The 115,343-nt window shown below is 40.6% G+C and carries 131 protein-coding genes and 2 tRNA genes (2 of these 133 cut by a window edge); 61 read left to right on the top strand and 72 right to left on the bottom strand.

The annotated features are described in order from the left end of the window. Positions 1-471, bottom strand: the beginning of a protein-coding gene (locus tag VMUT_RS11555) for a UbiD family decarboxylase (RefSeq protein WP_013605594.1). Its footprint begins 957 nt before the window's first position; the window shows 471 of its 1,428 coding nt (coding positions 1-471); its start codon is at positions 469-471; the stop codon falls past the left edge of the window. 79 nt (positions 472-550) lie between these two features. On the opposite strand from VMUT_RS11555, the gene VMUT_RS11550 reads away from it, so the two are divergent. Further along, entirely contained in the window at positions 551-1,489 is a 939-nt protein-coding gene (locus VMUT_RS11550; RefSeq protein WP_013605593.1) for a prenyltransferase, read from the top strand. Between the two features lie 44 nt (positions 1,490-1,533). After that, entirely contained in the window at positions 1,534-2,733 is a 1,200-nt protein-coding gene (locus tag VMUT_RS11545) for an MFS transporter (RefSeq protein ID WP_237699664.1), read from the top strand. 7 nt (positions 2,734-2,740) lie between these two features. Here the strand turns inward: VMUT_RS11545 and VMUT_RS11540 are convergent, their stop codons facing one another. After that, positions 2,741-3,442 (bottom strand): DUF72 domain-containing protein, encoded by a 702-nt coding sequence (locus VMUT_RS11540; protein ID WP_013605591.1) that lies wholly within the window; start codon positions 3,440-3,442, stop codon positions 2,741-2,743. Between the two features lie 45 nt (positions 3,443-3,487). Between VMUT_RS11540 and VMUT_RS11535 the strand changes: the two genes are divergently transcribed. Next, positions 3,488-4,105, top strand: coding sequence for a hypothetical protein (locus VMUT_RS11535; protein WP_013605590.1), 618 nt, complete (start codon positions 3,488-3,490; stop codon positions 4,103-4,105). 226 nt (positions 4,106-4,331) lie between these two features. Here the strand turns inward: VMUT_RS11535 and VMUT_RS11530 are convergent, their stop codons facing one another. The 5 genes from VMUT_RS11530 to VMUT_RS11510 all read right to left on the bottom strand — a co-directional run bounded on the left by VMUT_RS11530 (position 4,332) and on the right by VMUT_RS11510 (position 7,870). Further along, the gene (locus tag VMUT_RS11530; RefSeq protein ID WP_048057065.1) at positions 4,332-5,027 is read right to left on the bottom strand and encodes a hypothetical protein; all 696 of its coding nucleotides are present in this window, start codon (positions 5,025-5,027) and stop codon (positions 4,332-4,334) included. Positions 5,028-5,139: 112 nt separating this feature from the next. Further along, complete coding sequence (locus tag VMUT_RS11525) at positions 5,140-5,553, bottom strand: hypothetical protein (RefSeq protein WP_148224774.1); 414 nt, start codon at positions 5,551-5,553, stop codon at positions 5,140-5,142. 112 nt (positions 5,554-5,665) lie between these two features. Then, positions 5,666-6,991, bottom strand: coding sequence for a hypothetical protein (locus tag VMUT_RS11520; RefSeq protein ID WP_013605587.1), 1,326 nt, complete (start codon positions 6,989-6,991; stop codon positions 5,666-5,668). Continuing rightward, entirely contained in the window at positions 6,978-7,202 is a 225-nt protein-coding gene (locus VMUT_RS11515) for a hypothetical protein (protein WP_048057064.1), read from the bottom strand. The genes VMUT_RS11520 and VMUT_RS11515 overlap by 14 nt, the downstream gene beginning before the upstream one ends. A gap of 95 nt (positions 7,203-7,297) precedes the next feature. After that, positions 7,298-7,870: a rhomboid family intramembrane serine protease gene (locus tag VMUT_RS11510; protein WP_013605586.1), complete on the bottom strand. Its 573-nt coding sequence runs from the start codon at positions 7,868-7,870 to the stop codon at positions 7,298-7,300. A gap of 80 nt (positions 7,871-7,950) precedes the next feature. Between VMUT_RS11510 and VMUT_RS11505 the strand changes: the two genes are divergently transcribed. Beyond that, a complete protein-coding gene (locus VMUT_RS11505) occupies positions 7,951-8,859 on the top strand; it encodes a radical SAM protein (RefSeq protein ID WP_048057063.1) in 909 nt (302 codons plus the stop codon). Here the strand turns inward: VMUT_RS11505 and VMUT_RS11500 are convergent. After that, positions 8,856-9,155 carry a hypothetical protein gene (locus tag VMUT_RS11500; RefSeq protein WP_013605584.1) on the bottom strand — a complete coding sequence of 100 codons (300 nt, stop codon included), beginning with the start codon at positions 9,153-9,155 and terminating at the stop codon, positions 8,856-8,858. The genes VMUT_RS11505 and VMUT_RS11500 overlap by 4 nt on opposite strands. 3 nt (positions 9,156-9,158) lie before the next feature. Beyond that, entirely contained in the window at positions 9,159-9,746 is a 588-nt protein-coding gene (locus VMUT_RS11495; RefSeq protein ID WP_237699663.1) for an endonuclease, read from the bottom strand. A gap of 20 nt (positions 9,747-9,766) precedes the next feature. Between VMUT_RS11495 and VMUT_RS11490 the strand changes: the two genes are divergently transcribed. Then, positions 9,767-10,582, top strand: coding sequence for a 50S ribosomal protein L2 (locus VMUT_RS11490; protein WP_013605582.1), 816 nt, complete (start codon positions 9,767-9,769; stop codon positions 10,580-10,582). Between the two features lies 1 nt (position 10,583). Here VMUT_RS11490 and VMUT_RS11485 read toward each other — a convergent pair whose 3' ends face one another. Continuing rightward, on the bottom strand, positions 10,584-11,006 hold the full coding sequence (locus tag VMUT_RS11485) for a zinc ribbon domain-containing protein (protein WP_013605581.1): 423 nt from the start codon (positions 11,004-11,006) through the stop codon (positions 10,584-10,586). Between the two features lie 70 nt (positions 11,007-11,076). Then, positions 11,077-12,153, bottom strand: coding sequence for a type 2 isopentenyl-diphosphate Delta-isomerase (gene fni, locus VMUT_RS11480; protein ID WP_013605580.1), 1,077 nt, complete (start codon positions 12,151-12,153; stop codon positions 11,077-11,079). Positions 12,154-12,308: 155 nt separating this feature from the next. Between fni and VMUT_RS12960 the strand changes: the two genes are divergently transcribed. Next, entirely contained in the window at positions 12,309-12,452 is a 144-nt protein-coding gene (locus tag VMUT_RS12960; protein ID WP_013605579.1) for a hypothetical protein, read from the top strand. Positions 12,453-12,510: 58 nt separating this feature from the next. On the opposite strand, the gene VMUT_RS11475 is transcribed toward VMUT_RS12960, so the two are convergent. Next, entirely contained in the window at positions 12,511-14,580 is a 2,070-nt protein-coding gene (locus VMUT_RS11475) for an MFS transporter (protein ID WP_048057062.1), read from the bottom strand. A gap of 113 nt (positions 14,581-14,693) precedes the next feature. On the opposite strand from VMUT_RS11475, the gene VMUT_RS11470 reads away from it, so the two are divergent. The 6 genes from VMUT_RS11470 (at position 14,694) to VMUT_RS11445 (ending at position 20,471) form a co-directional block, all read left to right on the top strand. Continuing rightward, positions 14,694-15,650, top strand: coding sequence for an NAD-dependent epimerase/dehydratase family protein (locus tag VMUT_RS11470; RefSeq protein WP_013605577.1), 957 nt, complete (start codon positions 14,694-14,696; stop codon positions 15,648-15,650). A 30-nt stretch (positions 15,651-15,680) separates the two neighbouring features. Beyond that, complete coding sequence (locus tag VMUT_RS11465; protein WP_013605576.1) at positions 15,681-16,001, top strand: hypothetical protein; 321 nt, start codon at positions 15,681-15,683, stop codon at positions 15,999-16,001. 48 nt (positions 16,002-16,049) lie between these two features. After that, complete coding sequence (locus tag VMUT_RS11460; protein ID WP_013605575.1) at positions 16,050-16,799, top strand: MBL fold metallo-hydrolase; 750 nt, start codon at positions 16,050-16,052, stop codon at positions 16,797-16,799. An 80-nt stretch (positions 16,800-16,879) separates the two neighbouring features. Then, positions 16,880-18,301, top strand: a complete 1,422-nt coding sequence (locus VMUT_RS11455) for an ABC transporter substrate-binding protein (protein WP_148224773.1) — start codon at positions 16,880-16,882, stop codon at positions 18,299-18,301. Between the two features lie 57 nt (positions 18,302-18,358). Beyond that, complete coding sequence (locus VMUT_RS11450; RefSeq protein WP_013605573.1) at positions 18,359-20,047, top strand: ABC transporter permease; 1,689 nt, start codon at positions 18,359-18,361, stop codon at positions 20,045-20,047. 100 nt (positions 20,048-20,147) lie between these two features. Then, complete coding sequence (locus VMUT_RS11445) at positions 20,148-20,471, top strand: hypothetical protein (protein WP_048057061.1); 324 nt, start codon at positions 20,148-20,150, stop codon at positions 20,469-20,471. A gap of 29 nt (positions 20,472-20,500) precedes the next feature. Here VMUT_RS11445 and VMUT_RS11440 read toward each other — a convergent pair whose 3' ends face one another. Further along, on the bottom strand, positions 20,501-20,956 hold the full coding sequence (locus VMUT_RS11440; RefSeq protein WP_013605571.1) for a hypothetical protein: 456 nt from the start codon (positions 20,954-20,956) through the stop codon (positions 20,501-20,503). A gap of 458 nt (positions 20,957-21,414) precedes the next feature. Between VMUT_RS11440 and VMUT_RS11435 the strand changes: the two genes are divergently transcribed. The 3 genes from VMUT_RS11435 (at position 21,415) to VMUT_RS11425 (ending at position 24,456) form a co-directional block, all read left to right on the top strand. Continuing rightward, positions 21,415-22,347 carry a radical SAM protein gene (locus VMUT_RS11435; protein WP_013605570.1) on the top strand — a complete coding sequence of 311 codons (933 nt, stop codon included), beginning with the start codon at positions 21,415-21,417 and terminating at the stop codon, positions 22,345-22,347. A 64-nt stretch (positions 22,348-22,411) separates the two neighbouring features. Further along, the gene (locus VMUT_RS11430) at positions 22,412-23,626 is read left to right on the top strand and encodes an NAD(P)/FAD-dependent oxidoreductase (RefSeq protein ID WP_013605569.1); all 1,215 of its coding nucleotides are present in this window, start codon (positions 22,412-22,414) and stop codon (positions 23,624-23,626) included. After that, positions 23,623-24,456 (top strand): GlcG/HbpS family heme-binding protein, encoded by an 834-nt coding sequence (locus tag VMUT_RS11425; protein ID WP_013605568.1) that lies wholly within the window; start codon positions 23,623-23,625, stop codon positions 24,454-24,456. Before VMUT_RS11430 ends, VMUT_RS11425 begins: the two co-directional genes overlap by 4 nt. 101 nt (positions 24,457-24,557) lie before the next feature. Here the strand turns inward: VMUT_RS11425 and VMUT_RS11420 are convergent, their stop codons facing one another. Further along, positions 24,558-24,950 (bottom strand): hypothetical protein, encoded by a 393-nt coding sequence (locus VMUT_RS11420; RefSeq protein ID WP_013605567.1) that lies wholly within the window; start codon positions 24,948-24,950, stop codon positions 24,558-24,560. Positions 24,951-25,026: 76 nt separating this feature from the next. Here VMUT_RS11420 and VMUT_RS11415 point away from each other — a divergent pair, with 76 nt between their 5' ends. Further along, positions 25,027-25,782 (top strand): radical SAM protein, encoded by a 756-nt coding sequence (locus tag VMUT_RS11415; protein WP_013605566.1) that lies wholly within the window; start codon positions 25,027-25,029, stop codon positions 25,780-25,782. Positions 25,783-26,045: 263 nt separating this feature from the next. Here the strand turns inward: VMUT_RS11415 and VMUT_RS11410 are convergent. The 5 genes from VMUT_RS11410 to VMUT_RS11390 all read right to left on the bottom strand — a co-directional run bounded on the left by VMUT_RS11410 (position 26,046) and on the right by VMUT_RS11390 (position 28,338). Continuing rightward, a tRNA-Gln gene (locus tag VMUT_RS11410) sits at positions 26,046-26,121 on the bottom strand. Between the two features lie 55 nt (positions 26,122-26,176). Further along, complete coding sequence (locus VMUT_RS11405) at positions 26,177-26,605, bottom strand: MaoC family dehydratase (RefSeq protein ID WP_048057316.1); 429 nt, start codon at positions 26,603-26,605, stop codon at positions 26,177-26,179. Between the two features lie 96 nt (positions 26,606-26,701). Beyond that, positions 26,702-27,277 (bottom strand): hypothetical protein, encoded by a 576-nt coding sequence (locus tag VMUT_RS11400; protein WP_013605564.1) that lies wholly within the window; start codon positions 27,275-27,277, stop codon positions 26,702-26,704. A gap of 40 nt (positions 27,278-27,317) precedes the next feature. After that, a complete protein-coding gene (locus VMUT_RS11395) occupies positions 27,318-27,599 on the bottom strand; it encodes a hypothetical protein (RefSeq protein WP_013605563.1) in 282 nt (93 codons plus the stop codon). Between the two features lie 49 nt (positions 27,600-27,648). Further along, complete coding sequence (locus tag VMUT_RS11390) at positions 27,649-28,338, bottom strand: MBL fold metallo-hydrolase (RefSeq protein ID WP_013605562.1); 690 nt, start codon at positions 28,336-28,338, stop codon at positions 27,649-27,651. Positions 28,339-28,481: 143 nt separating this feature from the next. Here VMUT_RS11390 and VMUT_RS11385 point away from each other — a divergent pair, with 143 nt between their 5' ends. From VMUT_RS11385 to VMUT_RS11375, 3 genes are all read left to right on the top strand, one after another. Further along, positions 28,482-29,141 (top strand): hypothetical protein, encoded by a 660-nt coding sequence (locus tag VMUT_RS11385; protein WP_013605561.1) that lies wholly within the window; start codon positions 28,482-28,484, stop codon positions 29,139-29,141. Positions 29,142-29,215: 74 nt separating this feature from the next. Continuing rightward, positions 29,216-31,435, top strand: a complete 2,220-nt coding sequence (locus VMUT_RS11380; RefSeq protein WP_013605560.1) for an elongation factor EF-2 — start codon at positions 29,216-29,218, stop codon at positions 31,433-31,435. Between the two features lie 55 nt (positions 31,436-31,490). Beyond that, on the top strand, positions 31,491-32,444 hold the full coding sequence (locus VMUT_RS11375; RefSeq protein ID WP_048057060.1) for an Mrp/NBP35 family ATP-binding protein: 954 nt from the start codon (positions 31,491-31,493) through the stop codon (positions 32,442-32,444). Here the strand turns inward: VMUT_RS11375 and VMUT_RS11370 are convergent. From VMUT_RS11370 to VMUT_RS11350, 5 genes are all read right to left on the bottom strand, one after another. Further along, a complete protein-coding gene (locus VMUT_RS11370) occupies positions 32,439-33,179 on the bottom strand; it encodes a hypothetical protein (protein ID WP_013605558.1) in 741 nt (246 codons plus the stop codon). The two genes, VMUT_RS11375 and VMUT_RS11370, sit on opposite strands and share 6 nt — an antisense overlap. A 32-nt stretch (positions 33,180-33,211) precedes the next feature. After that, positions 33,212-34,771, bottom strand: coding sequence for a helicase HerA domain-containing protein (locus VMUT_RS11365; RefSeq protein WP_013605557.1), 1,560 nt, complete (start codon positions 34,769-34,771; stop codon positions 33,212-33,214). A gap of 109 nt (positions 34,772-34,880) precedes the next feature. Then, entirely contained in the window at positions 34,881-36,092 is a 1,212-nt protein-coding gene (locus tag VMUT_RS11360) for an aminotransferase-like domain-containing protein (protein WP_048057059.1), read from the bottom strand. Positions 36,093-36,192: 100 nt separating this feature from the next. After that, positions 36,193-37,245 carry a porphobilinogen synthase gene (gene hemB / locus VMUT_RS11355; RefSeq protein WP_013605555.1) on the bottom strand — a complete coding sequence of 351 codons (1,053 nt, stop codon included), beginning with the start codon at positions 37,243-37,245 and terminating at the stop codon, positions 36,193-36,195. Between the two features lie 42 nt (positions 37,246-37,287). Then, positions 37,288-38,049, bottom strand: a complete 762-nt coding sequence (locus VMUT_RS11350) for a hypothetical protein (RefSeq protein ID WP_013605554.1) — start codon at positions 38,047-38,049, stop codon at positions 37,288-37,290. 111 nt (positions 38,050-38,160) lie between these two features. On the opposite strand from VMUT_RS11350, the gene feoB reads away from it, so the two are divergent. The 6 genes from feoB to VMUT_RS11320 all read left to right on the top strand — a co-directional run bounded on the left by feoB (position 38,161) and on the right by VMUT_RS11320 (position 44,147). Then, a complete protein-coding gene (feoB, locus tag VMUT_RS11345) occupies positions 38,161-40,149 on the top strand; it encodes a ferrous iron transport protein B (protein WP_013605553.1) in 1,989 nt (662 codons plus the stop codon). After that, positions 40,146-40,427 carry a FeoA domain-containing protein gene (locus tag VMUT_RS11340; protein WP_013605552.1) on the top strand — a complete coding sequence of 94 codons (282 nt, stop codon included), beginning with the start codon at positions 40,146-40,148 and terminating at the stop codon, positions 40,425-40,427. Before feoB ends, VMUT_RS11340 begins: the two co-directional genes overlap by 4 nt. Before the next feature lie 60 nt (positions 40,428-40,487). Next, positions 40,488-41,417: an alpha/beta hydrolase gene (locus VMUT_RS11335; RefSeq protein WP_048057058.1), complete on the top strand. Its 930-nt coding sequence runs from the start codon at positions 40,488-40,490 to the stop codon at positions 41,415-41,417. A gap of 72 nt (positions 41,418-41,489) precedes the next feature. After that, positions 41,490-41,568: transfer RNA gene (locus tag VMUT_RS11330), tRNA-Trp, on the top strand. Positions 41,569-41,835: 267 nt separating this feature from the next. Then, positions 41,836-43,326: a hypothetical protein gene (locus VMUT_RS11325; protein ID WP_237699661.1), complete on the top strand. Its 1,491-nt coding sequence runs from the start codon at positions 41,836-41,838 to the stop codon at positions 43,324-43,326. Positions 43,327-43,958: 632 nt separating this feature from the next. Beyond that, complete coding sequence (locus VMUT_RS11320) at positions 43,959-44,147, top strand: hypothetical protein (RefSeq protein ID WP_048057057.1); 189 nt, start codon at positions 43,959-43,961, stop codon at positions 44,145-44,147. A gap of 68 nt (positions 44,148-44,215) precedes the next feature. Here VMUT_RS11320 and VMUT_RS11315 read toward each other — a convergent pair whose 3' ends face one another. The 5 genes from VMUT_RS11315 to VMUT_RS11295 form a co-directional block, all read right to left on the bottom strand. After that, on the bottom strand, positions 44,216-45,145 hold the full coding sequence (locus tag VMUT_RS11315) for an ABC transporter permease (RefSeq protein ID WP_048057056.1): 930 nt from the start codon (positions 45,143-45,145) through the stop codon (positions 44,216-44,218). 9 nt (positions 45,146-45,154) lie between these two features. Beyond that, positions 45,155-46,168 carry an ABC transporter permease gene (locus VMUT_RS11310; protein WP_013605548.1) on the bottom strand — a complete coding sequence of 338 codons (1,014 nt, stop codon included), beginning with the start codon at positions 46,166-46,168 and terminating at the stop codon, positions 45,155-45,157. Between the two features lie 55 nt (positions 46,169-46,223). Beyond that, positions 46,224-48,254, bottom strand: coding sequence for an ABC transporter substrate-binding protein (locus VMUT_RS11305; RefSeq protein WP_013605547.1), 2,031 nt, complete (start codon positions 48,252-48,254; stop codon positions 46,224-46,226). 127 nt (positions 48,255-48,381) lie between these two features. Further along, positions 48,382-49,365: an ABC transporter ATP-binding protein gene (locus VMUT_RS11300; protein WP_013605546.1), complete on the bottom strand. Its 984-nt coding sequence runs from the start codon at positions 49,363-49,365 to the stop codon at positions 48,382-48,384. Further along, positions 49,355-50,329 (bottom strand): ABC transporter ATP-binding protein, encoded by a 975-nt coding sequence (locus VMUT_RS11295; RefSeq protein ID WP_013605545.1) that lies wholly within the window; start codon positions 50,327-50,329, stop codon positions 49,355-49,357. The genes VMUT_RS11300 and VMUT_RS11295 overlap by 11 nt, the downstream gene beginning before the upstream one ends. 62 nt (positions 50,330-50,391) lie before the next feature. On the opposite strand from VMUT_RS11295, the gene VMUT_RS11290 reads away from it, so the two are divergent. Then, entirely contained in the window at positions 50,392-50,814 is a 423-nt protein-coding gene (locus VMUT_RS11290) for a PH domain-containing protein (RefSeq protein ID WP_013605544.1), read from the top strand. Between the two features lie 32 nt (positions 50,815-50,846). Further along, the gene (locus tag VMUT_RS11285; RefSeq protein ID WP_013605543.1) at positions 50,847-52,280 is read left to right on the top strand and encodes a TldD/PmbA family protein; all 1,434 of its coding nucleotides are present in this window, start codon (positions 50,847-50,849) and stop codon (positions 52,278-52,280) included. On the opposite strand, the gene VMUT_RS11280 is transcribed toward VMUT_RS11285, so the two are convergent. Continuing rightward, on the bottom strand, positions 52,264-53,622 hold the full coding sequence (locus VMUT_RS11280) for a TldD/PmbA family protein (protein WP_013605542.1): 1,359 nt from the start codon (positions 53,620-53,622) through the stop codon (positions 52,264-52,266). The genes VMUT_RS11285 and VMUT_RS11280 overlap by 17 nt on opposite strands. A gap of 92 nt (positions 53,623-53,714) precedes the next feature. On the opposite strand from VMUT_RS11280, the gene VMUT_RS12885 reads away from it, so the two are divergent. Further along, positions 53,715-53,885 carry a hypothetical protein gene (locus tag VMUT_RS12885; protein ID WP_013605541.1) on the top strand — a complete coding sequence of 57 codons (171 nt, stop codon included), beginning with the start codon at positions 53,715-53,717 and terminating at the stop codon, positions 53,883-53,885. Between the two features lie 81 nt (positions 53,886-53,966). Here the strand turns inward: VMUT_RS12885 and VMUT_RS11270 are convergent, their stop codons facing one another. The 7 genes from VMUT_RS11270 to VMUT_RS11240 form a co-directional block, all read right to left on the bottom strand. Continuing rightward, the gene (locus VMUT_RS11270) at positions 53,967-54,527 is read right to left on the bottom strand and encodes a class I SAM-dependent methyltransferase (protein WP_013605540.1); all 561 of its coding nucleotides are present in this window, start codon (positions 54,525-54,527) and stop codon (positions 53,967-53,969) included. A 65-nt stretch (positions 54,528-54,592) separates the two neighbouring features. Then, complete coding sequence (locus tag VMUT_RS11265; protein WP_013605539.1) at positions 54,593-55,021, bottom strand: hypothetical protein; 429 nt, start codon at positions 55,019-55,021, stop codon at positions 54,593-54,595. Between the two features lie 164 nt (positions 55,022-55,185). Then, a complete protein-coding gene (locus VMUT_RS11260) occupies positions 55,186-55,716 on the bottom strand; it encodes a hypothetical protein (protein WP_148224770.1) in 531 nt (176 codons plus the stop codon). After that, positions 55,709-56,509 carry a hypothetical protein gene (locus VMUT_RS11255; RefSeq protein WP_048057053.1) on the bottom strand — a complete coding sequence of 267 codons (801 nt, stop codon included), beginning with the start codon at positions 56,507-56,509 and terminating at the stop codon, positions 55,709-55,711. The genes VMUT_RS11260 and VMUT_RS11255 overlap by 8 nt, the downstream gene beginning before the upstream one ends. Before the next feature lies 1 nt (position 56,510). Further along, positions 56,511-57,290 carry a hypothetical protein gene (locus VMUT_RS11250; RefSeq protein WP_013605536.1) on the bottom strand — a complete coding sequence of 260 codons (780 nt, stop codon included), beginning with the start codon at positions 57,288-57,290 and terminating at the stop codon, positions 56,511-56,513. A gap of 17 nt (positions 57,291-57,307) precedes the next feature. Continuing rightward, positions 57,308-57,946 (bottom strand): hypothetical protein, encoded by a 639-nt coding sequence (locus tag VMUT_RS11245; RefSeq protein WP_013605535.1) that lies wholly within the window; start codon positions 57,944-57,946, stop codon positions 57,308-57,310. Between the two features lie 107 nt (positions 57,947-58,053). Then, positions 58,054-59,061 (bottom strand): hypothetical protein, encoded by a 1,008-nt coding sequence (locus tag VMUT_RS11240; RefSeq protein WP_048057052.1) that lies wholly within the window; start codon positions 59,059-59,061, stop codon positions 58,054-58,056. Between the two features lie 114 nt (positions 59,062-59,175). Between VMUT_RS11240 and tsaA the strand changes: the two genes are divergently transcribed. Both tsaA and twy1 read left to right on the top strand, forming a co-directional pair. Beyond that, a complete protein-coding gene (tsaA, locus tag VMUT_RS11235) occupies positions 59,176-59,799 on the top strand; it encodes a tRNA (N6-threonylcarbamoyladenosine(37)-N6)-methyltransferase TrmO (RefSeq protein WP_013605533.1) in 624 nt (207 codons plus the stop codon). A gap of 52 nt (positions 59,800-59,851) precedes the next feature. Further along, positions 59,852-60,955 carry a 4-demethylwyosine synthase TYW1 gene (gene twy1 / locus VMUT_RS11230; RefSeq protein ID WP_013605532.1) on the top strand — a complete coding sequence of 368 codons (1,104 nt, stop codon included), beginning with the start codon at positions 59,852-59,854 and terminating at the stop codon, positions 60,953-60,955. On the opposite strand, the gene VMUT_RS11225 is transcribed toward twy1, so the two are convergent. Beyond that, complete coding sequence (locus VMUT_RS11225) at positions 60,956-61,792, bottom strand: class II glutamine amidotransferase (protein ID WP_013605531.1); 837 nt, start codon at positions 61,790-61,792, stop codon at positions 60,956-60,958. A gap of 97 nt (positions 61,793-61,889) precedes the next feature. On the opposite strand from VMUT_RS11225, the gene VMUT_RS11220 reads away from it, so the two are divergent. Together VMUT_RS11220 and VMUT_RS12725 are read left to right on the top strand one after the other, a co-directional pair. Then, positions 61,890-62,831 carry a ParA family protein gene (locus VMUT_RS11220; RefSeq protein WP_013605530.1) on the top strand — a complete coding sequence of 314 codons (942 nt, stop codon included), beginning with the start codon at positions 61,890-61,892 and terminating at the stop codon, positions 62,829-62,831. Positions 62,832-62,845: 14 nt separating this feature from the next. Continuing rightward, on the top strand, positions 62,846-63,199 hold the full coding sequence (locus tag VMUT_RS12725) for a hypothetical protein (protein WP_048057051.1): 354 nt from the start codon (positions 62,846-62,848) through the stop codon (positions 63,197-63,199). 4 nt (positions 63,200-63,203) lie between these two features. Here VMUT_RS12725 and VMUT_RS11210 read toward each other — a convergent pair whose 3' ends face one another. Both VMUT_RS11210 and VMUT_RS11205 read right to left on the bottom strand, forming a co-directional pair. Beyond that, positions 63,204-63,581, bottom strand: a complete 378-nt coding sequence (locus VMUT_RS11210) for a roadblock/LC7 domain-containing protein (protein ID WP_013605528.1) — start codon at positions 63,579-63,581, stop codon at positions 63,204-63,206. Between the two features lie 399 nt (positions 63,582-63,980). Further along, complete coding sequence (locus VMUT_RS11205; RefSeq protein ID WP_237699660.1) at positions 63,981-64,286, bottom strand: hypothetical protein; 306 nt, start codon at positions 64,284-64,286, stop codon at positions 63,981-63,983. Between the two features lie 223 nt (positions 64,287-64,509). On the opposite strand from VMUT_RS11205, the gene VMUT_RS11200 reads away from it, so the two are divergent. Then, positions 64,510-65,433, top strand: a complete 924-nt coding sequence (locus tag VMUT_RS11200; RefSeq protein WP_052298550.1) for an MFS transporter — start codon at positions 64,510-64,512, stop codon at positions 65,431-65,433. Between the two features lie 13 nt (positions 65,434-65,446). Beyond that, positions 65,447-65,833: a hypothetical protein gene (locus VMUT_RS12355; protein ID WP_148224769.1), complete on the top strand. Its 387-nt coding sequence runs from the start codon at positions 65,447-65,449 to the stop codon at positions 65,831-65,833. A 31-nt stretch (positions 65,834-65,864) separates the two neighbouring features. On the opposite strand, the gene VMUT_RS11195 is transcribed toward VMUT_RS12355, so the two are convergent. After that, on the bottom strand, positions 65,865-66,413 hold the full coding sequence (locus VMUT_RS11195; RefSeq protein ID WP_013605526.1) for a hypothetical protein: 549 nt from the start codon (positions 66,411-66,413) through the stop codon (positions 65,865-65,867). 142 nt (positions 66,414-66,555) lie between these two features. Between VMUT_RS11195 and VMUT_RS11190 the strand changes: the two genes are divergently transcribed. After that, positions 66,556-67,905, top strand: coding sequence for a fucose isomerase (locus VMUT_RS11190; protein ID WP_013605525.1), 1,350 nt, complete (start codon positions 66,556-66,558; stop codon positions 67,903-67,905). On the opposite strand, the gene VMUT_RS11185 is transcribed toward VMUT_RS11190, so the two are convergent. Continuing rightward, positions 67,900-68,247, bottom strand: coding sequence for a DUF4870 domain-containing protein (locus tag VMUT_RS11185; RefSeq protein ID WP_148224768.1), 348 nt, complete (start codon positions 68,245-68,247; stop codon positions 67,900-67,902). The genes VMUT_RS11190 and VMUT_RS11185 overlap by 6 nt on opposite strands. Positions 68,248-68,349: 102 nt before the next feature. Between VMUT_RS11185 and VMUT_RS11180 the strand changes: the two genes are divergently transcribed. The 6 genes from VMUT_RS11180 to VMUT_RS11170 all read left to right on the top strand — a co-directional run bounded on the left by VMUT_RS11180 (position 68,350) and on the right by VMUT_RS11170 (position 70,773). Further along, positions 68,350-68,724 (top strand): hypothetical protein, encoded by a 375-nt coding sequence (locus VMUT_RS11180; RefSeq protein ID WP_013605523.1) that lies wholly within the window; start codon positions 68,350-68,352, stop codon positions 68,722-68,724. Positions 68,725-69,057: 333 nt separating this feature from the next. Next, the gene (locus VMUT_RS13365; protein ID WP_308507375.1) at positions 69,058-69,204 is read left to right on the top strand and encodes a hypothetical protein; all 147 of its coding nucleotides are present in this window, start codon (positions 69,058-69,060) and stop codon (positions 69,202-69,204) included. Positions 69,205-69,264: 60 nt separating this feature from the next. Further along, positions 69,265-69,351: a hypothetical protein gene (locus VMUT_RS13360; RefSeq protein WP_308507382.1), complete on the top strand. Its 87-nt coding sequence runs from the start codon at positions 69,265-69,267 to the stop codon at positions 69,349-69,351. Positions 69,352-69,516: 165 nt separating this feature from the next. Further along, positions 69,517-69,642 carry a hypothetical protein gene (locus tag VMUT_RS13290; protein WP_258167463.1) on the top strand — a complete coding sequence of 42 codons (126 nt, stop codon included), beginning with the start codon at positions 69,517-69,519 and terminating at the stop codon, positions 69,640-69,642. A gap of 9 nt (positions 69,643-69,651) precedes the next feature. Next, positions 69,652-69,813 (top strand): hypothetical protein, encoded by a 162-nt coding sequence (locus tag VMUT_RS13160; protein ID WP_237699659.1) that lies wholly within the window; start codon positions 69,652-69,654, stop codon positions 69,811-69,813. Between the two features lie 105 nt (positions 69,814-69,918). Beyond that, positions 69,919-70,773: a TIM barrel protein gene (locus tag VMUT_RS11170; RefSeq protein ID WP_048057050.1), complete on the top strand. Its 855-nt coding sequence runs from the start codon at positions 69,919-69,921 to the stop codon at positions 70,771-70,773. A gap of 128 nt (positions 70,774-70,901) precedes the next feature. Here the strand turns inward: VMUT_RS11170 and VMUT_RS11165 are convergent, their stop codons facing one another. Next, a complete protein-coding gene (locus tag VMUT_RS11165) occupies positions 70,902-71,642 on the bottom strand; it encodes a substrate-binding domain-containing protein (RefSeq protein WP_013605520.1) in 741 nt (246 codons plus the stop codon). Positions 71,643-71,695: 53 nt separating this feature from the next. Between VMUT_RS11165 and VMUT_RS11160 the strand changes: the two genes are divergently transcribed. After that, positions 71,696-72,025 carry a DsrE family protein gene (locus tag VMUT_RS11160; RefSeq protein ID WP_013605519.1) on the top strand — a complete coding sequence of 110 codons (330 nt, stop codon included), beginning with the start codon at positions 71,696-71,698 and terminating at the stop codon, positions 72,023-72,025. 5 nt (positions 72,026-72,030) lie between these two features. Here the strand turns inward: VMUT_RS11160 and VMUT_RS11155 are convergent, their stop codons facing one another. Further along, positions 72,031-72,306 carry a hypothetical protein gene (locus VMUT_RS11155; protein ID WP_013605518.1) on the bottom strand — a complete coding sequence of 92 codons (276 nt, stop codon included), beginning with the start codon at positions 72,304-72,306 and terminating at the stop codon, positions 72,031-72,033. 122 nt (positions 72,307-72,428) lie between these two features. Then, a complete protein-coding gene (locus VMUT_RS11150; RefSeq protein ID WP_013605517.1) occupies positions 72,429-73,352 on the bottom strand; it encodes a D-2-hydroxyacid dehydrogenase in 924 nt (307 codons plus the stop codon). 131 nt (positions 73,353-73,483) lie between these two features. Here VMUT_RS11150 and VMUT_RS11145 point away from each other — a divergent pair, with 131 nt between their 5' ends. Beyond that, positions 73,484-74,242 (top strand): recombinase family protein, encoded by a 759-nt coding sequence (locus tag VMUT_RS11145; RefSeq protein ID WP_013605516.1) that lies wholly within the window; start codon positions 73,484-73,486, stop codon positions 74,240-74,242. A gap of 15 nt (positions 74,243-74,257) precedes the next feature. Here VMUT_RS11145 and VMUT_RS11140 read toward each other — a convergent pair whose 3' ends face one another. Next, on the bottom strand, positions 74,258-74,515 hold the full coding sequence (locus VMUT_RS11140; protein WP_013605515.1) for a hypothetical protein: 258 nt from the start codon (positions 74,513-74,515) through the stop codon (positions 74,258-74,260). Positions 74,516-74,603: 88 nt separating this feature from the next. On the opposite strand from VMUT_RS11140, the gene VMUT_RS11135 reads away from it, so the two are divergent. Next, positions 74,604-75,398, top strand: coding sequence for a nicotinamide mononucleotide deamidase-related protein (locus VMUT_RS11135; RefSeq protein ID WP_013605514.1), 795 nt, complete (start codon positions 74,604-74,606; stop codon positions 75,396-75,398). A 25-nt stretch (positions 75,399-75,423) separates the two neighbouring features. Here VMUT_RS11135 and VMUT_RS11130 read toward each other — a convergent pair whose 3' ends face one another. The 5 genes from VMUT_RS11130 to VMUT_RS11110 form a co-directional block, all read right to left on the bottom strand. Beyond that, positions 75,424-76,281, bottom strand: a complete 858-nt coding sequence (locus VMUT_RS11130) for a hypothetical protein (RefSeq protein WP_013605513.1) — start codon at positions 76,279-76,281, stop codon at positions 75,424-75,426. Between the two features lie 58 nt (positions 76,282-76,339). Further along, a complete protein-coding gene (locus VMUT_RS11125; RefSeq protein ID WP_237699658.1) occupies positions 76,340-76,609 on the bottom strand; it encodes a hypothetical protein in 270 nt (89 codons plus the stop codon). Between the two features lie 97 nt (positions 76,610-76,706). Beyond that, positions 76,707-76,841 (bottom strand): hypothetical protein, encoded by a 135-nt coding sequence (locus VMUT_RS13285; protein WP_013605511.1) that lies wholly within the window; start codon positions 76,839-76,841, stop codon positions 76,707-76,709. 63 nt (positions 76,842-76,904) lie between these two features. Next, complete coding sequence (locus VMUT_RS11115; RefSeq protein WP_013605510.1) at positions 76,905-77,729, bottom strand: SPL family radical SAM protein; 825 nt, start codon at positions 77,727-77,729, stop codon at positions 76,905-76,907. Then, complete coding sequence (locus VMUT_RS11110; protein ID WP_013605509.1) at positions 77,730-78,971, bottom strand: Nre family DNA repair protein; 1,242 nt, start codon at positions 78,969-78,971, stop codon at positions 77,730-77,732. A 124-nt stretch (positions 78,972-79,095) separates the two neighbouring features. Here VMUT_RS11110 and VMUT_RS11105 point away from each other — a divergent pair, with 124 nt between their 5' ends. Beyond that, positions 79,096-79,386: a hypothetical protein gene (locus VMUT_RS11105; RefSeq protein ID WP_013605508.1), complete on the top strand. Its 291-nt coding sequence runs from the start codon at positions 79,096-79,098 to the stop codon at positions 79,384-79,386. On the opposite strand, the gene VMUT_RS11100 is transcribed toward VMUT_RS11105, so the two are convergent. Further along, complete coding sequence (locus VMUT_RS11100) at positions 79,387-80,949, bottom strand: APC family permease (protein ID WP_013605507.1); 1,563 nt, start codon at positions 80,947-80,949, stop codon at positions 79,387-79,389. Positions 80,950-80,981: 32 nt separating this feature from the next. Beyond that, on the bottom strand, positions 80,982-81,533 hold the full coding sequence (locus VMUT_RS11095) for a hypothetical protein (protein ID WP_013605506.1): 552 nt from the start codon (positions 81,531-81,533) through the stop codon (positions 80,982-80,984). A gap of 64 nt (positions 81,534-81,597) precedes the next feature. Here VMUT_RS11095 and VMUT_RS11090 point away from each other — a divergent pair, with 64 nt between their 5' ends. The 3 genes from VMUT_RS11090 to VMUT_RS11080 all read left to right on the top strand — a co-directional run bounded on the left by VMUT_RS11090 (position 81,598) and on the right by VMUT_RS11080 (position 85,755). Further along, the gene (locus VMUT_RS11090; RefSeq protein WP_013605505.1) at positions 81,598-82,917 is read left to right on the top strand and encodes an FAD-dependent oxidoreductase; all 1,320 of its coding nucleotides are present in this window, start codon (positions 81,598-81,600) and stop codon (positions 82,915-82,917) included. Positions 82,918-83,066: 149 nt separating this feature from the next. Then, complete coding sequence (locus tag VMUT_RS11085; RefSeq protein ID WP_148224767.1) at positions 83,067-84,470, top strand: cytochrome ubiquinol oxidase subunit I; 1,404 nt, start codon at positions 83,067-83,069, stop codon at positions 84,468-84,470. After that, a complete protein-coding gene (locus VMUT_RS11080) occupies positions 84,442-85,755 on the top strand; it encodes a cytochrome ubiquinol oxidase subunit I (RefSeq protein ID WP_237699657.1) in 1,314 nt (437 codons plus the stop codon). Before VMUT_RS11085 ends, VMUT_RS11080 begins: the two co-directional genes overlap by 29 nt. Here VMUT_RS11080 and VMUT_RS11075 read toward each other — a convergent pair. Beyond that, on the bottom strand, positions 85,736-87,253 hold the full coding sequence (locus VMUT_RS11075; protein WP_013605502.1) for a hypothetical protein: 1,518 nt from the start codon (positions 87,251-87,253) through the stop codon (positions 85,736-85,738). The two genes, VMUT_RS11080 and VMUT_RS11075, sit on opposite strands and share 20 nt — an antisense overlap. A gap of 108 nt (positions 87,254-87,361) precedes the next feature. Here VMUT_RS11075 and VMUT_RS11070 point away from each other — a divergent pair, with 108 nt between their 5' ends. Continuing rightward, positions 87,362-88,294: a hypothetical protein gene (locus VMUT_RS11070; RefSeq protein WP_013605501.1), complete on the top strand. Its 933-nt coding sequence runs from the start codon at positions 87,362-87,364 to the stop codon at positions 88,292-88,294. 95 nt (positions 88,295-88,389) lie between these two features. Then, positions 88,390-89,775, top strand: a complete 1,386-nt coding sequence (locus VMUT_RS11065) for an acetyl ornithine aminotransferase family protein (protein WP_013605500.1) — start codon at positions 88,390-88,392, stop codon at positions 89,773-89,775. 4 nt (positions 89,776-89,779) lie between these two features. On the opposite strand, the gene VMUT_RS11060 is transcribed toward VMUT_RS11065, so the two are convergent. Then, positions 89,780-90,013, bottom strand: a complete 234-nt coding sequence (locus VMUT_RS11060; protein WP_013605499.1) for a hypothetical protein — start codon at positions 90,011-90,013, stop codon at positions 89,780-89,782. A 75-nt stretch (positions 90,014-90,088) separates the two neighbouring features. Continuing rightward, complete coding sequence (locus VMUT_RS11055; protein WP_013605498.1) at positions 90,089-91,012, bottom strand: pyridoxal-phosphate dependent enzyme; 924 nt, start codon at positions 91,010-91,012, stop codon at positions 90,089-90,091. Positions 91,013-91,294: 282 nt separating this feature from the next. Between VMUT_RS11055 and VMUT_RS11050 the strand changes: the two genes are divergently transcribed. The 4 genes from VMUT_RS11050 (at position 91,295) to VMUT_RS11035 (ending at position 93,531) form a co-directional block, all read left to right on the top strand. Further along, the gene (locus tag VMUT_RS11050; RefSeq protein ID WP_013605497.1) at positions 91,295-91,747 is read left to right on the top strand and encodes a 30S ribosomal protein S17; all 453 of its coding nucleotides are present in this window, start codon (positions 91,295-91,297) and stop codon (positions 91,745-91,747) included. 34 nt (positions 91,748-91,781) lie between these two features. Further along, on the top strand, positions 91,782-92,495 hold the full coding sequence (locus tag VMUT_RS11045; protein WP_013605496.1) for a TatD family hydrolase: 714 nt from the start codon (positions 91,782-91,784) through the stop codon (positions 92,493-92,495). Between the two features lie 101 nt (positions 92,496-92,596). After that, positions 92,597-92,923: a 4Fe-4S dicluster domain-containing protein gene (locus VMUT_RS11040; RefSeq protein WP_013605495.1), complete on the top strand. Its 327-nt coding sequence runs from the start codon at positions 92,597-92,599 to the stop codon at positions 92,921-92,923. Between the two features lie 92 nt (positions 92,924-93,015). Then, a complete protein-coding gene (locus VMUT_RS11035) occupies positions 93,016-93,531 on the top strand; it encodes an Lrp/AsnC family transcriptional regulator (RefSeq protein ID WP_013605494.1) in 516 nt (171 codons plus the stop codon). Between the two features lie 2 nt (positions 93,532-93,533). Here the strand turns inward: VMUT_RS11035 and VMUT_RS11030 are convergent, their stop codons facing one another. Together VMUT_RS11030 and VMUT_RS11025 are read right to left on the bottom strand one after the other, a co-directional pair. Next, positions 93,534-94,196 (bottom strand): orotidine 5'-phosphate decarboxylase / HUMPS family protein, encoded by a 663-nt coding sequence (locus VMUT_RS11030; RefSeq protein ID WP_013605493.1) that lies wholly within the window; start codon positions 94,194-94,196, stop codon positions 93,534-93,536. Between the two features lie 59 nt (positions 94,197-94,255). Continuing rightward, positions 94,256-96,151, bottom strand: coding sequence for an APC family permease (locus VMUT_RS11025; RefSeq protein WP_013605492.1), 1,896 nt, complete (start codon positions 96,149-96,151; stop codon positions 94,256-94,258). A gap of 227 nt (positions 96,152-96,378) precedes the next feature. Here VMUT_RS11025 and VMUT_RS11020 point away from each other — a divergent pair, with 227 nt between their 5' ends. Then, a complete protein-coding gene (locus tag VMUT_RS11020; RefSeq protein WP_013605491.1) occupies positions 96,379-97,833 on the top strand; it encodes an ATP-binding protein in 1,455 nt (484 codons plus the stop codon). Here the strand turns inward: VMUT_RS11020 and VMUT_RS11015 are convergent. From VMUT_RS11015 to VMUT_RS10980, 8 genes are all read right to left on the bottom strand, one after another. Further along, positions 97,830-98,150 carry a HepT-like ribonuclease domain-containing protein gene (locus VMUT_RS11015; protein WP_373419228.1) on the bottom strand — a complete coding sequence of 107 codons (321 nt, stop codon included), beginning with the start codon at positions 98,148-98,150 and terminating at the stop codon, positions 97,830-97,832. The genes VMUT_RS11020 and VMUT_RS11015 overlap by 4 nt on opposite strands. A gap of 91 nt (positions 98,151-98,241) precedes the next feature. Beyond that, on the bottom strand, positions 98,242-98,652 hold the full coding sequence (locus VMUT_RS11010) for a nucleotidyltransferase domain-containing protein (protein WP_013605489.1): 411 nt from the start codon (positions 98,650-98,652) through the stop codon (positions 98,242-98,244). A 19-nt stretch (positions 98,653-98,671) separates the two neighbouring features. Next, complete coding sequence (locus tag VMUT_RS11005) at positions 98,672-99,232, bottom strand: hypothetical protein (RefSeq protein ID WP_013605488.1); 561 nt, start codon at positions 99,230-99,232, stop codon at positions 98,672-98,674. Between the two features lie 4 nt (positions 99,233-99,236). Beyond that, complete coding sequence (locus VMUT_RS11000; RefSeq protein WP_048057049.1) at positions 99,237-100,070, bottom strand: hypothetical protein; 834 nt, start codon at positions 100,068-100,070, stop codon at positions 99,237-99,239. Between the two features lie 6 nt (positions 100,071-100,076). Next, positions 100,077-100,820: a hypothetical protein gene (locus VMUT_RS10995; RefSeq protein WP_148224765.1), complete on the bottom strand. Its 744-nt coding sequence runs from the start codon at positions 100,818-100,820 to the stop codon at positions 100,077-100,079. Between the two features lie 5 nt (positions 100,821-100,825). Continuing rightward, positions 100,826-102,520 carry a hypothetical protein gene (locus VMUT_RS10990; RefSeq protein ID WP_148224764.1) on the bottom strand — a complete coding sequence of 565 codons (1,695 nt, stop codon included), beginning with the start codon at positions 102,518-102,520 and terminating at the stop codon, positions 100,826-100,828. A gap of 4 nt (positions 102,521-102,524) precedes the next feature. Then, positions 102,525-104,750 carry a hypothetical protein gene (locus VMUT_RS10985; RefSeq protein WP_013605484.1) on the bottom strand — a complete coding sequence of 742 codons (2,226 nt, stop codon included), beginning with the start codon at positions 104,748-104,750 and terminating at the stop codon, positions 102,525-102,527. A gap of 6 nt (positions 104,751-104,756) precedes the next feature. Continuing rightward, positions 104,757-106,274, bottom strand: coding sequence for a hypothetical protein (locus tag VMUT_RS10980; RefSeq protein WP_148224763.1), 1,518 nt, complete (start codon positions 106,272-106,274; stop codon positions 104,757-104,759). Positions 106,275-106,399: 125 nt separating this feature from the next. Between VMUT_RS10980 and VMUT_RS10975 the strand changes: the two genes are divergently transcribed. Continuing rightward, a complete protein-coding gene (locus tag VMUT_RS10975; RefSeq protein WP_013605482.1) occupies positions 106,400-106,972 on the top strand; it encodes a 50S ribosomal protein L6 in 573 nt (190 codons plus the stop codon). Between the two features lie 8 nt (positions 106,973-106,980). Here VMUT_RS10975 and VMUT_RS10970 read toward each other — a convergent pair whose 3' ends face one another. After that, positions 106,981-107,583 carry a nucleotidyltransferase gene (locus VMUT_RS10970; protein ID WP_013605481.1) on the bottom strand — a complete coding sequence of 201 codons (603 nt, stop codon included), beginning with the start codon at positions 107,581-107,583 and terminating at the stop codon, positions 106,981-106,983. 45 nt (positions 107,584-107,628) lie between these two features. Between VMUT_RS10970 and VMUT_RS10965 the strand changes: the two genes are divergently transcribed. Beyond that, the gene (locus VMUT_RS10965) at positions 107,629-108,051 is read left to right on the top strand and encodes a hypothetical protein (protein WP_013605480.1); all 423 of its coding nucleotides are present in this window, start codon (positions 107,629-107,631) and stop codon (positions 108,049-108,051) included. Positions 108,052-108,054: 3 nt separating this feature from the next. Here the strand turns inward: VMUT_RS10965 and VMUT_RS10960 are convergent, their stop codons facing one another. The 3 genes from VMUT_RS10960 to VMUT_RS10950 all read right to left on the bottom strand — a co-directional run bounded on the left by VMUT_RS10960 (position 108,055) and on the right by VMUT_RS10950 (position 111,858). Further along, entirely contained in the window at positions 108,055-109,155 is a 1,101-nt protein-coding gene (locus VMUT_RS10960; RefSeq protein WP_013605479.1) for a DNA primase, read from the bottom strand. 97 nt (positions 109,156-109,252) lie between these two features. Further along, positions 109,253-110,776 carry a vWA domain-containing protein gene (locus VMUT_RS10955; protein WP_237699654.1) on the bottom strand — a complete coding sequence of 508 codons (1,524 nt, stop codon included), beginning with the start codon at positions 110,774-110,776 and terminating at the stop codon, positions 109,253-109,255. An 80-nt stretch (positions 110,777-110,856) separates the two neighbouring features. After that, positions 110,857-111,858: an AAA family ATPase gene (locus VMUT_RS10950; RefSeq protein ID WP_013605477.1), complete on the bottom strand. Its 1,002-nt coding sequence runs from the start codon at positions 111,856-111,858 to the stop codon at positions 110,857-110,859. A 133-nt stretch (positions 111,859-111,991) separates the two neighbouring features. Between VMUT_RS10950 and VMUT_RS10945 the strand changes: the two genes are divergently transcribed. The 3 genes from VMUT_RS10945 to VMUT_RS10935 all read left to right on the top strand — a co-directional run bounded on the left by VMUT_RS10945 (position 111,992) and on the right by VMUT_RS10935 (position 114,027). After that, complete coding sequence (locus tag VMUT_RS10945; RefSeq protein ID WP_013605476.1) at positions 111,992-112,303, top strand: hypothetical protein; 312 nt, start codon at positions 111,992-111,994, stop codon at positions 112,301-112,303. Positions 112,304-112,368: 65 nt separating this feature from the next. Further along, a complete protein-coding gene (locus tag VMUT_RS10940) occupies positions 112,369-113,685 on the top strand; it encodes a Clp1/GlmU family protein (RefSeq protein WP_013605475.1) in 1,317 nt (438 codons plus the stop codon). 63 nt (positions 113,686-113,748) lie between these two features. Further along, the gene (locus VMUT_RS10935) at positions 113,749-114,027 is read left to right on the top strand and encodes an ATP cone domain-containing protein (RefSeq protein WP_013605474.1); all 279 of its coding nucleotides are present in this window, start codon (positions 113,749-113,751) and stop codon (positions 114,025-114,027) included. A gap of 25 nt (positions 114,028-114,052) precedes the next feature. Here VMUT_RS10935 and VMUT_RS10930 read toward each other — a convergent pair whose 3' ends face one another. Next, positions 114,053-114,391 (bottom strand): hypothetical protein, encoded by a 339-nt coding sequence (locus VMUT_RS10930; RefSeq protein ID WP_013605473.1) that lies wholly within the window; start codon positions 114,389-114,391, stop codon positions 114,053-114,055. Between the two features lie 57 nt (positions 114,392-114,448). Here VMUT_RS10930 and VMUT_RS10925 point away from each other — a divergent pair, with 57 nt between their 5' ends. After that, complete coding sequence (locus VMUT_RS10925) at positions 114,449-115,021, top strand: ASCH domain-containing protein (protein WP_013605472.1); 573 nt, start codon at positions 114,449-114,451, stop codon at positions 115,019-115,021. Here the strand turns inward: VMUT_RS10925 and ileS are convergent. Further along, positions 115,015-115,343, bottom strand: the 3' portion of a protein-coding gene (gene ileS / locus VMUT_RS10920) for an isoleucine--tRNA ligase (protein WP_013605471.1). 2,686 nt of this gene lie beyond the right edge of the window; the window shows 329 of its 3,015 coding nt (coding positions 2,687-3,015); the start codon falls outside the window, past its right edge — the gene reads right to left on this strand; the stop codon is at positions 115,015-115,017. The genes VMUT_RS10925 and ileS overlap by 7 nt on opposite strands.

The raw sequence follows: 115,343 nt of genomic DNA, 5'->3' as shown, positions 1-115,343 counted from the left end.
GAACGTTATTCCGAAGGTAATGAATCTGCCGGGTTCATGAACCCACTGCCTAATGGCTGGTATCCTCGTCAAATCAATGGATTTCCACTCCAGCTCCCTAACTGGTCCGTCACTAATATTCCTCGGGAAGTATTGGGAGAACTTCCTCAATTCATTAAGTGATTTTAGGGAATCAATAAGGCCCTGGGGGATCCTCAAATTTAATAAATCTACTAGCTTCGAGACGGCAATCTCCGGATCATTACCCTCCATGGCAAGCATTACCCTGTCCCACTTACCGAAGAGGTTACCAATTATTGGTAGTGTGTTCTCTCTGGTCCTCTCAATGATTACGGCGGGCCCACCCCTATACATGAGTTCCCTAAGTAATGCGGCGACCTCAAGATCAACACTGAGCAATTCACTGATCCTGATTAATTCATTTCTATCCTCCAACACCTTAATGAAGGACCTAAGATCCTTAATTGCCACAAAACCTCAGTAATTACTAGACAAATAACGGTTTCCTCCTACGGAAATTCTTAAAATGCCCTAGTGATGCTCATGATCAATGAGCATTAGGACTTGGTTAATTTCATTCAGTCCAACGACGCTTACGAGCGCCTTCTCATCCGTGACTCTAGGAACTGCATTGGCTTGGTACCTAAACAATAAATTCAACCTGGTAATCTACGTAATAACCCTAATAGCTCTTCTACTGGCCCAGGCAGGTGTTAACCTTGTCCATGACTACTACGACTACTTAAGCGGTGTAGACATACTGTATAGGACTAGTGGCTTCTCGCATAGGCCGCACCCAATAATAGACCTTAAGTTGAGACCTAAGGACGTCATTACTGTTGGTTACGTATTTCTCGCAATAGCCTTTGCGGCAGGTATTTACCTGGTAATTCTTGTTGGTTGGCCCGTATTAATACTGGCAATTGCCGGCCTAATAATTGGGATTGGCTATAGCATACCACCGCTGAAATTCCACTATAGGGGCTACGGCGAAATACTCGCCGCGACGGCAATGGGTCCGCTCGTTGTCTGGGGTTCATATATTGTCCAGACGGGTATTTACATGAATCCGGTACCGTTGATTGTTGGCATACCGAATGGGCTATTTACATTGTTGATACTCCTCGGCTCGGGCGCGCTGGAGATTGATGCATGTAAGGCTGTTGGTAAAATAACCCTGGTATTACTTGTGGGTGTTAAGAATACGAAGTATGTCGTCTACACATCGATAGTACTAATGTACCTGGCAATCATAGTCTCGGCAATACTGCACTACCTACCCTACACATCCCTAGTGGCTCTGCTGCTTATTCCACGCACATTGAGGTTGGCAGGTCCATTACTCAGCGGTGATGAGGCCGTTGTTAGGAGTAGGTGGAGGGAACTTAGGAATTTATGGGCTGGACCATTCAGTGTGAGATTGTTGATTCTCATAATATTCATAGTCTCAATGATCATTGCACGAATATACCCACCACTATCGATTTAATCCAGGGTATAACTTAATAGGGTTGGTAATAATACGAGTATTTCGTGGATCCTACAAACATTCTAGAGAAAATGAGGGCTAGGGCAATGTTTAGCGCATACTTGGGTTGGATAATGGATGGTTATGATGCGCTTCTCGTTACGCCAATAATGCCATTACTTGGTGAGTTATTCTTCCCAGGTCCATTCTCATTACTTGGTGGTTTATCAACGCTTGTGGCTACACTTGTTGGTAGGCCCCTGGGTTCTGTGGCGATGGGTTACGTAGGTGATAGGTTTGGTAGGAGGATTGGTTTACTAACAACAGTGCTTGGTTATAGTCTATCAGCTCTCATTATAGCCCTACTGCCAATCTACGCCACAATTGGTGCATTAGCGCCATTAGCATTACTAACTTTCAGGTTTCTCCAGGGAATATTCCTGGGCGGTGAGTGGGGTCCAGGAACTGCAATGATTATGGAGTGGAGTAGGTGGAGGAAAGAGGTAACCTCGGCATTTGTGCAGAGTGGTTACCCAATAGGTGTTGTCATAGCCACTATTGTTAACGTATTATTCCTAACATACATGGGTCCAATCTCATTCAATGCCTATGGGTGGAGGATTTACATGGGCACTGGAGCCATAGTGGCAGTACTAGCCTTCATAATAAGGAGCAGGTTAATAGAGTCGCCACTATGGTCGAAGCCGAAGGCAAACCCATTAACGCTATTGTTTAGGTATAGTGGTGCTTGGCTTGGGCTTGGCGTATTGTTTACGGGTGGGTTATTGACTATTTACTACTCCACATACCTAATATACTCAGACTTCCTAAAGGTAATTGGTGAGGCTAGCATAATACCCAGTGTAATGCTTATTTCAACAATAGCAGCGGTCATAGCGGTGCTCCTCGCTGGTCCGTTGGCCCTGGCAATTAATTATAGGTGGCTCATAATAGGCACATTAATTATATCGCTTGCTTACGCACCAATCACCTTAATGATATATCCAAGCTTTACAAACCTGGTGATATTAGCGTTTATCGAGAACTTCGCAATGGGACTCGTACCATATGTACTAATCGATAAATTCGACGTTCAATACAGGGCGAGTGGATTGGGCGTCTCCTATAACTGGGGCTTGTTGATTGGTGGTTGGGCGCCGATGATCGTTGGTTTTATAAGCCCCATGGGCTTGGGCATGGTGATTATGATGGCTGTCGGCGTGGCCTTAACGATCACCGGACTATTAATGCTCTCCAGGAAATAATCTCAATCTACATAGTTAATTCCCCCAAAATTGCGAGCATTCTCCTCGCGTTCTCAAGCATCCAATGGTCATTGTTAAAGAATACGTAGATATCCACAGGGTTTAGAATCAAGACCTTACCGGCAAGATCCCTTAGCTCCTCCTCACTATAGTCATACCAATACCAATCAGTCCTACCATGAAGTCTCAAATAGACAGTGTCATTACTACTCACTATCCATGTTACGCCAGGTTCATCGACAGAAACAATGGTAATTCCTAAACCCCTAAATACGTCAAGAACACCCTCATTAAACCACGATGGATGTCTAAATTCAATTGCAAATTTTTTGCCAAGACCGCTCTCCTTAGCGAAAATTCTAATCCTATCAATATTCTCGTCCTTAAAAGCAAAACTGGGTGGCATTTGAAATAAGTAAAAATCAATGTATGGATCAAGCGGCGTAAATAGGTCCCTAAATCTACGCCAAGTATCTAATGCGTCCTCCCTGAGCCTCTTAACGTGGGTTATGTATCTATGAACCTTAACAGCCCACCTAAGCCCAGAGCCCTTCTTAGCCCAGGAAACCACCTGATTCCTAAATGGGAATCTATAGAAGGAAGCGTTAAGCTCAACGGCATTCAACCCTGAATTACGAACGTACCAATCAAAGGACGACTCAGGGTTCCAATCATACAGCCAGCCGCTTGTACCAACGAAAACACCCACAATAAGTTAAAATATACCGACCTAATAAAGACTTACAGAGATTTAATGTCTAAGGAGGATCTTAATACGGCGGCTCCCATGTTCTATACCATATACTTAATCACGATAATACAGTTTGTCCTTTTCGCAGTTCTGTACGTAACTTCATCATTTACGTATGTTCAAGCCCTCTCGTTAATTCTCATCTTCATCAGTATACTACTGTGGATCATAGCCATTAGGAGCTCGGTTATTAAAGGTGATGATAAGACCCTTACGAAATTATTCGGAAATTACTTCCTGGTACCGCTGCTCATACAATCAGCTATTACTGGATTTTTCATCGGTGTTGGTATCATAGCCGAGAGAATGTACGCACAGGTATCTTCTGGCGTAATAGTGACTTTGATGCTTATGTTCGTCATACTTCACTGGTCAATTTCGACCCAGGTTGAACAAATCGAGAGGTTAGTTACACTAAGATTAATATTCATTTTATTCTTCATAATCGATATTTTAACTCTATTCCTAGGTTTGGCAGGTTTAAGTAATGTACATATTTTTGCGTCGTTATTTGCAATAATGCTGTTTTTCATGACTATAATCATATTCCTGTTTATAACATTAATGAGGGAGGTAAGAAGCATTAAGTTAAGAGCAATCTCGCAGAACCAACAGAGTTGAAGTGACGTAATTAAAGGTTTAAAGGTTGATTGCCCAAGTAATCTCGTATGATGATGGCTGTCGGGACACCAGATCGGTGATGATCACCTGGAGGGCTGAATTGATTAAATAACATTGAGAACTAATCATTGGTAAGGGTTAAGTACTCATCATAATACTTATTATATTATAAGGATGATTAGGTTGTGCCGCCACTGAGCTGGTGATGATGGGGTCACGAATGACCTTAACTACTCCTACTGAAGTATATGTAGACAGTCTCGCTGTGATAGTTGCAATTGCTTAGTTCGTAAAGTGTGCAGTTCGACATAAGGTATATACCTAATGTTGGGTTCCAACCTAGTGGTTGTTCTATGAAGAATACGTAGACATATACATACCTATCATACACATTATGCGCCGGTACGCATGCTAGAGAGTCTATGTGTATATTTGCGTAATTACCCAATGAGTATGGCGGGTAGGAGTTGAGTTTCAATGGTTTGCTTGAATTTACTGTTAGGTATAGGGTTGAGTTTGTGATCATAATTTTTATAGTGCCACTGGCATTGGGCATTATGATTGGTGAGGGTATTCCTGGGAAGTACGTGAATATTAATATCCCTCTTGGCTTATTTATTATGAAAATGTACGTATCTTTAGAGGAGTAATCAATACCTATGTATATAATCGAGTTCTTACCAACAGTTATTGAGTTGTTTCCTAGTCTCAATATCATGGCAATGTTATAATTGTTTGTGAACCAATAACCATTGTAATAGGGACATGTGGTAGGTATGTATATTCGTTCTATTTCTGGTAATAAGGCAATAAAGAGCAATTTTAGTGTTTTTACGGGTATACCATAAATGAGCATGAGCATAATCAGTATTACTGTCAATATCGCAACTAACATGATCATAATGGCCAATGTCCTATTCATACTCCATCATACTCATACAACAATGTCTTTATATATGTTAATTAACCAGGTTTCAAATTGGAATTATTTTATTCCCTGGTGATTTTGAGATTCGAGAGCCCTAACTAATTCATTAGCCACTGCCTATTCTCATCAGTCTCAGCATTACGTATTGGTAATAGCCAATTAGGCCTGTGGCGTTTGGCGATATTGCCAATGCACCGAACTTCTCCAGGTAGCCAGGTATTCCTGTTGGGTACGAGTAGGTATGTACTGCCGTCAAGTCTTTACTAGTTCTCGCGTAATTGCCGGATATTCCAGTGACTACGGCACCACCGTATGGATTAATGATTTCTAGTGTTAGGTTCATGAATCCGTAGGAATTGAGGGACTCGAGTACGTCAGTCTTATAGTCCATTCCTGGCAATGAATAGTGCTCATGAGCGTTCATTCCTAGGTTCACCGTGGCGTACTGAATATACGCGGCTGGGTATGGGTATGAGGTTGGTGGTGCCAGTGGCGTTATGTATGCCGTTACATTAAACACGATTGATAATTTATAAATGATATTCATGAATTAAGATTTGATGCAAGTAAGACAATGCCGTAATGCTTTCCGTTAGGTGAATGCATAGAGTTTTACTTACTATCTATCTATGTCATGATTTATTCATAGTGAGTTTTCGTATGTTCTTAATTATCCATTTTCTTCCTTTATCGTCTTTAATTCGATTTAACATTTCATAAAGTTTAGCCACGACCTTAGCCTTGATATCATCATGCTTTAATATTTCAACCCATGGAATTATAATTTTTATTTTGTTATCGTATTTTCTTTTTCTAATATCGAAGTCCTTACCATACACGTTCTTTACTTGTTTAATAATTTCATCTGCTTCAGTTTCATTCTTTCTTAAAACCTGCAGTTCAACTGCGGATCTCGTAACACGTACTGTAAATTTTATACCAGCAATCTCAATTTGCGCATTACCCTTTCGACGATTTAATTTCATATTAGCAATTAGCTTTAAGTTGCTCCATTTCTCAAGCCCCAAATTCTCTAAAATATCGAGAAAAGCTCTCATTAATAGCGGTAAAGCACCAATTATTAGCTTAGCTAAATCAATGGCATAATTAGTACTAATTACGACATCAATCTTACCACTGCTCTCAATCTTACTCCATTCGATACTCATGGTTTTAAGTCTATCAAGAATCAATCTCCAATTCTCAAACCTGATAGAGCTAATGGCAAGTCTTATCATTGGTTTAACACTATTATTAAGAGGTTCAATGGTAACATCACCATCGCCAAGAATTACGGCTAGTATAAAAATTAAAAATGCTACATTATCAAGCCTAATAGCATTATTTAAGGCAGTAAGTTTGAGCGACTTGTGATCATGAGCTCTTAACTGCCATACCATTGTTATGTTACTTTTATTTACATTAATGATAGGCGTAATTACATAAACCCTACCTGGATATAGCAAAAGCCATAGTAATACCTGCCACAGCTGTGTTGTAGCTATCGCTGGTTTATTATCCTCACGCTTACTTTCATCAGTGGCCGCCCAGCCAAGTCTCATTGGAATAAGGACTTTCTCTACGAATTTTCTATACTCCTTCTTGCCCATTAATTTCCTGAATACATCAGGAATATCGATATAAAAACCGCTTAAACCCTTTATCATTAATTGAACAACTATACTACCACTTGGAAAGATCTTATTAACGTTGAGCCCGATCCTATTCCCATATACATGTACCATTAAGGACTTCCCTGTCTCGTTTATCAATATCTTTGATTTATTATTTGTTAAACTATCGATCAATTCCTTAATTTCATTACTTACGCTACTAAACCAATACTCTTTAAATTTATCCCCTAAGTAATTTAACAAAAATCTAGATATCTCGTTAATAACATCAATAATTTTCTTAGAATATTCATCATTATCCTCAAATCGTTTAAATGTTTCCATTATTTTTTTCCGCGATTTTTGCATACATTTCATCTATCCATCGAGTACTCCAAATATTCCACTCTTCGATCCGATTAATAGCTTCATTTAGTAATTCAATAACTTTCTGTCTTTTCTCAAAATCGGTCACAGGTTTAATGGGTATGCATTTCTTACCCGATTTACATCTGCCGTAATAAATCATTATTGCATTTGAAACTTCAGATGCCATAATAATCTCCTAAGTAATCTCTACTGTTTAATTAATAAAGTACTTATGATATCGTTTGCGTTTCTCATTAATTTACTTTTTATTAAATAAAATTATTAAAAAGTAAAGTACTGCATTTTTCGTCTTTTTATATCCAGATATCCAATTATGATTCCCACAATAAAGCCGAGTAGGTGACCTAGGTAGGCTATGCCGAAGGCGAAGGCCAGTGGTGATAGTAGGAATATTATTGCTATTATGTTTATTGGATTCGCCAGTATTACGCCCCTGTGCGGCGTAGCTATTATGAAGCCGATTATCCCGAATAACGCGCCCGATGAGCCGCCAACGAGGACTGGAGTTCCCATTGTGTAGTAGAGTATTGGCGAGAGCGCGGAAGCTATACCGCTAAGCATGAAGGTGAGCCAGAAGTTTCTCGTTCCAAACATGGTTTCGAAGTATGGACCTATCATCCATAGGGTTAGCATGTCGAATACGTAATCCTCAACCGTAGGGTGAGCGAAAATTGCGGTTACAAAGCCCCAGGGCGTTATTGGAGGCCATGTGCTGCCCAATAATGCAACTATTGCTTCATAGGCGGTTTGGTTTATGTCCATGGCTATGAATATGGGTATTGTGAATGCCGTGGATATTAAAAACACTATTAATGTATTTCTAAACCTATACATCGTATTGCTGCGTCTTTAAATTCATTAAAATGCTTAACGCACATGCATTTATAAGGGGGTACACTATAGCCTCCTGAGCGATGAAACGACTCAATATAGTGTTTGGAGAGTTTGCAAGGGGATGTAGGCAGTGCCAACTGGGTATTAAGAGTGTGCTCTTCATAACGGGAATATGCCCACTGAACTGCTTCTATTGCCCGGTCAGTAGGGATAGGTTTGGTAAGGACGTGATGTTCATCAATGATAGGCCGGTCAGCAAGTTCCCGGACGACATAATTGATGAGCTGGATAGGGCTGGGTCTAATGGTCTCGCCATCACTGGTGGTGACCCAATAATGGTTGTTGATAGGGTCGTTGAACTGGTGAGACTACTCAAGGATACGTATGGACGGGACTTCCATATACACATGTATACCCACGTCCTCAATATTAATGAGGATGCCATTAAGAAATTGGCTGGCAGCGGTATTGATGAGGTTAGAATACACGCAGTAAACCCAGCTCAGTTAAGCGGTAAGCTTGGTTTACTCAAGATGTTAAAGGACGCGGGCATTGAGCTTGGTCTTGAGGTGCCTGCCCTGCCCCGGTTCGAGAATGATATTGTTAAGGTTGCCGAATTACTCATTAATAATGGCTTGATAAGCTTTGTGAACATAAATGAACTTGACGTAAGCCCCGCAAACATAAATAATTTAATAAGCATGGGCTATAAACCGGGGCCCGACGGTAGTGTCATAGGCAGTATTGATGCCGGCATTAAAATAGCCACTGAGATTAGGAGGAGGTGGCCCTGGATAAGCGTCAACGTATGCACATCCCGCTATAAGGACCTTGCACAAATTGGCGCTAGGCTGTTTAGGATTAATATGAGGGTTAGTGGCGGAGATGAGGTAGTGCTTGATGACGGTACGGTAGAGAGCAGGGGCGAGGGTGGTGTTGTCATTAAGTTGAGAATAGGCAATAGGGAGTACGACGTAGAGAGTGGTTAATGGCACTCGTTTAGTATCTGGAGCTCCTTGACAAGTTCTCTCCAATCACTTAACTGCTTAATTAATTCATTCCTGCAGTAAATCTCTATTGAGGCTATCCCATACGCATCAATTATTTGATGAGGCGGTGCTGGAAATGCCGAGGCCCAGGCCACGTAATTACCCTCGGGGCTCAAGGCCCTAATCTCCCTCTCAAGGGCGATCATGTTCCTCGACTTTCTCAGCCTAATGATGACCCTGAGTCCCTTGTTTCTAACCATAGTTAATACCTGCTCTATGTCCTTAATCGTGACCATGAATTAACCACCCTTAACAGGCTTAAATGTGAATGCCTTATAATAAGTGATAACCCCCTCGGAGCTCACGAGTGCAAGGACTAACTGCGCACCCATACTCTCACTGTACTTTAGCACATTTAGTAATTCCATTACCTGTATACCCAACCCCTCAGTGACTATCTTAATCATGTACCTGGGACTCGAACTCACCGGGCTCTTACCCTTATCCCATACCAGGAAATCCACCGGTCCATTAACCACGGGTTTTATGAAGTAACCCCTCTTCCTCATATCCAGGTACACCGTTAAGGCATGCGGATTCTTCGCCTCCCTTATTAACTCATCCACACCCACCTCATTGTCATTAATCATCACCCTGTACCCAATTATGGATAGGTATATGAGCTCTATAGGCTTTAGAACGAAGGTATCATTTTTTACCTCACCAATACCTCTATCCTCGAGTTCATGTAAATCTCCATTATCAATCTTAACAAGGCTGTACTCATCAGACCCTATCCTCTTAACGATTACTACCTTTTCCTGATTCTTCATTTCCTTCACTATGCATAACCCATCAATGTAAATATTTAAAAACCCACTATCCATCACCATTAACGGGATTAATCGTGGGCAAGAAAATACTAGTGCAGAGACGAGGGAGAGGTGGTTCGCAGTTCAGAAGCCCTAGCTGGATTAGGGAGGGTCCCGTTAAGTACCTGTCAATGGGTGAGACTGAGCTTAATGGCGTTGTTAGGGGTGTTGTTAAGGAGTTGATGCATGTGCCGGGTCTTAATGCACCTGTGGCTAGGATAGCGCTTGAAGATGGTAGGGAGTTCTTGAACTACGCGGCTGAGGGCATGTATATCGGTCAAATAATTGAGATTGGCGCATCAGCAAGGCCAATGCCAGGTAATATATTACCACTTAGTAGGATTCCTGAGGGTTCCATGATATATAACATTGAGAAAAGGCCTAATGATGGTGGTAAATTCGTTAGATCCAGCGGGACCTATGCAGTCGTTCTGATACATAAGGGTGAAACGACAGTCGTTCAGTTACCCAGTGGTAAGGTTATGGAGATTGATTCAAGGGCTAGGGCTACCGTCGGTATTGTGGCTGGTGGCGGTAGGATTGAGAAACCCATGCTTAAGGCCGGCGTCAAGTACTATAAGGCCCTTGCCAAGTCTTGGAAGTATCCATTAGTTAGAGGTAAGGCTATGAATCCATATGCGCATCCGCATGGCGGTGGTAGCCATCAGAAGGGTGGGACACCTGTTTCAAGGACTGCACCACCTGGTCAGAAGATTGGTTTCATAGCACCAAGATGTACGGGTAGGAGATGTCCACAGATAGTTCCAAGGAGTAGGAGAGTTTGGGCCTCAGGGTACTCAAAGAAGACCAGACTTAAGAATAAGAGGTCAAGCGCAATGCCATCTGAGTAAATTAATCCTTCGTACTAATTAATTCTCTGCACCTATTAAGCTCTGCGCTAAGGGTTGAGTACTTATTTTGGTCCTTGTACCTGATCTCCTCGAGGTATCTCTTAATGCCATTTATTATGGTCCTAAGGATCTCGCGTGAAGTTAGGTAATTCCCATACTTCTCCTGCACCTTATTAATAATGTCATTACAACTAATAACATTCTCGCTAAGTATCTTAATGACGTAGTTCATGGCATCCTCCATAATCTTCTTAATCTCAGTCCAATGAATATCACCCACCTTAGTATGTACTAAGCCCTGAGCTGGTAGGTTTGGTGACCAGGTATAACCACAATCAATGCATTTAAATGTCAGTATATCTGAAACAACAATTGTTATTCTCCTTGAACCGCATTTTGGACATGAAACTCCCTGAAGCGCCATAATCCCATTATATAATTAATTCACGGCTATAAAATGCTTATGTTAATTCTTAATCGCCATGTTGATTATATTACTTACTAGCACTTACGTGCTTACATGAAACATTTCTCTGACCTAGCCAGGAAATTATTGTTTGACCAAAAACCACAGGCGCATTGTTAAGTTCATTGACATTTCTCGATCCTGTGAGAAACATTGCTATCTTAAACTCCCTGAGTAATTTACCTATGAACTTCTTTGTTTCATCAAATCCCTTAAGTGCAGCTAATAGGAGTGGTCTCGACATTGAGAATGCATTTGCACCAATAGCCATTGCCTTAGCTCCATCAAGGCCACTCCTAATACCACCAGACGCTATTATTACCCCATCATAAACGTTCCTAACCTCGCATATGGCTATTGCCGTTGGTATACCCCAACCACTGAATACATTGGCCTCATCAATCGCCCCGGCTCTTATGCTCTCTATCCTTATGAATGATGTACCGCCAATACCCGCCACGTCAATGGCATCTGGATTAACCCTTGAGGCAAGGATTCTAGCAACCTCCATGGATATTCCATTACCAACCTCCTTAACTATCAATGGTCTATTGGCTATCTTCTTAATGAATCTAAGCTTATCAATAACACCCCTAAACCAAGGCTCACCCTCAGGCTGAAAAACCTCCTGTGCTGGGTTTAGGTGGATGGCTATTGCGTCGGCATTAATCATGTCTATGGCCTGGGAAACCCAATCAACGAGTATCTTCTCATCAAGCCTAGAGACCTGTGGAGCTCCTAGATTTGCTATTTTAAGGGCAGTTGGTGCATTTTCAGCAACAATCCTAAAGCTCCTAGCGGTTTCTGGCTTAACAATAGCAATTCTTTGGGAACCGACATACATGCCAATATTAAACTCCTCAGCACACTTGGCAAGTGTGGTGTTTATTTTTTCAGCAGTTTCTGTACCGCCAGTCATTGCACCAATAATGAAGGGAAAGGATAATTTCTTGTTGAATATAGTAATTGAAGTATTAACCTCGTCAAAGTCAATCTCAGGTAACGCAATATGAATAAAATGCACTTCATTAAATAGGTTGTTACCCTCCTCCACATTTTGCTCTGAGGCAATCCTAATGTGATCATCCTTCCTATTCTCAATCATTCAAGCATGTGTTAAATAACGGAATAAAAACTTATCCTAGCTCTTTAAATACTATATAGATTATATAGTAATTAAGAGCTAATATATTGATTAAACTCAGTTCACTATATAAATTTATTAACAGAAGAGGCATTGATTGATTCGGTGATAAGAAAATGTTCATGGTTAAAGAAAGATCGCAAAATAAGCAAGTAAATAATGAGAAGAGAATCTATAAGGGATATACGGTAATTGAGTATCTAAGGGATGGTAAAGCGATAGTTTGGAGCGGTAATAAAGCATATACATTGCGCCTATGAATTCTTTTTTAGTTAAATGATGTATTTAAAACGTTAAAATTGAAAATGAGTAAAAATTTTATTTATTGTTTGAATTTAATGAATTAATTTTTAACCAACCATTAATAACTTCCATTAACCAATTCGGTACATTTACGTATTTCGTTAATGACTCTATCACTGACATATTTATGTTGTATTCATTGATATTGTTTATGAATTCGATGAACCAATTCGGTAACTTTGATGTAATGGCTATTGCATAGATTAAATCCTTACTAGTTATGTTACTTAGTACTGTCTCGCCCAGTTCAGTGTTCATTAGTAGGTATGCTGCATAGGCCTTACGTAGTACTGGGTCAGACTTTATGTCAATGTTTGGATTACCATTGTTGTTGTAGTTGGGATCAGGATCATTAATACCCTCAGGCACATTAGTTATAGCTGCTACTTGTGTAGTCTCCACAGTATTATGGTGAAATACCTCCCTACCTCTTAGGTATGAGAATACTGCCGCTATAACAGCCAATATTGCCGCTGCATGGTATGCGTAATAGAATCCTACAGCCATTGCTGGTGCTATGGCACTTGGAAAGAACGATAATTGATCTATGCTACTGAGTACATTGGCTGGTAGTGAAATACTGGCCTGTGTTATCATGGTCCTTATTGGGTCATAACCCAGAAATGCAGCGAATAGGGCATAAACTGGTGGTATTGATGTGAGCCTAACTGCGTCACTTACTGGTACGCCAGCACTCACTAATGCATTATATATTGACCTAACTAATGTTGATGATGCACCAGTTAATACTAGGGTTAGGAATATTGCGAAGCTCATTAGTAGACCTATGTTCTGCATTGCTGACCTTAGACCTGACGCAGCTGACCTCTCTGTTGGTGGCACGGCGCTCAGTATTGATACTAGGTTTGGTGATTGGAATAAACCTGAACCTGTACCCATTATGAATAGTATCACTGCGAACCAGACATAGCTGAAGTTCGTTATTGGCAGTAGTGTTAGTAATTCAAAGCTGACAGCGAGGATTACCGCACCCAGTGTAGATACGACCCTAGCACCAAATTTATTCAATAATTTACCACCTATTGGGGCAAAGATTGCATTAGCTACACTACTGGGTATTAGGTATATGCCAGCCCACAATGGTGTATCTGCATAGGGTATTCCATGGAGTGGTAGGTAAATTGCCTGCAAGAGTAGTGATAGTACGAATACGTTGGCTCCCTGAGCTAGGAATAGGAATAAACTGCTCACTACGCCGTATGTGAACTGCCTAATCCTGAATAATTTAACCCTAAGCATTGGCTCAGTAATCCTGGCTTCAATGATGAATAATACTATGAATAAGGCACCACCAGTGCCTAGTAATGTCCAGACCATTGGATTACCCCATCCAAGTGATGAATTTTCATAAGGCGTCATTGACAGCATTAATCCCATAAGCAGTAATACTAATGACAGTGTTAGTAATGATGCACCGATCCAGTCAATCTTAGTCCTAGTGAAGCCTGCGGGTAACTTGTACACACTTTTATATGCCCATATAATGCTTACAATGCCTATCGGCGCATTGAATAGGAATACCCACCTCCAATTTATTGTGGCTAATAAACCACCAATCACTAAACCCAACACACTACCTGCACTAAATGAAATACCAACTATGCCCTGAGCCACACCTCTGCGTTCTGGTGGAAAGACATCAGTTATTAATGCGGCGCTATTGCCGAACATCATTGCGCCACCCAAACCCTGGATAAACCTATAGGCAACTAACTGAAATCCTGCAATTGTTCCATAGCCTGGCGTTAAGCCCAGGAGCAATGATGAGACTGTAAACACTACATCGCCTATTGTAAATACTCTACCTCTACCATACATGTCTGATAATCTACCAATGAGAGCTACTGTTATAGCCATAACCAATGGATATGCGAACATTATCCATGCCATTATCATGAAGCCTATTGACGTATTAATACTGAGTCCAATACCCCTGAGTATCGCGGGTAGCGCAATTACAACTGATGAAACATTTATTGATCCCAGCAGCGCTCCAAGGAACGCATTTATTAATACAGACCTTCTCTGACCCTCACTTATTGAAGCCCACAATTCTTTCTGCATACGATTATGACATGCGGATACCTAGTATTTATAAAACCTTCTTTGTTAGTGATACCGGATATTTTCTCTATTTAGGGAAAGACTTAATTACCAACTGTCATAAATAGGACATTGTGGAAAAGGCCCTAGTTATTGGACTAGGCTTCATATCAACGAACTTAGCTAAGTACTTAATTGAAAAGGGTTTTGATGTATATATAACATATAGATCTGTTCATGGAAGTAAAGCCATGATGATGAAGGACCTGCTTAAACTAAATATAAAGCCATATAGACTTGATCCAAGTAATTACGAAAACCTATTGAAGCTCATTAATGATGTGAAACCCAACTACATATTTAACACCGTTGGTCTACTAGGTGGTTCATGGAATGAATTATGGAATGCCCATGTAGAGATTCCCCGTAATATCGCAAAGGCAATATTGAGCATTAATAAGTCAATAAAATTAATACACATAAGTGCATCAGCCGCCTCGGGGAAGATCGGTAAATTCATAAGAGAGGAGCCTAATCATTGTGATTATTCATACGTGAATCCAAGGAGTGACTATGAAAGGTCCAAATGTGATGGTGAGAGAACGATTAAGGAAATTAGCAATGAAGGGCTTAATTATGTTATTATTAGACCGACATTAGTTTATGGTTATTATAATGATCATAACGAGTTTCTAAGCTTATATAGGTTGGCAAAGATTGGATTAATACCACAGATTAGAGGTTTGGTGAGTGCGATTTATGTGGGTTACTTAGTACAATTACTTGAGAAGGTTGCGGTTAGTGAGGAGTATAAGAACACGTTCCTTTATGCAACTGAATGCACAATGTATAGTCTCGGAGACTTTGCGGAATTAATGGCTAGGTATATAGGTACCAGTGGGATTAGGATACCATTAACGCCAGGCCTTGTTGGTCTATTTTTACCCAGTGGTGCTAGGTCATTGCTTAAGTATGTTAATGTGCAGTATGATTGTGAGAGTACAAGAAAAGTTTTAGGAAGTATTAAGCCTGCAATTGATATTGGCGTTAAGGAAATTGTTGATTGGATTAAGAGGATTTATGGGTATTAAGTATTTAAATTATTAGCATTACCTGTCTTGATGAGCGAGCCCAGGGTTGCTGGCATATTAATGCTAATCACAGGAGCATTCCTACTAGTACCAGCTCTTCTTTTTGGCATTGTCTCGATAATGCTTGTACCAATACCCAACATAACAGCGACAATTATGTGGGCATTAACACTAATAATAATTGCACTTGCTATGATGAACATAGGTGCTGGTGCGTTGTTATTATCACGACCAAGCGATTCAGAGACCAGGACATTGGGGATCGTTGTTGCAGCCCTAAATCTAGTATTCACTTGGTGGACAATAATAGGTGCTGTATTTGCGATTCTTGAATTGGCATTTTTAGTGTAAAATTAATATTGAAGTATTCCTTAATAATTGTAATACCTAGGGCATACTGTGAGGGTTATACCACTCGGAATTGGTGGTTGGGTATCAAATCCATTACTCGGCAATGTATCACTGCTCGTGGAGATTAATAACTCAAGGATTTTGATAGATACTGGTGAGGGAACTTACAGGGCATTAAGGACCTGCGGTTTTGATGTAAACAAGGTGGATTTAATACTCATAACGCATAGGCATGGGGATCATATAATGGGACTTTCAACACTCGCATTGTTTGCAAGATCCATGGGCATAACACTTAGGGTTTATGGTCCCAGGGATGTAGATTTACAAGGACTCTTTAATGCGTTGGGTATACCGCAGTATCTATCTGCAGTAGATTTTCATTCAATAGACCCAAGTCCAGAGCCTTCAACGGTGGTAATAGGACGTGATTATAGAGTAACTGCTGTCTCTGCTGATCACACAGTACCAGCACTTGCGTATAGAATTGAGGATTCTGATGGTTCATGTATAGCGTATAGTGGTGATACAAGGCCGTCTAAAAGTATTGTGAATTTATCTAGGGATTGTACATTACTTATACATGAGGTCTCGGGAAATCCAGGTACTGAAGAGGCGTCTCATTTGCATGGTCATTCAACAACAAGTGAAGCCATTCAAGTGGCTAGGGAGGCTGGTGTTAAGTACTTAATGCCAGTGCATTATTACGTGGAATCCCCTATATTAAGTGGTACCCAGGGTATTAACATAGTAATACCTGTACCGTGCACACCAATTGATATACAGAAACTGAAGTGATGCATTAATATTATACTAATATATAGCAACTTTATTGATTCAAGGAAATGCTTAATAATTAAGGTAGTGATTAAATCAATGTGAGAAGGGGTATCTCACGCACTGTTTGGGTGATAATTAGTATCATAATTGTGATAATAATTGCAGTTGGTGCTTATTATTACGTTAAGACAGTAACCGCACCTAAGCCTGTAACCATAGTTGTTGTTGCCTACTCAGGAACTACGGCTAATTTCATACAATTCGCAGGTCAATTATTCCATGAGGAACATCCAAATGTTTATGTTGAAGTTATAACATATCCATTTAGTCAGTATGTTACGAATGAATTAACGGCTCTCGAGGCTCATTCTACTGAGTATGATATTATTGAATTCACATCAACATCATCATTAAGATTTGTACCTTATGTACTTCCACTTAATCAATACATGAACACGCTATTTAATGAAAGTGACTTAATGGCTCCTCAGGAGGCCTTTGGCGGTGAATTCTATAATACAACGACCGGTCAGATTGAGTATATCGGTATAGCCTATGAGACAGTAACCTACATGCTAGCGTATAGATGTTCAATATTTAACAATCAGACACTGGCCCAGGAATTCTATAATGAGTATGGTGTTGAGTTTAATCCATTAACGTGGCAGAACTGGACAACAGTGCTTGATGTTGATCAGTTTCTTGTGAGTAATGGAATTACTAAGTACGGTGTTTTGGTAGATGATCACGTATCTCATGGTATAATAGATGCGTATCCGGCAATATTTGGTTGGTGGTATATGAATGACCCAAATCTCAATAAGGGAAGGATAGGAGGCTTGCCGAACTTTAACATATTGTTTTATGGAGCACCAGCGCCTGGTTGCCCGTATCCATTACCTGACTTTAATACGACGGATGGTATTGAGGCGCTTGAGGTCTATAAAGAACTTGTGTCATACGAACCACCTCCAAATGTTACTCCAGTAACTTATGATAATTTACCTGAGTTATATTCCGAATATGCGCCTGCTGCTATGTTATTCGTTAGTCAATTATCATATTTACCATCCAATATATATAATGATACATGCCTAGCGCCATTACCTGGTGGCTATGCTGAGACTGGTACAAACTTCTTGGCCGTTAGTAAATACTCGACTCATAAGCAGTTAGCCCTTGAATTCCTGGCATTCCTAGTATCACCACAAGTACAGGTACATGAGTACGTAGACTTCCATAAGTTCCCCATATCAAAGGAAGCATTTCAAATGTTACTGAGTAATAGCACGCTTAGTCCGCATGATAAGGAGTTACTAGATGCTGTTTATAATGCTGCTCAGAATGCATGGGCAAATCCGCCAAACATACCGCCAACATATACGGAATTAATACCAAGCTTTAACCAGGAGGTATACTCATACTTACTTGGTCAAATAGGTGCACAGGAGGCAATGAACACTGCAGCAGCCTCTTGGGTAAATGCCCTGGTCCAAACGTATGGCTCCTGTTCAGGCTAATACGTAGTTATACTAAAATGTTAAAAATTAAAAATTAATTTTCGCAGTAAATCGTTGGTGATCATCACGAGGAGATCATGGTTATTTCCATACCTGATTTATATACTAGCCTTTGGCCTAATTCCATTAATAACAACATTCTACTTCGTTGGCTTTAACCCAGAATCAATAAAGGGCCTGATACTTGATTTTCCACCGGGTACCTTTAACCTGGCGCTTAATAATACCCTATTATTTGCGGCTGTCACGGCCTTAATATCAACATTATTAGCATTGATATTGGCAATTAGGGTTGATAGTTTGCCCATGAGGTGGCAAGTACCGATGTCATTAATAATACTTATACCATATACAATACCATTTATCTCATCATCAATGATATGGTACACACTCTTTGACCCCATGTATGGACCATTTTACTATCTCTTTAAGGTATTTCATATACCGATGTTAAACATGACTACGATACCTGGCCTATCAATATGGGCAGTAATAATCGTAGGAATATGGAGTAGCACGTCTTTCGCGTACTTGGTGATTATTGGTGGTCTTAAATCAATAAGTAGGGAGCTTAAGGAGGTTTCCCAAGTGGATGGTGCCTCTATATCTCAGTATTATAGTGGTGTTGCATTACCCTACATATTCAAAATACTGCTTACAGCATTTTTGGTCATTTTCGTGCTCCAATTAGGTAATTTCGATATACCATACGTATTGACTGAAGGGGGACCTGGCTATTCATCAACCACACTACCCCTACTTATATTTGACCTGTTATATTTCATTGGAAATTTCTCTGGCGGTGAAGCCGCAGCTGCATTGCTTGCTGCAATGGCTACCTTACCAGCTGCTGCATTACTATATGTTATGCGTAGTAGTGGGTTTTATGTCAGGCTTCCTGTTGTTAAAATTCCGGATAAGGTTTATGATTCATTACTATGGCTATCGACAATAATAATACTCCTTTTCTTATTATTTCCAGTTTATTGGATGGTTATACTTGCCTTTAGGCCTAATATATATGACTTCATAACACCACCGATACTTTACCCAATAGCCCCCACTGTTAAGTATTTTGTGAGCGCTCTTTCGAGTTCTGTGCCGTACATATCCACAAACCTTATAGTTGGTGCATTCGTGGCATTGATCTCAGCAGTGCTGGCTGGTACGGCCTCATACATAATGTCTAAGCAGAACATTTATTGGTTATTGCTCATTACAATATACCTATACTCATTACCATCAACGAGCTTCATATTCCCAATATACATATTATTCATGAATTCAGGGTTTTTAAATACATGGTGGGCATTAATTCTTGCTGAGCCGATATTCACGGTAACGCTATCCGCCTGGCTCCTCTTCAATATATATAGGGACCTGCCAAATGAGTATCAGGAGTTGGCCGAGATTGAGGGTGCGTCTTCGACCTATATTCTGTTTAGGATAATAGCGCCAATAACCAGGAGTAGTTGGTTCATGGCTATGATACTCTCATTCATAATAAGTTGGCAATTACTATTTTACCCGTTAATACTCACGGAGACTCCATGGCAATTCAACTTCCCACCAACGGGTGCACAGACAGTTACTATATTCGCAATAGAGGCGATAAGGAGTAGGGCCGTTGATTGGGGCTTATTAGCCTCATCAGCACTTGTTGTTGCATTACCCGTCATGATACTCAGTTATATAATAATGGGTAGATTACTTGAGGGATTCAATATTGGTGGGTTGAAGGGATAATCATCTTAATTTAAATGTATGCATATGTATTATGTACCGATGAAAATAATTGTTGGGTAAGGTTTTTAAATTCGATATCAAAAGTGATATTGGTGAGAAAATGTTTGGTATGACAAGATGGGGTACATGGTTAATACTGAATCAAATAACGGACAGGATTAAAATAAGTGAATTAAGAAGTAAAGTACCTCTCTATGGCGCTGCCTTTGACTATGCAATAAGTGCGCTGCAAATGGCCGGTTTAATAAGAGTTATCAAGGAGGGTGGTGAGGAGTACGTGGAATTGACAGATCTAGGTAAGAGCTTCAAGAGCTGGTACACAAGCTATCCATACTCACCACCCGCTGCTCCATGGGGCCCAGGTTGGGGTTGGTTCTACGGAGGATGGCATGGTGGAAGACGCTGGTGGCATTGGTGGTGGTAACACAATAATGCAGTTCATTAAAAATAAAATTATTTTATTATTTCTGTCGGTATCTTCATGATAACTCTTGCCATTGGTGAAACAATGTTTGCGGCAAGCCTTACAAGTGTTGCCATATTGCCCTTAACCTCCAGTTTCCTAAATATACTGAGCATTGTCGTTATAGGATCACCCAGGTTTTCAAGTACTTTAAGCCATACATCATAGTTTGCCATAACGACATATTGATACAAATCGATGTTGGGATTTATTAGAAAGGATGCTTCATTGCACGAATTATTGAATTTAAGTAGTATACCTATGTACTTAATATCATTAATTCCATAGGTTTTTTGTAGGTACGTTATTACATTATTACTAAGGTTCTTGCCAATAAGTAATACATCTATTTTCCAACCATTAATTGCATTGAGGAAATCCTCATTATTATTAAGACTTGAGCATAGCGCATCACACCATTCCCTGCTTGGAAATATGTATGACACGTGATGGTTTTTAATAATAATGTTTTAAGTATTCCCTTAATTTAATGATGATAGATAGATTAACATGCATCTGTTAAATTCCGATCTGCATTTATGACAATCATCGGTATACCATGGCTTTAGGCACTGTATCATTGCCTCTTGATAGATCCTCCTTGAGTACTCAACTTTTTGACTAATCACGGAATTTTAATATAGAGAACTATCCTAAAAACTTACGAAAACTCTTTAAGCAATAATCATTAATCAGTGAATCCCCTTTCTAATAACTGAATATTATACATATAATACCATTATTCTCTCCAATATGTGATATTTTACTATGTATACAGGTATAGAAAGAGGTTTTATTAATTAATTTTTATTTTTATATTCAATTACTAATTTATTAGAAATAGAAATACAACATTTAATAAAGTATTTTTAATAAATACAACACTAGTACCCTGGATGTTAATATGGCTAATCATGTCTTTGGGCCTGTACCTTCACGTAGATTGGGCAGATCATTGGGCGTCAACGTTGTCCCGCTTAAGTACTGCAATTTCAACTGCATATACTGCCAACTCGGTAGGACAAGGCATGTAATAAATAACTTAAGAATGTTTTATCCACCAGAGGATATAATTAAGGAGTTAGAGATAGCTACGAGGACCAGGAATTATGATTATTTAACATTTATTGGTGATGGGGAACCAACACTATATGCTGGACTTGGAAAGCTAATACAATGGGCTAGGAATAATCAGGATAAGCCATTAGCAATACTGACTAATGGGGCTAAGTTAATTGATGAAGGAATCAGGACTTGGTTAAGTGAATTAGACGTGGTTAAGGTTAGTACAGATGCAGGGAACGAGAAAACGTTTAGGCTAATCAATAGACCACATAGGGAAATAACCTTCGATAGGTTCGTAGAGGGTATTGAGAGATTCCGTGAGGTATTTAGTGGGCAGATATGGACTGAGATAATGCTTGTGCAGGGAGTGAATGATAATGAGGATGAAATAGAACGTATTGGTGATGCCCTAAGTAGGTACAGACCGGATAGAGTCTACATGATGGTGCCCACAAGACCACCCGCTGAGTCCTGGGTTAAGCCACCAACATCCGATGTATTAATGAACCTCGCTAGGGTGCTTTCGAGGTATGTGAATAGTAGTAGGATATTCATAATAGATTATATTGAGAGAGGGGAGTTTCATATAGATAGGGATGATCCAGTAAATAGTTTGCTAAGTATTCTTAAGATTCAACCAATGACTATCGATCAGATAATGGATGTTATTAAGAGGAATAACCTGGATATGTCGATTCTTGATGAAATAAGGAACTCCACAAAGGAGGTTGTGTTTAACGGCATTAAGTACTTAGTTTATTCCGGTGTGTGAGCTTCATTAAATATATAGTTCCTTTATTCGCATTATTTAATAACCATAATAAGCACAAATACATATGCCAGAACCACTTAATTTTGATATTGCCATTATTGGTGGTGGTATTGCCGGTGTGTCCATAGCTCGTGAATTGTCTCAATATAATGTTAATGTTGTTGTTATTGATATGCATGATGATATTGGTCTAGAAAGTACATCAACAAACCATAACTTGGTCTGCCAGGGTGGTGATTCTTTGTCATTCAGACCAGGTACACTCCATGCTGAATTGAATATTAAGAGCATACCGCTTTGGCCGAAACTCGCTGAAGAGTTGAATTTTCCATTGAAGAGAATTGGTGGTCTTTGGCTAATTAGGGATAAGGCCGATTTCAAGAGGTACCTAAGACTTTACTCAAGGGCTTTTAAGTCCTCACTTGAGCCAAATGCGCCTTATTATATTCCTGAAGGTAGCTTTCAACCACTCGAGTTTGTGGATAGAAAACGGCTTCTGGATATGGAGCCGTACATTATGCCAAATGCCCTGGGTGCACTGCATGATCCAAATCTATGTATTACAGACCCAGTTAAGGTTGCTAAGGCTCTTGCTGAGAATGCTAAGGCTAACGGTGTTGAGTTCTTACTTAAGCAGGAGGTTACTAAGATTGAAAGGCAGGGTATAACGTATAGTATCTATACAAAGCAGGGATTAATCGTTAAGTCGATCTTCGTCATTAATGCCTCCGGCATTGGGGTTGATAGAATTGCTGAGATGATTGGTGCGAGAAACTTCTCAATAGTTCCATTGAAGGGTACATTAACAGACTTTGATGAAGAGGTTGGTAAATTAATAAGTCATGAGGTTCATGTACTGCCTAGGATGGAGGACTTACCTCATGTAAAGGCTGTATTACCTAACATCTATGGGCTTGCCAGGTCAGGTATTTACCTAGAACTCACGTATAGGAGTGATAAGGCTGTTCATGAAGAGGCTGTTAATCATAATATTAAGGTTGCTAAGGAATTATTCCCAGAAATACCCTTTGAAAGGCATGTCGTTAAGTCATTCACGGGATTCATGGCGTATACTAACGCGGATACTGGTTGGCATGACTTTGTAGTTGACATACCTGATTATGTGCCTAATTGGATCAACATAGTGCTTGGTCCTGCTGGTGTGTCAGCATCACCAATGCTTGGTAAGAAGGTCATTGAGTTATTAATGCAGTCAGGGCTTAGGCTTGAACCTAAGAGGAACTTCGACCCAAGGGCTAGGAGGGGTGTATTATCATGAGTGCGCCGAGATTCTTAACTCTTGATATTGCTAGAAAAATGATCGATGCAATGATTAGGTATGCTCAGGATAATAAGGTGCTACCAGGTAGTTTCGCTGTGGTAGATGAGGGTGGTCATGTGATTGCAGCTGAACGTAGGGATAATGGGCTATCAGCAACCTTTGATATTGCAATTGACAAGGCTTGGACAGCAGCAACAATGAAGACATCGGCTAGGGTTCTTGAGGTTATCACGAGGGGGCAGGGTTGGAGACTCAATGTTAAGTACAATGGTAGGCTCACAATAATTCCCGGCTCAGTGCCCGTGATCTCAGGCAATAGGGTTATTGGCGGTATAGGGCATAGTGGTGGTTCTGCTGAGGAGGATGAGGCAATAGCGCAGGCAGGGTTGAGCGCATTTTATAGGGAGGATCACATAGACTTCATTGGCGAGGATAGACTTAGGTCATTAAGGAAGGTAGCAGACGCCGTGATCAATCACGTCATGGAGAAGAAGTTACACCCAGTAGTCATAACAATAGTTGATGAATGGGGATGGCCAGTATTAATATATAGAATGGATGGTGCATCATACGGTTATTTGGAGGTTTCTCGTGATAGAGCATGGACCGCCGCAGCCTTTAAATTGCCATCTGACGAAGTTCCTAACTATACAGGTACTGAGCATGGTAGCGAATGGAACGAGAGACTAAATACATCAGCAGGTGGTGTACCCTTTAGATTACAGGGATTATTATTTGCAATTGGCATTGCGGGTAATAAACCACAGGAAGATAAGGAAATAGCGATTTCAGTACTAAAGAGCATAGGGGTAGAATTACCAGTCTAAGCCCAGCCCCTAAAGCCACATCACATAATCAGATGGGCAAGTCATCAGCATCAAATAAACCATTAATAAAGACATATTTTAACCTTAATGCTAAAGAGCGCCTATGAGGTTTGAATGATCTCCTCAAGCTTCTTAACTAGGGTTTTCTCCACATGCTCATTCCAAAGCATCTCAGCAACATCAACGGCAAGGAATAATTCACCAAGAAAGAGGGTCTCAAGGGCCGTTACAGCAAGATTCTGTAACCACTTACCAACACCAACAGTAACCCTTAACTTATCTGAAAATTGCTCAAACGTGAATGTTAAGGCCCTATCAGCAGCAATTAGATCCCTCAATATACCACCCTTCTGGGCCTGCACTAAAGCCCTACTACCCTCAACCTTCTGTTGCACTCTCCAACCATCATTAACTAGATAACTCGAGAACTTCTGCACAACATCATTGAGATTTACCTGCTTATTATACGTAAACTCCTTCCTAAAAATCCCCATATTAATACCGTAGTGTCTAAACCGTTTTTAAATTTTTGTCACACCAGTTTTATAAGTAGGTTATTTATCCTATCTTGTGATAACAAGGATAAGTCACATAACGTATTACATCGATATAAAATCAGCCTATGTACAATACATGGGTTGTAATTTCCACTGTCCATGGTGCATAAGGAAACTAACGCCATGGGATCATCATCTAAGTAATAACGAATTGACTAGACTGAGGTTTCAGGGATTGTTAAGCACGGATGAATTCCTGGGAATAATCAATGATGCAATAGCTAAATATGGCCTAGAGGAGGCTGTTCTCGGTGGCGAAGAACCAACAATTGATCCAGCTTTACCTATGATAATTAAGGAGTTGAGTAATAGGAAACTAAGAATAAGATTACTAACCAACGCCTACGAAATAAACAATGAATTACTCAATGAGTTAAAATTGTGCGGTGATTGTGAAGTCATCATTGGGATCAAGACCCTTGATCCAAAAAAGCACATCAAGTATACGGGCAAACCCCTTGAACCTGTACTAAGGAATACGGGGCGATTACTGGAGAGTGGTATTAAGGTTATTTTTGAGACCGTGTTAATACCTGGGCTAAACGATATTAATGACATTGAGGAAATAGCGAAATACCTAGCAGGTATTGCAAAGGACCCAACTCTAATAATTGATCCATTAATACCAATACCAGGCACACCCTGGAGAAGACCAACTCAGGAGGAATTAAATGATGCAATGAGTAGGGTAGGTAGGTATGTCAGGGTAATGACCCATGAAAAAATCGGAAGATCCAGTAGAGTGGTTGTACTATATCCGAGACTTTAATCACAGGGCGATATGATTGCTTAGCTCTATATCTATTCCCTTAATCACCTAATTAACACAGTAGCGCAAAATAACTCATTTGCAACATGCGAGGAAGTAAGGCCGCAATAACAGCTTTTGACGCATACATAACTATGATGGAATTAAGAGAATCTAAAGCTCACAAGGTCTATGAGGTATTGAAAAAGATACATGAAAAGACGGTGAGTAAGTACAGGTTAAGGAGGACACCAGGCAGAATGAACAAAAACGAATGCTCCAACTGGTAGCCGGGCCCGGATTCGAACCGGGGTCAACGGGTCCAAAGCCCGCCATCCTTGGCCGCTAGACGACCCGGCTAGTAATGATAATAAAGGACCCAGTTTAAAAGCGCTACTCGTCGTGATCTACGGCTTTACGCCTTTAATGCATTCTTCCTTATTGCTAATCCCCTTGCTATTAGGAGCTTCGTCTCTATTGTAGCTACTGTCTCTCCTCTTTGATTCTTAACTTCATGCCTGAATGTTATTATACCACCATTGTACTTCTCGCTTGGTTTCTTATCAACGACCTCGGACTCGACGTATATCGTGTCACCAATCTTAACTGGCCTTAAAAATTTCGAGCTAACCTCAATTAATGCTATCGTTGTCCCAGCAACTAACGGTGCGAATAGACCAACGGCGAGGGCTTGGATCAGTAGTCCATGGGCGACCCTACCCTCAAATATGGTCTCTTTTGCAAACACATCATCAACGTGTAATGGGTTGTAATCTCCCGTTAATCCAGAAAACTGGATGATATGGGTCTCAGTGACTGTTAATCCCTGTGACCTCATTTTCATGCCTATCTGGAAGTCGTCAAATGTGTATGGTGGTAATTTTAGGCTCACAACCTTAATTAGTGATTCAATTATTAACGTTTACCCGGGTTTTACTAATCACTTCCGGTGTCTCATGATGAGTAATACCGATAGTATCAGCGCGATCATAATTATTACTATTATGTAGCCTAATGATGAGTAAAGAGCGGACTGCGCCATGTTCGTCTTCATTGCATGTTGTGTGGTTGTGGTTATTACAGGTCCTGTTGTTATGAAGTTTATCACGTAATTACCTGGCGCTAGTGCCAGTACAATTCCATTGCTCGTTTCCTGAAAGCCCTGTATATTACTTGGTATTGTTGTTGGCAATACATTACTTGCCATGTAGACTTGAGTTTCGTAGTCAGTGCTTATCCTTATTTGTAGTGTTCCATTGTTAAGGACGTTTATGTATGGCGTATATATTATTGTTACATTTCCTGGATTAACCATAGATAGGTATACCTCGTTATTCGATATGTAGTAGGGTATTGATTGTCCTGTACTATTTACCACAGTTACGGGGCCCAGGGGCTGCACAGGAAGTGTTATGTTCATTAGCAGTGCTGGTGTATATAACGTTGCGTTTATGGTTACCAATGAGTTATTTCCTGCTAGGTATATGAATACCATTATTGATAGTAGGTCAAGCACAACTATTGACCTAGTGCTGTGTTAAAAATCTTTCTTTCAATCAATAATTAACAGAAAACCCAAGGCCACTAACCAACCTATGCCTATTCTTAATAAAGGCATTGGTCAGGTGGAGCATGTGCCAGCAAACCATGTGGCCCTTAGTAAACGCCTCACAATCACACCTACCAACCATGGCAACCTCACCATTCCTCAACCTCCTAATCCTAACCTCAACACTATGCCAGGTATTTGGTCTAGACCTACTCCTAACTCTACCCCTAATCACCCACTCTCTACCAACCCTCCTAACCTCATCGAAGATCACGTCCTTACTAACCATTATTAATCAACGATATTACCCCACTAATTTAAGAACCATTCTAGTTGAATCAACTCATTGGTAGGATAATTACAGTACCGGTCTTAACATCGCAATACTTATCCCTATAAGCCACGCTCACGTAGTGTCTAGCCTCATCGCCAGAGCAATGCGCTGGGCATACATACCTTGAGTACTTAGCGACAACATCAAGTTGTTGCCTAGATGGGCCGTGGAAACCACCAATTATCAGGTAAACATCACCGAGCAACTCATGGCTTCTCTTCACGATATTGTCAATGCCAGGGTGGGAACAACCAACCACAACAACAGAACCATAACCGCTCAATTTAATAATTAATGAATGTTCATAAACACCCATACCACTCATGACACCCGTCGTAACGGCATCCTCAAGTACCTCCTTCGAATCCCTAACTGTAACTGGGTTGAGGCCCCACCTACGCAGTACGTCATCCACATCAGGAACATAGACAATCAATCCTCTCCTAATTTCACTAATATATTTAAATCCGCCGTAGTGATCTGCGTGATAATGACTAAGAAAGGCTGCATCGATTCTATTGAGGTCTATGCCCAAGGCCTTAATGTTATTCTCCATAATCCTCGGTTCCGTATCAGCATCATAAAGAAGCACCCATTTATCTGTCTCAATGAGTATGCTCCATCCCCAATCATTCAGTAGTGATGAGTTTGGCTTATTATCATTAATTACAGTTAACTTAATCCACTTTACCATGATTGTTACTTAATATAATACTTTATAAGTATAAGTATAGTGTAATATTTTAGTCCCAGTGATGATATGCACCTCCACCGATTAATGAGGAGATTAGCCTGGAACTGAATCTCCCTGGAGGATTTTGCTTATAAATTAATGGCATGTTTTTGGGTCTGTGGGTCAAGGTATTGAATAATGGAGTTAGGTATAGCATTAGTCATTCCATTATTAACCTGCTTAGTACCAAGGATTTTAAGAATAATAGTATTATTAATTTTATAATTACCATGTTTAATAATGCCCATTCCTTTGGGGTTCCTGAGGATATACGTAGTGTTTATATTCATGGTAATGTCAGTTATAGACGTGTCTATGGTTATGTAATGTACATTAGGAGATATAAATCCGTTAGTGTTCATATTGGGGTTAATCGTATTAGGTATGACTTTGGTAACTGTGCTAATTATTGGGGCTGGCAGGTGCTTGCCCATGAATTTGCTCATTTGGTGGGTATTGGTGGTGGACATTACCTCAGGCATGGGAATGTTCACCTCAATGTTGCTAAGGAATTGTTACTGGGATCATTACCTACGGAAATCGCCATCCCATCAACTTATTACCTACTAATTGACTACTCATTGGGCGATTGTAAGAGAGGTTATTCCTCAGTTTCAAGGAGACTCGTTATTGGTGAACTAGATAGGTTAGTTGGTGATTATTCGATTAATCCAGGGTATTACATTAATTGTTCAGATCGTTTATTATCATTAATGAACACGTGCAGTAAGCACATGAAGGAGAGCAGGGACGACTTTTCATGAATTGTATTAGTCACTTCTCGTATCGTTATTAGAAAGGTTTATTAGGACTACTTAACGCTGGGTTTTGATTATCGATGGCAGTTAGGATTATCGAGAAGAAAATCGAGGATATACTATCAATGATGCGAAATCCTGCCCAGGTTAGAAATGCAGGTACCCTGGCGCATGTTGATCATGGTAAGACAACCACAACAGACTCATTACTAATGGGTGCTGGTTTACTAAGCCCTAAGGTTGCTGGTAAGGCCCTTGCTATGGATTATGTTGAGATAGAGCAATTACGACAAATGACTGTTAAGTCTGCTAATATAAGTCTATACTTTGAGTATGAGGGTAAGCCATATATAATCAACTTTGTTGATACGCCAGGGCATGTTGACTTCACGGGTCATGTTACGAGGTCTCTCAGGGTTATGGATGGCGCACTCGTCGTTGTTGACGCCGTTGAGGGTGTCATGACACAGACAGAGACTGTGGTTAGGCAGGCAATGGAGGAGATGGTTAGGCCTGTGCTCTTTATTAATAAGATTGATAGATTAATCAAGGAGCTTAGGCTTAATCCAAATGAGATCCAGGAAAGGATTATTGAGATAGTTAAGGACTTCAATAATTTAATAGATATGTATGCTGATCCGAATTTCAAGGATAAGTGGAAGGTTGATCCATCAAAAGGTCAGGTAGCGCTGGGTTCGGCACTGAATAAGTGGGGAGTAACGATACCGCAAGCCGCAAAGGCAGGTCTTAAATTCAGTAATATTGTTGATGCCTATGAGAAGAATTACGTTGATGAATTAGCCCAGGAATTTCCACTGTATAGGGCTATCCTAAACATGATTGTTGAGCATGTACCACCACCAAACGTTGCTCAGAGATATAGAATACCAAAGATTTGGAGAGGTGACATAAACTCACCACTTGGTAAGGCATTGCTTGAGGCTGACCCAGATGGACCAACCGTAATAGCTGTTAGTAAGATGAATAAGGACCCACATGCAGGTTTGATAGCTACTGGCAGGGTGTTTAGTGGCACTATTAGGGAGGGTGACGAGGTCTACCTAATAAATGCCAAGACTTCCAAGAGGGTCTTACAGACATACCTATACATGGGTCCAAATAGAATAGTGATACCTGAGGTACCTGCTGGCAACATAGTTGCTTTATTGGGTGTTGATGATGCGAGGGCTGGTGAGACCATTGTAGCTTCATCAATTAAGGACGTGGCTGCACCATTTGAGAGAATGAAGTATATAAGCGAGCCCGTAGTCACAGTCGCAATAGAACCCAAGAATCCAAATGACCTTGCAAAGCTTGTTGAAGGTCTTAAGGAGTTAACTATTGAAGATCCAACACTTAGCTTAAAGATTGATGAGGAGACTGGACAGATATTACTTAGTGGCGTTGGTACACTTCATCTCGAAATTGCCACGTGGTTGCTTAAGGAGAGGACTAAGCTTGATTTCGCAGTATCACAACCATTGGTCAGGTTTAGGGAGGCCGTTAGGACTACATCGCCTACCTTCGAGGGCAAGTCACCAAATAAGCACAATAGGCTATACATAAGTGTTGAGCCGCTTGATGAGGAGACCATTAGGTTAATTCAATACGGTGAGGTTACTGATGACCAGGATCCAAGGGAGAGAGCCAAGATACTTAGGGAGAAGGCTGGTTGGGATACTGATGAGGCTAGGGGCATTTGGACCGTTGACGAGCAGTACATTAATGTCCTTGTTGATAAAACAACAGGTATTCAGTACCTTAGGGAGATTCGGGACTACATAGTGCAGGGCTTTAGGTGGTCAATACAAACAGGCCCATTAGCTCAGGAACCAGTTAGAGGAATAAAGGTAATACTCCATGATGCTGTCGTTCACGAGGATCCAGCACATAGAGGTCCAGCCCAGATAATGCCAGCAACGAAGAACGCCATAATGGCTGGAATACTCGCAGCAAGACCAACACTGCTTGAACCTGTGCTTTCCATAGAGGCTAAGACGACCCAGGAAAACATTGGCTCAGTAATTGGCGTGTTGAATAGGCATAGGGGTAAGGTTATTGATATGGTGCAGTCTGAGTACATGGTTACGATTAAGGGTGAGATACCCGTCATTGAATCATTTACCCTAAGCGACGAGTTGAGAAGTGCCACCGCAGGTAGAGTGTTCTGGAGCCTTCAGTTCTCAAGGTGGTCGCCAGTTCCTGAGAACATGCTTGTTGATATAGTAATGAAGATTAGGGAGAGGAAGGGGTTGCCTAAGGAGATTCCGAAGGTTGAGGACTTCATATCGCAGTACTAAAATAATAACTTAAGGAGTTTGATTTTTAAATACATCAAGTGTAGTTGTAATACACATGTCATCACAAGGTAGTCAAGGCGGGGGTAAGATAAAGGTATCCGTGCAGAAGGCAGGTCCATTAGACACTGGAGAAATTGCGCAAACCATGAAGACCATTAAAACAAAATTTGCAATAATGAGTGGTAAGGGTGGTGTTGGTAAGAGCTTCGTTACTGCGAGTCTAGCGCTGGGTTTTGCAATGAGGGGTTATAGGATTGGTGTGCTTGATGCTGATGTTTACGGTCCAACAGTACCAAAGTTACTCGGCCTAGTTGGTGCTAACCTTTACCTTAGTGAGGATGAGAAGATAATACCTGCCGAAGGCCCATTTGGCATAAAGGTAGTTTCCATGGACTTCCTATTACCAACCGAAGATACTGCCGTAATTTGGAGGGGCCCATTAGTTGATAGAGCCATTAAGGACTTCCTGGGTAGTGTTCTTTGGGGCGATTTAGACGCGTTATTCATAGATTTACCGCCGGGCACAGGTGATGCTCCATTAACAATAGCTCAAACCCTTGCTAATGAAATGACAGGTAGCATAATAGTCACTGCGCCAAGTGATGTCTCAAAGAGGATTGTGCAGAAGGCTATTGATTTCTCAAGGAAGGTGAAAATACCGATAGTTGGCATAATTGAGAACATGTGTTGTTTCTATTGTCCTGAATCTGGTAAGACTTACTATGTGTTTGGTAGATTAATTGGTAAGGAAATGGCTGATAAGTATGGCGTGCCGTACCTTGGCATGGTACCACTTGACCCAAGGATCGGTGAATCAAATGACTTAGGTGAACCCTTCCTAATGAAGTACTCCACCTCAGATACTGCTAGGGCTATATTTAGCATTGTTGATACAGTAATAGCAATGTATAAAGATAAGCTTGAAGCTAAGACTGAGACACCAACTAAGAAACAAATAAAGTCATTGCTTAAATTGCCAGGCGAGGAGGAAGGCGAGGGAGAGTCATAAGTACCTCCTCAATGCCTTAGCGGTCTCTATTACTGCGTCAAAATCCCCAGGCGCTGACAGGTAAATACCGGGGAAGTACTGTAATAATTCACGAGCTCTCTTAACAGCATCATCTATTGGGTCCTGCTTTACTGGAACTTCAGCATTAAGTATTCTGCTTATTATCCTTGATGATTTATTAGTAATTATTAATAAGGGAGGATAAACATCAACATTGAATTCCCTATTTACCGTAATAACCCTTATTAAATCATCCATTGATAAGGTATATTGAAGCATAGCAAAGTTAGGTTTAGCACTTAGTCTCTCCTTTATGTAACCCTCATCAAAGTTCGATATGGAGATTCCAAGCCTTGCATCATCTATTTGTTCAACGCCTCTTAAATAATCAATGGCACTTATTGGTGTTAAATCAGTAACCGCAGTAACACCAGGTCCTAAATCCCCCCTCATTAATAAATAATCCTTAATACCATTTGCTAGACCACCCATTATTAATGACACGAGCCCAACCTTATTATGATCAGCCACCCTGACATTTGCCATAACTTCAACATTACCATACCTGCGTTTAATTAACGCCCCAACAAGTACTGCATTGGCTGATGGATTTGCAAATGTGGAGTCAGGTATGTCTACGTGCGTTACATAATCAACAATATTACCCACCATATCTAAGTAATTATTTATGTTATCAATCCTTCTTAACGGCGGTAATTCAGCTATTATTACCATTACTAGGTGGTGATTATAACTATAATTAAGAATTACGCTATTGAACCCTTTATACAGTTAATGTTTAACCACGGAGATAGGAGAATGAACTCATTATTAAGTAGGTTCATACCCTCAGGGCAATTACTAAGCTTTAGTGAACTATTCATCCTCATAATAACCAGGTTTCCAAATTCCCTATACAGTTTCCGTGAGAATAGCCTTGTAGCAATTATGAAGAATACACCATGGGTTCTGCCAATCCTCATGCTATTAATTAATGAATTCAATAGATCCTTATTGCTCATGAGACCCTCAGCATTATCAACAATCATAATAACCCTATTATCCTTAGATCCCATGAACCACTTGGTAATGTCTTCAATGAGTATGGTCTCATATATATTCATTAATGAGTCAGGTAATTCATGAAGATCAATTACAGCAATCCTATTCTTCAATATCCTTATTGGACTAAAGATAGAAATGTCAATGTTATCGCCGCCTACATTTACCAATGCATCAAAGTAACCAGTATCCTTTAATGAATACGCAAGATCAATGGCCTTATTTATTGGTGATCGACCGATAGTATTAAGTAGTTCGGGATCCTTGATGACGCTAATGAAACTCTGAGCCGTATTAAGGGCCTTCTCATTTTCCATCATCAACGTAGTAATGACATACTTAATCTCAGGATCTAAATAATTAATAGCTCTCTCAATGAACCACCTAAACCTAATCGATAATGGCATAATACTCAACTTCCCAAAATCCTTCCTCTGGAAATCAACGTTAAATTCAATACCATCATTCTTGGACATGCTCATTGTAATTCTAGCCCTCTTACTCCGAAAGCCTAAAATACGTAACTTATCAACAATGTACTTCTTCAACTCATCAATATCTATTGGCCTATTCAACTTCATAAGATCCAGTGGTACTAATGCTGAGACATCTATGCCATCCTCAATAAGGCCCTTTGGATACTCACCAGTCCTATCAAGTATTATTATGTTTTCATAATCACCTATTGAATGTAATCCCTTAATCAATTTTTTAATGAAGAATGACTTACCGCAACCTGGCTGGCCCGTTATTAATAATCCCTTACTCAATACACTTTCATTAAGCATTATTGGTATATCATAGCCATTAATCATTGTCTTACCGAACATTAAATTACCTACTAGTCCAATAAATTCCCTAATAACATCACCACTTGGGTAAATAACTAAACTGCCGTTAACAGGTATTATAAGCAATGTTGTGTATCTGTAGGATCCGTTATTCTTAATTCGTGAAATAACGAAGTCACTAATAACCTTAATATATGTTGAGTTTGTACCCCTTATTGAAAGTGGTGGGTTGATAGTACTCTCGACTTTACTAACTCTAAGCAAGACCTCATTGTTTGTTGAGAAATCAAGAACGACTATGTACGATCCAATGAAGAGCTTACTAATCAGTTCATTATGACCAAGTCTTGAACTTATCGTTAATATCAATCTACTATTTTCATTAATGCTTCTCTCAACAGTTCCTAATATATCGCCCAATTTATTAATGCCCAACCTATCAATGGCGCTATCCTCAGAATCACCTCTCTGCATTAAGATAGGAGTTATAAAGTAGCTTATAAGGATTCGTGAAGTATTACCTCGCGGTAATTACGATGAACTCCACGTGAAACAAAATGAAAACCCATAGAAAATACTGAAACTACTGAGACAAGTACTCCCTAATGGTTAATGCTAGTCTCTTTATACCCTCAAAGATCTGCTGTGGTGTTGGGTATGTGAAGTTGAGTCTCATATCATTATGCCTATCCTCACTTGGGTAAAATGACTTACCAGGTACGTAAGCCACGCCATACTTCTTAACAGCCACGCCAAGCATTTCACCAGTATCAATCTTCTCAGGTGTTGTTAACCAAATGAACATGCCAGCCGATGGCCTGGTCCAAGTGACACCATCAGGCATGTACTCACTCAATGCTTGAAGCATTAGGTCTCTCTTCGACCTATAGATCTCCTTTATTCTCGGTATATTCCTCTCAATAATACCTCTCCTTAATAATTCAACAGCAATGTACTGATTAAGTGTTGATGTGTGCAGGTCAATGGACTGCTTAGCAAGTTCAAACCACCTAATTACCTCACTGCTTGCCGCGACCCAACCAAGCCTAAGTCCAGGTGCGGCTATCTTACTAAATGTAGATAAGTAAATCACCCTGTCCTCACTATCCATTGCCTTAAGCCTTGCTGGTGGGTGGTCATCACCAAAGTAGATATAGCCATATGGGTCATCTTCAATTATCAGTAGGTCATACCTACTGGCTATATTAAGTAATGCCTTCCTCCTTTCCATACTCATTGTAATGCCCGTTGGATTCTGCCCAGTAGGCACTACGTATATAAACTTCGGCTTAGTACCATTATCAATTATCTTCCTAATAGTATCCTCGAGAGCATCTATTTTGATGCCCTCATTATCCATGGGTATACCGATTATCCTAGGTCCATAAATCCTAAAAGCCTGTAAGGCAGCTAAGTACGTGGGGCTCTCGGTTATTATGTAATCCCCTGGATTAATGAATAACCTGCCAATTATATCAAGTGCCTCCTGACTACCAACTGTAATTATTATATTCTCAGGTTTATCGATCTTAATCCCCTCCTTATTCATGAACCTTATCAATTCCTCCCTCAATTCTAAAATGCCACCTGTTGTTCCATATTGAAGAGCCCTCTCAGCTTTTGTGGATAGCACATCTCTCGTTATTTCTATTATTTCCTTAACAGGGAAAGATGATGGATCAGGCATCCCACCTCCAAAGGATATCACGTTTTCAGTAACCCACTTCAATAATTCCCTGATTTCAGAAGCTTTCATTAGTTTTGACCTATCCGACAAGAATTGATTGAGGTCCATAGCCAGTCGTCATGTTGTGATTAAGAGGAATTTATATTGTTTTCTCTAGAATAAAAATAAGTATATTGAATAAATATTTATTTTTAGACAATAATAATGATTAAAAGAGTCGCTCAATTTCATCAAGGTAAGCAACAACATCCTTTGCAAAATACGTAATTATTAAATCTGCTCCAGCCCTCCTAATGGCAATTAAGGACTCGAGAATAGCCTTCTTCTCATCAAGCCAACCATTCATTATGGCTGCCTTGAGCATTGCATACTCACCACTTACCTGATAAGCAGCCAGCGGTATCTCTGGGAAATTCTGTTTAACAAGCCTAATAACGTCGAGAAAGAGCATTGCCGGTTTGACCATGACTATGTCGGCGCCCTCGTTAATGTCCATGACAACCTCCTTAAGGGCCTCATGGGCGTTCCTTGGGTCCATCTGGTAACTACGCCTATCGCCAAACTTAGGGGCACTAGCCGCGGCCTCCCTAAATGGACCATAGAATGAACTTGCGTACTTGGCGCTATAGGCCATTATAATGACATCACTAAAACCTGCCCTATCAAGGGCCTCCCTAATCGCCTTGACCTGCCCATCCATCATACCCGACGGCGCAACAACATCAACACCAGACTCCGCATACGTTACGGCCGTTTTTGCATAGAGCTCTATTGTTGAATCATTATCCACAACATACTTGCCATCGGACAATCTCTTAACAATGCCACAATGACCATGGTCTGTATACTCACAAAGACATACATCAGCCATTACAATGAGTTTATCCTCAAAGGAGTCCTTCAAGAACCTAATTGTCCTCTGTATTATACCATGCTCATCATATGCCGAACTACCCCACTCATCCTTATGCTCAGGTATGCCAAACAAAATAACTGACTTAATGCCAGAATTAATCAATTGATCGACAAAATTAAGTATTTTATCATTGAGCGGCCACCTATACTGCCCAGGTAATGACTTAATGGGTTCCGGCTCGTTAATATCCTCCCTAACGAATATTGGCATTACAAAGTCATCGGGCCTAAGCATCGTTTCAGCGACCATATTCCTAATGAGGACATTCGACCTAAGCCTCCTAGGCCTATTGACGGGATAATTAAACAAGTAACTCCTCAACCTAATACTTTCAGTAGTAACCACAGCATTGATGCGCCAAGCACCTGTTTAAAAACAGTGCTTCCCCTAGTCACTGGGAATAAAGAATGAGTAAATACCAAGACCAATCATGAATAAGCCCAGCATCCCAAGGGCAATCCTACCTGCATCAGCAACGACACTCCAATCACCAACGCTCTTAACAATGCCCTTATAAATGGCCAGCACTATGATAGTCTGAGCAACCCAAGAACCGAACCCGAACATGAAGCCGACAAGGAATGATAACCTGGTCGTAATCATGGGAGCAATAGCAATAGTTAATATCAAAACAATGAAGAAATCACCACCAAATGCCGCTGCCAAGCCATGTATCCATATCAACTTGTAATCCGCAGTCTTAATGTTATGATTATTCCCATGCCTCCCAAACACCAAATATGCGGCGACCCCTATCATTGTTAATCCAACAATTATGTCGACATACGGATCAAGAATCGAGGTATTAAGTAAACCCATCAACTCACCAACCAAAGCACTCATTAAGGTCCACACCAGTGTCAAGGCACCAGCAAACACGGAAACGGCGGCGACAACACCTTTTATGCTTCTCTGCATTAGACCGTAGGATACTGTGATCGGCCAAGTGTGCTCATCAGGCTTCAAGCCATGTATCACACCGACAATTAAAACCGCCAATAACCAATAAGGACCCATTGATCTAACGATATATTTAGCAAGCGGCTCAAGTATCTCGGGCATTGATAATATTGCTATAACTATGGCTGTCGATATAATACCAGCTAACAGCCATACTTTAGTGCTTGTTCTTTGCTTTTGTGTTTGCATATCATTAGGGTAGCCCTAATAGAATTTATAAACCTTACTGTTAGGGTAACCCTAATTAAGGTTACGCGAAATATTTTTAACATAGTATAAAGTTATACGATAATGCTGTAGATGTACTCATTACGGAATAAAACCATTAAGGTAATTGTTGCTGGAGTCCCAAATAGTGGTAAGTCCACCCTAGTTGGTGGGCTCAGCGGAGCCTTCATTAGAACGGCTAATTACCCAGGCACTACCGTCTCAATTAACGAAGTTAGCTATAGCGTCAAAGGAACAAGAGTGATAATGAAAGACCTACCAGGTACTTATAGTCTCAAGGCTGACATGATCGACGAAGCCGTAGCGGCTAAGGAGTTACTTCTTGGTGATTATGATGCCATTATCGTCGTCGGGTCGGCCTTAAGCCCTGAACAAACACTTTATCTATTGATCCAGGTATTAGAACTTAGTAAACCGACAATCTTAGCCCTTAATATGATGGACTTAGCAATGAAGAAAGGTATTCGCTATGATATTGATGGTCTAGAGAAAGTACTGGGAATACACGTAATACCTACAGTGGCTGTTAAGGGTTATGGATTAAGGGATATTAAAAACATGGTCCTGAAGGCCCATGAGATAGAGCTGGGTAATGCAAAGTTAGTTAATTACGATAGACTTGAGAAGTACATAGATGCCTTGGTTAACAACTTTAAGATATCACGAGGGCTTGCCGTAGAGATCCTGAGTGGTAATCCGATAACGAGAGATCTCATAAATGATGGCATAAGGCAGATAATCGAGAATGCGCGCAAGGAAATACCTAATATAGATAATTATGTGACAGAGATGCGTTGGAAAACCGTTAAATTACTTGTTAATAAATTTGTTATAAAAAGTGCTAAGGTAGCCATAAGTAAGTATGATGAGCTATTCCTAAATCCGAAATATGGACCATTACTGTCGTTATTAATTCTATTTGCCATTGCCGAAACCATATTCCTAGCCCTCGAACCACTTGTAGATTTACTATCAACAGCCCTTGGCTCGTTACCTGTCAGTAGTCTCGTTGAGTATTACGTAGGTAATGATATTTTAAGATCACTACTTCTAGATGGGGTATGGAATGGTCTTGCGACCTTAATTGACTTCATACCTTACGTTTTTGGAGTAGCGTTTCTTATAGCATTTATTGAGGATTCAGGCTTGATTACAAGAATTTCCTTCCCAATAGAGAGGTGGTTGAGAAGGATTGGCATTCCTTCGAGGGGTTTAATATACCTAATCGCTGGTTCCGGTTGTAACATACCTGCTATAACGGCTACAAGGGCCATGCCAAGCACTAGGGATAGGGTACTTACAGCGCTCATGATACCGTACATACCGTGTACCGCTAGATTCGTGATAATATCTTTAATAGCAGCTGCCGTAATACCACATTTAATGGGCCTAATTGTTGTGTTACCCTACGCTGTAGCATTAATTGGTGTAATTATGATATCAAATACCGCAAAAATACGCCTCAGGTTCATAGGTAAAGGTGTACCGTATGCCTATGAATTGCCTCCATTAACAATACCGTTGTATAAATCCTTCATTAAGAAGGTTTGGTACTATACGTATGAATTCATACTGAGGGCTGGTGTTTTAATAATAGTGTTCATAATAGTAATGTGGCTCCTATCAATAACTGGACCAAGTGGTATAATAGGTCCATCAGCCCTGAAGAATCCAGTATTACTTAAACGGACCTGGCTTGGAATAGTAGGTAGTGCAATGTCGCCATTGTTAAGCCCCATTGGTATACCTTGGCAGGTCTCCGCATCGCTTGTTTATGGATATATATTCAAGGAGGTTGTGCTGAGCACATTGGCTTTATTGTACGGTGTTGAGGAAGGAGGGCTTGCCTATGCCATTAAGTCATTTATTACCTTGCCGTCTGCCGTAGCCTTAATCGTATTCGTAACTTTCTATTCGCCATGCATCGCAACTTTCATTACCGAAAGTAGAATTGTTGGTGTAAAGCTCACCATAATAAATACCATTTTACAATTCATACTAGCGTTGACATTGGCATACATCGCATATTACCTGGCACTATTCATGGTGATTGCATTATGAGTAGTAATGATTATTTATCAATAAATAGCGTACCTAACAATTCAATAGTTAAGATTGTTAAGGTGAGTAGTGAGAGGCTCAGGGATTTAGGGCTGAGTGATGGGTCCATCGTAAGGGTGCTGATAAGCACACCATGTGGTCCAGCGCTCATCCAGAGGGAAGATGGATCAGTAATAGTTCTTGATTCAGATGCCGCATCGAACACTCTGGTGTCTATAATAATGGCACCACAAGGAGTTAGGCATAGACATAGGTGGAGGTGGGGATGGAAGCATTAATACGTTAATTTAATACCTATATAGAACAAATACTTTAGAGCTTCAGCACACATTGATAATGTGCCTTTGGATCCCGCGGTTGGGAGAGTCCTTGAGGAGCTGAACAAGGTAATGCCACAAATGACGAAAATACCCCTTAGTGAGTTCAGGAAAATGTTTAGGGCATTCTTCGCATCGCAATCAAGAAGATCCATCTACAAGGTATATGATATAACGATACCAGGTACAGAAGCTAAGATACCGGTTAGGATTTACGTTCCCAGAGAAGGCACTGATCTCGGCATACTCGTTTACTTCCACGGCGGTGGTTTCGTACTTGGCGATGTTGAAACCTACGACCCATTATGCAGAGAATTAGCGGTCGCCTGTGATTGTGTAGTTGTTTCTGTGGATTATAGGTTAGCTCCCGAACATAAGTTCCCAGCAGCAGTTATTGACTCCTTCGACTCGACGAAGTGGGTTCTTGAGCATGCCAGGGAAATCAATGGTGACCCAGAGAAGGTGGCTGTCGGTGGCGATAGCGCCGGTGGTAATTTAGCCGCTGTGGTAGCTATAATGGCTAGGGACCAGGGACTAAAACCAAGCCTTAAGTACCAAGTACTAATAAACCCATTTGTCGGCGTTGATCCAGCATCATACACAATCAGAGAATACTCAACGGGACTATTCCTAGAACGTGAGGCAATGGCGTTCTTCAACAAAGCTTACCTAAGGAGTCCAGCTGACGCCTTCGACCCAAGATTCTCACCAATACTCATCGACAATCTGAGCAACCTACCACCAGCTTTAATAATAACCTCGGAGTATGACCCACTAAGAGATTCGGCAGAAACCTACGCCGCAAAACTCGCCGAGTCTGGCGTACCAACAATAGTCGTAAGATTCAACGGAGTAACCCATGGATTCTACGGATTCCCAATACCACACGCAAAGGCAGCGGTAGGACTAATAGGGACAACACTAAGACAAGCATTCTACGGCAAATACTAATCGCAGAACAAAACCGTATCAAATATTGGTCATGATGCAAAAAACATAAAAAACTACAATATACAGAAAAATGGGCCCGTAGCTCAGCAAGGTCCAGAGCGGCGGGCTCCAGACCCGTAGGTCGTGGGTTCAAATCCCACCGGGCCCACCAAATTAATGGTCAATTCCTCCTTACCATGCATATAGGCACGGGCCACCGTGCATATACCAGTATATATACGTGGCTATAACTAATTAAGCCTCCAGTGCACCAGTGGTTTGTTACCTACGCCGCAATGACTCTTAAATATTAAATCATAATTAAACCCAGACCCATGTTCATGTGGGTAGAATTTAAAAACTCTATAGAAAACTCTATAGTATTATAGCGTTTATGAAGACGGGTATCTCTAAATGGGTCTGGGTGGGTGTGGTAGTGGTGGTTGTTATAGTGGCTGCTGTGGCTGGCATTGTAACCACGCATAAACCAGCAACCACTGCGCCATCCACCACACCCACTACAGCAACCGTTAATTTTAATGTGGCTCCGCTGAGTGTTCCCATTTATGTTGTCGGCCCTGTTAGCCTCGTTGAGGAATTGGCCTCAGTTAGCGTTAATGCTTCCTTAATCAAGCCCATACCGCTTAACGCCCTACCCAGCTTACCTAACGGTAGCGTTGTTTTGGTTTACTGGCCTTTTATTAGCGGTGACGTTATTGTTGGGGATTCTGGGAGGGTGTACGTTGTTAACTTAACAAGCCCAGTATTCGGCTACCTGGCTTCAACGCTGGCTAGGGGAGGCATTGTTGGCATTTACGCAAACGCCAGCCTAGAGAATGTTGTCGAGTTCACGCTAGCATACGTATGGGCAAGGGCGGTGAACAATACGGCAATCGCTGGCGCAGGGCTAATAGACTACATGTTCGCATACCCAACAATACCAGTAAATGCGAAGGAACCAATGATAATCGTAGCCAGGTGGGTAAAGCCGAGAGGATTAGTGATAGGGCCAATATACCTAAGCCAACTACAGCAATTCATAGTAAACACAATGAAGCTTGTTAACGCGCCCCCAACCATTAACGGAGTCATCGACAACGAGGACCCATGCTATGCGGAGTATCAACAGTACACATCCCAACAGGGGACAGGGGTGTACACGAATGGTGAAAGCACACTAATATGGGCAGCACCAATGTTCTATGGTACAAGCGACAACGGTGTACAAGCCTACTACGATGGCAATGGTACATTCTACTGGGACACATGCCTAGCCGTAGGTAACTCAATATATGAGGTGCAGTATCCTGGGTATGCTCCAGCCTACTACCTACCAGCCCAAATTGTCGGCTATGGGGATTACTACGAGAACTCAACGATGTATAATAGTTCCTGGAATCCACCACCGACATCTAGTACATCCAGTTACACAGTATCATTTGGCATTACGGTTACAGGTATCCCATCATTATCCGTCGGCATTTCATTACCTTCAGGTACCAGTGAGAGCATCAGCGACTCACAAAACTCGGCCGCAGAAACAAGCCTACCTAGTGTTTCTATTATACAGGTGTCCAACATAACGTGGACATTCAACATATATCAATCTGCTCAAGCCGGTTTTCCAAATGCTTTTGAAGACATAACACCAGTCAACATATTCCTACCGAACTTTAATCAACTACAATCATATTATATTGTTTTTAATGTCGACTTCGAGAATTACGCCGTCACCTCTCAGGTTTTATGTGGATACTACACCACAGAGACCATTTGGGCCGACGTGGAATGGGACATTAATGTAGTGCCTCAATCAGCTACAACGGCGAACGTGACGGGAAGCCCGTCCATGTTAAACGCGTTACCTAACTACCCGTACGTATCGGGAGTATCGTCAAGCTTAGTATGGACTCCCTGCCCACCCTCTTAACGAACATTATCATTAGGTTAAAGCCTTAGGTCTCGATATGTTGAGAATTTTTAAGATTGCATGCAGTTCAGGGACGCGTATGGGTGGCGTTAATAAAAGGCCTAATAAGAGGATTGGTCCGAGACTTAATGGCTAGGTTTTTGCGTTTAATGAGGGTAGCGCGATTGTTGACAATGTTAAGATACCCGTTGAGGTGGCTAAGGTGTTAAGCGGCTGCTCATTAACAGGATATGCGGTTAGGGTTCGGCCATCATTGCGGCTATTGGTCACTTGGCTTCATCACCCCTATTCTCCTCCCCGTGCCATCTACGGGACTAACTTCCCCTCGAGGACGCGGGAAGTTTCACTTCCTCTACCTCCCCCAATAAATCTAATAAGCCAACCTCCTACAAGTTTGGCGTGATACTACTGTTAGTATTTCTGCTAAGGGAATTTGCATTACTTAACTGCCTTATCTGTGCTCAGTGACGCCTGGGCTCATCAGGTGTTCAGGCAAGGCTGAAGTCATCACATGATTTAACCATTATGTGCCCTATTTAAAGTATTTTTACGTTATTACAGTCGGTTTAGTTTTCTCTTTCTGAATCCTGTATATTAAGGTTTATAGTTCTTAGTGGAGTTGTTGATTGCGTATGGAATTGCCTGAGGCTTTAGTTGAAGCGCTTAGGAGGAGGGGTTTAGACATTGACTATGTTATTGATGCCTTGGTGGTGAGAAAGGACTTGGTGAACCGATGCCGATTTACCTGTAAGTCTAACCTAATCAATATTTACTTGTCATTAAGAAATCAAATAAATATCGTATCACTCATTTTAATTTAAGCTTATGATGAGTCCCTAGACCCTGAGACTTGATGAAGGACATCCTTACTGATTTCTGCTTACATGACTCACGCTGTTATACCACCGCTTGTTATGTACTCTGATATTCCATCACCGAGTAGTGCAAGTCCTATTACTACTATTGTTATTACTACTCCGGGTATTATCGCGTACCACCATGCTGGTGCCGGAAAGTATTGAAAACCCTCTGACACTAATCTACCCCATTCTGGGTATGGTGGTGGTACTCCAAAACCTAGGAAGCTTATTATTGAGTATGACAGTATTACGTTTCCCAAGTCTATTGTTGCGTAGGAAATGACTGGTGTCAGTACATTTGGGAATATGTGTTTAAATACTATACTTATTGTGCTTGAGCCTGAAAGCCTTGCAGCATCGATGAAGTGCTGTGTCTTCACTCTAAGAGTCTCAGCTCTGAAGAGCCTTGCATAAGTTGGCCACCAGACAACCATTAGGGCTATTGCTGCATTTATGGCGCCTCTGCCTATGGCTGCCTCTACAGCAAGTGCAAGGATTATTGCTGGAAATGCCAAAAACATGTCAGTAACTCTCATGCCAGCTTCTTCAACATACTTACCGAAATATCCAGAGATCATACCTATTAGACCTCCTATGAGAACTGCCGAACCCACAACTAGAATTGATATTAATGCTTCGGTTGGTGTACCATAGAGTATTTCGCTAAATAAGTCCCTACCTAGATTGTCAGTACCGAATAAATGAGTAATAGATGGCGGTTTAAAGGCAGCAATGTATTTAACCGCAAAGGGATTATAGGGTAGTAGTGCCCATCCAAGTGCAGGATTATGGAGGACCATACCTAGTAATTGCAGAATACCCTCTATTATTGCCCAGCCGTAGAATACTACCGTTATTATAAAGCCAATAAGTGTTGGTGGATTATGGATCATGTAAGTCATAAATAATCTCAGTGCTGAAGGTTTACGTTCTTTGACAATAGTAACTTGGATTGCCATGTTGGGTCACTACTCAAGTTTTATTCTAGGGTCTACAATGGCGTATAGTATATCGGCTATTAAATTTAGTATGACTACACCAATGGCTACTATAAACGTTCCAGCCATTACTAAGGGGTAATCCTGCTGGTAAAGGGCTTGTGTTAGTAGCCATCCCATTCCTGTCCATGAGAATACATCCTCAATAACAACAGCTCCTGCAAGTAACGAAGCAAATGTTAATGCTAGAATTGTTATTGCCGGTATAAGTGCATTCCTTAGCATGTGTCTAAAAACAATGTCTCTTTCCCTAAGTCCCTTCATTATTGCTGTTCTTATGAAAGGTTTTGAAGCAATGTCGATCATACCATTCCTAATGAGTCTTGATATTATACCAAATGCCACAAGAGCCAGCGCAGTAGCCGGTAAAATTAGATGCCTAAGGCTTGACCAGAAGTATATCCAATCACCCTCAATTAATGCGTCAATTGTGGGCATACCGGTTATTGGTTTTGGTGGAGATAATAATGGATTTGCTAACCCAGTGGCTGGCAAGAGTTTCAATCCATATGCTATTGCTAATTGGAGAAGCATTGCAACAAGGAATGGTGGCATTGACCAAGTTACTAGATAGAATGCCCTAATTGTATAATCCGTTGGTGTATTCCTATGTACAGCAGCTATAGCGCCCGTTAAAATACCTATTATTACTATTACGATCATGGCAAATATCGTAAGTTCAAGAGTCCTTGGGAAGTAAACGTCTATTAACTGTATTATTGGTTGATGGTACATGGGATCCTCACCCCAATTCCCTTGAAGTACAGTTACTAGAAAGTAGTAGAATTGAACATAAACAGGGTCATTCAAGTGATACTCCCTAGTTATTGCCTCAACTATTGAGGGTACAGGATGTGGACCTGCCCACGCAACTGCCGGATTTGGAGTTATTACATGAGTTATTATAAACATTATGAAAATCACACCAAGCACAGTAATGACCATATTTATACTTCTCCTAATTAGAAAAGATGCAAGGCCCATTATTACAAAAAATAATAATTAATTTTTAAGTTTAACTCACTTATATATAAATTGACTATGAACTGCCTGTTATTGTATATATTGGTGTGTAGTTTATACAAGTACCTGTTCCATTATAGAAGTACATTGTTGGGTAGTAGAATCCAGTTATCAATGGATTAACCAGTATGCCACATACATATTTATACGTAAAACCATAGAATGCCGGCTCATATAACCATATATATGGCACATCCTTATATACCTGAGCGTAGATTTGTTCCATAAGCCCGACTCTCTGTGTTATATTTGTCGTAAATACTGCCTCTGTGGTTAAAGTATTGACTAGTGAATTATTGTACCAAGCCTCATTGCCTGTAATACCTCCAAAATCAACATTGAGTATGAACCAAGCCTCCTGAGCTACTGGATCCCACCAATCTGGGTACCAATCAAGCAGGAAGAAACCTGGATATTGCGGAGATGTTGGCGGATTCTCCATGGCAGAAACCAAGTAACTCACTGGTACGCCCTCAAGTATTACATTGACACCAATGTTACTGAGCATTTGCTGTATCATTTGAACCTCTTGTGTGAATGTTAAGTCAGTGCTTATGTACCATAAATGCACAGTTAATGGCTTACCGTTTGGATTTATCACAGTCCCATTTGGTAATGTAAGCTGGAATCCGGCACTTGCCAATAATTCAATTGCCTTATTTGGATCATAAGGATATGGCGGTAAATTACCTGGGTTGTAGTATGGATTAGGTGGATATGGCGGTATTGGACCTAGGTATGGCGCGCCAAATCCCTTTAATACTGTGTCTATTATTTCTGTGGTATTAATTGCATATGCAAAGGCTTCCCTCACCACAGTTAAGTTGTATGGGTATCTCTGTGTGTCAAATACTAGGAATACATCACCCCCTGACCAAATAGGTCCATACATGACCACGTTTGGTATTGATAAAACCGTTGATAAATATATTGGTGGTGGTGATTCATGTGGACTGGGATCTATCGCTTGTGCAGATCCTGTCTTAAATGCTAATATTTCTTCGTCAAAACTTGTGTAGTACTTAATGACTATATTCTGAATATGGGCTGGCGTAAGCATGAAGTTTGGTGGGTTCTTTGCAGCCCAGTAATTTGGATTAGCCGTTAGTACTATTTCCTCACCAGGTATGTACTGCTTAAGTGTATATGGCCCACTGCAAAGCATGTTTGTGCTTAGATAGGATGTTGTTGAGTCTGGCTGTACGCCACCATTTTGATCAACGAATGTTGGATCAACGATCATCGCCCAGGAACCAGACATTACGCCTAGGTAGTCATAATATGGCGCTAGCAGGTTGAATTGTATTTCATATGGTCCCTTAACCACTGCTGCCTGGTCTGGGTATTCCATTAGTTCCACTATTGATTGATTATGCACATTAAAGTTGCTTAGTACATTGGCTAGGGCGTAGGCACACTCCTCCTCATAACCAGTTAGGTTGGTCTGTGGGTTCGGGAACTGAAGACCAAAGATCTGCTCCATAGCACGACAAACACCCCAGGGAGTAGCATATCCAGTCACACTGGCCGTTGTCCCGTTGTATAGCAAGTCGAGGAAATTGAATGCGCCAAATTGGTTCATGACTATTGACCTATAGATGCTGAACCAAACCGTTGTTGCATTTATTTGATCGCCATTCTGGAAATAAGCTCCCTGCCTTATGTAGAAGGTCCAGTTAAGGTAATTACTGGATATTGTCCAGTTGTAGGCTAAAGATGGTAGGAATGTCGATGGGTCCGTGCCATTAAATATCACTAGTGTTTGATAGCATGAATATAATACCTCCATGTCCTGAGTGTATGCAGCTATTGCTGGGTCTAGGCTATCTGGTGGTGTCGTCTCTGCAACAATCAGTGTATTATTCGATGGCGGCGTTATTGTGGTAGTCGTCGTTGGAGTAACCGTTGTAACATTCGAAGGCGTGACGGGTTTTGAGACCTTGGTGGGTGGTTTATATAACATATAGGCCGCCACACCAATCACTATTATCACTATAATTACTGCAATTGCTACTGTCGCGCTTTTTGATAGACCCTTTCTCATCATATTACTAACTATAATTATTAATTAGTTTTTAAGTTTTCCATGTTCAATTCAATTATAAAATGGTTATTACACTATTATCTATTTCCGTGTGAAAAAATACAATTTATCATATGAACATTATATGGAATTATTTCTTTACATATAACCAACACGAAACCCTAATGCCCTTCTCTGTTTTTATCATGGGTGGTTCCTTTTCTTTGCAAATATCCATTCTGAATGGGCATCTTGGGTAAAATCTGCATCCCTTTGGTGGATTAACGAGGCTACCAACCTCCCCTGTTGGCGGCTTTAAATCTGGCTTGGCTATATCGGGTACTGACTCTATAAGTGCCTGCGTATACGGATGTAGTGGCTCCTTAAGGATTATTCCAGTTTCTCCTATTTCCATGATCTTACCCATATACATAATCATCGAGATATCACTCATATATCTGGCCACAGCTATATTATGAGTTATTAGTAGGTATGTTAGGTTATGGCGCTGTTGCAAATCGAGTAATAGATTGAGTACTTGAGCTTGCGTAGAGGCATCTAGTGCTGAGGTTGGTTCATCAAGGACCACGAATTCTGGATTGGTAATTAAAGCCCTTGCAATGGCAACCCTCTGTCTTTGTCCACCTGATAGTTCGCTTGGCCTTCTTGTAGCTAATGATGAGTAATCCAACCCAACTTCATGCATTATTTTAGCCACTGTCTCGTCAAGCTCCTTACCCTTAACGCCCCTATTTCTTAGTGGTTCTCCTACTATGTCCTTAATTCTCATTACTGGGTTAAGGCTTGAATATGGATCTTGAAACACCATTTGCAACCTTGCCCTTACGTTTTGCAAATTCCTACCTCTTACGTTTGTGATATCAATATCATGAAAGTATATCTTACCTGATGTGGGATATTCAAGTGTGACTAATAACCTACCTAGTGTTGTTTTTCCACTTCCAGATTCACCCACAAGTGCCGTTGTTTTCCCCTTCATGATTTCAATATTCACGTCATCCACGGCCCTAACAAAGAGGGGCTTTTCCATTAAGATCTTGTTTATTATACCGTAATTCTTAGCCAAAAACACCTTGGTTAAGTGTTCAGTCCTTATGATCACATCATTGACCATACAAATGACACCTCACGTATACATTACCTACTCTAACAAGGTTTGGAATTACCTTACTACATACATCCTTAGCATTTGGGCATCTTGGGTGAAATCTACATCCTGTTGGTGGATTCATTAGGTTGGGTACGGAACCGCCTATCATTGGTAATTTACCCTCAGCCTTACTTACCCTAGGTATGCTGTTCAGCAATGCCTGTGTATATGGATGCCTTGGTTCATAGATAATATCTTTCATGGTTCCTAGCTCCATTAATTGTCCGGCATATAATACCATGATTGAATCACCTATTATTGATGCAACCACTATATCATGGGTTATAAACAGGATTGAAATACCATAATCTCTCTTCAAATCCTTAAGTAACTTAAGTATTTGTGCTTGTACAGTAACGTCTAGTGCCGATGTAGGTTCATCAGCAATATACAACTTGGGCCTCATGAGTAATCCCATGGCTATCATAATCCTCTGTATTTGCCCACCGGATAATTGATGAGGATATCTATCAATTATTAACTCAGGATCAGTCATCCTAACATCTCTCAGTACTTTCATTATTTCATCGATGGCCCTATTTTCATCAAAACTATTACCCTCTCTTTCATATCTTACCTTTAATGCTTCTAGTAATTGATCCTTGATCTTAAATACAGGATTTAGGCTAGTTGCTGGTTCCTGAAATACCATAAATATGCCTGTGCCTCTTATTTTTCTAACTGAGTCATTACTCATATTCAATAGATCCAAACCATCAAATATTATGGATCCATTAGCATATGCTGCATTTGGCGGTAATAACCTAGCTACAGCCAATGCCAGTGTTGACTTACCGCTTCCAGACTCACCAACAACTGCCAATGATTCACCCCTATCAATACTAAAGGTCACGTCCTCAAGCGCATGAACAATACCAAGCGGTGTCTTATAGGCCACACTTAGATTCCTAACTTCAAGAAGTGCCATATTTAATGATTTAATATATGATTTCAATATTTTTAAAGTCTTACTTCATTAACTATGTCTAAATGCCAAATTATGATAATTGTATTAAACCTGAGGTAATGAAGACACTTATTAAAGGCACAATAATTTTAGTAATATTCTCATTATTTCTCGATATAGTACCATCAAAGTTTATAAATTACATAATCTTTGTGATTCTATGGTACATATTACTTAGCACGTATATGCTATGGAAAAGAATGCACAAGTATTGTATAAATGAGGGCCATATAATCATAAGAGGATTAATAGGAGTTAGGTCCGTAAATGCTTCAGAAATAATTGATTGTTTCATATCCCAGGGCATACTCGCCAAACATTTTAACTGCGGTTCAATATACCTGGTTCTGCAAGATAACAAGGTAATAATCATAAGAGACATTCCACAACCAAATACTTACTATAGCATATTGTGTAAGAATCTGAGTAATAGAAACAGTACGTAATATCTATAAATCCAGCTAAAAGTCTTATACTAATGAGCCTATCTGAGGATACCATTACTAAGGTCCTTGATTTAGCCCTGAGCAGCGGTTCTTCGTATGCCGAGGTTAGGTATCAGGTTGATACCGTTAGATTTGCCAATGTTAGGAATGGAGCGCTTCAATCATTAAGCAGCTACTCCTATGGTGGTATTTCGATTAGGGTCTTGGTTAATGGTATGTGGGGTTTCGCTGCTACGAGTAGTACTGATTGGGATTCTGTCAGAGATGCCGTGGGTAGGGCTGTGTCATTGGCTAGGTCTGTGGCTAGGCTTAGGAGGAGGAAGGCGACGATTAGTAGGGAGAGGCTTGCCAGGGTTTCGTATGATATTAGTCAGAGGGTTAAGGTTGAGGATTTATCGAATGAGTATCTGATTAAGTATTTGAGCGAGCTTGATACTCACACTAATGTTGAGTCCAGGATTAGGGTTAGGAACCTATTCCTTAGCGCTACAGTTACCGAGAAGCTAATTGTAACTAGCGATGGAGCCTATGTTAGGAGTAAGATACCTAGAGTCTACCTATTCGGCTCATTAATAGCCTATGACCCACAGAGCGGCAGTTTCCAGAGAAATATTGAGTTTGGTGGTTCAGGTGGCTTTGAGGTGTTGAGTGATATTGAGGATGAGATTGACAGGGAAGTCAATGTTATTAAGGACGTGCTTGACAAGGCTAAGCCACTTCCTCATGACGAGGCCATGGACGTAGTACTAAGCTCTGAGTTGGCGGGTATAATGGTTCACGAGAGCATAGGCCACCCGCTGGAGTTAGATAGGATCATGGGTAGGGAGGGCGCTGAGGCCGGCGAATCGTATGCCAGACCAGACTACCTAGGCAGTTATAAAATTGGTAGTGACCTGGTCACAATAATTGACGATCCAACAATACCCAATAGCTACGGCTTCTACATAGTCGATGAGGAGGGGGTCACTGCCAGGCCAAGGTTCCTAGTTAGGAATGGCATGATTAATGAATTCCTAATGAATAGGGAGTACGCATCATATATCGGGTTAACAAGCAATGCCGCCGCTAGAGCTAGCGAGTTCGATAAGGAGCCAATACCGAGGATGGCAAACACGTACCTAGCGCCAGGTAATTGGAAGCCTGAGGAAGTAATCAGGGAGACTAGGAGGGGACTGTACATTGCTTCATACACTGAGTGGAACATTGATGATAAACGCTGGTTTGGGCGTTATGGAGGTTTTGAGGCATATTACATAGAGAATGGAGACTTGAAGTTCATGGTTAGGGAACCATTCATCGAAGTCGACACAAAGACATTATGGAGTAACGTGGATGCGGTGGCCAATGATCTCAGGTTCTACCCAGGAACCTGCGGCAAAGGTAACCCAGAGCAGGGGGTACCAGTCTATTTAGGCGGACCCACATTCAGGGTAACTAATGTTAGGGTTTTTAAGGCTCCGCGCTAGTGCCCTTCGATATGTTTAAATCCCTGATTAATACGTACGGTGCCGTGCCGGGTAGTGGTGAATCCCACCAATAAACCTGCCTAGCCTCCTTACTTGAGTCAATGAAGTTCCTAAGTAATGACCTGAAGGAATCCGCAATCCTTAATCCACGTACCCTAGCACTTAACTTACTATTCCTAACAAGGAAGGCTGCGTCCCTGACGACAGTCGAGAATACGCCCTCCTTAACGTTTTGGAACCTCGTGTACCAATTATTAGTAACTACAATGCCATTACCAAGCTCTACCGCTATAGCCTCAACATCATTGGACAATCGTCCTGTGCTTATCGCAACATGCCTTGGCCTAGGCCTTAACCAATTACCAACTGCGTGGCCTGTGCTGATTGTGCCGAACTTAACAGCTGTCCTATTATTATGCAATAACCCAGTGAGCACACCCTTCCTTATAACCTCCACATTCATCGCCTTATTACCCTCGTAATCAAAGGACTCAGACCCAAATGCATTTGGGTCATTCGATAGGTCAGTTATTGATAGTCCCTCACTAGCTATTGAATTGCCAATATCACTCTTAGATATACCTGTCATCTCAGTTATTACGGAATATGCATTAAACCACATAGCCATCATTACACCGTATAAATGACCCGATACCAACGGACCAAGAACCACATTATACTTACCACTACTTACTCTCTCCTCGGGTAAATCCTTGGCCAGCCTTACTAAGTGACCTGCTTCGACACCCGCAATTCTTGGTTTAAACCCATCCAGAGTATTGGATATAGACACTGACGTGGCAGTTAAATCATCAATAAAGGCCCTAATTGTGAGTGTCACGAAGGATGCACTATCCTCAAGCTCAAGCCCAGCACTATCAACGTAGTAACGCTCCTCAACACCAAATGTCATTGCACCGGCATTCCTCTGTGAACCTTCACCGAGTGATGCTTGAATTGCATCATTTAATCCATCAATTAACTTGTCGGTTTCTCTCTCAATCCTATTATCATACTTACCAATTAGTTGACTTGGCTTTTCGCCGTGGGTTAATGGTACATAGAACTCATCCTCAGGTATGTTACTTAACTCCTTAATTAACTCATAGACCTTATTCTTAATAATATTTATGTCGGCAATTGAGAGTGACGCCGTTAAATACCTCTTTGACTTGGCAATGTATATCGCTGTCTCGTGAGTTACCCAGTTATTTGCTATCGTAGGTTCATTATTAGCAAACCTAATCATTGACCAGCGAATCCTTCTATATATTATTATGGCATCATCAATTAAACTCTTAACATCCCTAATGATGCTGCTTAAATCGTCTAATGAAACCACATGCTATATTAATGAGAGGGTATTTAACGTATTCCTCAACGAGTTGCAACACTTAAATATTGCCATACTAAACTGAATCTTGAGGCAGACCTATGGAGGCTACAACACAATTAAGGAAGAGCATAGGGTGTAAAGCCACAAATAAGGGATTACTTAAGGTCCTTGCAGCGGCCCAATTGGGTCTTGCGTTATTACTTTCCTTATTTACAACGGTTATTGATCCTCCATCATTAATAAATATCGCAATCGCATCCTTCACATAGAGTTAAGCATACTCAGCGCTCTTTTCTTTAATTTACTAACGTATACACCGCTCATTCATTATTAAATTCTCACCTAATTAATTACTTTAACCTCCTGCCGATTGCAATTATTAATAGGAACGACCTAGTGAACTTAATGTCAAAGTAAGGAGTTAATACACTGGTTAGGCATTTTTCATTGCATGAATGATCCCCTAATGCCCTGACTCTATCGGCATCGGCCTCAACAACTATGAATACTGAGCCGGGTTTCAACGAATCACGTATATTCCTAATGGATGATGTGTGGTCGCCCCAGTGATGTAATGTGAACATAGCTACAGCTGCATCGAACCTCTCCGGTATGGTTGGTAATGCCCAACTACCTGCGTTAACAAAGTCAGGTCTCCAAAACCTCCTGGCCTGCCTAAGCATTGGTAGGCTTACGTCAACACCAACTACGTAATAACCATTATTACTTAATATGCTGGCTAACCTACCCGTGCCAGGTCCTACTTCGAGCACTTTTGCAGGTGGTTTCACGTACTTCCTAAGTGTATTTGCCGTTATTCTATAGCCCCATAATAATAACGTATCTAGAAGCCTATATATCCTGGCCATTTTTTCATTAAATTGCTCAAAATACCCATAATTACTTGTCATTACTGCTGTGTATTGTTTAAGGCTAAATTACTAACTCGTGAGTATAATAATTATGAACAGGACCCTTAACTGTGCGTAATTATGAAGTATATAGTTATTGTGGCATTATCGCCATAATTAACCACAGGACTTGGTTGTATGAGAATGGATATGTAGTAGTTACCTGGCGACAGCAGAATTTCCTTTGAATCCGTGTATGATTTCCCATTATTTATTACATGTAGTATTCCCACATATTGACCATCGGGTCTTTGGATATACAGCCAGACATTATTAATGCCATTGCCAAGGTAGTAAACATTCACGAGCCTGATTACCTCAGTCTGTGGGATGTTTATCTCTTCGGCGTCATTATAATAAATATATGAGGCGTTGGTTAATTGAATGTGAATATTAAATAAATGGTAATAGTGCTGTTGCTGTGCTGAGGCCATTACGTTAGCTATGGCGAGTATTATTAATGCCAGTATCAATGCCATGAATATTGTTTTCACAATTATTTTACTTTCTATTTTTAGTATTTAAATATTTCTATTACTATTGAAATAATATTTTATAAAATAATAATATAGTCGGAATATTTCCAATAATAATTAGTATTTATAAATCTAATTTTTAAATTAAAAAGTATAAAATGCGCAAAAGTGATTATGATACGTTAATTGGTAATATTGATATCCTCGTTGAGGTTGTATACAAATTCAACTCCTTTAATCATAACAATGTATGTTCCACTTACTGTTGTCATTCCCGTGAAGTTCATTGGTAATTGTATCTCCTCAATAATGATGTAATTACCGGGATTTAGGTTAAAGATCGTATCATTAGGGTACATCGCTACCAAAGCATTACTTGCATTAAGTATCATTAATGTTAATTGCACTGGTTCCTGCGCATTTATGTTAAGTTCTACTGTTATTGGGCGTGTAATGATTACCCTTGCCAGGGTTATGTTTATGGTTCCCGTATTATTAACGTAAATAATTACTGATTTACTAATTGAAGCACTTATGTAAAGACCTGTTGGTCTATTTATGAAATTACTTATGTACTGAGATTGAGCTTGTTCTATACTAATTGGTGGGTTTGTTACATTGATTGATGTCGTTACGTATTTATAATATACAGCGCTTGCTAGGGCTATTAACGCCATAACCAGTATCATGATTATTAAAAATAGCTTACGCATATTCACCCGCCAATGGTTTGCCTGGTTTACCTTTAATAAGCGCTTTGGAGATGGCCAGTATTATTCCCTGTTCAGTACTTAATTCCGTGATCGATGATCCATCAAAGTAAATGAAACCTTTATCTGTAAATGATAAGTATTCCTTAACACCTTCAGGTCTTCCCGTATTACTTGCCGTAATTGCCATATCCCCAATAATCAATGCATTATTAATTATTGAATACTGAATACCAATCCTATCCAGAGCTTTCCTAATTGCGTTGATGGGGCCTTCAGACCTCACCATTAGCAATGTCTCCTCAATGATTGTCATCCTCCTCACAGTAATCCACCTAGCCCTAGTTACTGCATTTACTGAAGTTACTATGATTAAGAATACCAATATGTATAATGGTATTCCAAAGTACGTGGTATATGGTATTCTAATGTACATGTAACCGGTCTCCGTACTAAGCACCGAATAACCACCGTAGAATAAGTACCTACTCTGGAAGATGAATACTGTGATTATTAACATAATGGCTAATGATAACGTGAATAGAGATAGGTAGAGGGAATACCTGCTATTTCTCCAGGCAATTGGTATTAATGCTGAAGTAATCACATAGATAAGTGCTGCAATTGAATTTGGTAGGATTAGGAAGTACTTATGGCCTAGGAAGGTTATGGAGAAGCCGAGTGGTGTTAATTCCTGGGTATATATATTGGACCTTAAGCACCAAAGCGGTGCTAAGAACCAAGAGATTACGAATATCAATGCAATAATCAATTGAATGATAACTTCTAGCCTCACACTAACCACCAGTTATGAATACCCTATATAACGTTAACTGCGACGTCATATTAATGGTTGGGTAAACATAGGTAACACTAACCGGTAAGTACAGGGTATAGGTATGACCGTTCACTAATGAGCAGGAGAAAACCCTGGCATTCGGAATAGTGCCTAGGTTAATCGTAATGACTGTATTGTTAATGCCAGGGGTTATGTATGTTGATAATGGAATGTTACCAATTACATAAAATACATATGATGATTGAGTATCATCTACTAGGGTAATGTTTGATATTTCATTTATCATAATTGGTACTGGTGTTGAGTATGAAATCAATATATTAAGTATGCAATCACTATACTCCACATTACTTATCCAGGTATTGATCCTCACGCTTATTGGTGCAACCAGGAAGAAGCCTATGTACATTGGGTCGCCATAAAACGTTCCACTAACCAAGCCCTTAATTCCTATGGTACTTAGGTTAACATATTGAGGTAATAACGGGTACTTTGCTTCAAGAGTTAGAGGCCCAATGGTACTTAATTGTGCTGATTGTCCTGTTTCAAGGATACTTGCGTATCCTCCCGTGATTGTTATATTACCTGTTGCATTAATTATAACTAGCTTAACGATTAGACCTTCACCCGATACTGTTGTATTCTCAACATCTACATACGGTGTGATCATGGTTGCCGGGTGTATACTTGATGTGAATTTAACCGCGCCATAGGTTATTATGAGAGCTATTAATGTTAGGATTATGGATAATAAAATAAAGGTTTTGAAGGGGGTCATTTTAATCAACCAAATTACTAACCGCTAATTGGTGGTAATGGCACTGTCGCATTACTCATAATATTGTAACCAAAGTATAGTGTCACTGTTTCAGATTCGCCAGTACTTAACGACGCTATTGGTTGAGCTATTACTGATATGAGATAAGGCCCTGTATTCAATGCGCAGGCATTAGTTGTTCCTTGTATTGGTTCTGCATTTGCTATTATCGTGAAACTACAGACGGACTGCCCAGTATATGCATTTTGAATAACTATTGTTAACTGCTCAATTATTGGTGTGCCACTAATTGTAACATTAGTTATGTATATCCAGCCTGGCGTATTAGCAAGTAATCCAAGTGCATGGTAGAAGTAGGTATATGATGCGTTAGTAAGTTGTATCTTGGCGGTGAATCCCTGGGATGTCGCTGTGAAATTCGCGTAATTGCCTGCATAGCTATTTAATGGTACGGTGCATGTGGTGCCCGTTGGCGTCGTATACGTGAAGTTCTTACCGCTATAGAAGGTTAGTGGTGCTTGAGATACTGAGGCCGTTATTACACCCTTATAGTAATAGATCACATCAGCTAGTGCAACAACACTGATTAACATTAGAGCTATCGCTGCTATTAGTAGGTATTTTCTTGTTTTTCCATTTATTTTAAATGTTCTCATACAATTAATATGTTAAGTTTTTCTTTTTAAACTTTTCTTATAAATTAGGTATTTATTTTTAGTAATATTTATTCTTCATTGTTTTAGAAAATGAACATAATCAAGAACTAACCTGCAACTGGAGGTAATGGTATTGATTCATTATTAACAACATTACATGCTAAATAAAAATCTATTGATTCACTTTGTCCAATATATAGCGGAATTATTGGTTGAACAAACACAGAGATATAGTACGTACCTGGTTGTAATGTGCATCCAGTTGTTGGTGGTATAATTACGTAATGAGATCCTGGTGAGCAGGCATACTCATACTCCTCATTTAGCTGATTAAAGTAGTTCTGTAAATTAGTAACTTCTGTTATGTTAGTACTTGATATGGCATTATTAGTCATTGTAATGACTTCATCTGACGTTAATGGGTAATTCATTGTGGCGGAATTCTCAAGTGCAGTAACCGCCTGAAATAGCAATAGCTCAACCTTACCACAATAACTACTTGGTTTATATGGACCTTCACTCGGGAAGTATAGCGCCTGGAGCAGTGTGTAGTTGCTTAGTTCAGTGCAGTATTGGTTTAATGCAGTGAATACTGAGCCAAGGGTTTCATTTGGTGGGTATTGTGAGGACCATGGTGGTATTGAGGCATGGTTTTTCCAATAGCCTGCTGTACATGATTGATAGGTTTGTAATGGTGTAGGCATTGCCTTGTAAATTACTGGCAGTATGCAGTATGTTTGGTTTTGTGGTGTTGTTATGTATAGCCACAGGTTATTTATTAATTCATTACTTACTGTTACGTTAGTTACGTAGAGCCAGCACCAGGAGTACACGTTCATCCCAAGCACTTGGTAGTAATAGGCATATGAGGCGTTGGTTAATTGTATTGTTAATGAGAACCCTGTTGGCGTTATACTTGTTGCTATGTAGGGTGGTACGTAACCATTGGGGCCTGGGAAAAAGGTTAGTGGTGCCTGGGATACCGTAGCAGTTATCACACCTTTATAATAATAAACTACGTCAGCTAGCACTAATACGCTTATGGCTAATGCCATGAACATTAGTATCAGCGCTATTCTACTGTATTTTGCGTTTCTGATTTTCTCTGTGAACATTATATATCAATTATTTGTTTTCTCTTTTTAATTTTTCTCTTCATTCTAGTCCTTAAAAATATGGGAATATCTTGGCAATAATATTTAAAGTGGCGCTTTAATGATTCATGGATTGTGAATATAAGGGAATTTATAAATACGATTAAAGGATATGGATTACTGAATGCATTAATAATGGAATTACTTAGAGATAATGATGCTTATAATGAGCTATCCAGGTATTTCGTAATAACTAATACCAATAATGACCTATTTCTAAGGCCGATTGGTATTGTTAAGCATGGGCTTAATGATGATGTGGTAAAGTCCTCACCTATGGGTGTTGATGGATTAATTGAGATCTTTGATGAGTTCATTGATGGGTTAAGGAATATTGATGGATTCTCACATCTAATAATAATTTCACTACTTAATAAAGTAACTAAGGAACAGCAGAAGGTACTTGTTGTTAGGCCTAGAAGACTTGTGAGGTTCGGTATTGCTGCTAATGAGTTGCCTAAGATCGGCGTATTCGCCACCGATTCACCACATAGACCCAATCCAATTGGACTTAGTATTGTTAAGCTCGTTAATAGGGATGGTAGATTCCTCAGGGTTTCTGGGCTTGATCTATTTGATGGAACACCGATACTTGATATTAAACCGTATACACCCGATAGGTCTGTTGGGATTAATGACTTAAGGACACCAAACTGGTATTCTGCGCTTTGGAAGAGGATTGGTGGTGGCGTTATTTAACTTCAAATAAAAGTTTATAATTCTAAGTTTGGACATTAATTGCTTGATAGCGATGGAGAGGATTGACCAAGTGATTAAGGAGACACTGAGGTATCACGTTATTAATGAGGTTAATAGTAGGATTAGGATACGCATTACTGATGACACAAGGGCTAAGTTGATAAAGGCAAGTTATGGAATTTACAACCACTCTACGGTGGAGCTATGTCACTGGACAAAGAGCGCTCTTGTAAAGGGACAGAGCTGTTATAAGTTTAAGTTCTACGGTGCGCCAGCCGGTGGCTCACATAGATGCGCTGAGTTTAGCCCGGTGGGTATGATATGCAGTAATAGGTGCGTCTACTGCTGGAGGCCGACCGAGTCCTTTGACTCCTTCATACCCAGTGAGGACTTGGTTGATGATCCCGAGGAGATTGTTCAAGGAATACTTAGGGAGAGGTATAGGCTATTGACTGGCTACTTCGGAAACCCAAAGTCCAAGGACAGGGCTAAGGAGGCCTTGGTGCCAACACACTGGTCAATATCGCTATCCGGAGAACCAACTCTGTACCCAAAGCTACCGCAGCTCGTTAGGTACCTCAAGGGTTTACCGAGTACCAAGTCCGTGTTCATAGTCACGAACGGGGAACACCCAGAAATGCTTGAGAGAATGCAACGTGAGGATGCATTGCCAACGCAGCTTTACCTGTCATGCAATGCGCCGAATAAGGAGTTGTTCTATAGGATTAATGTGCCGGTTATGTATAGGGAGGATGCATGGGAGAGGTGGTTGAGGAGCCTTGAGTTACTTAGTAGGTTGAATACGAGGACCGTTATTAGGATAACCCTGATAAGGAGCCTTAACTACGACTTCAAGTACATATCCGAATTCGCAAAGCTCATGCTAATCGGCAACCCACACTTCATTGAGGTTAAGTCCTACATGCACCTAGGGCACTCAACCTTCAGATTAAAGAGGAGTGACATGCTTAGGCATGAGGAGGTTAGGGAGTGGGCTATGAAGTTACTTGATGAGATTAACAGATTGGGTGGTAACTTCAGACACATGGATGAGGATGAAGCAAGTAGGATTGTTGTAATACAGAATATGAGTAGATACATTGATAGGTGGATTGTAAGACCCGAGGAGCAACGTAAATACAGCAATTACGTTTAATCATATTAAAAGTTTCCATGAATCAACCTGCTTAATCGTGCCATCACCATGAATGTAATATTTATGGTATTCGCCATTATCTAATACATAGCAATTACCAACGATGTTCGGTTTATAATAATCAATTACTGTTGATGATGCGTAAACAAAGCCTCCAGGTACCTCACATCGATAAAGCCTATAATACTCCTCTCTAAGGGTTTTCTTATAATCATCAACAACCCTATAATAACTACCAATAATAAGACTAATCAAGTCATCCCTAACTAATGCAATACCAAGATTAGCTCCAGACCTGGTGAACCTTAGTATCCAACTCAAGTCATCCCTAGTGATGTCGCCTTTAATCCTTCTCGCGAGAGCTAGGTTCGCTATATACGTATCATTAAACCTAACTGCATAATCTCTGCCAATACCGACCTCCTTGGCGATATCATCCCTGTAAAACGAGCCATTATGAATCATGTAAAGCTCAAAGCCATCAGCAGTCTCGGTCTTAACAGGATGAGTCGAGAACACATTAATTGGCGTACCGGTACTTGCTGCCCTGGCGTGCATCATCATTAAAACAGTACTATCATACGCACTACTTAGAAAACCACTTACAATATTAATTGCATCATCCATAAATATAGCCCTAACACTCCTGTGATGCAGAGTAGATGAATTATTAACCCTGATAAGAAGGGCTCCCCAACCATCGCTATGTTTTTCCTCATTAAGGAAGTCCTTACCATATGGGTCCATTGAAGCTGCCTGCACTAGGCTCCTACCTATACTGACTAGCGTTTCTTTAGCATTGCTGAACTTGCCAACAGCAACAACAAACCTACACATACCTGCCTGATCGAGATAATGAGAAATTAATAAATGTTTTGTGTTCTACAATTGAACATAAAACTTATTAGGAAGTATACCAAAATAAACAATTATTATGTTTACCATAGCATTTATATCAGCAAGCGGCGGTGCAGGAAAAACAACTCTAGCTATAAACACAGCCGCATCTTTAGCTATCGATGGTCGCAAGGTCCTATTCATAGATTTCGATCCATCAGCAATGGCAACCCGTGTATTACTGGGTAGGACATTCGACGAATGCAATTTAAAAACCCTAATGAAAAAGCTCGTTGATTACAGCAGGGGCTACTCAAGGAATATGCCCACAGTTAGCGAATGCCTGCATCAGCATAAAATACCAGGAAATAACGCAGCTTTCCACGTATTACCTGGAGGTAACTTAGACGAAATTAGTAACGATATCAAAAATGTACCAAATTGGGGATCATTACTTAAGGTACTCGTTGATAAAATAATGGAAGAGATGAGTTACGACTTCGATGTAATAATTCTAGACTCACCCAATTGGGTATATCAATTCTTTGAAATGACATTTTCATTAGCTCCACTTTATGTAGCTATCACGAGACCTGGCATTCAGGAGATTACTAAATTCATAGATTTCCTTAGGCAAATTATGGATATGCTATATAATCAGAAAATATTCGTACCAAGCAATAAGAGGTATGACAGCCTAGTATCATACATTGTTAACCAATATAGATCAAATATGAAGGCTCAAGACGTCATGAAAACTTGGCGTGAAGCAAAAGAAATAGTAAGTAAGGCATTCCCAAATATTCGGCCATTAACTAATAATAAACCTGATAAGTATTACGGCAAGGAAAACACAGAATTTGTGGGATTTAAACATGTGGATGACATTTCCCTAGATTCATATGTGGAGGACGGCCCACTATACACCAGAAAGTATAAGGAAGAAGATAAAATAAAGCCTATAAAGCAGTTCAAGGCTTATTACGAATCATTAATGCAGTTCATTTCAGAAATGGCACCTGTCGAAGTAGCTCATTAAACTAGGGTGTTAAAATGGCGAAATTTTGTAGGGAAAAAGAGTACGTAGCAATAATAGCTCGTCGTCTGAATTGCGATGAATCGTACCCAATAAACCTTGGATTCATTAATGTTAAACCTGACCTGATGTGTAATGGTATTGCCTATGAAGTTGAATGTGAGGATAAGGTTCATTATGGTGTTGGCCAGGCCCTGGCTTATCAATATGGTGGTTTACGAGCAGGACTTATAGTGATAGTCATTGATGAGGATAGTAATAAGATGAAACAATTAATTAATTTCCTGAAGTGGATAAGTGATAAATTAAAAATTGATGCACATATACTTAAATGCATACGCTACGACTGTGAATTGTTAAAAATTGCGTGACTAGTTATTGATGGAGTATTTTCTCTATTCTTTCTTTGACGTAATCCAGACCCATGAGTATTAATCCAAGGTTTGAGTCTTCACGGGCAAGACTAACTAGGACTACTTCATTGTTTATTGGGTACATGGTAATAAGATACTTACTCGCCCTAAATAGGAGTAGGTTTGTATTGCCAATGCCTGACTTACTAAGCATCCTATCAACAGTTCCCTTAACGGCTGCGAAAACAGCACTCAATGACTTAGCATTGATACTATCCCTCATTACCGAGGAAATAATAAAGCCATTTCGATGAATAATCATAGCTCCTAAAACCTCATTGCCAGTATTATTTACAAAATCCCTCAATGCAAGGTTAACCTCAATACCTAACTTAGACATGCACTTTATATCAAAAAGAGACCAATATTTAAATTTTTACTTCCACGAAGATCACGGAAAATATTATAAATAATCAAAGACGAAACATAAAATACTTCCTACAAATCTGAAATAATGTTCAAAAAGCAATTGATCAAAAACGCAATACAAAGGCAATTTAAAATATAATATTGATAAAAAATAATGTAAATAAAAAACTAATAAAATCATAGAACCAAGTAATAATAAGGATCATTTATTAACTATGATTTCCATGTGTGAGTGGGGTCGGGCGCGCGCATAGTTATCGATTATATTCTATTGCTAATTAATGTTCAATTCTACAATAATTATAACCTATTTATTAACCGTTACAATCGTTCATAAACTATATACTAATAAATACAACACTATGATTTCTCATACTCCCTCAATAATTAAGTAGATCTCCTGCCCTTTAGCCTTACTTGTTAAGTATTGTGACACCTCACTTGGTGCATTTTCAACTGCAAGTAGCTTAAGGTATGTTTTCTTACCAGTGAATTTCTCAGCGGCTATGGCGGAGGTGTTGAGTTTCTCTAATTGACTATTGACTTCTTCAATACTCCTTAGTGTTACCGTAACCTCACCCTCCACAAGCCTCTGAACGGTCTTATTCAAGTCACTAACCGCATTAATTAATTGCTTAATTGAAGACTGAACATCAGAAATGCCGAGTAACTCCACCACAGCCAACCTAAACTACTCATCTTCCTCTAATGCCCTAAGAAGTCCTTCTTCTCATCAGGGCTTAAACTCATTAATTCTCTATAAATTCATGTGCGCTGAAAATAAAAACTATTCTTGGTTCATAAGAATTACACGGTATAACTGCTTAAATATACATTATATATTACAATCATCCTTATTAGGATAATTCTTTAATAATGATTAGTTATTGACGATGCATATGGCTAACGACGTGTCGGTTTTCAGGGCTATAGAGGACCTTAAATGGTCAAGCGCACATACCTGGTCATTCATAGCCTTCGCCCTTGGCCTCCTCTTTGAGGCATACCTAGTCGGTATTGCTCCAATCGCCACAGGCTGGTTCTCACTCCCGTCATACCTAACTGCACTGACTTTGATATGGCCATTCCTATGGCTAATAGTTGGTTTAATATTCGTTGGTCCTCTCTCCGATAGGTTTGGTAGGAAGAGACTCTTCATTTTGACCATGTCTATGTATGCGGTTGGTATTGCGTTGTTCATAGTGACAACACTGGTCATATCAAATTACATATCACTACTCATCACCCTAGCCATAATGCTTGCGGCGGCTGGTGGTGAGATGAATGTAATATTGACCGATATGCATGAGGTAATGCCGAGAAGACACAGGAGTAAGGCCGCCTTCTTTCTGATAAACTTCATAAATGTTGGGCTTATGCTCGTGTCCTTCATAAGCCTGAATACTCAGTTGATTGGGCCGTTTTATCAAAGGCTTGCCATTGGGATTATAGGCATTGTGATACTCATCGTGTTGGTGATTAGTAGGATGAAGATGCCGGAGTCCATAAGGTGGTTGGAGAGGAAGGGTAGGATTAATGATGCGATTAGAGAGGTTGAGAAGTACTATGGGGTTAAGCTCGATTCAGGTAACCTTCCTATTAATGAGATACAGGTGAGCAAGCCCATTATTCATCCACCACTTTGGTTTAGGTTCATTGTTGCAGTATTAATGATGACTGCTAATGACCTTGGCTTCGGCCTTCTCTCATACGAGGTTGGACCTATTTATTTTAGTAGTCAGACTGCTCTTATAATATTAATAACGGCATTAGCCGAGTTTATTGGTGGATTATTCATAGCGCCCTTTGCTGATAGAATTTAGTAGAAAGGTTATTTTGCTGTTCTCTACAGGTGGAGCCGCTGTCACGACCTACGCAATTATTGCATTAATGAAACCCATAGTTAGTAATTTCACCTTTTTCCTGATCATGGACTTCATACTGAATATATTCATTGGTATTCAATACCTTGCAATGGATACGTTTAAGGGTGAGCTTTGGCCAACTGAGCGTAGAGGTACATTCGTTAGCCTCGTTAGGACAATATCGATTGGCTCCTTAATTCCTGAGACAATATGGGCCGTTTCTGCATCATTAAGTCAATTCCTAATACTTAATACTGGTGTTTGGACTATGGGTCTTGCGGCAGCTATTGCCTGGTTCATATGGGGCATTGAGACCAGTAAGGGTACGAGCATCGTAGTTACATCAGGCGAGACATAATTTTAATTGAAAACAAAAATCAAAAATTAAACTAATTTTGATTTACATTTACGTAAATATTACCATTATTCATTGTGCTGAATACTACCGTGAATTCATTATTTCCTGAGAGATCAGGGTGAGAGCCGTAACAGAATATTTGTGGCATTCCCGATGTGTATGCATTGCCACCTACATTCACGGTTATTGGGTCCATTGTTGTGCCATTCATCGTATAGATAGATAGCGTTATCTCACCGGTGCTCTTTGGCGGTATTATTATTGAGGGTTCCAGGTTACACTGTGCGGTTCCAATTATTGTTGTGCCACCCAATATTAATTGGTTATTGCCATTATTACTAATGCTTATTGTTATAACGACCATGTCATACGATTTACTCATTGTTGCGCTAGTCTCCACATAGCTTGGATTAACTCCTTCGTTAGTGCTCCACCCGCTCATTAGTGAGTATACCGTTTGCCCTAGACTATTGATATTAAAGCGAAATGGAGCGAGTATTGCGACTGCTAAAGCGACCAAAGTGATTACTATGAATATGTGTGAAAGGTCCATATTACCCCTATTTATTTTGTAATTCATTAAATGAAGAACAAACTTCTCCTATTTAAGTTTTTCTTCAATTTTCTAAGAAAAACAGGTTTCATTCAATTATCTAACCTTGATATTCAATTTCTCATTTAAAGAAAATAAAAATAAATACGCCAAGTAATGATTAATCCATATGAACCCGAAGATAAGGATACCGGTGGTCTTTATAGACCCTGTAATTGGCGACTTGGGTGGTCCGTCAAGATCTACGAAAATTATTGAAGACGAAAAAGCCGTATTTCTCAATGCACTTAGGTTATCATACCCACATGTTGAGTTTTTGAGTTATGACATTAGGGAGCCGGTCGATGTTCAGGCATTTTTAAATGTTGAGGGGAATGCCGTAGGTTATGTTGTTGTTACCCTTAACTCATTAATGGGCTTTATAGACCCGATAATTAGGAGCGGTAAGCCAGTCGTAGTTATTTCCGAGGCCTATGCAGGTGCTGGCGAATATATGCTTGGAGTTAGTAAGGCGTTGAGTGAGGGTTACCCAGTCATCGGGGTTTCCACACGCAACCTGGCTAGTCAGGCTGCGATTAATAAGGTCAGGTATTTAGTGGCATTGGCTAGGCTGAGGATGAGTAAGGTATTATTTATTGTCTCGCCAAGCCTTAAATCACACCTATACTGGCAGTTTGGTCCTAATACTGACATGTATAGTGTGTTCAGGTTAATACAGTCAATAACTGGAGTCACGCCGGTGTTAATGGATGCAAATGAGTTCAGGACTAGGTTCTTCGATAGGGTCAGTGATGATGAAGCCGATGAGTGGACAAATAGGTGGGTTAAGTATGCCGAGGCTGTCTATGATGACACAATGGATGAGACTAGGAACTCGGCTAAGCTTTATGTAGCCATGAGGAATGCCGTGAGGGAGTTGGGTGTTAGTGCAGTTGCTGTTGACTGCATAGTACTTTATAACACAGGCCTTTTGAGGGCGTGGCCATGCCTCGGCTACATGCAGCTTTGGTATGATGGGATAATACCGATTTGCGAGGCTGATCCATACGCCGCAGTGCCTATACTAATTGCCAAGTACTTACTTAATAGGAATGGCTTTGTGGTGAATGTAGGTGTTGATGAGGAAAGAAGTGAATTCATATACCATCACTATTACGCACCAACAAATCCGCATGGCAGTGATAGACCTGAGGTGCCTTATGTAATAACGAAGGCACACCTAGGGACTAAGCACGCGTCAGTACATGTTAAATTACCCACGAATGAACCAGTAACGGTTGTTGGCTTTAACCCTGAGGAACGATTATTAACAATTCACGTGTCTAAAGCCGTAAATAATGAATATGCACCACAGGCCTGCGCAACGAAGCTAATAGGCAGTGGCAATGTTACCAATGTTGTTCGTAATTGGCGTTGGCGTAGTGGATGGCATAGGGTGGTGATTTACGGTGACTTTAGGAGGGAGCTTGAGGAGTTTGCCAGGTTACTTGAGCTTAAGGTTTTACATGAGGATTTATAGTCGTAAAACCCTCTTAACCCACTCGCTGGTTTCATGAATAATTGGCGGTCTCCAGTAATCACCTGTCAATGACTTAAACACGCCAATTATCCATGCCAAGAATATGCCAAGTACGTAGAGCACCTTTAGTATTAAGGGTATCACTATCGTGAATGCGAATACTATTGATACAATCTCCACGAGTATCCAGGCAATAATAATGACTATTGTAAATCCAATGGATTCCACGGCCCAGTACCTAACATAATCATCCCTAGGCCTAATGATTAAGGCCACTATAGCCCCAATTATCAGGAGAGCCCATGCAATCGCAGCCCAAACCCTACTCTCTGAACTACTCATCGTGAGCATTGACATGCAACCCACTTATAAGTAATTGCTTCGTAATACCTCCATGGATGGTAATAGTAAGTATTATTAAATTAAATTCATGGAAAATAAGTTGTGTCCAGAAGAGCTAGGAAGAAGGAGGAAGGTAAGGAGCAGAGTACGGCATCAATAACCTCATTCCTCTATGGCGCGGAGGAGAAGCCAAAGGCCGAGACGAAGCCCATAACCAAGCCAGCTGAGGTAAATGTAGCAGAGGCTAAGGTTACCGAAAAGGCTTCTCCTCAACAACCACCTGGTGTTGAGGATATGGTGTTAAGCCACATAATTAGTAGGGGTGTTATTACTAAGGATGAGTTAATGGCCTGGGGCAAGTCCAGGGGTCTCAGGGTTGCCGATATACTCAGGGCTATAGAGAGCCTAAGTAGTAAGGGTAAGATTAGAAAGAGACTTAACGATAAGGGTAACCTAGTCTATGAATATGTTAAGTAATACCTAGGTAAGACACAAGTATTGATAGCCCATTAATAATGGGCTCCCTTATTAAGTTAGTCATTATACACGTACTAAGCCTAGAGAGGATTAACAATGAAGTAGTAATGAGTCCCCAAGGTAGATCACCCTGGTTAAGCCTGGGTGAAGCCTTGGGGATGATCCAAGGAAAAGACCTAGCATTGACTATACAAACCTCCTGTATAGATTACCATACCCACCAATGAAGCCCCCTAATCCTTATCTCATAACCGCATCTAGGGCACTTATAATTAGCTAACTTAACATCAACGACCCTATCCTCAATCCTCTTAATCAACACTGCACCGCACCTTGGGCAATACGTGTGCTGACCTGGGTGACCAGGTATATTACCAACATAGAGAATGCATGAACATCAATATGGATAATGAAGAGCTTAATAGGTGGATATTAATGACAAGAATGACGCTGGAGCCAGCGAAGGGTGATGAGGAGTGAAGAGACTATAATTGGGCATGCTTTAAGGCACACCAAGCATCGGAATTAGCCGTAAATGCCATTCTTTATGGGATTGATAAGCCCACTAGGAGCCACTCTATTACACACCTACTTAATGAACTAAAGTTCAAGTTTCTAATGATATAATGGATTTGGGCAAGTTGTTCAATAAGTTCTATGTACCGACTAGGTACGTTGATGCTTGGAGCGAGGGTGTACGCGTAGTGATGCGGAAATGGCTATTAAGGCTGCTGAGGGAATTATAATGTTTGTTGAGGATTTATGGAGGGGATTATTAGATAGCGTGAGGAGTTGAGGAATAGAGCGTTGGAGTTGACTAGGCAGGTTGCCGATAAGGTTCGTGGTACGGTATCCTTAGTCGGTTCCTACGCTGGGGTGACTTTGCTGAGGATAGTGATGTGGATGTCGTTGTCGTAGGTAACTTTAATGAATCACCGCACAGGAGACTCCTTGCTGGATACTCCACCCAATGTCGAGGTCTTCGCATTTGATGTCAATGAGGTATTTAAGATCGTTGACCAGTACTACCCGCTTGCACTTGATATTGCCCTGGGTATCGTACTTAAGAATGACGGGCATTTCAGGTGAGTTAGTAATTAGGGCGAGGAGGCGCGTGAGGTAGTGTATTATCTTTGATTTATTGAGTGATTTCTGAGGCAAAACTCTTTAGTTTTGTTCGCAATGCCTACTTCAATGGCTAGGGTATATCTTGGACCTGCCGGGATTCCAATAGGTGCTAAGGAGAAAAAGAGGAGTGCGGGTACAATAGACGGTATTAGGTATGTGAGAGAGGTCGGCTTAAACGCCATGGAAGTTGAATTTGTGCAAGGCGTTAGGATGACCAGGGAGGCCGCGCAGGAGGCTGGTGAGGTTGCTAGAGAACTTGGTGTTAGGCTGTCCGTGCATGCGCCATACTTCATAAACCTGTGTAGTGAGGAGAAGGATAAGGTTGAGACCAGCTTAACAAGGCTTCAGGAATCCCTTGATAGGGGTGAGACGATGGGCGCGACCGTGGTTGTTTTCCATCCAGCGTACTACGGCAAACTCGGTCCGGAGGGATGCTATAATGCCGTTAGGGATGGTGTTCTTAGGATCATTGATTGGATGAAGGAGAACGGTATTAAGAATGTTAAGCTTGGTCTCGAGGTGATGGCGAGAAAAAGCCAATTCGGCAGTTTGGAGGAGACCTTTAGGCTTGTTAAGGAGATTAACCACTCACAGGTCGTTGCCGTCATTGATTGGGGGCATGTGTTCGCCAGGAATGGCGGTTCCATTGATTATAGGGCTGTGCTTAACATGTGGCATGAGTATTTCGGCAACCAGCCAATGCACACCCACTTCACATGCGTTAAGTACAGGAAGGGTGAGTGGGTTGATGAGCATGAACCCATAGACACGAATAATCCACCATTCGAGCCTCTGGCGAAGGAGTTGGCTAGTGAGGATATCGAGATAACGATAATAAACGAGTCCCCACTCCTGGAGAAGGACGCTCTTAAGATGAAGGAAATGTTACTTAAGTATAACAACACGCTTATGGGCCTTTAGTAGGGTTTTTCATTAAAACGGCATAACTTAAGATAAATGGAGGTAGATTGGCAGAAGTACTTAATGAATGCCTTAAATCATTAGGTTAAACCTGATTACGTTAAGTCTTTCTACATCATTGAAGATAATTAATGCCCCACAATCCACCTAAACCCGTACTTCTCATACATACGCCTAACATTGTCACTACGTAAAAGTTCGAAGACCTTAACGGCATCATTGCTTGCCCATGGCATTAATGCGAAGGATAATCTACTAACCCTATTCCTACTGGGCACTGTGTACTTAAAGCCCCAGTAAATTGCCTCTGTCCTCCAAACTACCCCTGCATCAACTAATCCATTACGGAGTAATTCAGGTATTTCCCTATGGTGTATCCTCGTTAAGTACACCGAGCCCCTGCCAACAAACTCTGAGTAATCACCACAGTACTCAGTGTATATCTCCCTAAATAATGCACCAATACCCTCCGTGACAGGGTTCGGAACTGCAACCCTTCTATCCCTTAACTCACACCAATCATTCACGGGCTCGCCGACGTACGCTATCGCTAAGTCATTCTCAACATACTCAAACCTATCCTTGACCGTTAAACCACTAAGCATGCTTGTTGGTAACGATACTATTTCAGGCTTAACGTCGATCACCAAGCCACCAATAACGAGGGGCTCACCCAATGCCCTCCTTAACACAAGGCCTGGTGGTATGGTCTCAACATACACGTTAAATTCCATTGACTTTAGGAACCCCATTAACTCATCAATAACGAACCACTGATTACCTGCTAAACTCATCCTTACACCACTCAACACGCCCCTTACATCACTGATGATGTTAAAGTCAGGCAGGGTTATGTTAGCCTCACTCATCAACCGTGATTAACCGGGGAAGTTCTTTAAGTTAATTTCTAAATGTGATTCTGATGCTGAGGGTCGTGGTACAGGTTTCGGATATTAACAACATAGATCAAACACTAACCTCATGTAACAACCTAATAAATGAAATTCCTGAAGCGGAAGTTGAGGTGGTCTTTCATCAATCCGCAATAAACGCCGTTATTAGAGATAGCAGTGTTGAGAGTAGGATAAGGGATTTAATGAGACGCGGAGTCGCAATAGTCGCTTGTAGGAACTCTATGAGGAGTAGAAACATAACGGAGGATCGATTAATAGATGGCGTTAAAATAGTCAATGCTGGTGTTGCGGAGATTGTACGTAAACAGGATGAGGGTTGGGTATACCTAAAGCTATGATGACATTAGGCCCTGGTGGCCTCATTATTTATCCTCTCAATGATCTCCACAGCCCTCCTCAATAACTCAATACTGCTTGACTTAAACGTGAAGTTCTCATCACCAATGGCGTACTCAATATCGCATTCACTGTTACAAACTATAGAGACATAAATGCTGAAATCCTCGCCAATCTCAAGAATCACGACTCTCTCACGCCCATACTCCTCAACTGATGCTGCAATTCCTAATTCTCCGGCAATACCCATTATCTTATTCACAATGTTATTTACATCAACCATAAATACGCATATGCTGACATGGTATAAAACTTTTACAGTAATACGGAGAAACGGAAATAAACCTCCTATAATCCTTAAGCATGACCGCGGAGAGGCTTGAAAGCCCACGGTGATTAACGTTATTATTCATTAAGTAACTTAATTACCTTATTAACAAGTATCTCGGCAATCCTTCTTTGAGCTTCCCTGGTTTCTGCACCAATATGTGGCGTTATTATTACCCTTGGGTGCTTAACCAGTTCTATTTCCCAAGGCTCCCTGGGCGGCTCATTCTCAAGCACATCAAGCGCCACGGCAGCCACCTTACCATCATTGAGCGCCTTGAGTAATGCCCTTGTGTCTATTACCTCGCCCCTGGAAGTATTAATTATTATTACGCCATCCTTCATCATTCGAAACTCCCTCTCACTAATCATATGTTTCGCATTTGGCGTCAGAGACACATGTATTGATATGAAATCACTATCCTTAATCAAAGTCTCAAAATTTACAACATCAACACCGAGCTTAATGGCCTTATCCCTCACATCAATGACATCATAGACCTGAACCTTCATACCAATTGCCCTAGCCAACTCAGCAACCCTCTGTCCAATTCTACCGAAACCGATTATACCAAGTACCTTTCCAAATAATTCAGTACCAACGTACTTACCCTTAGGCCACCCACCATCCTTAACTAACCTGTCCTGGAGCATCACGAGTCTAGCTGCAGTGATCATGAAACCAATCACTAACTCAGCCACTGATTGCGTGGAACCTTCAGGTGCATTAATAACCTCAATACCCTTTGACTTAGCGTATTCTACATCAATGTTATCAAGACCAACACCTGCCCTCGCTATAATCCTTAATTTGTTGGCAGTATCAATAACGTCCTTAGTAACCTTAGTCCTGCTCCTAACCACCAATACCTCATAATTAGGAATTACCCTTAACAATTCATCCCTACTAATGCCTGGCTTATAATCAACAATTACACCATGTCTGCTCAACTCATTGACTATGTATTCATCTACAGGGTCTGTTATTAATGCCCTAACCATTCATTGAATAAATAGGTTATGTCTTTTAAGCATTATTATCTATATTATTTATAATTGAGAAGATACATTATAATGTAATTAATAATACCTAGACGCATCGTTTAAAAGGCATTTGTAATAAGTTCGTTGTTGTGATTCCTGCCATAGCATATGTTAGAGTATCCACAGAAATGCAGGATCCGGCCAACCAAGTGGAGTACTTAAGGCGATGGAGTGAGTCAAGGGGTTTTCAGATACTGAGGTTTTATATTGATGAGGCTATTAGCGGTGCATCACCTGTGATGGACAGACCAGCCTTTAGGGATTTGGTTAGGGATATTGAAAGTAATTTATTCAGTCCAAGGCCAATGGTTCTCCTGGTATATGAAACCTCGAGGCTCGTTAGGAACTTCCAGGAACTATTTAGGCTACTTGATATTGTTGAGAACAGGCTTGGACTACTAATAGTTAGTACCAGTGAGAAGGAGGCCGTGCTCCAGAACCTCGATGGCGCATATAGGCAGTTCCTTAGGACTGTCCTAGCCTTTGTGGCGTCCATGGAGAGGGAATTCATTAGACAGAGAACTAGGGCTGCAATGGAGAGACTTAGAGCTGAGGGTAAGATTACCTCCAAGGTTGATTTAATGCCCAAGGATATTATTAATGAGGTCTTAAGACTATATAGTGATGGATTAAGCCAGAGGGCAATATCCTCTAAGTTGGGAATTAGTCTTTATGCCGTAAGGAGAATACTGAGTAAGTATGGCTATAGGGGTGATCATACATGCCCACGTTGTCTCCATAGGATGACGATTGTTGATAAGGCGTTGGTTCAAGTTGATGGAAGGTATGCAATTAAGTACGTGCTTCACTGCCCAAATTGCGGTTATGAGGAATCTAAAATTGAATGATTTAAAAGTAGCTCATCATAACTCCCCCTTTATGTATTCCCTGAATTTACCGAGCGCGTTCAATACCCTAGCAATCATCAATTCATCACCCCACTCCACGTAATACACCCTCCACTTATCAAGCTCCAGCTTATCATTATGCCCCAAATAACCATGCCACCACTGTAAAGATTCCTCAATCATTTTAGTTACTCGAACCTTATCATCCTCATCTGGACGAACATCATCTAGATCCAGGATTATTATTGCAAACCTCTTCATACCTAAATCCATTTATTGATTAGTTAACTCATTTATTAATATGTCCTCGTTAATTAGGTACAAAAGCATTTAAGTCAGTGTTTCCTCAATATTTTTCACAATGAGTTACATAGCGTGGATAATATCAATAGGTAATGAATTATTAATCGGGAAGACCGTAAATACAAACGCCGCTTGGCTTGCCAGGAAATTAACACTGCTTGGTTATGACGTTAGGAGGATAATAACAGTGCCTGACAATGAGGAGGATGAGGTTGAGGTATTTAGGGATGCCATTAAGAGAGGTGTCAGGGTTGTGATTTCCACGGGTGGCTTAGGACCAACATTCGATGATAAAACAAGCGAGTACCTGGCCAAGGCATTGAATAGGAAGTACGTGATTAATGACGAGGCGCTTAAGCTCGTGATTGAGACATTTAAATTAAAGGGTTTAGAGCTAACTGAGCCTAGGCTTAAGCAGGCAAAAATGCCCGAGGGCGCTAAGCCACTTCCTAACCCAGTGGGTACTGCACCAGGTATTTGGGTTGAGGAGGATAATACTATAATAATTGCGCTACCTGGGGTCCCAGCCGAGATGATGGGTATATTCGAGAATTACGTGGAGCCTAAACTACGAGAGATAGGGCCTAAACTTCACTTTATTGAGAGATCAATAACAGTTAAGGGTGTTCCTGAGGCTGACTTGGCGCCAATAATTGAAAAGGGAATGAAGATGAGTAATAGAGTTTACATTAAGAGTCATCCTAAGGGTCATGAAATTAGGTCACCATTGGTTGAGATTCATGTATATGTTAGCTCTGAGGATGTTAGGAAGGCCGAGGATGAGATTAATAAAGTCCTTGACTTTCTCATATTTGCAGTTAAAGAAAAGGGTGGTGAGGTTTTAAGTACTTAATAAAGCCCCTTTTAAGGTGATGAATTCAAAGGTACTTAATTATTGAGTACTTGAGACAATCTCCTGAACTAACCTTATGTGGATGGCCAAGCACTAATATCTTCTCTGCATCATCATATGAAAAGACGAGGTCAGGCTGCGCACCACAGAGAAGACCTAGACCCATTAACTCTGGTGTTTGCTCCGGAACAATGCTTGAGAAAACCCTCTGTATATAATCCCTCATTGTACTTGACATGTTTAGGTCAAATAACGTACTTAGCATAACCTCATTGCCCGTCAACGTTATGTCCCCTGGTTCGAAGCCGTACGTATTAACAAAATCATCACGAATACCGCTAAACTTACTCCTAACGTTGTTAATTACGTCAAGCGCGACTCTAAATAAATCACTGGGATCTACACTTACTTCGCCACCAACATTATCTGAGAATCTAATACTAGCCTTCTTAGCACAGATTACCTGCCCCATATCCTTATCCTCAACGGACTCAACACCATTATAGGCAGAAACCATAGAACCACTAACCTTAACGCCACTGGGTTCACTTGGTGATGACTGCATATAGCACTCAATACCACCCATTAAATACGTTGGGTAGAAATTCTCGTTAATATTGAAGAATCCCTTAAAGGCATTCACCAGGTAATTATTGGAATCGTAATTCGGCTCCGTAATTGATGACTGAATCAGAAAGACTCTCTTACTATTCTCAACAGTACCAAGGCTAACCTGCTGAGTCTCAAAGCCCGAAACACCCTTGTAAATATCCACATACTTCGAGAAGGTACTCCTGATCTCATCAGCCATATAACGTGCAGAACCAGACAAAGCATTCATTATCTCCTTAATTATCTGCTCCTCATTCCCAACCTGAGCCACTCAATTCGCCGAATGTGAGTCAACGACCTTATTAATAAAGGTTTCTAAGTACACAATACTAAACGAGATTCCTAGGATCAATTCTTGATAACCCTATAACCTTATCATACGCACTATCTGTGGATATCATTTTTCTATCCTTATCATAAAGCAGGCACGTTGCGGCATTATACGCATCGAAAATTGATGTAAGGCCGTATTGATCCATTAATGCTAAAGCCATCAAGTCTGTATCAACTGTGGTTGGCACCCATTTAAGATTTGGTATACTTGTTAATGCCCCATCTCTATTCAATATCTCACGATTACTAAGTCCTATTCGACTCAATACATAATATATCTCATGAACAACCTCCCTACTTACTAATACCTCACCGAAGTCCCATTCACGATGCGTAATAGCAACCTATCAGTCACGTCCCTCCTTATGTTGCTACCAATGGATCCTTGGGTATTGGAATGCCGATGAAGTATTCACCAGCATCAATTATAACCACTGAGCCATACTTAGCAAGTTTCCCTGGTAGTCTTATCCTACCTCTATTATCGATTTTAATCACGCTCCCTATATATCATTAACTATTCCACTTTATTTAAATCTTCTCACATTAACCTAGTTTTCCTCATTTTCGACTTATTTCCCACTCATCCTCTGCTGTGATGCAATTAACGCCATAGTCCTTGCATAGTCTCATTATTGAACTCAGGGTCTCTCTCCACCAGTCCCTAGTTACTCGGTATATGGGGTTTAATTTCCTACTCATGAAACTGGTTACAATTGGCCTTGGCCTGAACCTATCAATTATTACCTGGGAATTTGTTTCTTTAGCTAGGCGAATCACTGGTTCGTAATCCTCCACTTTATCATTCATGCCAGGTAGTACAGGGCCTAGGAATATCCAGGTCTCAACGCCCAGGCTGGCTATTTTCCTAAGTGCTGATGCCCTTGCCATTGGATGCGCGGCCATGGGCTCTATTACCCTGTATGTATTTCTCATCGTGGTTATTGTGAAGCCGACGTCCACTGACCTACCGCACCTACTAATTACGTCTAAATCCCTAATGATTAATGATGATTTCGTTTGAATACTAACGTGGTAACCCGCATTGCACAGTACCTTAATTGACCTCCTGGTTAGTTTGTACCTGGACTCCACGGGTTGGTACGGATCTGTTATTGTGGATACACCAACAATGCCCGGCCTAAACCTTCTGATATCCCTTAATAACACTTGTATTAGGTTTACCTTGACGTATACGACCTCACCCCATCTAACGCCAGGTTCGCCTCTCGTGAAGTCCATGGCATAGCAGTAAATACATCCGTGTTGACAACCTAGGTACGGGTTTAATGCATAGTCATACTCAGGTAGGCCTGACCTTGACAATGCTGACTTAACCCTTATCTCCTTCACGATGATATTTCCTAGCCTAGTCACGTTGTCCATCTACCCACCGCTCAACCAATTGGTTAGGCTTGATTGCTTGGTGAGGACCCTGATTACGTAGGATCTCGATACCCACTTACCTATTGGTAGTCTTAGGAATTTGGCCGTGTAACTCAATGCATCTCTTAGGTCGTAGAATTTCTCATATGACCCATTAAACATAGCCCTAATATTTTCCCTAACCCACCATACGCCAATGGGTAGGTTGAAGCCCGGGTAAATCTCACGCCATAGTATTACGGCTGCTTGCCTATGCATTGAACGTAGGGCTTCAAGTGCGGCTATCCTAGCTGCATAGTAGCAACCACCTATTGATGGGTAGTCATCACGCCCCCAGTAACCCTCATAATCAAGTTCAAGAACAGTATCACCGCTCCATAGGTTCCACGTCGAACCAGGCCACCAGGCCTCAGCCCACTCATAAAGCCAGGTATGTGGTGTTAATATGCCAATAAACGTATTGTCCTTAATACTTCTCACGTAGACCCTATACTCACTTATGAGGGGGTAGTCGCGAACCTCACTAAGCATTTTATCAGAGACCTGCTTATCAACGGCAGTTATTGACCACCTAGTCGGTACGAGTCTCCTCCTTTTACCAATGCCAAGTGTACCAACACTCAGTAGTTTTGATATGTGGTGAACGTCAATACCGTGTTTATACAACGTCCAAATCGCCTCAGTGGCGCTTAGGTCAGTATCGCTATGTACCTTATCGATTATCCTCGGTGGCGGTGGTAATGAATTTATACGCAATTTTTGTAGTGGTGATGAGGGGCCAAAGGGTGGTGAATGCTCATCAAGTACATACCTACCACTGACTGGCCTCTCGAGCATTAGTTCCGAATCCACAGAATTACTTGATAATGCCATGACTTGAATATCATGAAGTATCCTCGATGGGTTCCTGGCATCCTCAATCCTAACCCTCATTGAACCTCTAATTAGTAATAACCTACTTGAGAGGAAGTCCTCTAGTCCCATGTTCAGCCAGGCCCTTGGATCCTCTAGATTACTTGTGTCTCCATGAACAGGTGGTGTTGCTGGATATATATTGACCCTTGGGTAACCAATGCGACCAACAAATACGCTTGGTGGTGATGATCCATCAATGTGCTCCTTATTAATGATATTCTTGAGTGTGTACTTTGCATGTAACTCAGCGAGGACTGGGCAGTAGGATAGGCCGCATAGGTTGTATTCTCCCCTGCATCTAATGCATAGTGCTGGGTTTATTCGCACCTTATTAATAAATGCATTTAGGTGCTATATAGGTATTTCGATTACTCTCTCCCTGAATAGGAATCCTTTAAAAGCTCTACGTTAGACTTAACGTGAAGTTTATGATTATTGTTCAGGTGAATTAATGAGATGTGATAAGGAGACATTGGTAGCTAGTGGTTTTGGATATTTTGTTAGGCTAATTAGAAAGAGGTGCCTTGTTAATGATGGTTTATCAATTGCGCATATTGACCCTAAGGTAATTGGCGTTTGGAAGAGTGGGGAATTAATTGAGCTTGATTATGATTGGAAGGCATCATTAATTGACTATGATCATGGAGTAATAACTATTATAATAAGGAGTGGATCACTCGAGACTGTTATTAGGATTAGGAGTAATAGAATAATTGATGCATTCTCAATGGAGGTTAATTGATCATTCAGGTGGTATTTCCTTAAATAGCATGTTTATATCCATGTTCTCCCTCCTTAGCCTGTATAGGCGCATTGCATAATATAGCGCTATGCCTATCACGAATAATGCCACGAAGAACCCTATTATGTATGTATTTATTGATTGTACGAATAGATAAGCTGCTGGATTAATTATCTCCTCATAAGCAATCCAGGAGAATAACATAGTTACATATGCACCGAGTAATGTAGTGCTCACTGACCTAGTTCTAATTCCCAGCACTATTGCCGTTATTGTTATTATCATGAAGTACATGAGTATTGTGATCAGGGTGCTCACGTCCATTGTAGCCGATAGCAATGGCATCACGCTGAAGTTATATAGATACATTATTGCCAGGGTTATTACAAGGTCGGTTATGTGGGCTGTTACTGGGGTATGGGTCCTTGGATTAACATATGCCAGTATTGATGGTAATACCCTATCAAAGGATAGGGCTAGTATGTACCTGGCTATTTGTATTATTAGGACCGAGACAACATTTATGTACCAGGTAAACGAACCAATGGCTATTAACCACTGAAGCACTGGGTTCCTGATGGCAAGTATGAGCAATGCCTGTGGATATGGTGGTGGTAATGTGCTTGGCCAAGAAGCACCATTGGTAATGCCGTAATATATTGCGAACAATCCATTCAATCTATCAATACCTAATGATGAAAGCATAACCCAAACACTAAGTACTAGGAATAGGGTGCTTATGGCGTAGGTTCCGAACACGGCAATGGGTATTGCGCTACCCCTCCTGACTTCGCCACCGACTGACAGTATGAAGTTTACGAAAGGAAATACATAGGCCAGGTATGGTATTAGGTATATCGTGTCCATGATTACTCCATAACTTGGTAATTTCCTTGATACTGAAACCGCTTGGCTAAATAGATTTGGTGCAGCCGTATTTATTGAATTAATTATTTGTGGTGTGTAGGTATAGAATAGAATTATCGTTAGTATGAATGTTATGATACCAAATAGGGAAATCGCCGAGGCCAAGTACTTACCTGCCTTTATTGATATTGCATTAATCAATATGAGGATTGTTAATACTATGGAGCCTGTCAGGAATATCAGTAATGGATTGTTCATTAATGAGTTACCAAGAAGAGTAAGATCTGCTGCGTGATTCGAGAGGCCTATGGCTACTAATGCAGGTGCAAGTCCCGTAACTAATCCTAGACTTATTAGTACTGCATTAAAGAACATTTGGTCTATTGTGAACATGAACATAGCGGCAAAACCAATTGATGGGTGTAGGTTCCTTGTGACAAATATGTAGTCACTGGCCGTTCTGTAGTATGTAATGCCTATTTTATTGAGTAGTATTGTTAGTGGTAGGAATAATACCGCACCAATTATGATGGTGATTAATGGGTTTCCCCTTGGGAAATTGAACATACTAGATATCAACAGTATAAACCCTGACTGGAAGGCTATGAAAGCAGTATTCATTAGAAGGGCTGTCCAGGGGCCAATCTCCCTAACAAGCCCCGTAGTCTCTCTAATGAAAAGTCTTGGTTTTTCCACGCTAACGACCTGGCGGACTCCCTTTTAATACCTTACTTTAATGAGATTTCTCTTACAACCTCAAGCATCTCCTCATGATTCTTCTCATCATCTGAAATTCCCTTAAGCAACTTAATAATTAGTTTTGAGATTATACGGTGCTTCTCATCAATCCTTGTACTGGTGATGGGTAGGTAACTCCTGAGTAGGAAGCTGTATACCTTCACGGCATTCTCCTCGTAGCTTTTAAGATCATTCAGTTTCTCAATAATAGTATTAGTAATATCATAATTAACCTTCTCCATGGAATTCATGTAATCTATCAATGACTTAGCATGGGTTATTGCCTCCTCAATACTACCTTGTAATGACAACAGTGTTTCCAAGTCGAAGATTCTCCTTGGTGGGCATTCGTGAATTAGTGACTTCAGCATTGTGAGTATATAATTATGCATCGCAGACTCAATGCTTATCTTTCTCATTATTGCACCTATGAAGGGCTCATTTGTCCTGGCAGCGGCGATCCCGTATAATATCGCCAAATGCCTCTCAAGCTCTTTCATTTCATCAATTATACTAAGTAACTTATCACTGGAATCATGCATTAGTAATCAGTTAAGTATCATCATGAAGTATAATTTAATTTTTCCTCCTTATTGCGTATTTAATATGAAGGTAGTAGTAATTGGTGGAGGAGCTGCAGGTATGAGTGCAGCATCTCGAGTGAAAAAACTAAGGCGTGATGCGAATGTTGTGGTTCTTGAGGGGAGTAATATGGTTAGCCATGCACCCTGTGGAATACCCTACTATCTTGAGGGTTTATTTGATAACTATGATCTACTTATGCATTATACGCCGGATTACTTTAGGAATGTGAGGAATATTGACGTTAGGCTTAATGACGTTGTAGTGGAGGTTGGGCAGAATTATGTGCGGACCAATAAAGGCAATAGGTTTGAATGGGATTATCTAGTGCTTGCAATGGGAGCGATACCAATAACACCGGGCATACCGATTAGGGGTGATCGTGTATTTACGGTTCATCATCCCGCGGAAGCCATGAAGTTAAGAGATGCCTTATATTCCGTAAGTACCATAGGCATTATTGGAACTGGCTATGTAGGCCTTGAGGTCGCCGAGGCTCTTAGGTTTAGGGGTAAGAACGTGATAATGATCGGTAGGTCGGGCTATCCATTACGTAAATCCCTGGATGAGGATATCGGTAATATCGTTAAGAATGAATTGAGCAAGTATGGTGTAAAATTACGGCTGAATGAGATAATTCTCGAAATCAGTGACCAGGGTGATGAACAGGTAATAATTACGGATGGTGGTAAGTACGTGGTTGATGCCGTAATCCTAGCGACAGGCATAAGACCAAACATAGAATTAGCTAGACAACTTAGTTTGCGCATTGGTGAGACAGGGGCTGTTTGGGTTGATGAGCACATGAGGACAAGTATTGATAATGTCTATGCTGCTGGTGATATTGCTGAGACCAGGAACCTGATAACGAACAAGCCTTACTGGCATCCCTTTGGAACCACGGCTAATAAGATGGGATTTGTTGTCGGTAGCAACATAGCTGGTAAACTCATGATTTTTCCAGGGGTTGTTGGTACTTCAATGACTAGGTTCATGAACCTATACATAGCGAGTACGGGCTTAACGACCCAGGAAGCGATAAGGCATGGGTTTAGGATAAGAAGCGCAGTAATAACTGCCAGAACTAAAGCTAGGTATTACCCTGGTGGTGGTTATGTAACAATAAAGTTAATAGTTGATGACGGTAGTATGAGGTTAATAGGTGCGCAGGTGCTTGGTGATGATGGTTCCTACGTACTTGGCAAGATCGATACATTAGCAGCACTAATGGCTAAGGGAGCAACTGTTGAGGATCTTTTCATGAGTGACTTGGCATATCTACCTGCTGTGACCCAGGTCTGGGATCCGTTGATAATTGCTGCGAGGCAGTTCTTTAGGAATTGAAATAATTTACTTATATTTAATTATATAGATAATTATACATTGTACTGTTAATAAATACTGTTATTTTTAATGAACATACATAACATAATTTCTGGGAAATTGTAAATACCTTGATTAATTTATAAGCTTATAGAATTATCAATAATATAATGATGGACCAACCCATACTCGGAGCGCCAACTGACATTAGAGTTGTGTCTGCAGTAGGCATACTGGCCCACTTGTCCCTCGCATCGAGCTTCCTTGGCACCATACTCCTGGCAATAGTTGCGGAATTCCTTTACATAAGGAAACATAATCAATTTTGGTATAATACGGCAAGGACATTCTCGGTAATATCAACGATATTCTTCGGTGTTGGGGCTGCCTTCGGTACCTTGGTTGAGTTTGGCCTAGTCACATTATGGAGTAATTTCATATCACTGATTGGTGAGGCAATAGTACTACCGTTTTACCTTGAATTATTTGCCTTCCTAATAGAGGTTATTATACTACCACTTTATGTATTTACTTGGAATAAGATAAAGAACCAAGTATTGCATTGGATAATAGGTATAGTGGCTGCATTCGGCGGCTACTATAGCGCCTATAATATCCTTGCGGTAATGGCATCACTAAGCATGAGACCACCAGGTCTCGAGGTGATTAACCTATACCAAGCCACTGGACAGAATGTCGTTGGCTTAACGGACTATGTAATTAAATGGGCTTCGCCAATAGATGCTTGGAACATGTTTTGGTGGGGTGCGAATGTTTTCATATTCCACGGCATACTAGCCGTAGTAATACTGACCTGGTCCATAATAGCCGCGATATACCTATACCTCTACATACATGATAGGAAGCCCGAGAGGTTAATGATACTTAAGATCCTTGTACCAACAGTGGCCGTACTAACGGCAATACAGGGCTTCGTAATTGGACACCTTCAGGGCGAGCTTGTACTGCAGGATGACCCGCTTAAGTTAGCAGCTCTTGAGGGTATGTTCTGGAGTGGCCTTAAGATTGATCCACTAACGAGCTTCTTTGCCTATGGAACATTCAACCACGCATTCTGGGGCTACTTCAGTTGGCCGACTTACGAGAGGCCTCCAGCATTCGTGTCTGTCTTCTACTGGGTATTCATGGTTATATTTGGGATACTACTTGGTATCTGGAGCGGTGCTTTATCACTGTGGTACTTATTCCCTGGCTTCTTCGACCGCTTTAGTTGGGCTAAAACATTAGCCAGCTTCTTTGAGAGGAGTAGCGTTTACTTAATGCCTTTCTTTGCGGCCTTCGCATCAATAGGTGGTGCAGTCTCTGCAGAATCTGGTAGGTACCCATTCATACTCGTTCAGGCAGATCCTAATCCAAGTGGTGGTCCGCCAGTAATTACTGGTGTTCCTGTTGGACCCGGTGGTTTGTTGAACCCAACGCTTTACTTCCCAGTTTGGTTAGCAGTATTGGTGCTTATTGTTGAGATTGCGATGCCGTCACTAGCCGTATATATGGTCTACCTATACCTAAGGGGAATGCCAAGACGTGAAGAAGCCAAGGTGGTGGAATACTGAGGTGATGACCATGGTCTCGGCAACAGACATTGCCGTGGGCCTAATCGCCTGGGCCTTCTCAGTACACTTGCCGCTTGTTTACACAGTGCTTGGCCTGGGATGGTTACTACCGACACTTGAGTTAATTGGTTATAGGCGTAATAACCAGGTCTATGTTGACCTAGCCCATAACATGGCCAATTACTTAATTACAGTCTACGCGATTGGTGGGCTCTTCGGCACGATAATAACCGTGTTCCTGGCAGGATTACTACCGATATTCACGAATATAGCTGGGGCCCTCCTATGGCCTGTATGGGGTGTTGCGATAGCCTTTGGTGTTGCCATAGCCCTACCATTCATTGGTTTTTACTACAGGAGTTTTGGCAGGATTGATCCAATGAAACATGTAGTCATTGGCTACGGAATGGCGGTAGCCCTTACTGTCATACCAGCTATGTTTAGGCTCGTATTTGCGTTCATAAATTATCCAGCTGGTGTTGAGGTGTTTAAGGATGAGACATCCCTGGTAGGCTTCACACTGGGTATTAATTGGTCTCAAGTATTCCTAAACCCAACCTATGCACCACTGTTCCTGGCAACACTCTTTGGCGCAATTGCCATGACGGGTATACTTATAAACTCAATATTTGGTTGGAGATATGCAATCGATAAAAGCGAGTATAGACTAATGGGTTACAGAATTAGTAACTGGATAAGCCTAGTATTCGGTGTAGTCTATGCGTTATTCGCTGGGCTATACCTGTATGAGGTTTACCTATACTCACCGACGGTTGCCTGGTCAATACTTAGCAAGCCACCTGCGTACCTTCCCTCAAGTCTCTACTCAGTCTATGAACCAACTATGATATTGACTGGTGTATTCTACATGGACGTAGCCCTCGGCATAATACTACTAATACTAATAGTGCTGTCGTTCAGGTTCATTAATAGGTCAATATCAGCCCTTAAATTGATCCTAGTACTCCTATTAATGACTAGTGCCGAGGTAATGAATGGCTTGGCGCACCTACCCTACGCCATAGTCCCACCGCTATCCGCAGTACCAAAGCTCGTTAGTAATTACGGCTTGCAATTCACGCTACAAGTGGCTAATACCCTTAAGGTCTCTACATTACTAACGCCTGAATTAAATGCCCTAGTGCAATTAGTATCTGTGCAGCCTGGACTACTTTATGGTAGTTTGGTGATATTTGCAATATTCAACGCATTACTACTTTACGTAATTTACGCTGCCTTGTCCTGGAAATGGACGCCACAAATACTTAGAGTTGAGAAGCAGTAATAGTACCAATTATTTTTCTAATTAAAATCATAACCAAATCCCTCACATTTCTCGATATTATCACAGCTATGCCAAAGTAAATAACTAGGGTTATTAATGACGCAATTACTACCTGAACCAGTGAAATAATAATACTTGTATAAAGCGTGAACCTAATCACATGTACAATAAGTATTAGAACAATTATTGATAATAATGATGGTAATGCATAATCCAGGAGCATTACTCTGCCATTAAATATCGACTTAATACTACCGAGCCTAATGAACCTAAAACCCAATGCAGAAATATTGGCAAGCAATGATGAAAGCAATGCGCCAATCACGGCATAATATGTAAATCCCAAGTCCCTGAATAATAGGATTAATGGCACCATCGTTGATAAATACACTATTGTGAAGACAAGCTCCGCCAAGTGCGTATGCAAAATAAGACTTCTTAAGTAAATGCCTGGTCTTATCTCATGATTACTCTCAATATCCCTCTTGTCAATACCTTGCATTACATTACTAATGAACTGATTAACATTACCTAAAACACTATTTATCGCCAATAAAACAATAGGTAGTACTAGTAGGCTTATTTCATTTCTGATGCTCGGTCTTACCAGATTTATGTAAACACCTGGGAACAAAGTTAATGATAACGCGACATACGTAGTTATTAGAAGAATTATAAGGAAGTCCCTATATATTATGTTTGGTCTTCCGCGTTCGAGGAGTTCACCATACGTTACATTAACAAGGGTATTACTGTAACCAAACGGCTTACTAAGTATGAAGATTACATACCAAGTACTCAATTGTGCATAGCCAAAAATACCAATGAACATGGCATCAAGGGACCTAAAGGAATTGATAGCATAACCCATTAGCGGGACCCAGGATGCACTAATAACTTCTCTGAAATATCTACGGGTATTATAAACATTAACATGATATCTCAATGAGCATATGAACGCGTATAGCGATGGTATGAATACTATGAAGAATGATGACCAGAGGACAGCCTGTACTGTCCAACCAAGAAACAATATAACTGGGATAACAATGAATTTAGTAATTGATTGAATAATAGACGTTATAATAAACCTACCTCTATTCTTAATCATTAATATGGAATTCGTTATTGTCTGTATGTATGAGGTTATTTCTGAGAGAATAGCTATGATAAGTACGAGAAATGCGTAGGCCCCCATCTTAGTCCAAACACCCATTAGGTAGGCTATGGTTAAAACCAGTGTTATTAAGTAGAAGATCGTTGACACATTGATGGCTGCTGTAATGTTTAATCCATTGTCCCTAGCCGTTAATCTTGGATAAGCAAATCCAATTAGGGCGGTTGGTAGGGTCGAGAAGGCAATTGTTGCATTTAGTAGTGATAATAAACCAAGACCTGCCGTTGGTATTTTTCTCGTAATGGCAATGTTATACGTAAAGCTACTTAGTAGGGCCAATAATGATGCCAAAACCGCCATCATCCTTGTGCCTCTTGCCATTAACGCTGAATCTACGTACTAATTACTAATTTAAAAATTCCTCGCATGGATAAACGACATTAATTTTAATCATTAATTTTTTCTACGGTAAAGTTCAATAAATGCTTAATGCTGATACTAATACATGGATCGCTAGGACTTGATTACATAATTCATAACGTATTGCCAAATAATGACTGGTTAATATCCATGATATGTCTAGATAATGGTGGCAATACTGGGATAAATATTGAATTAAGCCCAGGTATAAGTACGAGAATTGCATTATTATGGGGTAAAATACTCGATTTAAGGGATGATGATCTAAGGTTATTACTTGATTCACTCACTAGTTCATCAAGGCTCTATGATGCAATAAACTATGTCCTTGAGACATACCTAGATTATAACGCTATAAGGCTTTACTACTTCATGAAGTTAATGAGCATGTTAAATATTTGGGGACCAATGAATAAGGGCTGCATAAGTATCCCGCTTATTGAACCAATAAAATCCCTGGTAACTGCTGCCATACTTGCGTATATCACGGCTAGTAATACCAAGGGCTCAATCATACTCACAACAGATTTTGTAGATGAAATAAAGGACTCACTACAGGAAGTGAGGGGCCTTGGCAATATATATGTAGTGACTAATCACATTCCTCATGATCTAGGGATATTTGATGAATTAATAGTAACCTCATCGTCAATACCACAGGAAGCCTTTGGTAAGTTAATTAGAGTGAGTAGTGGAGTGAGTTCTGAGGTATTGATAACGAAACTTGGATTGAGTGTTGTGAATAATAATTTCGAACTTAATAAGGAGACTTTAAGTGATGTTGACCTGGAGATTTTAAGAACTGTTAATGAGCTTGGCTTTACAACAATGGCCTCATTAATCGATATGGTGTCACAATCAACAGGCACTATTAAAAATAACGTAATTAAGGAATTAATTAAATTATCAAGCATGAATTTAATTAAGGTTAGGTATTTAAATGATGGTAGAGCCATAGTTACGCCAACATTGGCCGGCCTTAAATTATTGATGACTAAATAAGCCTTATTACTATAAATATAACTTATTTATTTAATTACTAACGCTGAAGACCTATAAAGAAGAATTTATTAATTAGATAAATCCTGGTAATGCCGATGCCACCTAAATGGTACTGGTCAATAGACCCAAATAGCGTTCCTAAAATAGTTGTTGAACCACCAGGCCCTAAGGCCCAAGAAGTAATAAAGATGGATGAGTCATCGATAATGCAGTCCTTTGGACGGTGGTATCCACTGGTTATTCGGCGGGGTTATGGACCTGTTGTTGAGGATGCTGATGGCAACCTATACATTGACTTCAACGCTGGTATTGCTGTTATGAATGTTGGACATAGCCACCCACGGATTGTGGAGGCAATAAAGCGGCAGGCCGAGTTATTTACTCACTATAGCATGACCGACTTCTACTACGAATTAATTATTAGGCATGCATCAATGCTTAGGGGTATAGTACCAATAAGCGGCGATAAGCGTGTATTCTACACAAACTCGGGCACCGAGTCAATAGAGGGCGCGATGAAAGTAGTGCGTGGACACTTCAGGAATCAGAGACCATACATAATAGCCTTCCTGGGCGCCTTCCATGGGAGGACTTATGGCTCGATGGCATTGACCGCAAGTAAACCAATACAGAGGTATGGCTTTAACCCAATGTTATCCAACGTAATCCATATACCATACCCATACCCATACAGATGTCCCTTCGGCCAGAATTTAACTGATGAGGAATGTGGTGAGGCTGTTCTTGGTTACCTTGAGGATTGGATATTTAGTAAGATGATTGATCCAAGTGAGACTTCGGCGATATTCTTTGAGCCTATACAGGGTGAGGGTGGTTATGTTGTTCCGCCAAGGAACTTCTTCCCAGGTTTGAGGAAGATCGCTGATAAGTACGGCATACTCCTCGTCGATGATGAAGTGCAGGCTGGGTTTGGTAGGACTGGTAAGTGGTTTGCAATTGAACATTGGGGTGTTGAACCGGACATAATAACCATGGCCAAGGCAATAGCCGCCGGTCTACCACTCGGTGCCATCGTTGGTAGGGCAAGCGTGATGGATCTACCGAGGGGATCCCACGCAAATACCTTTGGTGGTAATCCAGTGGCTTTGGCGGCTGGTATTGAGGTTATTAACGTAATAAGTGATGAGGACCTTATGGTGAATGCACAGAGGGTTGGTGATTACATTAAGAAGAGGTTTATAGAGGAGATGGATCACGTGGAGTTGATTGGTGATGTACGCGGTCTCGGCCTAATGATTGGTGTTGAATTAGTCAAGAATAAGAGAACCAAGGAATATGCTACCAAGGAGATTGAGCAGGTGCTCTATGAATCCTTCAAGAGAGGCGTTGCTGTAATAAGTGCAGGTAAGTCAACGATTAGAATTGCACCACCGCTAAACATACCTATGGAACTCGCCGATAAGGCTGTGAATATAATAATTGATGTTATTAAGAAGGTTGATAGGGAACGCGTTAAGTGACTCTTTAATTGACTAACGCATTCTTCAAAACCTCCTTCTCCTCTTCAAGGTACCACTCGAGTACATAATCATGCCTATCCGCATAATTCCTGGCGTATTCGAAGGCATTCTTCCAGTCATTGTCCTCGTATATGATCCTCCAGCCCTCCTCAATGAGCGATAAATCCTCAGACTTACCACTAACTAGAATCCTACCCATCCTCCTGTTTATGAATACTTTGTATCTGCCAGTCATCATATCACGTATACGTGTACAGGTTAAAAAGTCCTATCAGGTTTTTATTTAAACAGTACATTAAAACTTTTACCAAACTTACGTGGAATTCATGAAACGACTAATGATATCCACGTATTTATAAATATCATCAGGAAAAATCAATAAGTAAGTCACATCACCAAGCCCCTCCCTAACCCTGAGAAAGGCTTGAAAGACAGCACCACTACTAAGGCCGACTAGTAGGCCAGTGTTTCTGGCCACAGTAATAACGCCCTTTACAGCATCCTCAAGACTGACATCAACAACCTCATTAATAATCTCACGAACCCACCTAGTGCCAGACTCAAGCCTCTTGATACCAGGTATTGCGCTACCCGCCGCAGGCTCAACACCGACAATGTAGACATCACCAAACTCATCCTTAAGTCTCCTGGCAATGCCGGTTATGTGCCCGCCAGTGCCAATACCAGCAACTAAGACCTTAGGTGTCTTACCAATACTCCTGAACTGCCGGGCGATTTCCTCACCAGTAACGTGGTAATGGCCCTCGGGATTATTAACATTCTCAAATTGATTAAGGTTAATCGCTCCATTCCTAGCAGCCTCCTCACCAACCCAGTGCCAAAACTCCTCATTAATTGTCTCCCTATCAACTTTAACAACCTCGGCGCCCAAAACCCTGAGAAGAATTTCCGTAGTCTCCGGCAAATACCTCGTAGTATAAGCCCTATACCTATACTCATAAATATTCGCCAATGCGGCCAGGGCAATCGCAACATTACCAGAGGAAGCCTCAAACACAAGGCGACCACGCAATTCGTCATTTAAATATCTACGAAGTAAGAACTGAACAGTCCTATCCTTAATACTCCTACTCAGTGGATTAAAGAACTCAAGTTTAACCCAAACATCGCCAAAACGATCAAACCTCACAAGAGGTGTCGGGTAAAAACCATTCACAAAATCAAGTACACTAGAGAAAATATTATTCTTACCATCACTTCCTGCAAATACCAACACCTGCCATACAAATGGCAAACGAAAAAGCCCTTAATAAACATTATTCCGAAATTCATCGTTGAAGATAATAACTAAGGCAATGCAATATTGTAGTAATCATTGTTGATTATTAGGAAAAGGAGGATGTACGTAATCCCCGCGGCTCGTCCGTCCGCATTCATTGGGGACCGCCACGGTCCTCTCTGGGACTATCGCGGCATTAATAAGTCAATAACCATGCTTATAAGTCTTTGGGTTCCTTCAAAAGAAATTGTTTTAAAGGGGTTATTTGTACGTGGCTTGATGGTTGAGGTCATTGTTAAGGAGCTGCCTGAGAGGCCTAGGCCTGGTGAGAAGGTTCAGCTGCCTAATGGTGAGTTTATTAGGGTTAGGCATGTTGGTATTCCCTGGCTCTTACCGCCTAAGAAGGTTTGTAATGACCCTGAGTGCCCATGGCATGGCTACCTGAGTGTTAGGGGGCATGTGTTTACCGTTACTGTTGAGAGCGTTCATGGCAGAACTGCCACTGTTATTCATGAGTGGTTGCATTATGATCCTAAGTATAAGAGGTATGAGAAGAGGAGAAAGAAAATTCATGTTAAGGTTCCTTCGTGTATTGAGGTTAGGCCTGGTGATATTGTCTACATTGGTGAGACTAGGCCATTGGCTAAGACCATAAGGCATGTTATCATTGGTAAGAGCGAAGATGTGACTGAGGCTAAGTCCCAAGTGCTCAGGCTTGAGCAGTCACAATAATCCTTTAATAATCCCTTAACTTCAATGTAATTCAATGCTTTATGATGCGCATACTCATTTGCACGAGTTCCTGGATAGCAGGATCGCAAAGTTCGTTAGAGAGATAATAATTGCGGCTGTCTCTGATGATTATCCATCTTCAAAGAGGACCATTGAATTGTCGAATACCTATGAGAACATTGTGCCATGTATTGGCATCCACCCTTGGAATGTGGATAAGGTTGGATTTGATGAATTGAGACAGCTTGAGAAGTTGTTGTCTGAGACTAGGTGCATTGGTGAAGTTGGTCTCGATAAAAGATTTGCTCCTCAAACCTTCAATAGGCAGGTTGAGTTTTTCCAAGTCTTCATTAATTGGGCTAAGGATTATGATCTGCCACTTAATATTCACGCACCTGATGCTTGGAATGATGCCCTTGAAATGATTAGGAGGGCTGATGTGGATAGGGCTTTGTTTCATTGGTACACGGGACCTCTTAATCTTATCCAAGAGCTGAGGGACTATGGGTATTATATATCGATTAATGCTGCAATTAAGATTCAGGAGAAGTCCAAGGCCGTGGCTAGAGAGGCGCCACTTGATACGATATTGCTAGAGAGCGATGGACCTTATGAGTATAGGGGTATCACGCTTGAACCTCCCATGGTTAAGGATGCGGCCAGTATTGTGGCTGAGATAAAGGGCATGGGCATCGATGATCTATGGAATACTGTGAGTAATAATTTCTCTAGGCTTTTTAACCTGTAGTACTTACCCTATTTATTAATTGATACTCTATGGCCGAAATCACGTACATGCAGTATCAATAGTAATAGTTATTAAGACCCCAATTAAGGGCTTAATTCCGTATGGCAGAGAAGACAGGACCATTCCAGAAGGTCGTTGTTGATCAAGACATATGCATCGGCTGCGGTGCCTGTGTTAGCGTTTGTCCATACCAGGCGTTGGAGCTTGATGAAAATGGTAAGGCAAGGCTAATATGGGATATGTGTAAGGACGATTTCAGCTGCGTACCAGTATGCCCAGTGAACTGCATATGGAAGACAAGCGAGGCTCCTGACTCAGCAAAGGGCAAGGCTAATTGGTATAGGTTCAGTAAGGCATTGAGTGATGCTGAGAAGAAGGAGTTTGAGGATTGGAAGGCTAAGTATAAGATTACCTGGTCACCTGCATAATGTATTAGACCTCATTTAATCAAATATTTAAAATCAATTATTTTCCTCATGATAGAAAGATTAAAACAGTCTGTTTCTGAAGCCTATTAACAATGATAATAGATAAACTGGATAAGGAAATACTTAAGGAGATTCAGAAAGATGGTAGATTGCAATTAAGTAAATTAGCCGAGATTCTAAATAGGCCAAGAACCACAATAGCCACTAGATTAGCGAGACTTGAAGGCGATAAGATAATAACCTCGTATAGGGCTGTAGTGGATCCATTAAAGGTTGGTTTCTCATTATTAGCCTATGTGCTAATTAGCGTAAGGAGAAGTGCACCAAGTGGTAATAAGTCTGCTCAGGTGCTCCTTGTTGAGAAAATCCTGAAGGATAGTGATGAGGATCCTAAACTTCCATGGATTGAGGAGGCCTATGTAATAACTGGTCATTATGATATATTGCTTAAGGTTTGGGCCAAGGATCTCAGACAACTCAGTTACTTCCTAATTAATTATCTACCGACTTATCCCGATATTGCGCAGACGGAAACCATGCTCGTATTGGAATTAGTATCTGATTGGAAAGATAGGTTACTGCCAATTGATAAGGTATTACCTGACTAAAATCAACACCTTGGATCCTTAATAGCACTTAGTATACTTAAAGTAACTTCCCTCGGTGATTCGCTATTAATTATTGACCTACCAACAATCTCAAAATCAGCACCGCTCGCCGTGGCACAACCAGGCTTACCACCCTGCACCCCAACGCCTGGTGATAATAATTGATAGTTATTACCAACCATAGACCTAACACGTCTAATGATGTTGGGCTTCGTGGCAGGCACAACAAAGCCCGCAATACCAAGCTCAGTACCAAGCTTAACATTATAGTCCAGGTTTAAGTCATATAACTCACCACCAGAGCTCATGGAAATAAGGAGAAAAATGTCAATACCTAAATCACGCGATAACTTAGCTACACCATTTAAATTCTCCCTACCTGTTACAGCGTGCATAATCACACCATTAATACCTAAATCCCTAAGTCTCCTAATGACATACTCATTTATGTGAGCAATATCGCCAAGTTTAATGTCGGCCAAAAAGTACGTATTTATGCCTGAAGTTAATTCCTTAATTCCATTGGGTCCTATATTCAATAATTGAAGCCATCCAACCTTAACAGCATCAATTAAATCCATAATACCTCTTAGAAAGACAATAGACCTCTTAGTATCCCAATCAACATCAAATGCAAGTATTAAACCGTTATGCCTAATGATCATTAAATTATAGATTATGGAGAAAAATAAAAAGGTATTTTTAAATAATCATTGCAGACTAATTATTTCTCCTCCTTAATTACACCCATTTCCTTTAATACAATCTCTAGGTCCTTCGTCAGTATTCCACTATAAACCGACCAGAAGAATAGTGCCAGAGCTATTATGGCCGCCGTCACTGTATCCCATGGGAATGGTAATGGTGGAGACTTCCAAACACTAAATGGTCCAACAAAATCAAGAATTAACACGGAGAAAAGCATCGCAACAGCCCACCAACCGGAACTTATATGACGCTTGCCCTCCTCGTTAGCCCACATACGTATTATATACGTAAAGATCACTGTCACGATTAACATCAATACCCAGTAAATTATGAATGGTGTGAAATACTTCATGCTGAACGTTAAGGCAGTCCCTGATGCTGATGCCGCGTTGTAAGGCACAATTATATCCTGGTAAATTAAGAACCAGGTTGATAAACCCAATATGATCCAGTAAATAATGCCAAGAACTGCAGCGTTTAATCTACGTATGCCAAATCTATTAGCTGCGGTGTACATATAGAAGAAAGGTAGACCAGCAAGTATTAATGCAAATACACCCCAATATGTCGTAAACCCAGCCCAATATGGTATTAAAAAGGCAAATATGAAGGCTAAAGCACCCATTAAATATGCAACTGGTAGTTTAAATGGCCTAGGGGCATTTGGCGCAGTCCTCCTGAGAACAACTACTGAAGCACCTGTAATAATGTATGTAGTTACCGTTGTAGAACTTATGAATGTCGCTAAATAAACCCATGCTGGGTATGGTATTAAGAACAACGCACCGACTAACCAAGCAGCTATTGTAGCCCACTTAGGCACCTTCCACCTATTAAGGTGCAGGAACCAGTCCGGTAGGTGACCATCAGCTGCCATCCCATAGAACGTCCTAGCACTAGTACCCGTATATATCCAGCCTGTACCTGATGGTGATACCATTGCATCAATTAGCAGTATTATTGCGAACGCCATTAGTATTGGTATACCGCTTATTTTCATTATTTGATAAAATGGACCACTGCTCAAGGCCGTTGATGTCAGGTCAGCCCAATCACCAGGCTTTAGGCTTAACTTTGACCAATCAATAGCACCAATGAAAGAAACCTGGAGTAGTATGTATATTGCCATACATATTACGAAACCTATTATAGTACCCCATGGCAAATCTCTCTGTGGGTTCTTAGCCTCACCGCCATACTCAATACCTTGCCTAAAACCTAGGTACGCAAAGGCAATACCCGTAGTAGGTATCGCTAGAAATACTGGTGCCCAGCCATATGGTGTAAATCCTCCTGGCAATGCCGTAAAGTTTGTTGGGTGGAAAAATAGGCCCAGTAACAAGGCAATGGTGAGTATTGGTATTATTAATTTCCACCAACCAACGCCAGTATTTGTCTTACCCATCACATGAACACCGAAATAATTAAGGAGGAAGAAGAATGTTAGGAAAGCAAAGGCAATAAGACCTCCGGTTAATGTTAATACACCTGTTGATGTGACAAGACCAGGGACATACGAGGACATGTATGTAACTACAGCCTCAGCCTCCACTGGAGGCACTGTGATAGCACCAAGTAAGTATGCCCATGCAAATATATATGATGCAAAGCTTCCATGACTATACTGAGGATACCTAACTATTGCACCGGATTTTGGGATCATACCTCCTAATTCAGCAAACGAAAGAGCCACAAATATTAGGAATATACCAGCTATTGTCCAAGATAATATGGCTGCAGGTCCGGAAACACTAGCTGCATAGAACGAACCAAACAACCAACCGCTACCAATTACCGCACCAATCACGAGATATGCTATATCAAACACATTCAAAGCCTTCCTCAATTGTTTATCGGTAGTCTCAGCCTTCTCAGTACTAATCTTAGGACCCGACCCAGTTGGGTTAGACATAACAAAAGTAATATATTTATTTCCTCTTATTAAGTTTTTCCTTTATATTTACATTTTATTGATGTAAAATAATTCGCAGATAAAATGGATTATTCGTTTTACAAATATATTATTTATAGGTTTACCGTAATTTCTGCATTCAATTTATAATCTATAGATACCTTACTCATCATTAGTTATTTATAAGTTCCCTTGAGATTAATTAATGAATGCTTGATAGGTGTTGCATGGAGGTTGGGATAACCACGAGCGGAGCATCAGTTGGGTTAGTTCCGATTCAATTCTATAAGAAGGCTGAGAACCTTGCACTGGAGGAGCAACTTGTCATCATTCATGATCAAACAATGGATGATGAATTACTCCTTGGTGTTATTAGGAATGTGACGAAACTCGAACCGCTCATTAGGGACAGGGTTAGGTCGCCCTTCGTAGATAGGCCTGAGGTCCTTGATCAAACAATACTCATGCCCTTCACCTCAGCCATGGTTAGGCTCTACGCAGCCCTAAAGCCGAGTACTAAGTCCGTGCTTGAGGTTAGGCATGTACCAACGCCAGGCTCTAAGGTCTTTGTTATTAAGGATGGTAGGTTCCTTAATGACTATGTTAAGTCAAACCTACCAATAAATGTTGGTAGTCATAAGTACAGTGGCTGGCCCATTAGCCTAGATGCTGGTTTTGTTAATCAGCATGTTGGTGTCTTCGGCGCCACTGGTGTGGGTAAGTCTAGGCTTGTTAAGGCCCTTATTGAGGAGTTAATTAGGGTTGGGAAGCACATAATAATCTTTGATCACAGTGGCGTTGATTACGCTCCATACTTTAAGGATAGGGTTATTACGTCCAAGGAGATTGCCATCTCACCACCAACAATAGCCTCCGTAATTGCTGAGAAGGCCAGGCTTAATTGGCAGACTTTCGGTGAGTATCTGGAGGTTGCCGTCATTACTTATGTAAGCGGTGATAAGAAGATTAAGAGGCAGCAATCCTCACAATTAATAGATTCGCAAATAAGTAACCAGGTAAGCCAGGTGATTAAGTGGGATAAGGCGGCATTCACGAAGCACCTAGTGGATAGTATGAGAGGATTAGGTGCTAGAGATTCGACAGTTGAGAAAGCCAGGTTATTCATTGATTACTTCATAGAGAATGAATTCTTTGATGAACTTAATAAGAGGGCTTTATTACCTATGAACATTGTTAATAGGGCATTAAATTCAAACCTGGTTGTTATTGATTTGAGTCTTGATCCTGAACTCGTGGTTAAGCAGGCAATAATTGCAGATGTAATTGATGCTGCGTGGAAACTCGTCAAAACCAACAAGTCACCGCTGGATTTGGCTTTCATCATAGACGAGGCTCAGAATTATGTACCTGAGAATGAATGGACTATCTGCGGTGATGTTATTGAGACTACGGCTAGGGAGGGCCGTAAGTGGGGCTTATCGCTTATTGTAGCCAGCCAGAGGATTGCTAGGGATATTAGGGCTAGCATCAGGGCTAACCTCGGCACAGTCTTCTTCAGTAGGTTAAGCGCCCAGGGTGATCTTAGGGAGATCGCTGCATACATGGACTTGGCAGATGTAAACGAGGCAACATTGGCTCAATTGGGCACTAGGGAATTCTTCGTGGCAGGATTGATGAACCCACTAAGAAAACCAATACTAATCAGGGTGAGGGATGCCTAGCAATCAATTCCTCGCCTACGTAATTCCTCCACAACCTTAACACCAAGCTTAGCAACCTCTCTATACTCTCTATTGCTTATTATTCTACGAATTATATTCACATCAATAATTCCATAATAATTCCATATTGATGAACCACAATTATTCCTAAACCTAACAACAGACCTATACCTACTAAACTCCTCATTACTTAGCAGACCAGCGCTTACTAACTTATTGCCAGCATCAATATAGCCCTCAACCTCGAATCCCATCGCTGATGCAGCCTTAACCACGATATCAATAAGTGATTTGGCTTGAACTTGCAATAAGTACACCGCAGATAAGTACTTATACACATCATTCAGGTCATCAATACTTAGATTATCCAATAATGATGTATAATAAAAAGAAGCTTCAGCAAACGTTCTACTGAACCCATTTCTTAGTCACCGCATTTATCTGCGTCCTTAGTAAATCAAGCTTCTCAGCATCAATCATAAAGTCGAAACAAGGCTTCAAAACCCTTAACTTAATATCAAGATACTCATCAAAGTCCCGGTAATAAACCACCTTACCCTTACCCAATACATCAATTATTAATGAGCAGGGCAGGTACTCATAATTATTAAGTACTACCAAGCCGATACTCTCCTCACGCACATGAAGAAACCTAGCCAATGCGTACTGAAGGTCTATGTCCTTATCAACATCACCTAACCAAACAGCAATATCCCAATCACCCTTAAACACCCTACCCCACGCCCTAGAACCAAACAATAACGCAAACACCACACCATAATCACTCCACGGAAACAACCTCAAATACTCAATACCCATATACCTAATTTTAAATAAATTAACCCTTACTTATACCTATCACTGCATCACCCAACTGAACCTGGGCGCTGGTCCACGTGCAGGTTGGTACTGACTTCGGTGATACTTGACTCGCCCAGTCAGGATTAACAAGTGTAACTGTAACTAGGGAATTATTGTTTTTACAGTTATATGCCGTTATTTCATAGGGCTGTGCTGATGAATAAACAAGTACCGTTGCGTTTTCAGACCTGCTAAGTGGACCCATGCTCATTGTTACCGTTATATTAGCATAAAGCAACAATGTATTTGACTGCTTCCTTGGATACAGCGTTATACTATAGTTAAGCGCTACTCCCTGTACAGGCACAGCAGATGTTGGAAGCAATAACGTATAATTGAATGAGCCAACAACATCGCCCATGGAGGCTATGGCGATGGCATTCTCAAATTCATGGGTGAGGGCTGAGGATACGAGTGACGATACATAACTAACAGTATTAAGCATATTAACTGTTGTATAATAATTGGTATACCACGTGAAGAATATAACTAAGGCCAGGAGTGCTACCGTGGTTATTACGAAGGCCAGAACGTTCATATAATCACCCCATGTTAATACCTATCCTAATTTCCACAATATATATATTGTTACCAACTACGGTAACTTTACGTAGAGCGGGATTAGTAAGTAGTATATACTTACCGATATTACACTTCTCTGTAACAATTAAATGCCTTACATCACTCAATGAGAATGATGAGACACTCAATATTTTGATTGTGAGAATATTCCTGCCAGTAGAATTGCCCATACTAATAAACACGGGTATGTAGATATAACCGACACCACTATTCAAAGAACCATTAATCGCCAAAACCCTAGGAACCAGGGCTAAAAACGTACCATAGGAAACACCGTCTACAGAACCATACCCAAACTGAACTATGGAGATGAGGGTGCCTGTCAGTGCGAAAACACCTGGTCCAACTATTAATGAGAAGTCACTTGGATTAACCGTAGGATAGCCTATCATATTGGAACCCCTCCATACATACCAAGCACTCCTACTAGCAGGTATTGAGAAATAGTTAGGTGGCACGCCATAAATCAATACACCAGATGTGGCAGTAACGATGTTAGCACCAGAGGCGTTAACGTAAATCTCACAATACGCATCATTAGAATATACGTAATTATAAACACCATACTCGGTGCTCGGCAATGCATAAGTCAAGGACACACCAGGCGACATTAGGTAGGTATCAATATCATCAGCCACATTAGTCAAGAACGACGCAACATAACTAATCGAGTAATAGGCCGAATCATAATTAAAGGACCTCATAGCCACTACCAGAAACATTGCCGCTACCGCCAATATTGTTGCCGTCAAGATTACAACGCTTAATATTTCACTTTGTCCCCTGCTTTTCATTTTCAATCACCCATACTTAATGATTATTTTTATAAGTACTATTTCAATTTTACTAGCACCATTTAACGAATACGATGACGTTACTGAACCACATGAATATGTTATATAAAGTGGATTATTGATAGTAATATAGCTCCAGGACGTAACATTGGCGAAGAACAAACCATGTAGGCTAGAATCAAAGATGACATTTATGATTGGAACATAGATGTAGTAGGTAGAACCAGAGACGAAAGCACCAACCCTCGGGAAAAGGATCACGTAGGTTCCATAAGAAACACCGTTTAAATTACCAGCGCCAAACTTACAAACAGCAAAGAAGCTAGATGATACAGAGTTGAAAATCAAAGAACTACAATTGCTAAACAAACTCTCACTAAATCCGCTAGGTAACGATAGGTAGCTAGGCGATACACCAAATAAAATAGCGCCACTGGAATAGGTATTCACAACTGCGTGCGTGGTATTAACAATAATCAGTTTGCAATAGTTAAATAGAGCACCATATACGCCGAATTGCGTTGTTGGGCGTGGAAATGACAATGCGTAATTCTGAATGCCATTCATAATTGCAGCATTCAAATCCTGAGCCACATCAACAAAGAACGTCTGCGCTTGTGCAAGGGATGTGGATGCGGAGGCTGAGGCAAAATTAAAGCCAGCAATAAGCACAAAAATTGCAGATAGAACTAAAACAACACCCAGAACCAAAACCAAGGAAAGAGTCTCGCTTAAACCTTGACTATCCACGCCCATCACCTCGACAAACTACTTAACCCAATATAAACGAGGTAGTATGAACTATTACCAAGCTGAACAACTGCGAAGGCAGAGGCCGTTGGTGAGAAACCATTGATGGCGAACTTCTCTCTATAGTTAGGTGGAATAATGTTAAGGGCGTCTATGCGCTGGAATTCGTAATTCACATAGATAGGCATGTATTGTGTGGTTGTTGGAGTCCCTATGAACCACAGATCGTAGACTATGGTCGTTGTATTGTATGTATAATTCGTATTACCTTGTGGATTCTGTGATTGTTGTGCAATACTAATGCCTCCTATTGTGACATTAATACCAAGCGCATTGGAACAACTGCCTACAGGAACGCTGGCATTAATGTTATAATTACTTGTCGTAACTAAATCATATAAGGTAACATTAATGTTTAGATAGCAAACGCCGTTGCTTATAGTAGGTTCGATGCCTAAATCAAGCAGGTATAAATAGGAATATTGATTAAGCATTGTTTTATTCAGGATTCCACTACTGCCTATTATATACATACGTTCCGCATTACTTCCGTAAAGCAGCTCAACACCGATAGAACCAACCTGGTACGTACTCAGCACATTCACGGTACCATTAGGATACACAATGTACGGCTCAACTTCAATATTATTAAAGGTAAGCTCAAGGAATGAGTCTGGTATTGCCGTTATCAACTGCCCAATCATGTAGACATGGTAACCATAAGGCTCATATGGCGCATTGACAGTCGCACTACAACCTACTGATGATGGTACATTATAGTAAATTCCATTTGTTAATAACTCAACTAGATAGTTACTACCATACTTAACGCCATTGGAGATACTACAGCTAAGGACGTTGGAATTTACATAATTAATGAACTGCGGCTCATTATTATACGATGCCCCGTATACGGTATTCATTAAATTGCTGAGCCCACCAAGCCCCATATCGAAACAATAGGGCTCACTACAATACGTACCGCTAATAACATTATATGGTAAAGTACCATTTGCGGAAACAACAATATACATGTTGCCAGTAGCATTAACCCAAACAACAGCCGTACCAGTCCTAGGATCAAAATACGTAACCCACCATCTGAGCATCCTGACCTGCCTACTCTCAATGCACGCCGTTATATTACTCATTAAGGACTGGTTTGCACATTGTATGAAGGCTACGTTGGATAAAGGCAGTGTTGTGTTTATGAAGTAATTAGGCGATACTGTGGATAGCAGAAAGTTTAGTAAGTACACGTTTAGCGTTAATTCTGATACGTGTATATCTGTGAGTGGTATTGGTATTGGTGAGGAGTAATTCCACATAGGCACCGTGGTTATGGGTATTAAAACATACTTACTACCCTTAACAATAGAGGACAAGGTGAGCAATCTACCATATGGAATCACCGCAACATACCAGTCATACTGAGGACCAACAATACTATTCATTAAAGAGTCCAGTTCACCCCAATTCTCATTCTGGATAATCGAGAGGAATTGAGGATTATTTATCAGTAGGGAGAGGGCATTCTCGGCATAGGACTCCAGGTTGGACTCGACTTGGCTCGGCAGTTGCGTCGTTGGCGATTTAAATAACATGGGCATTAAGGCTGCTAGCACCAGGATTATTATGGTGGCGATTATTGCCTCCATGATCCTAGCCTGACCGCGATAATGTAAAGGACGATTAGCCATAGCCCTACCACCCCTGACAAGATCCTAAATTATATTGGGTGTAGCCATTATATAGTAATTGATTATCCTCATAGCTGAAGTATATGTATGAATTAATATAATTCTGGTTATTCTGGTTGTAGTAGTAACAATTCATTATCGTTGGGTAAAAGTATGTATATGGCAGCGTTTGATTTGGGAAGTGCTCGTACCCCGTTATCCAATTATACAAGCTGGAAGGATAGGGATTGTTTGGATTCGCAAAGCCAGAACTTTCTGTTTCAGTGGATGGTATTACTTGACCTACTACCATATAACCAGGTGCTAGGTTTATGGCTGTTTCGTTAAATGAGAATATGCTCAATGTTCCCATTGGCGATATATTATCAACCTTTAATATGTTCATGAATGGTAGTGGCTTTACGAAGCCGAGTGTTGTGTATATGGTACTTTCAATTATTTGAGTCATATATAGTCCTGAGTATATCGTTAATAATGTTGGTATTCCTGTATTTATGAAATACGTAACTATTATCAAGAAGCCCGATGTCTCATTGTATATGTACGCCATGTACGGTATTAACGAGGTTGCCGAATACCCGTTGGGCACTGGGTATGTCGGGTTTATCCCCATGGTTTCTAGGGCGCTTGGTGACCACGGATTTAGGATTAGTCTCACGTTGCTATAGTTTATGATTAGTAGGTATTGGGTGTTTGGGTATCCCTTTGGTTTTGGCATTGCTATGTTAAATACCACGGCATTACTCGTTATATTACATACGGTGTAGTTTGCGTTAAATGTCTTTGGACCTATTACTGGCGTTATGTTTAGCCCAGTTATTATTGTACCAAGGGCTGGTTGATTATTTGCCGATACTGCTACGTAAACGTTGCTTGGTAGTTGGTATGTATTGTATAGTTTTATGCTGGCATTTATAACCGCGGCGTTTTGCAGTATTAATGCTGTCCATGATCCAATCTCCTGTCCATGATTTGGATCAATTCCGCTAAGCATATACGCATCATTTCCAAATACTGTATTCGGTACGAATATCAGACTTGGTAGGTATATTGTTGTGCAGTATACGCCGTTTACGTATAGCTGTGCGGTGGGTTGGCTGTTGATTATGTTTTGCCATGTTATTGGTGATGTAGGCTTTACGTATATTGTGACGTTTATAAGGCCTTGATTAATATTGATCGTGCCACATTTAATATTATCATTGTCCCCGGCATATACACTTATGCTTGGCGTATTTGATCCACTAGAACCTTGTACGATTACGCTATACCCTGTCGATGGATAACTTGTTGTTCCTTGAAGTGTTCCTGGCCATGCTCCTAAAACCTGTACCCCTATTTCATAATTATTATTTGATGCTATGGCTTGCGTTACATTAAACACTGCCGATATCTTGAAACCAGAGTTTGCTGCTAACTCATCAATGGGTAACACAAATACGAGTGGGTATGGACCACCTTCTGCCACCCAACCCTGGCCTCTTGTCCTGTATTCATTGCTTGGAAACGCTGTGTATAGTGGTGCCCATAGGTAGTTCGCGTTTCCTGTTGAGTATATGCTTGGTCCTGTGCATGTGTAGTTATCGTATTTGAAGTTGAATATGCACCTGACTTCCGTGGTTATGTTTATTACCTGTGGTTGTGCCTCGCAGGTGCTTGGTGGTGTTATCCATGCTGTTAGGTTTATTCCGTTGTTTAGCGTTAGGTGTTGTATTCCTAGGGTTGGCATGTTGTATGTCGTGTTAAGTAGTATGGCTATGCTTGATTCATTTCCTCCTGAGTATATGTAATTTATGCCCTTTATGTTCAGTGCCCCATAGAATCCAGTTACTACAGATATACTTGGCTTTGGTCGTGCCGTCGGTATCGCTATTCCCGTTGGCACATATATACTATTTACCAATATACTTATCTCCGTGATTATCAATGAGCCTAGTGAGTATGGTACTGGTGATTGGGTTAATGCGTGTAAGTATAGGATTATTCCCTGGGTTATTAGGAAGTTGCTATAGTTTATGGCGTACGTCTCTACTATTCCTTGGGTTAATTGGCCTAGCTGTTGTACAATTATCTGCGGATTCATTTTAAAGGCGAAGTATATACTTCTTTGATATACATAGGCGGGTGTCATTGTGAATATTCTATAAAGCATGGCGAGTATTAATGCCGCAATAACGATTATCATTGCAATAATAAGTAAACCCTGACCCTTATTATGGCGATCTGCCATTTCTCATCACCCTAGTGGTTCAAATTCGTTGCCTTTATAATATATGTAGAGAATTATGTAATATGTGGAATCTCCAATGTAGACTAAGGTCTTTGCCGTACCTACTGGCGCATTTTTTATTGATTTTCCGAATATCACAATTCTATTGCTTAAGTAGAATTGCGGTGATATCCCGTACGGTAATACCAAGATCTGTGTCTTGGGCACGGTGCTTGACTGTCCATTTGAGTTTCTATAAACTGTGATTACTAGAAACATGGGAGAGTTTGGTAAGTTCCAGTAGCATACGGAGCCCTTTTGTCCACTTGCTGGGTTACCGCTCTTGCTATAATACGTGCAAGGTACTGGATACGACTCTTGACTATTACCATTTGCTGGGTTTAGTGTAAAGTTTATTGTTTGGAATATATAACCATAGACTGATTTGTATATAGCAGATATTCTGAGTCCAAGTGATCTCTTTCCAGATAAATTGTAAATATTCTTTAAACATGTTGTGTTAAATACACTTGGGTCTATGAAGAATATTGAGTTTTGGTTTGTTCCGTTTGGTAATACCATTATCATTAGTAATGGTATAGTTATGTTGTTAGGCCATATTAAGTAGCCGTGGTCTCCAAGTCCACCGATACTTACGTACGCATCTATATATATGCTGGATGCGTTATTTATGTATGGATGACTTACCGATAAATTACCGAATACGCTTGTGCAAGTTAAATAGGACATGTTAAATATTGCTACACCATTATTATTTGTTACTTCCGGTGGTGAAGTGCCTGTACATATTGCGAAGCCAAAGCCATTTTTTCCATTATTACTTGAGGTACTGTAGTACATTATTGTGTATGTTATTTGCACAGTAGCATTGGGTATTGGTTGCTGGGGATTTGATGCGAATTTCGTTACCTTTACTATTACCATGTTTGCCGAAGTGTTATTTACCACCGTGACATTAAGTACAGGATATATCACTAACTTAAGGTCATAATAGGTTCTCTTTAATCCTAGTAATTGCATTACATAGTTATAGTTAATATTCCATCTTACTCTACCATAAGGCAATATAAGGTAGTAATTCGTTATATAGAAAGATGTAATGTTGAGAGTATTTGTTAAATAGCCGAAGAAACCGCTTGATGATTGTGGTATTTGGCATATTGCTTGATTTGATGCTGGACCTGGTAATGTGTTTATTCCGTTTTGATAATCCCAATAGACTAGAGCCAATACTTTGAACGGGTCTAGGTGGTTTGGTTGGTTTGGCTCGGCTAGTCCGAAGGATGTTAGTGTACTTGCATTTAATCCCCAGTTTGGTGGGTTTCCTGAATTCGTAACAATGTACTGGAGTAGTGACTGGGCCATGGCGTTCAGCTGGAAGGCATTAACCTCAGAACCAGCCGAATAAGAATAATTGGGCACTAGGAATATGAAGATGATGATTGCAACAACAATCACAGGTATTATTATGGCTAACTCAATAGCGCTCGATTGTCCCTTGGTATTTAATTTGAAATTGATCATTAATAATAAATTGAATAGTAGGTTTTTAAATCTAGCTGAACGTGAAATACATTCTCCTATTGCTATGATGATCATATTAATGATACTAAACGCTTTAATAGGGGTCTAATTACCATCAATTTGACATGGCTAGGCAGCCATATGTTTTTGAGGAGGTGGAGGTTCCAGAGGGTGTTAAGGTTGATGTTAGTGGTAGTAAGGTTGTTATTAAGGGCCCATTGGGTACCCTGGAAAGAGACTTCGGTAATATACCAGTTATTATAAGGGCTTCCGATGGCTCTATAATTGTTGAGTCTTACTTTGCTGGTAGGAGTGAGAAGGCTGTCGTTGGTACCGTGTCTGGCCACATTAAGAATATGATCCTTGGAGTTACAAAGGGCTGGAGGTACAAGCTTAAGATTGTGTTCTCCCACTTCCCAATGAATGCTAAGGTTCAGGGTAATCAATTAATTATTGAGAATTTCATGGGTAGGAGATCAAAGATTATGCTCAATATACCCAAGGGTGTTAAGGTGTCAACTACTAAGGATGACATTGTTGTCGAGGGTATTGATAAGGAGATTGTTAGTCAATTTGCGGCAAACGTTGAATTAGCTACAACATTGAGAGGCGAGGAGAGGATTAGTCCCCATGGTCGTGAAGGTGGCCCCGGCGTCTTAGATGGAATCTATGTATATAGTGTCGAGCACATGAAGTAAAATTATCCTTACTCAAGGTATATACCTGATTTCTCGAGTCTTCTTTCAATCGCATCCTTATCATCAACGTAATAATTAATGGCCCTCCTTAAATACTCCCTATCAATACCTACCTTACTCTCTGGATCTGCGAGCACTTCGGCGATCCTTGATAGAAATTCATCGCCCTCCTCACTAGCCTCCCTGGCCTTTAGGACTAATAGGTCCTCAAGCCTTATACTCCTTATTTCAAGACCATTAACCTTAACCTTCACAGCATTTCTTACCATTTCCTCGGGTATGTATATGTCGAGTATGTTCTCCATGAGGTCAACTCTAACTACCTGGGCATCAACTAGGATTTCGTAATACATCATTCCATTCATGTCCATACCAACATCCCAATCATTCTCCCTGGCTATATCCTCAAAAAGCTCTGGTTCCGTTATTGTTGATTTGTTTATGATGAACATGTCTATGTCATGTACGTTCCAATCAATACCATAGAGAAGGGGTAACACGGCACTACCTATAAGCATGAACTCAATACTCCTCTTACTTAATTCAGAACCCACCTTTATTAATGCCTTCCTTATTAAATCCACGGTTCCTTTAGATTGATTACTCCTCATGCGTAGTCTTTAAATTACCATTTAAATTTAAGTATTTTGCCAAATATGTCTGGAGTATCGTTTAAGGCCGTGGGTATTAGATTCGACTACCTACATGCAGAACGCCTCCAATTAATACCACCGCAAACACAGGTTGCATTTAATGTGAACCTTGTCATTGGGCCTAATGCCGTGACCAGGGGTGATATTGTTGAGATACCCTTTTCATTAGCCGCAAGTTCCAACCCATCCATTGTCAACATATCAATTAGAGGTGCATTAATTATTCAGGGTGACCCAAAGCAACTTGAGGATATTGTGAAGTCCGTGAATTCAGGTAAGTCACCGCAAGTAATTCAGATGATGATTGGTCAATACGTATTCTTTGAGGTAAATCTATTACTCAAGGAACTGGGTATTCCACCGGCAATGCCCATAGTACCTCCACCTCAACAGCAGAGACAGGGTGAGGGAATGATGTATGCGTAGTCATTAACTATGTGCCTGCTGCATTGATTGAAATTTCCTAATTGCCTTAACGGTATACTGCAGTGGGTTTTTAACTCCACAACCCAAGTTGGTTGGGCACAATCCTAGACTATTCATTTCCTGGCAGGATGGAGGCATGTAGAACTTATGTCCACCCCTAAGGCCAGCAATATGCTCTACCTGGTACCTAGTCTTCTTCTCATCAAAATCCGCCACGGTTTTAAATAAATTAACCACATCATCAACACAATCCTCCATTGGCTTGCCCTCAAGGTCATGGCATCTCCTAAGCATGTAGGCTGCGATGGCAAACCTAGCTTGGTGGCTCGGATTACCACCAGTTTTAATTTCGTTAATTATTGAATCCATGCAGGGTGGTGTTAAACCAGTTATTTGGACCTTAACCTTAATAGTGGACCCAGGCTTATACTCCTTAAGTTCCTTCATTCCATTTAGCGCATCAACCAGTGGTCTTGTTTCATCAAGATTCTCAGCAGCTTTACTAATTAACTCAATGACCTTCTTCTCCACAGCCTCCTCCACGAGCCTAACCAAGTCTTTATACGTGATTAATACCCAACCCCTTAATAGGTATCTGTTAACGAGCTTCCAATATGGATCATTCTTAGGCATGTACCTCAAGTAATCCCAAATCCTGACACCCACGTCGAAGGCTAATGCCAGGTTCTCGTCATAAACTTCAAGGTCTCTCAGCCTTACGGCATTGATACCAAATTCCTTAGCAAGGTATATTACACAATCAGGGTCCTCAAGCAGTAATTTACTTGAAAATCTCTTGCTCTCTACATCGGCAAATCTTCTCCATAAGGACTTATCAAGATGCGCAGCTAGTACTACCGCTATGTAATGCGCCAGTAATTCATCCTCGCCAATATCTGGGTCATCTGTTATTGAGTTTTTCATTATTGCTTCGCTGAGTATTTCATAAGCACGCTGAAGCAATTGCTTACCCATTACTGAATCAGCCAAGTCATTAATGTATATCCCCCTTTCACTGGTTATTTCCCTAAATCTTGTGAGACCCTCCTTGCTAAATGGGTATTTCACGATAAAACCCACGTAATCATTAAAGCACCTAAGCACTTAATTCACCAAATTAATAATAACATGTGAGTATATAAAGAAATTTAAGTCAGTAATTCGGCGTATTATGAGATGCATTATCATTAATTTAATGATACTACATACTATGTAGTTTATCCATTATCAATGCCTTGCCCAGGTCGTGTATACTACTTATCTTTATGAAAAGTCCACCGCCAATCTTCGAAAGCCTCATTAACAGTTCATCATCACTATTCTCACCAATGGCTATGGTGGATATGGTCGTGCCATTTCTCCTAAGTCTAACAGCCTCCTTAACGCACATGCTTGAGTTAACGGTCCTACCATCAGTTACACAGATAACATGCTTAGAATTACTTTTAGACCTGGTCAATACTTCCCTGGACCTCTCAAGTGCATTTGCTAAATTCGTACCACCACCAGCATATACGTACTTAAGCATATAGTTCATCTGCTGCCAATACCTCCTAACCTGGTGCAACCCCCACAGTACATCAGCCCTGAAGTTAAAGAGTACCATTGCTAACCTATCATTGGTCTTTGAAAGGAATTGTATGTATTGGGAAACAGCATCCTTTGCAATCTCTATCTTGGGCATACCACTACTAAGCTCCCTCATGCTGCCTGATACGTCTAGGCATAGGACGATATCTATGGTCTTAACATTCGCGTACTCCTTAACCACAATGTCCTTATTAGTGAATAGTTTGTGCATCATTGTCTTTCTACTTAGGTTCATAGCCGTCTTTTGCAGATCAACGTCAAAGTAATTATCGCCAACCTTATACTCCCTGACACTGACTACGTATGTTGGGTATTTGTCAATGTCCGTAAACCTAACAATCTTTACCTGACCCATACTACTCATGGCATTTCTAACTACATTCCTCAAGGCTTCAAACATTCTCTCCCCATCCTTACTTCTCCTAAAATCTGTAGGCAATAATCCATAGTTTCTTAAGTATGGCTCCATTTTTCTAAGAACCTTGACCTTCTCCACAATGTTAACATAAGGATCTATAAACATATTTATTAATTGAGCTAGGTTTAGGAAGTTAACCGTTCCAACACCGCCATATAGTATTTCGTATATTGTTGATATTATTGAGTCAAGCTTGGCATCCTTATTACGTTCATCAATATTGGCAATTAATGACCTACTCATAGATAGATCCTGGTTCTCCTCAGCGCTATATTCAGCGCCAAATCCACTACCAACATTATTAGTGCCTCTTTCATAGTTCTCCTCCGTATTCTCACCCTCACTGGTCTCACCATTATTATTAACATTAAAGCCAGCCACTTGCTGCATGGATGGCTCCTCAGCCTCGCTCTGATTCTTCTCAATATCCTCGAAGGCCCTTTCAAAGGCCTCCTCAAGAACTCTCTTCTTATCATCGGGATTTGATGTTTCCACAGATAAATAGAGGTTCTCAATACCAACTCTAGTAATTGTCTCCTTAAATTTTTCATAATCAACACCACCCTCAATTAGTATCCTCATCATTATGTCATCGGCCGCCGCCTCAAAGCTCCTTATTGAACCTGGCCTAACGACCCTAGAATCCTCCTGCAAGTACTCATAAACCTTACTGAGTACTCTCGTTATCATTTGCGCCGGATCAGCATTTGTACTCAAGCCTTAACCCCATTATGAATATTGTATGCCATATTAAATAACTTACCCATTTAATTACTCATAATTGTTCATAGTGATGGTCATCTCCTTGAATATCTCCTATACATCATTATGGCTTCATCAAACTTACGTGCAAGGTAATCCCTCTTTTCCGTTTCATTGGCGAAGTTTCCACGCACCACATTAACCATATTACTAATGATCTCCTTCTTCAAATCATTTAATGATACCTCCCTACCATCTAGCCATGCCCTCGACATGGCAGTCGTTATTGCATATATTGCCGACCTAATGCTTGGCCCAACTTCTATATTACTATCTTGAGCAACTAGTGTCATGAATGTAGCAGTGACGTCAGTCAATGCATCAGGAGCTTTTAAACCAAGATGCTCCATGTATAGGCTACTCTTCCAGGAAAGGATTGACTTCAGAAGGTCCTTGTCAGGGTATGGTATCTCTACAACCTTCATCCTATCCGCCAACGCCTCACTGAGTTCATAAACGCCCGAGTACTCGGCAGGGTTTGACGTAGCTATTACTAGGAAGTCACTCCTTATCTTGAAGCCCCTGATGAATACGTAGTGCTCCTGGAGAACCTGTAACAAGGCTGCCTGGCTATATGGATTTAACCTATTTATTTCGTCAAGTATTAATATGCCACTGTGAGCCATAACCAAGGGGCCAGGTATATAAGCCAGTGGATGATCAAGACCAGCCTGTAGCGCCACTGCTATGTCGATGTCTCCTGTTAATTCTGTGGCTGTCATATGACTATGGCATGCAACCTCAATGTAAGGAGGCTCGGAGATATGGATTATATCCGCCAATGATTCAGCCAGTGATGTCTTCCCTATACCCACGGGTCCCATTATGAGCACATGCCTACCCACGGCAAGGCTACTTAGTACGTCCATTGCGATATCATTCAATCCCTTAAGCTCCCTCTCCAACTCCGTAAGTATCTTCTTAACGCCCTTAGTCCTTATAGCATCGGCGATCAACCTATTAACCTGGACTTCCTCCCTCTTAACTAAGTCTGATAGTCGCGGCAATAATGTCATCAAGTCCTTACCTGTTGCCATTCAGTACAAACGCACTTATTGAGCTTTAAATTTTTAGTGCTACATCGTTTTAACTAATTTGCCTATGCATGAGGAGAAAGGTATTAATATCCTTACTCAATAACGCCTTAGTCGTTTCGAAAAGGTGGTTTTGGTGAAGTATGGTTACTCGGATGAGGAAGACCTAAATGAGTATGAATTAAAGCGAGAAATAAGGGACCCTAAGCAGCGATGGATTGTTAGGATAATAAGGTCAATGAAGGATTACTATAAGAAATGCCCATACTACGACACAAGATCTGGCGACTGCTTCATATTATTCAATACTGAGAACAATAAATGCCCAAGGGAGGGTAGGTACGAGGGTTGCCCAATACTTGAGGCATTTCTTGCAAATAGATACGAAGAGCTTAAGAAGAAGGGTAGGCCAATACCGTATGACTTCAGGGATTTAGCTTTATATTAATAATAAAACAACATACCTTTATTGAATAATCAAGCTTAAATAATTACGTAAGTAATAATTATGCTGTGGATATCCAGACAGTTGGACCCAATGAATTCTTAAGTATTGACGGACCTGCAAGTATTAGGGTAATGAATGGTAGGTTATATGTATTGGGTGTTGAATATGGCTCAGGGGATTCATTTACTGTTATGAGGGGTAGAAGAATAATTGCTAAGTCATTGAATGATTCTAAGATTGATGTTGTGCTTGGTCCTGAGGGTAAGATTGAGAAGGTAGATGGAAACAACGAAGTCATTGATGTGTGGGATAGGGCATTATCCGCAATACCACTAAGGAACTCCACGATAATAATACTGGGCGCTATGGATGTTGGTAAAACGACCGTGACGACAATCCTAGTAAATAAGGGAGTGAGAGAGAACCTTAGGGTTGGTGTTATTGATGGTGATCCAGGACAAAACGATATTGGACCGCCAACGACAATCTCAGCATCAATAGCAACAAGTTTCATAACGCACTTAACACAGTTGAGGAATTTGAGGTCTGTATTCGTAAAGACAACAAGTATAGAACATGTATGGAATTACGTATTAGATTCAATTTCTAGATTAATCGATGACCTTAAACATAACTATAATGCCGATACCATAGTAATTAATACTGATGGATGGGTTTCTGACTCAACAGCCATAAAGTTTAAACTTGAAATAGTCAAGCGAGCTAATGCGAGCCACATCATCGTGATTAAACGTAATGATGAGGTTGACGAGCTACTCAAGGAATTATCCAGCCTAGCTAGAAATGTTATTGTAATACCATCACCACCAAACGCAAGAATTAGGGATAGGGATGATAGGAAGATAAGGAGAGAAATGGGTTATAGTAAGTATTTAATGCCTTCGAGAGAATTAAGCATAAATCTTAGGGAGAGACCTATCATAAATTTACCATTATTTAATGGGTTGAAGTATGATAACTATATTATAAGTCTCATTAGAAGAAGTCTTAACTTGCCAATACACTATATTGAACAGTGGGGTAATGCCGCAGTGGCCATCGGCAATGTTAAGGAATTCCAAGTTAGGAATCTTGGTGACGTAAACATAGCCATATTACCTGAGAATTGGGAGAGCGGATTATTAGTGGCATTGGAGGATAAGAATAACTATCTTTTGTCATTGGGTATATTACGAAAGATTTACTATAATACTGGTAAAGCAGTGGTATCAGTACATGAGTCGTTCAATAATGAAAATATGATTGATCATATTAGGCTTGGTATGATTAGAGTTAATGATAACTATGAGGAGATAGAGAAGGTCCTCTATATTGGTAAGGTTGAATCATTATTATCCTCACAAATTATACTTAAAAGATGACAATAGGATGGAGAATCATTGAAGGAGAAAGATATTTTAGGCAACGTTTTGCTAAATAATTATATGGTAAATAAGGTAGTTAAGAGGGATGGTTCTGAGGAGGACTTCATAATCGAAAAGATAATAGTTAGTATATTAAAAACAGGGGCGCCAATAGACGCTGCACGAAGAATAGCTAGAAAGATTGAATGTCAATTCATGGACGTGGATAAAGTAACAGCCAAGGACTTAACCAAGGCAATATTGATGGAGCTCAAGAAGGCTAATGAGGATTGGTATAGGAATTGGATAGTCTTTGATAGGGCCGTAAAGCGTAGGTTAACAGAAAAGGAGATAGAGTGAGAATTACCCTTACTTGAACATAAAATCATCTTTTACTTTTACCCCTGGTTTTCCTTTCCTCTCTTATCTTTGCTTCTTTTCCTTTTTCCTTCTCTCTCCTAATGGGCCTTAGACTATTCTCGTAAATCATATTAATCAAAACAATAAATATTGTTGCAATAATCATTATCATTAATGTCCAGGGAATTATACCGAGCGCTAATGGCCCTAATGCACCTGATGAGAATAATTGAGAAATGCTTATGGAGCTTGATGTAATGAATGTATAGCCATGCTTTATCAATATTACGAAGTAGGCAGCTAATCCTATCATTAGACCTGCGTAGGCCGCATTTACGTACTTAACAATATTCCCAAGATTCATTAGGTATACCGCGAATAAACGCTTTTAAAAGTGCTCTCTCCCTCATTAACCGTAAGGATGCGTAGGATTGTTTACCTGGGTAGGCACCTAATGCTTAAGTCGAAGTACCTGGATAAGTTAGATAACGGTAGGTTCACGACAATTAGGCTTGGTATAATTAGACCGAAGTATAGGGAGGTGTTTATTCATAGTGGTGGTATGGTTGTTGCAAGGGCGCGAATAGTGAACGTTCTTTATAAAAGGGTCTCTGAACTAACTGATGAGGATGCCGTGATTGATGGTTTTATTAGTAGAGATTCCTTAATTGATGAATTGAGGAAGATTTATGGCGATGTTTCAAGTAATGATTGGGTTACGATATTAATGCTTGAAGTTACTGATAGGATTGGCCGTAGGGATGATGGCTCAGTTGGGCTTGGTCCCATTGATATTGCTAGGCTTGCACTTAGGTATAATGTACCAATGAGTGAGGAGGAGAGGAAAATATTACAGGAATTAATTAATGAGGGTAGTATTCGTAAGGCTGCAATTAAGCTATTTGGTTCCTTTAGGGGCAGGGTAGTTATTAGGAGAGTTATTAGAAGGGCGCTTAAGCACTTAATTAGTATGGGTGTTATCACTGATTATTGAGCCATGCGTTCTATCCCTATCCTAACCTTTATATCCTCGATGTCCCAATCCATGGTAAATGCGTTTATCGGTACTTTGCCGATGATTATGTCAATGGCCCTAACCTCATTCATTACGTAATCCCTATATTCACTTATTGCGGACAGCAATTCGCTATTCCCTGTATTCACATAAACCCTTATCCTCTCATCAATCTTAAGGTTGGCCTTAGCCCTCATAGTCTGTATACGCCTAACAACCTCCCTCGCAAGAGCCTCATAATACAGTCTCTTATCTATGACCTTACTAAGGCATATCTCGTAACCCTTACCCTGCGCCCTAA

Origin of the sequence: Vulcanisaeta moutnovskia 768-28 (assembly GCF_000190315.1) — an archaeon.
GTDB lineage: Archaea > Thermoproteota > Thermoprotei > Thermoproteales > Thermocladiaceae > Vulcanisaeta > Vulcanisaeta moutnovskia.
This window is presented reverse-complemented; position numbering and strand designations above follow the sequence as displayed.

Coding starts and splice junctions, on each gene's coding strand:
- VMUT_RS11005 (WP_013605488.1), bottom strand. CDS start 99,232: ATGAACGTTCTGGCCTTCGTAATAACCACGGTAGCACTCCTGGCCTTA.
- VMUT_RS10925 (WP_013605472.1), top strand. CDS start 114,449: ATGCGTAGGATTGTTTACCTGGGTAGGCACCTAATGCTTAAGTCGAAG.
- VMUT_RS11305 (WP_013605547.1), bottom strand. CDS start 48,254: ATGATGAGAAAGGGTCTATCAAAAAGCGCGACAGTAGCAATTGCAGTA.
- VMUT_RS11505 (WP_048057063.1), top strand. CDS start 7,951: ATGAAACGACTCAATATAGTGTTTGGAGAGTTTGCAAGGGGATGTAGG.
- VMUT_RS10975 (WP_013605482.1), top strand. CDS start 106,400: ATGGCTAGGCAGCCATATGTTTTTGAGGAGGTGGAGGTTCCAGAGGGT.
- VMUT_RS11090 (WP_013605505.1), top strand. CDS start 81,598: ATGAAGGTAGTAGTAATTGGTGGAGGAGCTGCAGGTATGAGTGCAGCA.
- VMUT_RS11360 (WP_048057059.1), bottom strand. CDS start 36,092: ATGGACCTCAATCAATTCTTGTCGGATAGGTCAAAACTAATGAAAGCT.
- VMUT_RS11020 (WP_013605491.1), top strand. CDS start 96,379: ATGGAGGTTGGGATAACCACGAGCGGAGCATCAGTTGGGTTAGTTCCG.
- VMUT_RS11370 (WP_013605558.1), bottom strand. CDS start 33,179: ATGGTAATAATAGCTGAATTACCGCCGTTAAGAAGGATTGATAACATA.
- VMUT_RS11295 (WP_013605545.1), bottom strand. CDS start 50,329: ATGGCACTTCTTGAAGTTAGGAATCTAAGTGTGGCCTATAAGACACCG.
- VMUT_RS11155 (WP_013605518.1), bottom strand. CDS start 72,306: ATGGTTGATGTAAATAACATTGTGAATAAGATAATGGGTATTGCCGGA.
- feoB (WP_013605553.1), top strand. CDS start 38,161: ATGTACTCATTACGGAATAAAACCATTAAGGTAATTGTTGCTGGAGTC.
- VMUT_RS11070 (WP_013605501.1), top strand. CDS start 87,362: ATGCTGATACTAATACATGGATCGCTAGGACTTGATTACATAATTCAT.
- VMUT_RS11425 (WP_013605568.1), top strand. CDS start 23,623: ATGAGTGCGCCGAGATTCTTAACTCTTGATATTGCTAGAAAAATGATC.
- VMUT_RS11140 (WP_013605515.1), bottom strand. CDS start 74,515: ATGGATTTAGGTATGAAGAGGTTTGCAATAATAATCCTGGATCTAGAT.
- VMUT_RS11535 (WP_013605590.1), top strand. CDS start 3,488: ATGTCTAAGGAGGATCTTAATACGGCGGCTCCCATGTTCTATACCATA.
- VMUT_RS11185 (WP_148224768.1), bottom strand. CDS start 68,247: ATGAGTAGTTCAGAGAGTAGGGTTTGGGCTGCGATTGCATGGGCTCTC.
- VMUT_RS11195 (WP_013605526.1), bottom strand. CDS start 66,413: ATGAATTACAAAATAAATAGGGGTAATATGGACCTTTCACACATATTC.
- VMUT_RS11060 (WP_013605499.1), bottom strand. CDS start 90,013: ATGATGACTGGCAGATACAAAGTATTCATAAACAGGAGGATGGGTAGG.
- VMUT_RS11430 (WP_013605569.1), top strand. CDS start 22,412: ATGCCAGAACCACTTAATTTTGATATTGCCATTATTGGTGGTGGTATT.
- VMUT_RS11260 (WP_148224770.1), bottom strand. CDS start 55,716: ATGCGTAAGCTATTTTTAATAATCATGATACTGGTTATGGCGTTAATA.
- VMUT_RS10950 (WP_013605477.1), bottom strand. CDS start 111,858: ATGGCAACAGGTAAGGACTTGATGACATTATTGCCGCGACTATCAGAC.
- VMUT_RS11395 (WP_013605563.1), bottom strand. CDS start 27,599: ATGGTTAGTAAGGACGTGATCTTCGATGAGGTTAGGAGGGTTGGTAGA.
- VMUT_RS11045 (WP_013605496.1), top strand. CDS start 91,782: ATGCTTTATGATGCGCATACTCATTTGCACGAGTTCCTGGATAGCAGG.
- VMUT_RS11270 (WP_013605540.1), bottom strand. CDS start 54,527: ATGACAAGTAATTATGGGTATTTTGAGCAATTTAATGAAAAAATGGCC.
- twy1 (WP_013605532.1), top strand. CDS start 59,852: ATGGAGAGGATTGACCAAGTGATTAAGGAGACACTGAGGTATCACGTT.
- VMUT_RS11245 (WP_013605535.1), bottom strand. CDS start 57,946: ATGAGAACATTTAAAATAAATGGAAAAACAAGAAAATACCTACTAATA.
- VMUT_RS10985 (WP_013605484.1), bottom strand. CDS start 104,750: ATGGCAGATCGCCATAATAAGGGTCAGGGTTTACTTATTATTGCAATG.
- VMUT_RS11095 (WP_013605506.1), bottom strand. CDS start 81,533: ATGCATGATTCCAGTGATAAGTTACTTAGTATAATTGATGAAATGAAA.
- VMUT_RS11365 (WP_013605557.1), bottom strand. CDS start 34,771: ATGCAGAGAGGTGATTCTGAGGATAGCGCCATTGATAGGTTGGGCATT.
- VMUT_RS11200 (WP_052298550.1), top strand. CDS start 64,510: ATGGCTAACGACGTGTCGGTTTTCAGGGCTATAGAGGACCTTAAATGG.
- VMUT_RS11315 (WP_048057056.1), bottom strand. CDS start 45,145: ATGGCAATCCAAGTTACTATTGTCAAAGAACGTAAACCTTCAGCACTG.
- VMUT_RS10930 (WP_013605473.1), bottom strand. CDS start 114,391: ATGAATCTTGGGAATATTGTTAAGTACGTAAATGCGGCCTACGCAGGT.
- VMUT_RS11085 (WP_148224767.1), top strand. CDS start 83,067: ATGATGGACCAACCCATACTCGGAGCGCCAACTGACATTAGAGTTGTG.
- VMUT_RS11010 (WP_013605489.1), bottom strand. CDS start 98,652: ATGGGTATTGAGTATTTGAGGTTGTTTCCGTGGAGTGATTATGGTGTG.
- VMUT_RS11320 (WP_048057057.1), top strand. CDS start 43,959: ATGGAATTGCCTGAGGCTTTAGTTGAAGCGCTTAGGAGGAGGGGTTTA.
- VMUT_RS11380 (WP_013605560.1), top strand. CDS start 29,216: ATGGCAGTTAGGATTATCGAGAAGAAAATCGAGGATATACTATCAATG.
- VMUT_RS10970 (WP_013605481.1), bottom strand. CDS start 107,583: ATGAGGAGTAATCAATCTAAAGGAACCGTGGATTTAATAAGGAAGGCA.
- VMUT_RS11435 (WP_013605570.1), top strand. CDS start 21,415: ATGGCTAATCATGTCTTTGGGCCTGTACCTTCACGTAGATTGGGCAGA.
- VMUT_RS11445 (WP_048057061.1), top strand. CDS start 20,148: ATGTTTGGTATGACAAGATGGGGTACATGGTTAATACTGAATCAAATA.
- VMUT_RS11420 (WP_013605567.1), bottom strand. CDS start 24,950: ATGGGGATTTTTAGGAAGGAGTTTACGTATAATAAGCAGGTAAATCTC.
- VMUT_RS11135 (WP_013605514.1), top strand. CDS start 74,604: ATGAGTTACATAGCGTGGATAATATCAATAGGTAATGAATTATTAATC.
- VMUT_RS11190 (WP_013605525.1), top strand. CDS start 66,556: ATGAACCCGAAGATAAGGATACCGGTGGTCTTTATAGACCCTGTAATT.
- VMUT_RS11250 (WP_013605536.1), bottom strand. CDS start 57,290: ATGACCCCCTTCAAAACCTTTATTTTATTATCCATAATCCTAACATTA.
- VMUT_RS11350 (WP_013605554.1), bottom strand. CDS start 38,049: ATGCAAACACAAAAGCAAAGAACAAGCACTAAAGTATGGCTGTTAGCT.
- VMUT_RS11515 (WP_048057064.1), bottom strand. CDS start 7,202: ATGGCATCTGAAGTTTCAAATGCAATAATGATTTATTACGGCAGATGT.
- VMUT_RS11165 (WP_013605520.1), bottom strand. CDS start 71,642: ATGAGTGAGGCTAACATAACCCTGCCTGACTTTAACATCATCAGTGAT.
- VMUT_RS11150 (WP_013605517.1), bottom strand. CDS start 73,352: ATGGTTAGGGCATTAATAACAGACCCTGTAGATGAATACATAGTCAAT.
- VMUT_RS11210 (WP_013605528.1), bottom strand. CDS start 63,581: ATGTCTAAGTTAGGTATTGAGGTTAACCTTGCATTGAGGGATTTTGTA.
- VMUT_RS13160 (WP_237699659.1), top strand. CDS start 69,652: ATGAATCACCGCACAGGAGACTCCTTGCTGGATACTCCACCCAATGTC.
- VMUT_RS11290 (WP_013605544.1), top strand. CDS start 50,392: ATGCCAAATTATGATAATTGTATTAAACCTGAGGTAATGAAGACACTT.
- VMUT_RS11050 (WP_013605497.1), top strand. CDS start 91,295: ATGGTTGAGGTCATTGTTAAGGAGCTGCCTGAGAGGCCTAGGCCTGGT.
- VMUT_RS11025 (WP_013605492.1), bottom strand. CDS start 96,151: ATGTCTAACCCAACTGGGTCGGGTCCTAAGATTAGTACTGAGAAGGCT.
- VMUT_RS11485 (WP_013605581.1), bottom strand. CDS start 11,006: ATGGCGCTTCAGGGAGTTTCATGTCCAAAATGCGGTTCAAGGAGAATA.
- VMUT_RS11075 (WP_013605502.1), bottom strand. CDS start 87,253: ATGGCAAGAGGCACAAGGATGATGGCGGTTTTGGCATCATTATTGGCC.
- VMUT_RS11040 (WP_013605495.1), top strand. CDS start 92,597: ATGGCAGAGAAGACAGGACCATTCCAGAAGGTCGTTGTTGATCAAGAC.
- VMUT_RS11065 (WP_013605500.1), top strand. CDS start 88,390: ATGCCACCTAAATGGTACTGGTCAATAGACCCAAATAGCGTTCCTAAA.
- VMUT_RS11300 (WP_013605546.1), bottom strand. CDS start 49,365: ATGGTCAATGATGTGATCATAAGGACTGAACACTTAACCAAGGTGTTT.
- VMUT_RS11285 (WP_013605543.1), top strand. CDS start 50,847: ATGAGCCTATCTGAGGATACCATTACTAAGGTCCTTGATTTAGCCCTG.
- fni (WP_013605580.1), bottom strand. CDS start 12,153: ATGATTGAGAATAGGAAGGATGATCACATTAGGATTGCCTCAGAGCAA.
- VMUT_RS11405 (WP_048057316.1), bottom strand. CDS start 26,605: ATGAAAATGAGGTCACAGGGATTAACAGTCACTGAGACCCATATCATC.
- VMUT_RS11160 (WP_013605519.1), top strand. CDS start 71,696: ATGCTGAGGGTCGTGGTACAGGTTTCGGATATTAACAACATAGATCAA.
- VMUT_RS11465 (WP_013605576.1), top strand. CDS start 15,681: ATGAGCGAGCCCAGGGTTGCTGGCATATTAATGCTAATCACAGGAGCA.
- VMUT_RS11225 (WP_013605531.1), bottom strand. CDS start 61,792: ATGTGTAGGTTTGTTGTTGCTGTTGGCAAGTTCAGCAATGCTAAAGAA.
- VMUT_RS11030 (WP_013605493.1), bottom strand. CDS start 94,196: ATGATCATTAGGCATAACGGTTTAATACTTGCATTTGATGTTGATTGG.
- VMUT_RS11115 (WP_013605510.1), bottom strand. CDS start 77,729: ATGGACAACGTGACTAGGCTAGGAAATATCATCGTGAAGGAGATAAGG.
- VMUT_RS11385 (WP_013605561.1), top strand. CDS start 28,482: ATGTTTTTGGGTCTGTGGGTCAAGGTATTGAATAATGGAGTTAGGTAT.
- VMUT_RS11520 (WP_013605587.1), bottom strand. CDS start 6,991: ATGGAAACATTTAAACGATTTGAGGATAATGATGAATATTCTAAGAAA.
- VMUT_RS11000 (WP_048057049.1), bottom strand. CDS start 100,070: ATGAAAAGCAGGGGACAAAGTGAAATATTAAGCGTTGTAATCTTGACG.
- VMUT_RS11105 (WP_013605508.1), top strand. CDS start 79,096: ATGAGATGTGATAAGGAGACATTGGTAGCTAGTGGTTTTGGATATTTT.
- VMUT_RS11495 (WP_237699663.1), bottom strand. CDS start 9,746: ATGGATAGTGGGTTTTTAAATATTTACATTGATGGGTTATGCATAGTG.
- VMUT_RS12960 (WP_013605579.1), top strand. CDS start 12,309: ATGTTCATGGTTAAAGAAAGATCGCAAAATAAGCAAGTAAATAATGAG.
- VMUT_RS12725 (WP_048057051.1), top strand. CDS start 62,846: ATGGCGAAATTTTGTAGGGAAAAAGAGTACGTAGCAATAATAGCTCGT.
- VMUT_RS11550 (WP_013605593.1), top strand. CDS start 551: ATGAGCATTAGGACTTGGTTAATTTCATTCAGTCCAACGACGCTTACG.
- VMUT_RS10990 (WP_148224764.1), bottom strand. CDS start 102,520: ATGGCTAATCGTCCTTTACATTATCGCGGTCAGGCTAGGATCATGGAG.
- VMUT_RS10935 (WP_013605474.1), top strand. CDS start 113,749: ATGGTAAATAAGGTAGTTAAGAGGGATGGTTCTGAGGAGGACTTCATA.
- VMUT_RS11240 (WP_048057052.1), bottom strand. CDS start 59,061: ATGTTCACAGAGAAAATCAGAAACGCAAAATACAGTAGAATAGCGCTG.
- VMUT_RS11340 (WP_013605552.1), top strand. CDS start 40,146: ATGAGTAGTAATGATTATTTATCAATAAATAGCGTACCTAACAATTCA.
- VMUT_RS11375 (WP_048057060.1), top strand. CDS start 31,491: ATGTCATCACAAGGTAGTCAAGGCGGGGGTAAGATAAAGGTATCCGTG.
- VMUT_RS11475 (WP_048057062.1), bottom strand. CDS start 14,580: ATGCAGAAAGAATTGTGGGCTTCAATAAGTGAGGGTCAGAGAAGGTCT.
- VMUT_RS11500 (WP_013605584.1), bottom strand. CDS start 9,155: ATGGTCACGATTAAGGACATAGAGCAGGTATTAACTATGGTTAGAAAC.
- VMUT_RS11220 (WP_013605530.1), top strand. CDS start 61,890: ATGTTTACCATAGCATTTATATCAGCAAGCGGCGGTGCAGGAAAAACA.
- VMUT_RS11510 (WP_013605586.1), bottom strand. CDS start 7,870: ATGTATAGGTTTAGAAATACATTAATAGTGTTTTTAATATCCACGGCA.
- VMUT_RS12885 (WP_013605541.1), top strand. CDS start 53,715: ATGGAGGCTACAACACAATTAAGGAAGAGCATAGGGTGTAAAGCCACA.
- VMUT_RS10965 (WP_013605480.1), top strand. CDS start 107,629: ATGTCTGGAGTATCGTTTAAGGCCGTGGGTATTAGATTCGACTACCTA.
- VMUT_RS11530 (WP_048057065.1), bottom strand. CDS start 5,027: ATGAATAGGACATTGGCCATTATGATCATGTTAGTTGCGATATTGACA.
- VMUT_RS10980 (WP_148224763.1), bottom strand. CDS start 106,274: ATGATCAATTTCAAATTAAATACCAAGGGACAATCGAGCGCTATTGAG.
- VMUT_RS11170 (WP_048057050.1), top strand. CDS start 69,919: ATGGCTAGGGTATATCTTGGACCTGCCGGGATTCCAATAGGTGCTAAG.
- VMUT_RS11310 (WP_013605548.1), bottom strand. CDS start 46,168: ATGGGCCTTGCATCTTTTCTAATTAGGAGAAGTATAAATATGGTCATT.
- VMUT_RS11035 (WP_013605494.1), top strand. CDS start 93,016: ATGATAATAGATAAACTGGATAAGGAAATACTTAAGGAGATTCAGAAA.
- VMUT_RS11390 (WP_013605562.1), bottom strand. CDS start 28,338: ATGGTAAAGTGGATTAAGTTAACTGTAATTAATGATAATAAGCCAAAC.